This is a genomic window from Aeromonas dhakensis (genome assembly GCF_002285935.1).
In the GTDB taxonomy this organism is placed as follows: domain Bacteria; phylum Pseudomonadota; class Gammaproteobacteria; order Enterobacterales; family Aeromonadaceae; genus Aeromonas; species Aeromonas dhakensis.
In genome coordinates this window covers 1-107,410 of the sequence record NZ_CP023141.1, presented here as the reverse complement: position 1 = coordinate 107,410, position 107,410 = coordinate 1, and the positions used below count along the sequence as shown (strand labels likewise).

Sequence of the window (107,410 nt, the reverse complement as noted above, 5' to 3'; positions counted from 1 at the left end):
CTGGATCGCCATGCCGCCTGCTGCGACGGTCGTTGCTCCCATGGCCATATTGCTCCAGCCCTGGCGGCCCGCTTTGCTGACCTTGTCCATCTGGGCGTTGATGCCGGCAAGGGGCTTGGTGACCTGGTCAACCAGGGCCACCTGCATCATCAGTTTTTCCATCCAGGCCATCAGTCGTTACCCGTTGAATGCTTTGGCAATGCCCTCGGCCACGGCGGCGGCGTTGGACTCTCGGTGGTGCTTGTCTATCCACATAGCGCGGGCCAGGCTGTCGAGGTCGTCATCCTCATGGGGCAGGTAGTAACGGCGCAGCGCCAGTACCTGCTCCAGTTGGTTGCGCTCGATGGCCTCGGCACGCGCCGTCAGTTTTTTACGGTGATGTCCAGCTCGGGGGCGAACTCGGCGTTGACTGCGTTTGCCAACTGCAGGGCTGCGCCTGGCCGCTTGAGCAGGTCATCGAGCTCTGCCTTACTCTCCTGGCAAACGATCTTCTTGAGGTAGTTGTGGGCCGGTGCCACCTTGTCGGTCGGCATCATGTCGTTGAGAAAGCCGTTGTAGGCCACCATGGTCGGGGCAAACTTCAGCTCTTTGCCTGCGACTTCCAGGGTGATGATCGGTGTGCTCATGGGGTTGTTTCCTCTTGTTCAATCCAGTTGGTCAGGGTGGTGATCTGGGTTTGGCAGCGGCGCAGCGCTGTCTGCAAGGTGGGGATAAACTGCACGGCATCGCCGTAGGTGCTCCCCGTGAATTCAGGCTCCGGGCAGTTGGGCACCAGCCCCGGCGGTGGCAGCCGCTTTACCACCCGGGTCTGCACCACGCTCAACGGTTGGCTGGAGCAGGCGCAGAGCGCCAGCAGGCAAAGGCTCGCGAGCGCAATCCGGGCGGCCCGCTGGCGGCGTGGCCAGGGCTTGTTGCAGTTCATCGGCTGTTTTCCTGTTCTGGTTGTCGAGCTTGGCCAAGGCGGCGTTCTGGTTGTTGAGCAGCAGGCGCAGGCCCTTCGTTATCAACTGCTGCCGCTGGAGCTCGGTGGCCTGCTGGTCGTTGGTCGTCTGCAGATTGGTGATCGTGGTTTGCTGCTCGGTCAGGGTGCGCTGCATGTCCACCGTGCGGCGATGGGTGACATAAAGCGTCAGCACCAGGAGCAGGCCCACGATCCCCAGCACCTTGCTGAGCGTGCTCATGCTTCACCCATCGACAGCTGGGCCGGAGTACCAACAGGCAGATCACCCACCGGCAGCGGCTCATTGAGGGGCCAGCGGTACCCGGTGACACGGGTCAGCGGGAATTCGCGGATATTCACCTCATCTCCTTGGTTGCCACCCAGCACCAGCAGGTTGCCGGAGGTGGACTTGCCCACCACGAACCCCACATGACCGCCACCGTCGCGGGTGAACACCACCACACAGCCCAGCACGGGGCGATCCAGTTTCTCGCCCCAGCCCAGATAGCTTTTGGCACTCTCGAAGCGGGTGGACTGGATGCTAACCCGTTCCAGGCAAGCGCCGACAAAAGCGGCACACCACGGGGTTTCATCGTCTTTGATGCCGCCCCGTTTGATCGCCTTCCACATGTCGAGAATGGCCTGGGCATGTTTGGTCCCCTTAATCTCTTTCAGGCCCAAGTACTTACGAGCCTCGTCAAGCCAGCGCAGAGCCATATCAGCCCTCCTTCTTGTTGAAAATCAGGGCAGCCCGGTCCCGGATGATGTCGATCCCAAGCAGCCCCACCACGCCGCCCAGGAAGGGGGTGGCCTCCTGGGGGATCCCGAGCAGGTGGGTCCCGGTAGCTGCCGCCAAGGTGATGAGGCCGCACAGCAGGGATTCGATCAGCCGACGGCGACCCCGTCCGCCTGCATAGGTGATGCGCAGGAAGGCGATGGCGAGTGCCAGCAGGGCCCCATAGACGGCGGGCCAGTTGTCCATCAGCCAGGCCAGCAAGGCGGTGGCTAGGGTCGGGTCTTTATGAGGCATGTTGTTCATGTCCGTGGCTCTGATTAGCGGCCCAGCCTCTCAAGGCGGGTCTTGCAGGGGACGCACAGGCGCACCCCTGGTACATGGCGGCGGCGTTCTTCCGGGATGGGGTCGTCGCACTCTTCGCACAGGTGCCGGCTCTCCCCCTGATAACTGCCTTTGCCCACCTGGCTGGCCAGTTGGGCCGCCAGCATGCGGTCGGCGTGACGGGTGGCGCGGTCGATGTCGTCCAAGCTCCCTCCTTAACCCAACAGGTGGCGGGTGTCTTCCTGGGAGAGGTAAGGCACGCCGTTGATGTGAACGAAGTCGGGGGAGGTGACGAACCCCTTGATTTTGTGAACCCCCTTGCTGCCCCCCTTGGGATCGACGTCGAGCAGGTCAGAGATCTGCAGCTTCACGCCGAAGGCCTCCACCTTCATGGTTTCGTCGCCGGTGTCGGCGTAGAACAGCACGTCGTCCGGCGCCATGCCGCGCCAGCTCCCCGCCCGCTTGGCTGCATCGCTCAGGAGGGTGAAGTTCTTGGCATCGAGCTCGAACTCCACCTCGGCGGCGACATCGCCATCGACGAAGCCATCCGGGATACCCCGGGTCTGGGCCACGGCGCTGTTGTCGGTGATGGAGAGACTGGCTTTCTCGACATGGACCATGGTGCCCATCAGCGTGGTGTCGAAGCTCTGGCCTGAAATGCGTCTGGTCATGGGTTAGCCCTCCCCGTTGTTGAGGCTCAAATCGAGCATGATGTTGACGGTGATCCCCTTGGGGCAGTCCACGGTGCGCACCACCACGTAGACGGAGACCAGGTTCTTGGCAGTCCACTGGATGCTGATGTCGCCATCCTTGGGGGAGGCGATGTCGCCCGGGAACGGCTGGCCGTTGATGGTGGTGGCCTTGGCCATCTCGCGCAGGTCTTTGCCGAAATACATGATGGCGGCCGCGGTACTGCCCGGGGTGGAGTTGAACGAGCGGTCCCCGATGCGGGCGATGGCCCGCAGGCGCATCCGGCGAGCTACCTTGTAGGCCACCCGCAGGTTTTCGATCACCTGGTAGTCGCCGCCCTCGGCATCCAGGGTGCGGCCATCGGCCCAGTAGGTGCCGTCATAGTCCGGATACCACATCGGTACCGAGTAGCGGTTCTGCTCCAGGGTCTGCAGGGTGGCGAGCGGCAGCGTGATCCCGGCCTTGTCCACCGGCTTGTTGCCAAGTCCCACCAGGGCACCGGTCTTTACCCGGCAGGGGCTGTCGGCGATGCTCACCGCCCGGTTGCACAGGCGACCGGCATAGACGCCAGCTAGGTTGGGCCACAGTTGCGGCACCAGAGAAACCGAGCTCGCGGCGATACCGTCTTGCAGGGCGGCCAGCGTGGCTTCGTATTCGCTCCAGTCCTGGCCACCCTCACCAGCGGAGACGATGCCCGGTACCGCTAGCAGCATGAACTGCCAGCGCCCCCATTTGGCGATCAGTTCCTGGTTGAGCGCATGGGCGGCATTGATGCCTGCCTGGTCCCACTCCTGACCCAGCACCACGACACCTTCAAACGACTGGGTCTGCTGGGCGGTTCGCACAGCGGCCAGCCAGTCGCCATCTTCCGGCAGCACGTAGGCGGCCGCCGTCCAGTTCTGGCCTGCGTTGTCACGGCTGGCCAGCAGGTTGGTCTTGAGCTCGCTGTCACCCTCACCCAGCAGGGTGTCAAAGTCCGATTGGGTGTTGAGTGAGAGCAGCTTGCCGGTGTTGCTGGCGGCACTGCCGATGAACAACAGGTGGCGCTCGACCTCGGTCACTGGCCCCTGCATCTGGTTCAAGTTGTTGATCTGTACATAAGGCCACATGCCGTTATTTCCCCTTCATGTCTTGCTTGTTGACGTCCCAGCCGTAATCGATGCTCTGCAAGGCGCGGGCGAAGGCCTGCTGCCTTTGCCTGGCGTTGGCGCCCAGGAACGGGCGGGCTGGTAGCTGGATCTCCCAGCTCTCTTTCACCGGTTCGTCCTTGAGCTTCTTGATAAGCAACCCCGCCTGGGCGTAGTTGAGATTGGCGGTGATCCAACCCAGCGATGCCGAGCGGTATGCCCGCTTGCGCTTGCCAGGACGCTTGAACCCAAGCTCGCGCAGCTTGCGGGCCTGTGCCTTGCTGGCCTGCTTGTTCTTCCCCACATCACTGGGGGCAATGCGGCGCCGGCTGGCGGCCGTCACCTTGTAGGTGTGCCCCTTCTGGTGGGTGTTGGCGATGACCCCTGCGTGGGCGCTCATGGTGCCCTTGGTGAACCCCAGCTCTGCCACGTCCTGGCGAGGCTCGCGGATCTGCAACAGCTTGGGCAGGCCACGTAACATCTTGCGTTTGCCCCGCTTGCGCGGTGCCCAAGCATTGCCATTGGGGTCTTGCTGCTGGCGCACGTTGCGGGCTGCCAGCTTCTTCATCTCGTTGGCGGCTCGCCACACCAGACGCTTGCGCTTCTTGGGTGGCAGGGCCAGCAGGTTGAGCTGGTCTTTGCCGCGGTGCGCGTCGAGCGTGATGGTGATCATGCTGGGCCCCCGACCCGGTGCTGACCGGTATCACCCACGTTCAGGTCGATGTGCTCGGCCACCCAGATGTCATAGGGGGCCACGTTCCAGCGCTTGCCGAGCCAGTTGATGGGCCCTTGCGGGTGCTCGATAAGGCGCAGCGGCTCGGCGAAGGGGAGCTGGATCTCGAGGTCGGCCGTCTGCTCGTCGTTCGGGGTGACAGCGTACTCGGGATCAGGCAGGTCGAGCTGCTCGCGAAAGTCGTCGTGCTCCTGCACCCAGGCCGCGACAGCCGCCAGCAGAATGGCCGGATCCAGCTCTCGAAACGGCAGTTGCTCGATGGTGAACACCGCCTGGTAGGTGAGCCAGGCTACATCCACCCCGGTGGGCCCCATGTTCCTGGGTTCGAGCTTGATGGTGCCGTTCTCCATCCAGCTATCCAGGCGCTTGTGGCATTTGCCCGGCAGCACCCGTAGTAACTCGGCGTGGAGTGCCTGCAGGAAGTATCCCTGGGCCTGCTGCTCGTTCATGGCTGCGCTCATATCAGCGATACCCCCGCCCGGTGCTTTCCCTTGATGCTGCGCACCAGCTGCTGGCTCTCGGCCAGCAACTGGGCACGCTGGTCCGGGGATCGCTCCACCTGGTTGTTGGCGGTGGCCCGTTCGGTGACGCTGGCGAACTCCGGCAGCAAGGCGGCCTTGGCGCGGGCGAAGACGGCGGCCAGGTACTGCTCGGTCAGGGCGTTGTTGTCACCTTCCAGGCTGGGCCCAGGTACCTCGGCGGCAGTGGTGTAGCCCTTGCCCTGCAGCGCTGTCTGATGGCTGGCGAGCTGCAGGTTGATTTCAGAGATGGCGGCCAGCAAGGCGGCGCCGGTGGTCTGCTGGTCCAGATCGGCAGGCAGGGCGCGGCGGCGTTCGAAGTCGGCGACGGCCACATCCGGCCAGAACCCGTCATTGCGGATGGTGGCGGCGCTGTAGTTGATGTCCTTGCCTGCAAACATGTCTGGACCCCTGTTGATGCTTGCCAATGTGAACACCACTGCCCCGATTGCCCGGGTCGCCGATGGCGCGGCGAGAAAAGGTGCACCCCTGTAGCCACGGATCGCAGGATTCGGCGCGAGCCTTGCGGCTGGCCTATCCTCCCCGCCGGGGTGCGACGGCGCGGAGAGTCGGTTACTCCGGATTCAGCGCCCGCAGGCGCATGGCAATCTTCTGGCGCAAGGTGCCGACGCCCACCTTGCCGTGCAGCTTGTCGGCCTGGGCCAGCCAGTGGTCTGCCTGCTCCAGGGTGGCGCTATCCCCCACGGCGCTGGGGCGGGGCTGTCCGTCGTGGTCGCGCAGCAGCAGGCAACCCGCAGCCTTGAACCACTTGGCGGTCAGCCGTTCGTTGAGGCGCCACTCGTTGCGCACCTTGTCGAACACCCGGGAGAACCAGGGCTCGACGGCGTGCCCCTCGGCCGCCTGCTTCTCGGCCCACTCCAGCACGGTGTCGGCAACGAAGTGGGCCCAGTCGCGCTTGATGTTGGCCGGGGTGCGCTGGCCCTGGGCGATGGCGAGATCCGCCCAGGCGATGCCGGCGTCGAAGTCGCCCACATCGAAAGCCCAGATGATGAGGCGCTGAAACAGCTCGTTCTGATAGGGCTGGCCGGACTCAGCAACGGCGGCCAGATAGCGCTCCACATAGGGGCGGTACTTGGGCATCAGCTCATCGCGTTTCATGTTCACCCGGTCGCCGATGCGGGCCAGCTTGCGCAGCCTGACGATGTCCTGCTCCAGGGCAATCAGTTGCAGGTGCAGGCTGTCGGCCACCGCGCCGGTGGCCATGCCAGAGCAGGCGGCCTGCTCGGCCCCCTGCATGGCGAGTACACGCTGTTTGTGGCGTTGACCGGGTGAGCTCATGGGTTAGCCCTGGGCCGCTTGAGCGGCAGCTTCGGCGGCGAGAACTGCCGGATCAGCACCGATCTCGATGTCGGCCTCTTCAAAGCCGCCGTATGCCTTGTGCTCGCCCAGGGCATAGCCCTCCATGCGCCAGTACTGGTTGTCGAAGCTCTTGCTGTCCTGGTTGTCGTCCGCCTTGCGCTTGCGGGTACCGCGCTGGGTGTAGCAGTGCAGGTTGTCCAGGGTGGTGACCACCATCCGCTTGCCCGGGAAGAAGGGCGGGATATAGGCGCGGCGCCCGGCGATGGACTTGGCCAACTGCTGGGCGGCGATCTGCTCGCTCGGCTTGGTGGCTTCGCTGTAGAGCTTGGCCTGAGCGGCTGCGACCAGATCGGTACCGACCAGCACCACCAGACGGGGGTCTTGCTGGAACAGCGGGTCGATGGTGGTGTTGATCAGGTCGGAGGCCATCTCATCCAGGGTCTTGTACTCGCCCTTGCCGTCCGGGTCGAAGTAGATCTTCTCGCCAGGCGCTGCCTTGATGATCTGGCTACCACCTTTCCACTCGCGGGCGATCTGGTGCCAACCCTTGTTGACGTCTTGACCCAGCGGGTTCTGCGTCGGATCGGTGTCATCGGCTGCAGACACGCCATTCCAGCCGACCCGCAGCATGTCGAGAGCAAACGCCTTGTTGACGAACTCGCCGACCAGCTTGATGAACTCGCCCTCGCTACCGGCGTTGGCCCAGGTGCAGAGGGTGGCCCAATCCAGCGAGGCGCAGGAGTCGGTCTCGGTCAGTTCGTAGGTGTTGCCATCCACACCGACTTTGCCCTTGAAGCGACCACCTTTTTTACGACCTGTGTAGAGCTGACCCACGCCAACCTGCACGACCTGGCCCTTGATCTGATCCACATCCAGGCAGGTGATGAGGCCAAGGAACTCGACGGAGGCGAGCAGGGCAGATCGCAGGGTGGTTTCCACCGGGCCGGTGACACTGAACTGCTTGTCCAGCTTGCTGATGTCGATGCCGTAGGCTTTGGCCAGGGCATCGCAGTATTTGTTCAGGCGCTGTTCGGCCTGAACAGTCAGGGTTTGGCTCACTGGATGCTCCTTAACAAACTTGATAGGTGGTGTCGTCACCGCCGATGGCGCCCGGGCGCTGGCCCGGCACTTCGGTGGAGAACTTGTCGACCTGGCCTTTCAGCTCGCCGACGGTGCTGGCCAGACCGGCCAGGGTCTCTTCCAGCTTGCTGAACTGCTCGGCGCTGATGCCGGTCTTCTCTTCTTTCGCCGGGTCGGTCACCTGGGCGGTGGTGTCCGGTTTGGCTTCCAGCTTGGTGCTGAAACCATCGATCTTGGTGCCAAGGCCATTGATGGCCCCCAGCATCTGATCGAACTGTTCTTTGGTCATTTCCTCATCCTCGGGTTGGCTGGGGGGTGATTGGGGGGCTTGCTCGCCGTGGCTGGCCAGGAAGCTGAAAAACTTGGCGATCAGGCCATCGGCCTTTTCGTGCTTGGGCAGCTTGAACATGGAGAGATCCAGCGGTTCGCTGGTACCGATCAGGCGAGACTCGCCCTTCTTCTTGAACTTGAGGTGGGTGGTGCCGGTGCTGGCAGGCTCATCGGTGACGCCCAGGCCGCGCAGATAGGTGCGGCCCAGATCGGCAAACTGCTCTTGTGGCTCGATGGAACAGAACTGGTACTGGCCAACCTGGTTGTAATAAACCAGATCCCGGGTCGGGCTCAGGATGGCGAACAGCTTGAGCTTGCCATCTACGACGTCGGTCTTGAGCTCCTGCACATAGCCGAAGTTTGCCCAGCGGTCGTGCTCGGGCCATATCAGTGCTGTGTAGTATTCCGGGTCGTAGGTCTCGGCCATATCAGTCAGCCAAGCAGCGGTGATCTCCCTGCCATCGACGGTGGTCCCTTCGGTGGCGATACAGACCCAGCCAGTTCTCAAGGTTGATGTGTTCATGCCTACTCCCAAGTGATGCGGGCTCAGGCTATCGGGTCGGCAAGGGGGTTTCACGCTATGGTGTTCGGCGGGATTCGGATCCAGCAGGAAATCCGAATTGCTCAGAACATCAGTGGGATAAGTGGGGGGAGGGGGCTGGCTATGATGGCGCCATCATTCACCGGATGGAGGCGCCGTGGCGTACCCCGAAGAGATCCGCAATGCGGCGAAGGGACTCTACCTTAAACGATGGACACCCCAGGAGATCAAGGACGAACTGGGGCTCAACTCCTGTCGCATCATCTACTACTGGGCCGAAAAGCTCGGTTGGCGTGACCTTCTGACCGAGGAAGCGGTCGAGGATGCCATCAATCGCCGGGTACAGGTGTTGCTGCACCGGGAGAAGAAAACCCCGGGCGAGCAGGAGGAGCTGGACAGGCTCATCGGCCACCATGTCAACCTCAAAGAGAAGGCGCTTAAGTGGGCCGAGCGCGAGCAGGCCCTCAAGGTCCAGCGTGAGCAGGGGCATGAGCCCGGGCCAAGTCGCGGCAAGCGTGAGCAAAACCGCCAGGCAGGCGGCAGCCGCAAGGGCGGCAAGAAGGCCAAGAACGAGATCGGCCACCTGACGGCCGATGACTTTACCGAGTGGCTGGGCACCCTGTTTGGCTATCAGTTGCGGGTGCGGGAGGCCAAGAACGACCCGGCGCTGCCGCGTACCAGAAACATCTTGAAGTCCCGCCAGATCGGTATGACCTACTACTTCGCCGGCGAATCTCTGGAAGATGCGGTGCTGACCGGCGGCAACCAGATCTTCCTGTCCGCGACCCGAGCCCAGGCGGAGGTGTTCCGCTCCTACATCTGCAAGATTGCCCAGACCTTCCTGGGCGTCACCCTGACCGGCAACCCCATCGTCTTGTCGAACGGGGCCGAGCTGCACTTCTGCTCGACCAACTCCAACAGTGCCCAGTCCCGTTCCGGCAACGTCTACATCGACGAATACTTCTGGATACCCAATTTCGAGAAGTTGTCTGATGTGGCCAGTGCCATGGCGACCCAGAGCCACTGGCGCAAGACTTACTTCTCGACGCCATCGAGCAAGGTGCACGAGGCTTATCGCTTCTGGACCGGGGAGCGTTGGAAGGGGCAGCGCCCAAGCCGGGTGGCGATCGACTTCCCAGGCGAAGATGACCTGCGTGACGGCGGCCGCGTCTGTCCTGACAGGCAATGGCGCTACGTCATCACCATCGAGGACGCCATCCGCCTCGGTTGCCACCTCATCGACATCGAGGAGCTCAAGGACGAGTACCCGGAGGAGGTGTTCGACCGCCTCTACATGTGCCGCTTTATCGACGATGCCCTGTCGGTGTTCAAGTTTCAGGATATGGAGCGGGCAGGGGTGGACCCGACCCGGTGGGAGGACTACAAGCCCGGGCGGCCTGAACCGTTCGGGCGGCGCGAGGTGTGGATGGGCTATGACCCTAGCCGCACCCGCGACAATGCCACCCTGGTGGTGGTCGCCCCGCCCACCGTCGCCGGCGAGCGCTTCCGGGTGCTGGAAAAGCACTACTGGCGCGGGCTCAACTTCCAGTTCCAGGCGCAGGAGATCGAGCGCATCGCCAAGAAGTTCCGGGTCACCTATCTCGGGGTCGATGTCTCTGGCATCGGCTCCGGGGTGTTTGACCTCTTGAAGCCGGTCTTCAAAGGGGTGTGCCACCCCATCAACTACAGCATCGAGAGCAAGTCGCGGCTGGTCCTCAAGATGATCGATGTGGTGGAGGCAAACCGCATCGAGTGGGACAGCTCGGATCGGGACATCCCGCTTGCCTTCCTCGCCATCAAGCGCAGCACTACCGGCGGCGGCCAGATGACGTTCCGTGCCGCTCGGGACAACGTGACCGGACACGCCGACGTGTTTTTTGCCATCGCCCACGCCGTGGCCAATGAGCCACTCGATACCACCCGCAAACGAAAATCCACCTGGGCAACCAGCCAAGAGAAGAAGGCAGCATGACCAAGCTACAGACACAACAACCGGCCCAGGCGGCCGCCTCATCCCCTCGGCCCTCGGTGGTGTTCAGCATGCCGGAGGCCATCGACCCCACGGCCTGGATGACCGACTACACCGGGGTGTTTTACAACCCCTATGGGGAATACTACCAGCCCCCTATCGACCGCAAAGGGCTGGCCAAGGTGGCCCGGGCCAACGCCCACCACGGCGCTATTCTGATGGCGCGCCGTAACATGGTGGCTGGCCGCTTCAACAACCAGCGCGCCACCATCACGGCGTTCGTGCACAACTATCTGCAGTTCGGTGATGCTGGCCTGCTCAAGATCCGTAACGCCTTTGGGCAAGTTGTCGCCCTGCACCCGCTCTCGAGTGTCTACTTGCGCCGGCGCGAGGATGGCTGCTTTGTCTACTTGCAGCAGGGCAGGCAGAACCTGATTTACCACCCGGATGATGTGATTTGGCTGGCCCAGTATGACCCCGAGCAGCAGGTCTATGGCATGCCCGACTACCTGGGCGGCTTGCAGTCTGCCCTGCTCAACCAGGATGCCACCCTGTTTCGGCGCAAATACTTCCTCAACGGCGCCCACATGGGGTTCATCTTCTACGCGACCGACCCGAACATGGACGACGACACCGAGGAGGAGATGAAGGAGATGATCGCCAACTCCAAGGGGGTGGGGAACTTCCGCTCGATGTTCGTGAACATCCCGGACGGCAAGCCCGATGGCATCAAGCTGATCCCGGTGGGGGATATCGCGACCAAGGACGAGTTCGCGGCCATCAAGGGGATCACTTCCCAGGACGTGCTGACGGCGCACCGCTTTCCGGCGGCGCTGGCCGGCATCATCCCGATCAACGGCGGCGGACTCGGGGATCCCGAGAAGTACGATGCCACCTATTCCAGGAACGAGGTGCTGCCGCTGTGTGAGCTGGTGCAGGACGCCATCAACAGCGCTGGCCTGCCCCGGGCGTTGTGGGTCACGTTTCGAGAAACGATAGGGTCTGCTGTATAAAAACACAGTCTTATTGGTGTAAGATGCAACCTGGTGATTGATATTTCGATTTATCGGGAGGGGTGATGCGGGTTTTTTGCAAAGAGTGTGGCCAGCGAGGCCGTATTACCAAGACCAATCGGCTGAGCAATGAGGTCTCTGATCTCTATTGTCAGTGCACTGATGCGGAGTGTGGTCATAGCTGGGTAGCCACGCTGTCGTTCACCCATACGCTGAGCCCGTCGGCCAGGACGACAAACCAGTTGGTGCTGGGTCTTATTGGCTCACTGACGCCAGAGGGGCGGCAGTTGGTACTGAAAGGACTGGGGGCGCAGTAGCGCCCCTCGCTTTCGTGATTGAATGTGGCGAAGCGTTAAATATCTTCAATGCGCTGTTTGGCTTTATCCCACGGAAGACGGCTACCGTTGGCCCTCATGGTGTCATAAGCCCTTAAGGCATCCTCTTTGGTCAGAATGCTATGTACCACCATCTGCTCCACAACCCACAGTGTCCCCATCACCACCACAGCTTCTTTCTCCGCCGCATTTCTTAGGGCGCGGTCACCGGTCAGAAGTGGGCAACATTCTTGTTTTGCTAAGGCGAGGGCGAAACAGTCATGAATGCTTGGGCCGCCATATGTCCCATTGAGTTCAAACACAGTGCTTATGCTATCTGCACTAAGCTCGCCGAGCCGCAGACCTAGCGTCAGCAAATGAGGATGGCTATCTTTCAGCTCTTCCTCGAACAATACGTCTGGTGTCATGAACTGAAAAGGCAGTTGGAACATGCGGTCAAGCAACAGCCCGACCTCCATATCAATCAGGATATTGGCGTCACTGATCAGCAACTGCATTTACATGGCCTCACCTTGCATGATGCGCGATCTCCGCAGCTTAATCAGTGGCATCTGCAACAGCTCGGCGGCTTTTGATTCAGATATGATCTCTTCCGACACAGCCCGGTAAACCAACTGTTGGAACAACCAGGTGTGCTCTTGTGGGTAGGGCGCACCAGGTTCCCCCGCCCGCCATTTTTGGCCAACGAAATACTTGAGATAGAGGTCCTTACAGCGTGCTTCGGTGATTATCCCGAGGTCTTTGGCCCGATAAAGGCAACCCGCCATACTCAGACCATATTCATGCTTAAGCAGATAGAGCTCTTTTGGCTCCAAACTTTTGCGAGGGCTGCCAAGATGGGCAATAGCCTCGGATTCAGGGAACAGGAAGGCGCCAGCAAAGCGGTTGCAGGCCTGCTCTTCGTTCATGTCTGCCGGCAATTTATTGTGCATCAGCAAGTGGCCGAGCTCGTGGGCCAAGGTAAAGCGCTGGCGGCAACCTGGCCAATGTGCTGAGACTACGATAACCGGTTGGTCGCCAATGTGGGCTTGCAGACCGTCAAACTTATTACTTTGCTCCACCTTGGTAACAATGACCAAAATCCCCTTGGTTTCCAGCAGGTCAATCAGGTTGGGAATCGGGTTTACCCCAAGCTGCCAATGTTCACGCACGCTTTCGGCAAATGCCTCAATGTCGTCCCAACCATGGATGGTCGGAAGTGGGGCATTGTATGCAAAAGGTGGGATGGGGAAATTGGGCCACAGATCGGCAAGGGTCTTCCAACGTTCAGCCTGATCCAGCACATCCCCTTCGATCTGCTGGATGATTTTTGCAGGGGTGGTTGAGCGCTTACGATACTCGACGTTTGCCAAAGTCACGACAGAGGGGCGGAAGAAGAACTCGGTACGCACATTGAGGGCCGCAGCCAGCTTTAACAGCACGGCAGAAGAGGGCATGCTCTGGTCATGCTCATACTTTTTTACCATGTTGGCAGACACGCCAACTTTCTCTCCCAAGGCTTGCATCGACAAGCCGGCAGCGGCACGAGCACGTCTTACCCGTTCCCCAATCATACTGACTCCGGTTTATGAAATTTACCAAATATGGTAAATCATAAACCGTGATGTGTATGTTTGTCGACCATTGTGCCCGGTCACGCTTCAGTTAACCCGCCGTTGGTGCGCTCTTGTTCTTCCAGCCGCATGCCCAGTTCGCAGAGCGTGGTGATCGCCCGGCACATCCCCTCCCGGTCTGCCAGTTTCAGGTCCGGCGTCACCCTCGCGATATCCTGGATCGAGCTATAGATTTCGGTATTGATGCCTGTTTGCACATTGCCCCCTATTGCGTTCGCTGATGTCGTTACCTTGGTCATCATAACCCCTCGGATCTGGCCCAACAATTTTGTGCTCTACGTCACATCCTGCACCAGATTGGCACGTGAAACGAGGGCCGCGATTCACAGATAAACAGCGTCCTCTGCATACGGCAGATAGTGGAGTGGATATCGAGTGGCGGGATAGTATGGTGTATGCCATATAGAGATCAACCCGCCGAGAAAAATATTTTTACTATCGTTTGCTTATATCATCAAAATAAGCATTACGGTGTGTCTAGATGGAGATATCAGGGAGGTATCAAAGAGATATCAGGAAGATACCCAATGGGTATCAGTAAGATACCAATTTTGTATCACTCTGTTCATAAAGGATTTTTTCTTATTGGTTTCGATAGAGGCCCCCTGTGTGTCAATATTGCAGCTTTGATTCAATAAATAGTGTTTCCGTGAGTCAATAATGCAATTTTGATTCACTTAAAATGTTCAAAATATTGAATGTGAAATTTCAAAATATGATTGAGTGGGTCCATTTGAGACTGCTTTAGGCGTTATTATAAACTTGAGTTTATTCAAATATTGACCTCAGTTTATTAATGACCGCCCCCATTGCAGGGGCCGGTCTTTATAGTGCAATGGCTTGTTCACCCAGGGTAAGCCAACAGGCTCCCTCGCCCTTGAAGGTTCCGCTGCACCCTTCTGGCAATGCGCAGTCGCAGTTCGGGCAGATCTGCTGTTTCAGCTCGGCTTCCTGCACCAGCCAGCGTTCCCAGTCTCGCCGGATCAGGGTGCTGATGTACTCGTCGGCGGAGTAGGGCTCACCGCTGCCAGCCCGGGCGATGCGCAGCGTCTCCAACTGCTGGCGCTCCCGTTCTGAGAGCGCCACTTCCACCCGCTTGATACCGAGGGCGGCCCGCCTGGCCCGCTGTTCCTGCTTGCGTTTGGTGGCGGGGTTCATGCTGCGCCCTCTCTTACCACCATGGCATCCTCCTTGGCCCATGCCCGCCAGCTGGAGATAGTTGCCTCCTTCGCCTGCTCGAGATGCGTCTGACCAGGGTGTTCGTACAGCACATGGGTCACAGTGCCGCGGTCGTTCTGCTTGATGGCTGTCACTTCCCTGGTACTACCGAAGCGGGTGATCACATCACCCGGTACCGGATGTTTGCGGGGGTCTCTCATGATTGAGCTCCTGTCTCGATTTGACGGTGGTCAGCCACTACCTGGTGCAGGGCTGGCTGGTATGTTGGGTTGAGCTGTGCGGCGGCCCCCGGGTTGGCGCGGTCGGTGGCGCTGCCCGGTGCGATAAAGAGGGTGCGGCCGGTGACGGCGCAGCGGATGGTGCCGCTCTGGTCGATGGCCACGGGGGTGAGCCCGTCCACGATATGGCGGCGGCCAACAGAGCGACCATCTGTTGTCAGCACCGGCACGGTGGGGCGGTTGGTTCTGGTTTGATACGGTGCCGGCACCTCGGTGGCGATTGCTGGCAGGGCCAGCTGCGCTGGGCGAGGGTGGCGGCGGCGCAGGATGGCGCAGGCCACGAACTGCTGTTTTCCCTTGAGCATCCCCACCCACTGGCTGATCTCATTGGCTGGCCAGCGCTGCTGCAGGATGCAGGTCACCCGATTATCCAGGCGGCGGTACTCTTCGCGGCTGACGGTCTGTGTGTTGTTCATGCCCACTCCTCGCAGTAGTCGTTCTGTTCTTGCAGCCACTCCGGGGTGTCCAGCTTCTCCAGCTCGGCCCACATGTGTGATTGGTATGGCTCCGGTAGCATCTCGATCCAGCGGAATGCCCCGGCATGTCCTTGTGCCTGGTAGACCTTGCCGCATAGCTCAACCAGCATCGGCCAGTCCTCATCGCCTTCCGGCAGCGCGTACTCATCCGGCTGGCCCTGTTCGGCTGGCACCTGGCCTTCTGGCTGCCAATCCGGCTCGCTCGGGATTGCCCGGCTCGACTGCACCTGGCCGTTCTCCAGCCGGAGGGTGTAGCCGTCCGTGCTGACGCTGGCACCTGCCCGCAAACGCCCGATAGAGAAGGGAGATAAACCCCATTGCTCTGCCATCAACTGATCCGCGAACGCCTCAGGATCCGGCTGCGTACAGTTATTGTCAGAGCTCCAAGGTGCCGGGCTGTCGCCCGTCTTAACCCCAACCCCCCAAGACGAACCCCTGGCGGCCTTGGTGGCCTCGTAGGTGCCTGCTGGCACCACTTCCCACCCCATAAGGCGAGTGCGCACCCCCAGGCGAGCGGAGTGCAGCCCCATCAGTCGCTTGATGTCTTCGCCGTAAGCGTTGGCCTGCTCCTCGATGAGGTGGGCCAGCTTGATGGGGTGAGCTGCACGGGGGGCTGTCGCGCCGCCCATGGCTTCCAGGTAGCAGCGGAAGATGCCGTGATCGGCTGCGAAACGGGCCGCCTCAAAGCGCGGGTCTTGCAATACCGGCTTGGGTGGCCCCACCAGATCGCCGTTCTTCTTGGCGTTGCTGATGCGGCGCAGCTCGCGCCACACCCCGACCGGGGCGCCGCCGATCTGCTGGAAGGTGCGGATCCCCCACCAACTGGCCCAGGCGCAGGCATGCTGGGCCCCCTGGTCTGCCTGGGTGCCCGCTTCGTCATCACCATCCACATGCTCGCCATCGATGTTCTTGGCGATATAGGCGGCGATGTAGCCGGTGGCGTCCCCTTTGGACGGGTCGATCTCCTTCCAGTCGAAGCGCGGGGTAAAGTCGGTGAAGGGAATGCCCAGGTTGTTGCGTTCCAGCTCCTGCCGATCATCAGTCAGGGCATAACGCTGCAGGGTATCGATGACCCCATTTCGGTCGCATTTGCGCATAAACAGCAGCATGTGCCAGTGCGGCGTACCATCGTGGTGCGGCTCACAAACCCGGAAGCCATAGATAGGCATGCCCCAGCGCTTCAGGTATGAACGGGCCCGGCTCCATAGCTGGCCCAGATAGGCGCAGGTGTCGCGCGGGGTAGCGCCCTGGTACTTGTCATTTTCGATTGTCTTGCCGTTGCGGCCCGTCTTCCAGGCATGGAAGCGGCTCGGGGCTGTCCAGGTGAAGAACACCCCCACATGGCCCTGCTCCTCGGCGTAGTCTTCAAAGCCGCGCATGCGGGTCATCATCTCGGCGCGGCGGTTGACCGGGTTGGCATTGCTCGCTTCCCAGCAGTCCTTCATCGAGACAACCAGGTCGTGCGGCTCGTTCATCACCTCCGACTCGGCCAGCCAGCGCATCATGGCCCGCTTGCGCTCGCGCACCACCTTCATGGTGGCGTTCGAGACGTAGGCAGAGACGCCCTTGCGTACCTTGCCCAGCAGGATGGCGATGTGCTCTTGCAGCCGATCCCAGCAGCGGTTGATGCGCCTTTCCCACCACTTGGCGGATAGCAGGCGCACCATGACGCTCAGGATCCAGTTATCCCGCGCCGCCCTGGTTTTGAAGTCCGGCATCTTGCCGATAAAGCCCCACTGGTCGGCAGGCTGCTTGATGGCTTCCCATGTCTCCATCAGATCCAGTTCACCGGCGGCGGCGTTCTGCTCGATGTTCTTCCAGATAGCGGCGGTCTGGTTGGCGAACTGGTGGGCCACCCGCTTGCGGCCGTCGTCGTCGCGCAGGTGCTGGGCATCGACCGGCAGGGCCATCACTAGGGAGCGGACCCACTTCACCCGTTCCCGCAGCCAGATGTTGGCACTGCGGCAGTTGCGGGTGGTGCCATCTTTGCGGCGGCGCACGTACTGCTTGAACAGCACCTGGGTGAACTGCATGGAGAGGCCATCGAGCAGTTGCACCGCCCAGACCAGATCGAATTCACCAGGGGCGCCCACAAAGGCGGCTTCGAGCTTGGTGCCCGGCATGGTGTTGGCGAGGGCGTCGATGCGGGCCTTGAGGGTCTTTTTCGACAGCGGTAGCTGGTTCCGTTTTGGCGTCGGCAGGCGGCTGATGGCAAAACCAAGATGGCCAGCCTCGGCGGCTGGCCCTGTTTTCTGTTGGTTGGTCATTGGTGATGGGTCCCCGACAGCGCTTTGATGTTGTTTCGGCAGGAGGCCAGCGCACGGCGGGCATGGCGCACCATCTTTCTGGCAGCGACACACTGGCGCAGGGTCAGGGAGACCGTGCAGCGTGGGCGAGGGGATAGCTGGCGCATGGCCAGCAGGTCGCGCTGGTAGCTGCGCAGGCGGGCCTCGTCGCTCATCATTGTGACGAACCATCTATCCACACGGGTTTGCAGGTCTGCGATCAGGCGGTGGCTCATGCTGCCTCCTCTACAACCAGGTGGCTCAGACCATCCGGCAGGGCAACACGGTTCCCTCTGTCCCAGATAAACCAGCAGTATTCGCAGGAGTCGGAACCGCCGCCCACGAACCGGGGGCGTGGAACCAGGATCGGGGTCTTGTTCGGGAATCCGATTTCAGCCCAGAACGGCACCCGCCGCTTGCTGCCGAGGAAGTTCACCCGTTGCAGGTAGATGAGCGTCCCGTCCGGTGCTAGTTCGGACAGACTCTTTCTCATGAATTCCTCAGTGAGGGAAAACGGCGGGTTGGTGATGATGACGTCGAACTGGCGGCCAAAGTCCCAGTCCAGGTAGTCACGGCCATGGCGGATCTCGGCCCACTCCTTCTGACCATCTGGCAGTGGGACGGCATCATAGATGTTCCCCTCAGCGCGGCAGGGTTCCATAAAGGTGTCGCTCTGGCGGAACTGAATGTGGCGCATCAGTGCGGCAACTGCGCTGATAGGTGTTGGGTAGAGCTCGCGCTCGATGGTGTTGCCGGTCGTGCTGCTCATGCCTCATCCCCCATCACGGAGTCGTCATCGAGCAGATCCGCGGGGCGGCTGGTCACGACCAACTGCACCTGGATGTACTCATCCCCGGAGTAGAGCTCGCCCAGGGCGATGCGGTTTTCCTGCTCGCCAGTGGCCAGCAGTTCGGTCAGCAGCGGCAGCACGGCCCGCTCTGCCCGCTTGGCGATATGAATGGCGTCGATGCTCATGCCTGGGCCCTCCGGTTCATGGTGTGGAATAGCTGGTGCCAGCGCAGTTGCTGGCGGGCCTGCTCGCGCAGATTACGGCCCTCTGGTCCGCGTCTGGTGGTGTAGGTCTTCGCCCTGATGCGGTGCGGCAGATCGGCCAAGTCGGCCAGGGCTGCCTGCCAGGAGATGGGGTGGAACAGCTTTTTCATGCCACCCCCTCGATGATGCGAATCGAGCCAGAGGTCAGGCGCTCCATGCGGGCATACCCGTTCTGTCCGCGCAGCCAGGTGGTGCCGCAGTTGATGTAACCGCGGCTGACCAGATAGGCGCTGGCGGCCTTGATGGTCGGTTCGGTGTGACGAGTGATAACGGCGGCCATGATCAGATCCCTCCACGGCTGTTGACGCATGACCAGACCGCACGCCAGGCCATGGCGGCCGGGCGTTCTACTGCATGGATCAGGTCAGGGCTGGAGTTGTAGCGTTGACCCAGGCGGGCCAGCTTGCGGTTTTGCAGGCGCAGGTTGCGCACAGTGTCGAGAATGGCTAGAGTTGGCATGTCGATTTTCCTAGTCGATAAGTGACTGATGAAAGCCCCGCGGTGTTCCACCACCTTTGCGGGGTTTTTTATTGCCCGATTGCTCGCGGGCCGCTTTGTGTTATCTGGTTGGCGGCCATGACGGCGCGCTTCATGCGCAGCTTGGCGGCGCGTTCCTTCTTCTCTCTCTCGATATCCCCGATAGGTCTGGTCACTGGCGCCGGGTGCCACACCTTGGTGTCACAGCCGCCGCGAAACTCCCCCTGGTACTCCAGCGCGATCACCGCCATCCTGACCGCCTCACGCTGGGCATGGGGCAGGGCGGACAGGGTGGCCGTCATCAGCTCTCCCCGTGGCTGGCGGGCGATGGCGCAGATGGCTGCTTTCTTGGCCTGACTCAGGGCCAGCCAGTCGGTGTCCAGACTGGAGCGCGTTTTGCCGAACAACTCCCGCAGGATCTGGCAGCCGGCGGTGTTCATGGCCACCTGTTCCAGCGGAGTCAGGCCCGCGAGGTTGCGTTCTTCGTGGTTGATGGGTGTCTGTTGCATGGGTTACCCCTTACATGGTCATGGTTTGCATCAGGATGTCTGATGCGCAGGCGACAGCCGGCACCGCCTGAAAGCGAGACTCGACGTCGTGAATCAACAGGGCCAGCGACCCCATGGCAGAGGTCGCCACGCTGACGATGGTGTTGCGTTCTGTGCGGGTGACCCGCCCCCGTTCGGCCAGCTCCACGGCTCGCATGCCGATACTGGCAACGTCAGCGTTGAGGCGGATCGCCTGGTGGGGGATGGATGGCGCTCTGTCTGCGCTGGGGATAGCGATGGCGGTCAGCCCGCATTCCATCAGCATGCCGTCGAACAGGGTCTCGTCCCCTTCGGTGGCGTGGTAGAGCGCGATAAGATCGGCCACTGTCAGCTGGTGCGGCTGGTCAGGGCTGAGTTTGTTCCTCAGCACCTGGGCGTCGATACCAGCGGACGGGGCGATCTGGCTGATCACGTGGTTGGATTTAAATCTGCTGCATGCAGATTCGAAGTGCGGGTGTTTGCAGTCGCCACTGATAAACATGGTTCTCGCTCCAATGAGTGCCATAGTGATCAGGAGGTTGCAGAGAGGTAGGCTGCTGCGGCGGCTTTGTGGTACAGCGCGACCATGTTGATCAGGACGCGATGCTTGGGGCCTGGTTTTGGCATGATCTGCAGCTCACCACTGGAGATCATCTTCTTGACTGTGCCAACAGGTATGCCGGTATCGGCGCTATAGCGCTCGATGGTTTTGACTGGTGTGTCGATCTTGAGTGCAATCTCTGACATGATAGATCCCCTTAAACGTTGCTCGATACGGCTCGATATAGCTCTAAAGCTTCAATTCAATCTCACAAAGCGAATTGTTGATCTAAAAAGTTACTTGGTCAAGTCGAAGGAGCATTAATCGTCCAATAAAGTTCTATAAGGTGCTTTATGACTACGGAGAAAGCTTTAAAGGTTGATTTTGATCAGTCATCCTTCTCAGAACGACTTAATAAGGTGATAGGCAACGAACCACTTCGCGCTTTTGCTCGACGAGCAGACATGAGCGATAGCGGCCTAAAGCGCTATCTATATGAGGGAACCATTCCTCCTATTGATCGAGCTTTAAACTTGGCGCGAGCAGGAGGTGTCACCTTTGACTGGTTGGTGTTTGGTATCGGTGATGCAGGTAGCAGTGCTCGAACAAATCTGCCTACTTCGCCAGCCTCTGATCTGCAAGGCTTTCATGTAACCGACGAGTTCACCACGATCCCCGCCTATCAGGTTGAGGCCAGCGCCGGACATGGTTCACAGATCACGGATGAGGCGATGGCCGAGCAGATGGCGTTCCGTACCGACTGGCTGCGTCGTGAAGGGTTTGACCCGGCCAAGATGGCTGTCATTCGGGCCAAAGGCGACTCGATGGAGCCGACCATCAATGATGGAGATGTGATCCTGGTGCGGTTGAAGAACGGGGAAGCCCCGCGCGATGGCCTCTATGTGCTGCGCCTCGATGGCGGGCTGTTCGTCAAGCGCCTGCAGTTCGACCTGGGCGGGGTGCGCATCATCTCCGACAACCCCCTGTATAAATCCCGTGACCTGAGCAAAGCCGAACTGGCCGAGCTGGATCTGGTCGGTCGGGTGGTCTGGGCCGGTAAGAAATTCTGATGGGGACGATATTGGCGTTGGTAGCTGCCTTGTGTGCAGTTGGCAGCATCGGTGCGGCAATGAAGCCTGCCTTGATTGGACAAGAGTCCCGCTTCAAAGCATTTGTGCTCTGCTGGGGACTGACCGCTATCTCGACTGATAATGCCGATGTTGCGATATCATGCGAACTTAATTATAGAACGCCTATCATATAGGCAAGGAATTGAATGGTATTAAATGATGAATAAAAATGAAAGTAGGTTACAGATTCTTGATTTATCCCGCTTTATAGCTGCAATAATGGTGGTTTTTTACCATTATACATTCAATGGAATACTCAACGGTAAAATTTCATCAATTACTCAGTTGCCCACAATCTCTGGTGTGACTAAGTACGGGTTCCTTGGCGTTGAGCTGTTCTTCATGATTAGCGGGTATGTAATTTTAATATCTGCAAAGAAAGGTAGCCCTCTAGCTTTCGCAAAGTCCAGAGCAACTAGGCTTTACCCAGCATACTGGGCTGGATTAATCCTAACGTCATGTTTCGCTTCAGTTCTGGGGGGCGAGATGATGGGGGTAGATCTAAAAACGGTTATCATTAACCTTTCCATGCTTCAGTCATTTATTGGGGTTGAGCATGTTGATGGCGTTTACTGGACCTTGGTATATGAAATTAAATTCTATGCTATTGTTTTTGCAGCGTTGCTTTTCTCTAACATATTCACAATAGAAAGATTCATTTTGGCATGGGCCCTGCTCATTGATGTGTTTGCATATTTTGGATTGAACGCGCCATCATTCCTTGGTGGGTATTTTGCATATTTCATAGCTGGTGCATTGCTATCAATTTACAGTTCAACAAAATCAAAAGGCGTTTTGATATTAATAGCGCTTTCTATGTATCCATGTATGAAACATACATTGTTTATAACAACTGGTTTAGCAGCTAAGACTACAATAAATTATAACTCCATTGTTATCTGCTCAATCATAGCAATTTATTTTGTATTGTTTTTCTTACAAGGTATAACCTCACTGAGAAAATTAACAATCCCGAAATCATATCTGATGGGGGCGCTTACATATCCCATTTATCTGATACATGCACATATCGGCTATATGTTAATGTCACGTTACGCGAATGAAGATAACTATGCTTTAGTTTGCTCATTGGTGATGATGTTCGTCATTACTATGGCATATCTTATGAATCTGATTGTTGAAAGGAGGATGAGAAATATATGGATAAATGTTTTCTCCTATTTCCTAACTAAGCCTGTTAAGGCTATCGATTCCGCAACAAAAGCATTAACTAACAAGATTTTCCGAATGAGTAGAGCATGACCGTTCGTAAGCTCAACGACGGTAAGACCAAGCTGTGGCTTGCCGATATTCGTCCCGACGGGGTCAGTGGGCCCAGGTTACGCAAGCGCTTCGTAACAAAAGGGGAGGCGCTGGCGTGGGAACGGCACCAGCTGACCAACAAGCCCTGGCTGAAAGAGACTGAACCCGAGCAGGAGCCAGAGCATAGCGGCCAGCGGTTGCTGGATTTGGTTCATCTCTGGTTTGGGAGGCATGGGCAGACGTTGGCCGATGGTGAACGGCGGAGGGACAAATTGGTGTGGTTGTGTGAGGCGTTGGAAAACCCGGTTGCCAGCGAGTTCACCTCTGAACACTTCTCGGCATACCGCGAGCGGCGTCTGGCCGGGGATCTCTATGTTCCAGGGCAGCGCCGGCAGGTAACGCCGACCACCATCAACCGCGAGCAGCTCTATCTGCAGGCGGTGTTCAATGAGCTGGCCCGCCTTGGGGTGTGGAACGGCGGCAACCCGTTGGCCGATCTGCGGCAGTACAAGGTGCAGGAATCTGAGCTGGCCTATCTTTCACAGGATGAGATCGAGCAACTGCTGGACGTCTGCAAGGAGCCGCGGGATCTGTGGCTGATTGTGATGCTCTGCCTTTCGACTGGGGCACGCTGGTCTGAGATCGAAAAGGTCAGCCGTTCCCAGATCGGCATGGGCCGGATCACCTTCACCAAGACAAAGGGCAAGAGAAACCGGACGGTGCCAGTGGCGCCCTGGCTGTTGGCCATGTTGCCCAAGCGTACCGGCCGCCTGTTCAGCGATTGCTATGCCGAGTTCGAGAAAGCCATCAGGCGGGCACATATCAAATTGCCAGCAGGGCAGAGCACCCACGTTCTGCGCCACACCTTTGCCAGTCACTTCATGATGAACGGTGGCAACATCCTGGTACTGCAGCGCATCCTTGGCCACACCGATATCAAAATGACGATGCGCTATGCCCACTTTGCCCCCGATCACCTGGAAGATGCTGTGCGGTTAAACCCCATCACGGCCCTGAAAGATGTCCATAAACAGTCCATTGAGCCGCTCTATATTGAGTGACAAAGCGCGATATTGATTTTTTTCAGCCCTTGTAAATCAGTAACTTATTGATTTTTAAGGATGTCCATCGGTTTCAAAATCCGCCGGTGAATAACCGTGTCGGTTCGAGTCCGACCCCGGGCACCATCAAATTCATGACAAAAGGCCATCAGCAATGATGGCCTTTTGTTTTTCCGCCTTTCCCCTTCCTTGTCACGCTTCTGTTCTCCGGCTGATATCGGCAAGCCGGGTGCACCTCTGTGGTCATCCCATGTCCCGCCTTGCTCCATTTCGGTGCGGCTTGCTCTGCCTGCACAGCAGAAGTGCGCATTCGCTCATGTTAGCGCGTCCCATGCGCCAATCTGGTGCGCCCTCTCTCTGTCATAAGAATAACATTATGATTTTAAATAACTTATTAAGTTGGCCCACTTTGTGCTTTTAAGCAGTTATGTCGCCATGATGCCGCTCCATAGAGGGAATCTGACCGGGAGCGGCAACCAGTGTGTACCGAATGGAAATGTACGTGAATCATCGGTGTCGATGTTCATATCAGGAAATGGACCCGGTCTGGAGCCGGGACGACAGGGAAGGAGATGGCTGTATGCTCAAGAGACTCGTGATGACTGGCCTGTTGGCGCTGATTGCCCTGCTGGCCGCCCCCAGCTGGGCCGAAGAGGTGGTGACCGCATCTGCGGTGGTGACCATCAACAAGGGGGACAATACCTGGATGCTGCTGTCGGCAGCCCTGGTGATCCTGATGTCCATTCCGGGCCTGGCCCTGTTTTATGGCGGTCTGGTGCGCACCAAGAACATGCTGAGCGTGCTGATGCAGGTATTCACCCTGTTCTCGCTCATCTGCGTGCTGTGGGTGATCTACGGTTATTCGCTGGCCTTTACCGAAGGCAACAGCGTCTATGGCTCCTTCAGCAAGGCGCTGCTCAAGGGGGTGACCCCCGACTCCATCGCCGCCACCTTCAGCAAGGGAGTCGGGATCAGCGAGTTCATCTATGTGGTGTTCCAGGGGGCCTTTGCCGCCATCACCTGTGGCCTGATCGTGGGGGCCTTTGCCGAGCGCATCAAGTTTGCTGCCGTGCTGCTGTTCTCGGTGATCTGGTTCACCTTCGCCTATATTCCGCTGGCTCACATGGTGTGGTACTGGGCGGGTCCGGATGCCTATACCACGGCCGATGCCGCGGCAGCGGCCACGGCGACGGCAGGTTATCTGTTCCAGCACGGCGCGCTGGATTTTGCCGGCGGCACAGTGGTGCACATCAATGCGGCGGTGGCCGGTCTGGTCGGCGCCTATCTGGTGGGCAAGCGCCTGGGCTATGGTCGTGACCCCATGACCCCGCACAGCCTCACCATGACCATGATCGGGGCCTCTCTGCTCTGGTTCGGCTGGTTCGGTTTCAACGCCGGCTCCGCGCTGGAAGCCAACGGCACGGCGGCACTGGCCTTCATCAATACCTGGGTGGCGCCGGCGGCGGCGGCCCTCTCCTGGACCTTGGCCGAGTGGGTGATGAAAGGCCGTCCTTCGCTGCTGGGCGCGGCTTCCGGCGCCGTCTCCGGGCTGGTGGTGATCACCCCGGCGGCCGGTTTCGTCGGTGTCGGTGGTGGTCTGGTGATGGGCCTCATCAGCGGTGTCGCGGGGTTGTGGGGGGTTCACGGTCTCAAGCGGCTGCTGGGTGCCGATGACAGTCTGGACGTGTTCGGTGTGCACGGGGTGTGCGGCATCCTCGGCGCCCTGCTGACCGGGGTGTTCGCCAGCCCGGATCTGGGCGGCACCGGGGTGTGGGACTATGTCACCAACCAAGTGGCGGAGGGCTACTCCATCCTGGATCAGGTCAAGATCCAGGCCATCGGGGTGGGGGTGACCATCCTCTGGTCCGGCATCATCTCGGTGGTGGCCTACAAGCTGGTGGATATGCTGATCGGCTTGCGGGTGAAAGAAGACGCTGAGCGGGAAGGGCTGGACGTCACCACCCACGGCGAGAAGGCCTACAGCCTGTAATCCGCCATCTGTTGTTCAACAAGATTGCCGCCGGCCATGCCGGCGGTTTTTTTATGTCCGTTTGCCGGGGGCCAACTCTGATGCCCGAGCCTGTGGTGGGGCGGCTCGCCTCTGGCGCCATCACCCCCGATAGAGCGCATCCCCGAGATCGCCGCCGGCGATAGCATTTTTCGGCAGACAAGGCGGGCAGCGGCAATGTCCTCTGTCTTGTTGCTGTTTTATGCCTGCAATTTGGACGGATCTCCGCTAAACTCTGCCACCTTTTCTTGATGGGTCGGCCGGGCCGGCTCATCACCCTCTTATATATGTACTTTTGGAGCCGCTCATGCCGCTAGTGGGACATCAACACCAGATCGAGATCCTGGAACTGACCGACAAAGGAGATGGCAAAGGACGCCTGTTCGACCGCCCCCTGTTTGTCGAAGGTCTGCTGCCGGGTGAGCAGGCGTTGGTCGAGCTGACCGAGGTGAAGCCCAACTACCTGCACGGCAAGGTGGCCGAGCTGCTCCAGCCCTCCGCCGACCGGGTTGCCGACTTCTGCCCCAACACAGAGTGCGGCGGCTGCCAGGTGCGCCCGCTGGCCTATCCGGCCCAGCTCAAGCTCAAGCAGAGTCTGGTGCAGAGCGCCCTGGAGCAGGTCGGGCTGGGTGAGGCCGTGGTCAATCCCATCCTCGGCATGGAGACCCCGTTCGCCTATCGCAACAAGGCGCAGTACGCGGTGCGTGGCTGCGAGGCCGGCGCCGAGATCGGTTTTTACCGCAAGCACTCCCACGATCTCATCACCGCCGATGACTGCGCGGTGCAAGATTCTCTGCACGTGGAGCTTAACGCCCGGGTACGCAACTGGATGCGCGAGTACGACATCGCGGCTTATGACGAAGTGGCCCACACCGGCTGCGTGCGCAACCTGATGACCCGCAAGGGCTTCAAGAGCGGCGAGCTGATGGTGGTGCTGGTGACTCTGGGTGAGGAGCTGCCGTTCGAAGCCGAGCTGCTGGCCGCCCTGCAGGATCTGCCGGTCACGACTCTTGTGCAGAACATCAACGAGGCGCGTACCAATCGCATTCTGGGTGACAACAACCGGGTGCTGCTGGGCAGCGGGGTGATCCGCGACAAGATCCACGAGCTCGAATTCGAGATCTCGCCGCTCTCCTTCTTCCAGAACAACCCGAGCCAGACCGACGTGCTCTACTCCAAAGCGCTGGAGTATTGCGAGCTGACCGGCAACGAGACGGTGTTCGACATCTATTGCGGTATCGGCACCATCTCCCTGTTCCTGGCGGGCAAGGCCGCCAAGGTGGTGGGGATCGAGTCGGTGGAGAGCGCCATCAGCGACGCACGTCGCAATGCGGCTCTCAACGGCATCGAGCAGACCGAGTTCCACGTCGGCAAGGCGGAGCAGCTGATGCCAGCCCTGCACGCCGAAGGGGTGAGCGCCGATGTGGTGGTGATGGATCCGCCGCGCAAGGGCTGCGACAAGGCGGTATTGCAGACCCTGGTGGCCATGGCGCCGCGCCGGCTGGTCTATGTCTCCTGCAACCCGCAGACCCTGGCCCGGGATCTCGCCTGGCTGGTCAAGCAGGGATTCGTGCTGGACGAGGTGCAGCCGGTGGACATGTTCCCGCACTCGATGCACGTCGAGGCTGTCGCCCGCCTGAGCTTGCCTGCCAAGGCCTGATCGTCGCTGGTCCCCACTCGCGCCATGGACGTCGAAGCGGTTGCTCGTCTAGGCCTGCCCACCCAGGCGTGAATTGAATTAGCCAGATGGCTCTGATAAAAACGACTCCAAATGGAGTCGTTTTTTTATGGCCGTGGATCGGCGCAACCACCAGGCAGGGAGAGCGAGGGTGATGATTCGTTTGGCGAGTGTGGAGGATGCGGCGGCGCTGGATCACTTCTTTGGGCAACTGGACAGGGAGACCCGCTTCATGCTGTATGAGGCGGGGGAGCGCCCCTCGGACATCGAGGGGCAGCGCCAGCGGCTCGAGGCCATGGTGGCTGCCCCCAATCAGGCCATGTGGCTGCTGGTGCTGGCTGGGGAGGTGCAGGGCTTTGCCGTGCTCATCGGCGGTGGCCTGGCGCGCAACCGCCACTGCGCCCTGGTGGTGATGGGGCTGCGGTCGAGTGCACGCGGGTTGGGATGGGGTGAGCGGTTACTGCGTACTCTGATCGCTGGCGCCGGCGAGCTAGGGATCCAGCGGCTGGAGCTGGGGGTGATGGCCCACAACGAGGTGGCGCACGCCCTCTATCGCAAGTGCGGCTTCCGGGACGAGGGGTTGCGGCGACAGGCCTATCGGCTGGACGATGGCTACGTGGACGAGATCAGCATGGGGTTGCTGCTGTCACCCGGGGCGCCATGATGCGGCGGGCCCGGTTTGCTCCTGGCGGCGAGCGGGGATATGACGGAGCAACCGTCGACTTGATGAAGAGGGGAACGCGCGGATGAAAGGTATCTTGTTACGCTGGCTGGCTCGCTACGATGGCTGGTGCGAGGAGTGGGGGCTCACGCCGGAGAACCGGCGCTGCTGCGTGCCGGTGCGCCGGGAACAGGATGAGGCGCCGCAGGCAGAGCCGCAAGCCGAGTCGGAGCCGCTCACTGGAAATTGCGGGTCACGGCACCAGTGACGCTGTTGTAGTCGAAGGAGAGACCGTCGGGATAGGCGGGGAAGCGGCCGATGGAGTCGCGCAGGGTGTAGCGGCAGTTGCTGTGCGGTTCTCCCTCTTCATCTATCTGGTTGGCGGTCAGCTCGCTGGACAGGTAGTCGGCGTTGAGTTGCTGATCGGGATCCTGATCGACCGAGGCGACGGTGTAGCTGCTGTCCAGCAGCCCCTGAAACAGCAGACGGCAGTCTGACTGGTTGCTCACCGAGATGTAGTCGCCCTGACCTGCGACATAGGGTTCGTCGATCCCCTTGCGCCCCTGATCTTCGTCCGTGCCGGCGGGCCAGCCATAGCGGTTGATGTCGAGATTGCGTTGCCCCATGCTGCCGAGATTGTAGAGCGCCTGATCCTGCGCCTTGACCGCCCAGCCGGCATGAGCCAGCTGGACTGCGCTGGCAAAGCTGGCCGCCGTTGCCGCGACCGTGCTCTTTAATGCGTCATCCTTGAGATTGATGAAGCGGGGAAGGGCGGTCACGGCCAGGATCCCCAGCACTATGATGACCAGCACCAGTTCTATCAGGGTAAAGCCGTGGCTTGTGCGTTTCATCATGATATGGACCCATTAATTACGACAAACAGGTGAGTGACATGCAATTGATCGACACCCATTGCCATCTCGATTTTCCGGTCTTCGATTCCGATCGGGCGGCGCTGCTGGCCGAGTGCCGTCAGCTGGGGGTGGGCGAGTATATCATTCCCGCGGTGGGAGAGGAAAACTGGGGCCGGGTGATGGCGCTGGCGGCAGAACATGACGGCATCTCCTATGCCCTTGGCGTGCACCCCTGGTATGTGGGCGGTCAGACGCCGGCGGTGCTGACCCGGTTGCAGCAACGGCTGGCGGAGCGCCCCCGCGGGTTGGTGGCGGTGGGCGAATGCGGGCTGGATCTGCGCTCCCACGTGCCGCAGGAGGGACAGCTCGAGATGTTCGAGGCCCAGGTCGAACTGGCCAAGGAGCATGAGTTGCCCCTTATTGTCCATTCGGTGCGTGCCAACGACACGGTGGCCAAGATCCTCAGACGTCTGCGCCCTGCCTGCGGGGGCGTCATCCACGCCTTCAGCGGCTCCCTGCAGCAGGCAGAAGCGTTCTGGCAATTGGGATTTCGGCTCGGCATCGGCGGGGTCATCAGCTTTGAGCGGGCCAACAAGACCCGGGAGGCGGTGCGCGACATGCCGCTGGAGGCCCTGCTGCTGGAAACGGACGCCCCCGACATGCCGCTGCAGGGTCAGCAAGGGGCGCCCAACACCCCCGCCAATCTGCCAATCATTGCGCAACTGCTGGCCGATTTGCGGCAGCAACCGCTGGCACATGTTGCCTCGGTGTTACATGAATCCACTCTGCATACCTTCCAGTTGGGCAAGTCGAAAATTAACACCTGATTAACTGTTGCTAGCGACATGATAAAAAATGGGGGGAGTAAAAATCGTTTGCGGTCTAATTTGACGACCTCTAGCGCATTTCATGCTTATAAAATGTGACCAGCGTTCTACTTTGTCGCACCGTAATTAGTATAATGCGCACCCTTGATTGATGGCTTTGAGATACAAGTTGTTAACAAGCTGGAAGGTGCTACTAAAGAGGAAGTGTAAATAATGAATCTAATAATGGGTCTGGTAGGGATGGCAACGCTCGTCCTTATCGCGGTGCTGTTCTCCAGCAATCGCAAAGCAATAAGAGTGCGCACCGTTGCCGGTGCCTTTGCAATCCAAGCTGGCCTGGGTGCCTTCGTGCTGTACGTCCCGGTTGGTCGTGACATCCTGGTAGGTGTATCCGATGCTGTTTCCAGCGTCATCGGTTATGGCCAGAACGGCATCGAATTCCTGTTCGGTGGTCTGGTCAGCAACAAGATGTTCGAAGTGTTCGGTGGTGGCGGCTTCATCTTCGCCTTCCGCGTACTGCCGGTCATCATCTTCTTCTCCTCCCTGATCGCCGTTCTCTATTACCTGGGCATCATGCAGTGGGTCATCAAACTGCTGGGTGGTGGCCTGCAGAAAGTACTGGGCACGTCCCGTACCGAATCCCTCTCCGCCACTGCCAACATCTTCGTGGGCCAGACTGAAGCGCCGCTGGTTGTGCGTCCCTTCATCTCCAAGATGACCGACTCCGAGCTGTTCGCCGTCATGTGTGGTGGCTTGGCTTCCGTCGCCGGCTCCGTACTGGCCGGTTACGCCTCCATGGGCGTCAAGATGGAATACCTGATTGCCGCCTCCTTCATGGCAGCCCCGGGTGGTCTGCTGTTCGCCAAGCTGCTGGTGCCGGAAACCGAGACCCCGAGCTACGATGAGAGCAATGCCGATGGCGATCTGGAAGACAAGCCTGCCAACGTGATCGATGCCGCCGCCGCCGGTGCCTCTGCCGGTCTGCAACTGGCCCTGAACGTCGGCGCCATGCTGCTGGCCTTCATCGGTCTGATCGCCATGATCAACGGCATCTTCTCCGGTGTGGGTGGCTGGTTCGGTTATCCGCAGCTCTCCCTGGAACTGCTGCTGGGCTGGATCTTCTCCCCGCTGGCCTTCCTGATCGGTGTGCCCTGGAGTGAAGCCGTCGTTGCCGGTTCCTTCATCGGCCAGAAGCTGGTGGTCAACGAGTTCGTGGCCTACCTGAACTTCGCCCCGTACCTGAAGGATGAAGTGCTGATCAATGGCGTGGCCATGTCTGACCACACCAAGGCCATCATCTCCTTCGCCCTGTGCGGTTTCGCCAACCTGTCCTCCGTTGCCATCCTGCTGGGTGGTCTGGGCTCCATGGCACCGAACCGTCGCGGCACCATTGCGAAATTTGGTCTGAAAGCCGTACTGGCCGGCTCTCTGTCCAACCTGATGTCTGCGACCATCGCAGGCTTCTTCCTGGCGCTGTCCGGCATGTAATATCAGCCTGACTGACAGGGTATAACCACGAACGCCACGGCATCTGCCGTGGCGTTCGTGTATGGAGCGGTGACAACCGTTTTCCTTTCTAAACTAATAATAAAATGAGTCAAATCGGAGGTTATATGAATGAAGTGCTACTGGCGATGGCAGCCGGCTTTATCGTTGGCTTGTTGTTTTCTTTCCTCAAATTGCCGATCCCGGCCCCGCCCGTACTGTCCGGGGTGATGGGGATCGTTGGAGTCTACCTGGGGGGCCTGGCATACTCCTGGATACTTACCCGTTTCTTCTCTTAACGCACTTTCCAGTACCGGATTTGCCAGATGTGAGGTACCTCTGAAAATGGCAAATCCGGCTTGCAAACAAGGGGTATCTCGGCTGAAATAGGCATTGCCAGCAGGGTGCTGGCATTGACTAATGCCCGATGAAATCGGGTGTTGGCGGTCAAATGGAATTGATTGGGAAGTCGGGTCAGACCTTGTCTGCCTTTCTCAAGTCTTCATGGAACCAAGTCCGCACTTTTGTAAGAAAGTGACAGGGCTCTTGCCTTATTTGCAGCCTATTGCCCGTGCAGTTGCGCTGCAATTCCATTCCCGTTTTTCCGGGAGTCGCGTCTTGCCGGTTGCGTTGCGACAGGCAGCACCATGCCCTGGAATTCGGACTACATCGAGACTTTGGAGAACAGAATGACTGATCTGAAACTGGCCGCCCAGCGCGCCCTAAATCTGATGGACCTGACCACCCTGAACGATGACGACACCGATCAGAAGGTGATCGACCTGTGCCGCAAGGCCAAGTCTCCGGCCGGCCTGACCGCCGCCGTCTGCATCTACCCCCGTTTCATCCCCATCGCTCGCAAGACTCTGCGTGAGATCGGCGCTGCCGACGTGCGTATTGCGACCGTGACCAACTTCCCGCACGGCAACGACGACATCGAGATCGCCGTGGCCGAAACCCGCGCCGCCGTGGCCTACGGTGCCGACGAAGTGGACGTGGTGTTCCCGTACCGCGCCTTCATGGCCGGCAATGAACAGGTCGGCTTCGATCTGGTCAAAGCTTGTAAGGAAGCCTGTGGCGCCAACGTTCTGCTGAAAGTGATCATCGAGACCGGCGAGCTGAAAGAGGAAGCGCTGATCCGTCGCGCCTCTGAAATCTCCATCGACGCCGGTGCCGACTTCATCAAGACCTCCACCGGCAAGGTGCCGGTCAATGCGACCCCGATCGCTGCCCGCATCATGATGGAAGTGATCAAGGCCAAGAACCCGAAAGTGGGCTTCAAGCCGGCCGGTGGCGTGAAAGACGCCGCCGTGGCGGGCCAGTACCTGGCCATGGCCGAAGATATCCTGGGCAAGGACTGGGTATCCGCCCGCACCTTCCGCTTTGGTGCATCCAGCCTGCTGGCCAGCCTGCTGGCCACGCTGGGGCATGGCGACAAGCCGGCCAACACCAGCGGTTACTAATAGGTTGATGAGAGGGCGGACCGCTGTCCGCCCTGTTGCGCCCCACCCGTGTGGGGTGCGGGCAAGGATTCAGACTTGTGTAACGCCAGCAATGGCGGAGGGAATGAAAGATGTTTTTGCCTCAAGAAATCATTCGCAAGAAGCGCAACGGTGAAGCGCTCAGTACCCAAGAGATTCAATTTTTCGTTCAGGGCATTACCAACAACACCATCGGCGAGGGCCAGATTGCGGCACTGGCGATGGCGGTCTACTTCAAAGACATGACCATGGATGAGCGGGTTGCCCTGACCTGCGCCATGCGCGATTCCGGCATGGTGCTGACCTGGGACCACCTCAATCTGGGCGGCCCCATCGTCGACAAACACTCCACCGGCGGCGTGGGTGACGTCGTCTCCCTGATGCTTGGCCCCATGGTCGCCGCCTGTGGCGGTTTCGTGCCGATGATCTCCGGCCGTGGCCTGGGCCACACCGGCGGTACCCTGGACAAGCTGGATGCCATTCCCGGCTACCAGACCTCGGTCGACAACGACCGTTTCCTGAAAGTGGTGAAAGAGGCGGGGGTCGCCATCATCGGCCAGACCGGCGATCTTGCCCCGGCCGACAAGCGTATCTATGCGGTACGGGACATCACCGCTACCGTCGAATCCATCGCCATGATCACCGGCTCCATCCTCTCCAAGAAGCTCGCCTCCGGGCTGGAAGCGCTGGTGATGGACGTGAAAGTGGGCTCCGGTGCCTTCATGCCGACCTTTGAAGCATCCGAGGAGCTGGCCAAGAGCATAGTCGCGGTGGCCAACGGTGCGGGCTGCCGTACTTCAGCGCTCTTGACCGACATGAACCAGGTGCTGGCCTCCAGCGCCGGCAATGCGGTGGAAGTGCGCGAAGCGGTGCGCTACCTGACCGGCGAATACCGTAACCCGCGCATCCATGCCGTCACCATGGCGCTGTGCGCCGAGATGCTGATCTCCGCCGGCCTGGCCAGCGATGACGGCGAGGCCCGCCGCAAGCTGCAGGCGGTGCTGGACAACGGCAAGGCGGCCGAGATCTTCGGTCGCATGGTGACCGGCCTCGGCGGCCCGAGCGACTTCATGGAGCGCTACGATCATCACCTGCCCAAAGCCGCCATCGTGCGTCCCGTCTATGCCGCCAACAGCGGTTTCGTGACCGCCATGGATACCCGCGAACTGGGTCTGGCCGTGGTCGCCATGGGCGGTGGCCGTCGCGCTGCCGGTGACAAGCTTGATTATGCCGTCGGTCTGACCGACTTTATCCGCCTGGGTCAAAGTGTTGAGGCAGACAAGCCGCTCGCCCTGATCCACGCTCAAACTGAAGAGCAATTTGCTCAGGCCGCCAGCATGGTGCAGGCTGCCGTCAAGATCGGTGATACCCAACCGGAGGCGCTGCCCGAGGTTTACCGTCGCATCGGTCTGGCTGATTTGTAACAAGGGGAAGTCCCATGAAACGTACCTTTATTCTGATGATGGACTCTTTCGGCATTGGCGCTGCCGCCGACGCCGACAAGTTCGGCGATGTGGGCGCCAATACCCTTGGCCATATCGCCAAGGCCTGTGCCGCCGGCGAACTCGAGGGCCGTGGCGCCCTCAATCTGCCGAACCTCAGCAAGCTGGGTCTGGGCCACGCGGGTGAACTCGCCAGCGGCACCTTCCCGGCCGGCCTGAACAAGGACGTCGAGGTAGTCGGTGCCTACGGCTTTGCCCAGGAGCTCTCCTCCGGCAAGGACACTCCGTCCGGTCACTGGGAAATTGCCGGCGTGCCCGTGCTGTTCGAGTGGGGCTACTTCAAGGATCACCACAACAGCTTCCCGCAGGAGCTGCTGGATGCCATCGTCGAGAAGGCCGGTCTGCCGGGCTATCTGGGCAACTGCCACGCCTCCGGTACCCAGGTGCTGGACGATCTGGGCGAAGAGCACATGCGTACCGGCAAGCCGATCCTCTACACCTCCGCCGACTCCGTGTTCCAGATCGCCTGCCACGAAGAGACCTACGGCCTCGAGAAGCTCTATGAGCTGTGCCACATCGTGCGCGAGCTGCTGGAGCCCTACAACATCGGCCGCGTCATCGCGCGTCCGTTCGTGGGCAGTGGCAAGGGCAACTTCAAGCGTACCGGCAACCGTCACGACTACTCCGTACTGCCGCCGGCACCGACCGTGCTGGATTACATGAAGGAAGCGGGCGGCCAGGTGGTTTCCATCGGCAAGATCGCCGACATCTATGCCCAGCAGGGCATCACCAAGCAGGTGAAGGGCACAGGTCTGACCGAGCTGTGGGACAGAACCCTGGAAGAGGTGAAAGCGGCCGGTGACCAGACCATCGTTTTCACCAACTTCGTCGACTTCGACTCCTCCTACGGTCACCGTCGCGACGTGAAGGGCTACGCCGATGCGCTGGAGTACTTCGACTCCCGCCTGCCGGAGCTGTTCGAGCTGATGCAGGATGGCGACGTGGTGGTGCTGACCGCCGACCACGGCTGTGACCCGACCTGGAGCGGCACCGACCACACCCGCGAGTACATCCCTGTGCTGTTCTACGGCAAGCCGGTCAAGGCTGGTTCCGTCGGCCGTCGCGAGACCTTTGCCGACATCGGCCAGAGCATCGCGGCGTACCACGGTCTGCCCAAACTGGCGTACGGTACCAGCTTCCTGTAAGTTACCCGCCCGTCGCCTCGGCGGCGGGCAACCAATAAAGACAATAAAACTCAACCTAGTGTGAAGGAATCAAGAGAATGGCAACTCCTCATATCAATGCGAAAGATGGCGCCTTTGCTGACACCGTGCTGATGCCGGGCGACCCCCTGCGCGCCAAGTACATCGCCGAAACCTTCCTGGATAACGTCGAACAGGTGTGCGACGTGCGCAACATGTTCGGTTTCACCGGCACCTACAAGGGTCGTCGCATCTCCATCATGGGCCACGGCATGGGCATCCCGTCTTGCTCCATCTATGCAAAAGAGCTGATCACCGATTACGGCGTGAAGACTCTGATCCGCGTCGGCTCCTGCGGTGCCGTGCGTGAAGACGTGAAGCTGCGTGACGTGGTGATCGGCATGGGTGCCTGCACCGACTCCAAGGTGAACCGCCTGCGCTTCAAGGATCACGACTTCGCCGCCATCGCCGACTTCGATCTGGTTGCCAATGCTGTACAGGCCGCCAAGAACAAGGGCGTTGCCGTGCGCGTCGGTAACATCTTCTCCGCCGACCTGTTCTACACCCCGGACCCCTCCATGTTCGACGTCATGGAAAAATACGGCATCTTGGGTGTCGAGATGGAAGCCGCCGGCATCTACGGTGTGGCCGCAGAGTACGGTGCTCGCGCACTGACCATCTGCACCGTCTCCGACCATATCCGTACCGGTGAGCAGACCACCTCCGAAGAGCGTCAGCTGACCTTCAACGACATGATCGAAATCGCGCTGGATTCCGTCCTGCTGGGCGACAACTAATCCCCTTCGCGCATGAATAATGAAAACGGCGGCCCTCGGGCCGCCGTTTTGCATTTCAAGGAGGGAAGATCAGAGGTCGAGGGCGAAGCGCCCCTTGCCGGCCTGTTTGGCCCGGTACATGGCGCTGTCGGCCCGGTGCAGCAGATCGTCGATGTGACAATACTGGCCCGAATGGCAGATGGCTCCGCCGATGCTGCCGGCGAGGGGCAGCTGGTGGCCGGCCACGTCGGCCGGTACCGCCATGGCCGCCAGCAGCCGTTCGCACAGGGTGGGCAGCTCCTGCTCCGGTTGGCGCAGGGCCGGCAGTATGATGGTGAACTCGTCGCCGGCCAGGCGCGCCACCATGTCACCGGGGCGCACCTCGGCACTGAGCACGCTGGCGAAGCGCTGCAACAGGGCGTCGCCGACGTGGTGGCCGAGCTGATCGTTGATCCGCTTGAAGCCGTCGAGATCGAGAAACAGCAGCCCCAGGGTCTCGGCATTCTGACGCACTCGTTCCAGCTCCCGGGAGAGGCGCAGGGTGAAAGCGCGCCGGTTGGGCAGGCCGGTGAGGGGGTCGTGGGCCGCCTCGTGCTCCAGCTGGTTCTGCAGCGCCTTGAACTCGGTGATGTCGCTGCCGAGGATGTAGACCCCTGGCTCGTCGCCCCGGCTCGGGATCATGGTGATCCTGAGATCCCGTGGGCCTATGGGCAGCTCAAAGCGGTTTTCGAAGCTCACCTGCTCGCCGGCGAGGGCCTGCTCCAGATGGGCGATGGCCCGGCCGTAGGCCGCCTCGCCGATCACCTCCCGCACGCTCATCTCCCGTATCCGTTCGGGATCCAGCCCGAAGTAGCGACAGTAGGCCTGGTTGGCAAACAGGTAGCGCCCCTCGGGCGAGACCATGCTGATGGTGACCGGCAGGCCGTCGGTGATGGCCCGCAACCGGGCCCGCCCGCGCTCGATTTCCGCCAGCACCTGGCGGCGGGCGCTGATGTCGTGCAGGAACAGGGCGAGGCGCACCTTGCCGTCGAACTGGTAGCGCTCGGCGCTCACCTCGACCGGGACCTGGCGACCGCTGCGGGTGCCGATGTCGCACTCCAGGCGGCGCTGTGCGCGCTCGGGATGGGTCAGCAGCGCCAGCAGAGGGTGAGCGCTGCCGAGCAGGGTGGGCAGGGTGCGTCCCAGCATCTCCTCGGGGTGCCAGCCGAGCAGGGTGGTGGAGGCCGGGTTCCAGCCGGTAATAACCAGCGCCTCGTCGAGCTCGAGGAAGGCGTTGCTGGTGTGCTCCAGCATGTGTTGCAGCCGGCGTTGCTCCTGCCACAGGCGTTGCTGCACGGCGCCGCGCTCGCGCATCTCGCGATGCAGTTGCTCCACCGTGCTCGACAGCTCGCGGGTGCGCTCACGCACCTGCTGCTCGAGCCCTTGCTGCAGTTGCAGCAGTTCGGCCTCGACCTGCTTGCGCTCGGTGAGGTCGGCAAACACGGCGATCATGTGGGGGGCCATGGTGCGGCTCTGGCACAGGGTCACGCTGAGCTGGACCCAACACAGGCTGCCGTCGGCGCGGATCATCCGCTTCTCCAGCCGGTAGTCCTGCCGCTGCCCCGCGAGCAGGGCGGTGAACAGGGCCAGCTCGCGCGGCAGATCCTCGGGGTGGGTCATGGCGTGCCAGGTTCGCGTCAGCATCTCCTGTTCGCTGTAGCCGAGCAGTCGCTCCAGCCCCGGGTTGGCCCGCAGCCAGCGTCCTTCGACCGACGAGAGGGCCATGCCCACCGAGGACTGGTTGAAGGTGAGGGTGAACAGGTGTTCCTTGTCCTCCAGCACCTGGTTGAGGCTGCGCACCTGATGGCGCCTTTCCAGATCGTGCAGGGTGTTCTCCACCAGGCGGCCGAAGTCGTCGAGATCGCGACAGGCCTCCTCGTCGAGGTGGCGCGCTGCATGATCCACCAGACAGAGGGTGCCGAGCACCACGCCGTCCAGCGCCCGCAGTGGCCGGCCGGCATAGAAGACCACGTGGGGCTCGCCCGTCACCAGCGGGTTGTCGGCAAAGCGCGGGTCGAGTCTGGCATCCTGCACCTGCATGATGTCGGGGCGCAGGATGGCGTGGCCGCAAAAGGAGTGCTCCCGGCTGATCTCGCACAGGGTGACCCCGGTGCGGGCGAGAAACCACTGCCGGTTCACGTCGGTCAGCGAGACCATGGCGATGGGCAGCGAGAAATGGCGGGTGATGAGCCGGGTCAGGCGATCCAGCTGGTCGATGGGCTCGCGGTCAAGCAAGCCCAGGATGCGGAGTCGTTCCAGTCGGCTCTCTTCATCCAGAGGAAGAGGGGGGGCAATCATACAGCGCTCCTGCTGGTGGCATTGCCTGGGTTGTATACAAGGCGATGAGGTCGCACCGTCTTATTGCGGTTCGACCGGTTTGCTTTTCTTCTTGTGCTTGCGCACCCGCATGTAGTTGCGGCGCACCCCGTAGGAGATGAGCAGCCCGGCCAGCAGGGCGACTAGCAGCATCAGCCGCTGTTTCTCCTGCACCACCTTGAGCCGGGTGTCCTTGTCCGCCAGCATCTGCTGCTCCTCCAGGGTAATGCGCAGATAGCCCAGCGTCTGCTCCCCATCCAGGATCTCCTGCACGAACTGGATGCGCCCCTTGCCCTGCTCGGGGACCGACTTGTTGTTGTCGCCGATGGGCAGCAGGCTGTCCAGCGGCACTGCATTGTCCGACTGGGCGAGGGGAATGCCGCGGGCATCGTAGAGGGTGACATCGAGGATCTCTGGTTCGGCGGCCAGATCCCGGGCCAGCCGCTCCAGCTCGCTGTTTTTCTCCTCCTTGATCCAGCGTTTCATGTCCCGGGCGGCATAGGCCACCAGTGCCTGGGCCCGGTTGCGCGCCTCGCTGTGCAACGAGGCCTGGCTCTCGCCCTGCATATGAATGAGCACGGCGAGCACCCAGAGTCCGAGCAGGACACCGGCACCCAGACTGAGCACTCGTTTGATGGGGAGATGACGCAAGCGTTGAGCCTTTTGCTGACAAGGAGTGGCGGGATCTTGGCGCTTGCCTGTACAAAAAGCAATACGCTACTCTGGGCCAGTTTTGTTAACCCCATGATCACCAAGGAAGGCGTTATCCCTATGTTGTTGTCCCAATTGCCTGCAGATATTTCAGAGTGGCCCGAGTGCCTGTCCGGCGCCCCCTGGTGGGAGGCGACGCCACAGGCGCTGCTGCCCGCCGCCAGTGCGCTGGATGGCGCCTGGCTGGTGCTGTTCGGTCGGACCCTTGGCGGCCACCATCTCGGCAGGCTGGCCGGACTGCTGGCGCGGCACGGGCTGCAGGCACGGCTCTATCCGCCCGCCATGCAGGCCGGGGTACCCCTGTTGCTGCTGGGCACGGATCGCTTCTCACCCGCTCTGGTACAGACGCTCAAGGGGGAGGAGTGGGATATCGATCTGTGTCATCTGCCGGCCCTGCCCAGCCTGGCTGAGCCCGGTCTGCTGGTGATGGACATGGACTCCACCGCCATCCGCATCGAGTGCATCGACGAGATTGCCCGCTTGGCCGGGGTCGGCGAGCAGGTAGCGGCGGTCACTGCGGCCGCCATGCAGGGCAAGCTGGAGTTTTCCGACAGCCTGCGGGCCAGGGTCGCCCTGCTGGAGGGGGCACCGGTCACCATTCTCGACGAGGTGGCGGCCAACATGCCCTGGATGCCGGGCCTGCAACTGATGGTCGACACTCTCAAGCAGGCTGGCTGGAAGGTGGCGATCGCCTCCGGTGGTTTCACCCGTTTTGCCGGCCAGTTGCAGCGGGAGCTGGGGCTGGACGCCATCTTCGCCAACGAGCTGGCGGTGGCGGGGCCGCAGCTGACCGGCAAGGTGAGCGGGCGCATCGTCGATGCCGCCGTCAAGGCCGAGGTGCTGCAGCAGCTGGCCGCGGAGTACGGCATCGCCACTGGCCAGACCGTGGCCGTGGGCGATGGTGCCAACGATCTCAAGATGATGGGGGTGGCCGGGCTCGGCATCGCCATCCACGCCAAACCGCTGGTGCGGGCCCAGGCGGCGGCCACCCTCAACCACCACGATCTGGAAGGGGTGATCTGCCTGCTTGGCGCCCTGGCCTGCCGCCAGCAGCGCTGGGATAGGCGCTGAGCCCACTAGGGCTGGACTCAACCCCACGTCACGGAGGACGTAGTCTCAAAATGGAACTGCTACAACAATCCCTGTTTATTCCCTGCGGCGAACATAGGCTGCACGTTCGCCACATTCAGCCTCGGGTCGCGGTACATGGCGAGCCGATCCTGATGGTGCACGGCGCCATCGAGAACGGGCGCATCTTCTATACCGAGTCGGGCAAGGGGCTGGCCTGTTTTCTGGCCCGCCACGGCTATCAGGTCTATGTGGCCGATCTGCGCGGGCGGGGGCTCAGCACGCCGGCCATCGCCGAGCAGGCCGAACATGGCCAGCATGAGCTCATCACCGAGGATCTGCCGGCCCTGCACCGCTGGATTGCCGCCCGTCATGCTGGTTTCAAGCTGCACTGGATGGCCCACTCCTGGGGCGGCGTCATCATGGCGTCGACCCTGGTGCGCTTTCCCGAGCTGGCGGAGCAGGTGGCCAGCCTGGTGTTCTTTGGCACTAAGCGCGGCGTGTCGGTACAAAATCCGGAGCGCTGGCTGAAGGTGGATCTGATCTGGAACCGGCTGGCCCCCTGGCTGGCCAGCCGCAACGGCTTTCTGGCTGCGCGCAGATTGAAGATAGGGGCGGATGACGAGCCGTTGCGCTACCTGCAGGAGACCATCCCCTGGGTCAAGTGTGGCCCCTGGCAGGATCCCAGCGACGGGTTCGCCTATGACGAGGCGGCCGCCCGGGTCAACTGGCCGCCGCTCTGGATGATCTCGGCCAAGGCGGACAAGGTGCTGGGTCACCCGACCGACGTGCGCCGCTTCAGCGCCGAGATGGGCTCGGCTGCGCGCCATACCCGGCTCGGCCGGGACAACGGCAACCGGCTCGATTACGACCACATCAACATGCTGACTGCACCTCAGGCGCAGGAGGATCACTTCCCGCAGATCCTCGAATGGCTGCTCAACCCGCAGGCGGCCTGATGGGGGAACCCTCGGGGGGCTGGTAGCCACAAGAGTGCGAAAAACAATGGCGGACCCTGGGTCCGCCATTGCTTGCTGCTTGGTGTAGCGCCGCCTCGAGTCGGCGCCCTCTTCTTTACTTGATGGGCGCCGTGATGCCGAGCCGGAACAGAGTTGCCTGGCTGGTATCGGTCAGCTCGCCAACCCCCACCACGCTCCACAGCTCCTCTTCCAGCTTCTTGGCCTTGTGAATGGCGAACTTGGCGATGTAGTCCAGCTCGTTGGCGATGAAGTTGGTATCGGGGCGACCGGTACGGGAGATGCCGACCAGCACAGAGTAGAACTCCCCCTGGCGCAGTGCCTGCTCGATGAAGCTGCGCTTCTCCGCCACGTTCTGGAAGCTGCTGGCGAGCCGGCTGGTGAAGATGGGCAGACCGGTCGCCGTCTGCAGACTGGCGATATAGACCTCCTCCTCCTGGGGCTGATCCTCCCGCTCGATGGCCCGCAGCGGGTTCATGATGAGCTGCTTGAGCAACTCCCCCTGGAACAGCGGGTAGAGGTTGTCCTGATCGCCCTGCTCGGCACAGGCCTTGAGCAGCCGCGACAGGCTGCGCGGCTGCGGCGCATGGCCGACCGAGGCCGGCTTGGGCGCACCCTTGAGCTTGTTGATGTAGACCGGGGTGCAGAAGACGTGGTGGGTATAGATGTTGCGCAGTGCCCGCGCCATGCCGCGATAACGGCGCTGCTCCTGGGCCGCTTTGAGCTTGTTCTGGTTGCTCTCGATCAGAAGCTTGAAGAACTGGCGGCCGGTGTGGCGCTCGGGATCCCCCTCGATGCACAGGTGCAGCACGGTGCGGGTCAGGTTGATGCTGACCAGCCGGTAGGGGAGGCGTTGCAGATCCATGCTCTTGGAGAGTTCCTGCAGGCGCGGCAGGGCAATGGTGACTATGTCGTCCTTCGCCCCCTCGAACGGCTCTTCCAGCTCGATTTGCATGCCGTGGGCCGAGATGTCGCGGGTCCAGCCGAGCCAGGCCCGGCCATTGTGCTTGATGGCGACGGCGGTCTTGTGGATGTAGCGAGCCTCCTTACGCAGCTGGACATAGTGCAGCGTCTCGATCTCGAAGGGGGCGGCACTGCTGTCGTGACCGAAGCGTTGCAGCTCGTTGGCGTTGTGCTGGCTGCTGGCGTCGAACTGGAACTCTTCCCGCTGGCTGTCGAGGCCGACTTGCTGCAGCAGACCGACGTAGCTTATCTGCTTGAGCCGCTCCTGCAGCAGCATGTCCTGCAGCTGGGGGCTCTCCTTGCCCTGCTGACTGGCCAGATCGGCCTCGTGCAGATCGCAGCGCTCCAGACTGAACTTGTAGACTCGCCAGCTGGGGCGACGGGCCCCGACCTGGAAGAAGAGCGACATCAGGCCGCTTTGCAGCAGCTCCTCCCGGGTGGCGGAGAAGAAGTAGAGGTGGCTGCGCACCGAATGGGTAAAGCAGTAGATCAGGGTCTCTTTCAATTCTCCCTTCGCCGGCAACAGGGCCTGCATGCGGGTGGCCGAGAACAGGCTGGCGAGCATGTCGCGGTTCTTGGCGTCGCGCCAATACTCCAGGATGTGCTGGTTGTTCTCGGTGCGCAGGGCGATCTCGAGGCTGGGACTGTCGCCCGAGCCGAAGAACAGCGGCATGCCGGTCATGCGCGGCAGGTAGAACTGCTCATACCCCTTGATGATGGCCGCGGACAGCAGGTAGTCGACGCTGACCCGGTAGCGGCTCTTGTTGCTCTCGATGAAGTCATTCAGAAACTGGTCGAAGGCCGGGTGCTCGCCGGTCTTGATCAGCCTGAGCCAGTATTTCCCCTCCTTGCTCTCTTCCCCGAGGATCTGGTAGCTGACCGAATGGTGCAGGACGGGGTTGGGGTGATCCCGCTCCAGCCCGGTGAAGAACACCTCGACCTGAGCGCCGGTCTGGTAGTTGGGCAGATAGGGCACCGAAACCCGGATCCCGCCCAGAGAGAGATCGGAACTCTTGGCGAACAGCTTGTCGCCATCGGCGAACTTGATCACCACGGGGGAGCTGAAGTGCATCCGCTCCTGGCGCCGGCCATAGTAGCTGGCAAAGGAGATGGGATTGACGTCGTACTGGCGAAACGGGCTGACGGGGGGCTGGAGTTGGCCGTCGTTCTTGCCATGCTGGTATTTTTGCCAGTATTGCAGCGCTTCGTAGACCCCCAGGGTGTAGTCATCCTTGTAGAGGTAGCACTGGGACTGGAACAGGCCGATGGCCTCGGCCGGCATGAAATGGGTGATCCCTTCGAACTCGTGCACCAGGCACTCATCGCCCAGCTCGTCGCGCATGTCGATGACCCGGCGGCAGGGGGTGCATTTGCGTTTGAGCTCCATCTTGATCAGAAAACGGCTGTTGCTGTTCTCGTCCTGGGTCAGGCGATTGAAGATGTCATCGAAATCCTTTTCTCTGAGCAGAGGAATAAGTTGTTCAATCAGGTGCTGTTGTTGTTCTGATTCCATGTGTTCCTGCCACGGAAAGTCACTTTTCCGATTCTGGGTTTGATCTGTCGGTCGCAAACAAGTATATCAAGCAGGAATTCATCCTGTCCCCGAGTTATCCATGGCCAAAAACAAAACTGCCTATGTTTGTACCGAATGTGGCGCCGACTTCACACGCTGGCAGGGCCAGTGCAGTGAGTGCAAGGAGTGGAACACCATCAGCGAGGTGCGTCTCGGCTCGGTGACCCCGGGCAAGAGCGCCCGCTACAGCGGCTATGCCGGCGCCGTCGGCAGCCAGGTGCAGACGCTGGCGGAGATCGCCACCACCGAGATCCCCCGCTTCTCTTCCGGCTTCAAAGAGCTGGATCGGGTGCTTGGCGGCGGCGTGGTGCCGGGGTCGGCCATCCTGATCGGTGGCAACCCGGGGGCGGGCAAGTCGACCCTGTTGCTGCAGACCATGTGCGGCCTGGCCGAGCGAATGAAGACCCTGTACGTCACCGGTGAGGAGTCGTTGCAGCAGGTGGCGATGCGGGCATCGCGCCTCGGCCTGCCCACCGACAAGCTGCGCATGCTGTCGGAGACCTCGGTCGAGCAGATCTGCCTGATTGCCCAGCAGGAGCAGCCGCAGATCATGGTCATCGACTCCATTCAGGTGATGCATGTGGCGGATGTGCAGTCGGCGCCGGGGTCCGTCTCCCAGGTGCGGGAAGCGGCCGCCCTGCTGACCCGCTATGCCAAGCAGAATCACGTCGCCATTTTCATGGTGGGCCACGTGACCAAGGATGGCACCCTGGCCGGTCCCAAGGTGCTGGAACACTGCATCGACTGTTCCGTGCTGCTCGACGGCAGCCACGACTCCCGCTTTCGCACCCTGCGCTCCCACAAGAACCGCTTCGGGGCGGTCAACGAGCTGGGGGTTTTCGCCATGACCGGGCAGGGGATGCGGGAAGTGAGCAACCCTTCCGCCATCTTCCTCAGCCGCGGTGAGGAGCAGGCGCCCGGCTCCATCGTGATGGTGATCTGGGAGGGCACGCGTCCGCTGCTGGTGGAGTTGCAGGCGCTGGTGGACTACTCCCAGCTCTCCAATCCACGCCGGGTGGCGGTGGGGATGGATCACAACCGGCTCGCCATGCTGCTGGCAGTGCTGCATCGCCACGGCGGGCTGCAGATGGCGGATCAGGATGTCTTCATCAACGTGGTCGGCGGGGTCAAGGTAGAGGAGACCAGTGCGGATCTGGCTCTGCTGCTGGCCATGGTCTCCAGTTTTCGCGATCACTCCCTGCCCAAGGATCTGGTGGTGTTCGGCGAGGTGGGGTTGTCCGGCGAGATCCGGCCCGTGCCGTCCGGCCAGGAGCGGCTGCAGGAGGCGGCCAAGCATGGCTTCCGCCGGGCCATAGTGCCGCACGCCAATGCCCCCAAGCATCCCATCGAGGGCATGGAAGTGGTGCCGGTCAAGAAGCTGGCCGATGCCCTGGAGGCGCTGTAAGCAGAACAGGGTTCGCAGACGGGCAACAAAAAGGAGCGCAACGGGCGCTCCTTTTTATTGGGTGATGGGGCAGTGGCTCAGGGGTGGGGGTGTTCGAGATGCTCGCTCAGCAGCTGTTCCAGCTCCCTGTGCAGCAACTCTTCATCGCCGACGTTGAGCTCGATCATCCGTTTGAGATGGGTGGCGCTGTCGATATCGATATGGTGGCAGTAGAACCCCAGCTTCTTGCTGGCTTCATGGGTCAGCATGACCAGCATCTTGATCTCGATGTCACTGCCGCTCAGCACGAAGCTGAGTGAGTACTCTTTGTCGTCATTGCTTTCCCAGTCATCGGGCCGGATCAGCAGGGCGCCTTGCAGGGAAATATCGACCAGCTGGGTCCGCCATTTTTTATCGCCCTGGACGAGATCGGCCATGGTCAAGTAAAGGATCCGTGAAAAACGGCGACGCTCGGACATTCTCATCTCCTGTCAGCAATAGGTACGGGTGCTATAGGTCATGACATAGAGTGTAATGCACCTTGCACATCAGGATCTTGAACTGGCTCCGAAATTGGATATCAAACCTGCTGGGCGCTGAGTGACTCTACTACCTGCAGTGCCTTGATCAGCCGATCTTCCTGCTTGAAACGATCTTCCAGCACGGGGCCAAGCTGGTTCAAGTCTTCATCCAGCAGCAGCATCTGGGCCTCGTCCGCGTTGCTGTACTTGTCGTTGAACTCCAGCGCGAACTCGGTGCAGGCGCGGATATGGGGGTAGATGCGCTTGGCCAGCTCCAGCTTGTCGCCGCTGGCCTGTTCGAAAGCGGTCACCACATGGTGGTAGATCTCGAAGTGGCCGGCACTGACGTAGTCGACCAGCTGTTCGCAGAAACTTTGCAGTTCCACATGGCCCGGGAGCGAGCGCTGCTTGCTGTTGCGGGTGGGTTTCAAGCCGGCGAGGCGCATGTACTCGACCAGCAGTGCCTGTCTGGCGTCCAGCCAGTCATCGATAGCTCTGTGCTTTCCTGCCAATGCGCGTTTGGTTTGTTCCAGTTCAGTTAACATACTCCCTCCGTGGGGCATAGGCATGGAGTGCTATCGTGACAGGCCTCCGGCCTTTTTATGGACTGACGACACCTTCCTATAACTAGGGAAAATCCGGTTGACCGTCAATAGGGGCATGGGGATATTGTTACACCGGGTGGTGTTTTGGTTACAAGGCGCCATCATTTGCTCTCCTCTTCCCGTCAATTACGATCACGAAGGGGCGAGATATGTGACTATTTCCGCAGATCTTGATGAAAACCCCAGCATTCAAGCCAATCCGGCTGATAAAGCCTTTGCCTGAGTGTTTTTTTTTGAATAGAGTGGCCCGGTGCTAAATGCCCGATCATAAAGGAAATGTTATGAACAAAGCTCAACTTGTCGATGCAATTGCAGCCAAAGCAGATCTGAGCAAAGCTCAGGCCAAAGTTGCTCTGGAAGAGATCATCAATGGTATTACCCAGAGCCTGAAAGAAGGTGATGCTGTGCAGTTGGTGGGTTTTGGTACCTTCAAGGTGAACCATCGCGCTGGCCGTACCGGTCGCAATCCGCAAACTGGTAAAGAGATCCAGATTGCAGCCGCGAATGTGCCGTCCTTTGTGGCAGGCAAGGCGCTCAAAGACGCCGTCAAGTAATCCCCCAAAACCCGGCGCCAGCCGGGTTTTTTATTGCCATCGTCAGCGGAAATTGTTTCAGATACACTCAAGATATGGCGTGCGCTGTAGTGAGGTGGATGATGGAACAGAAAAATGCCATTCGGCAGGTTGCCGTACCTTGGGCTCCGTCCCGCCAACTCCCTCCGGGCCTGGTCGTGGCCGAACTTCATCAGGATATCTGGAGCGATTCCCTCACCATCATGCTGGGCAGGGCTCGCAGCATCGATCTGCCGCCGCAGATCCTGTGCCGGGTCTATTTCCGGCATATCTTCGCGGTGCGGGTCATGGAGGATTGCGATCTGGCCGAGGGCAAGGATAGTCATGCCATCGAGGAGCAGATCCAGCTCATCACCCCGTCCCGGTTTGCCAGCTGGTTCCATCAGGAGTCGGACGGCCTGCATCTGGATGAGGATCTGCAGCACTATCGCATCTCGACCTGGGATTACTGCGCCGATGTGCTGACTTCCAGGGCGCCCGAGCTCCAGTTCGTGGACAAAGGCGATTAGCGAGGCTGAAGAGACAATAAAAAAACCGGCAACACTGGGTGTTGCCGGTTTTTTTATTGGTCGATACGGGGTGAGTTCAGCCGAGCAGTTGATCCCGATGCAATCCCAGCACGATGAGCAAGCCGATGAAGTAGAAGGCGCTGAGCTTGACGCCCAGGATGGCGAGCAGACCGGCGCAGAGCCGGACGATGGCCTTGTGCAGCCAGGAACCAGTGAAGCGGTACATGGTTACTCCGCCGCTTCGGTGACGGCGAATTCCGGCACCTTGGCCATGGCATCCAGCACTACCTGGATATCTGCTCCCGGCTTGCAGGCATTTTCGCTCAGGTGACGGCGCCAGGCACGGGCACCCTGCATGTTCTGGAACAGCCCCAGCATGTGGCGGGTCATGTGGGAGAGATAGTTGCCCTTGGCCAGCTCCTGTTCGATATAGGGCAGCATCATCCGCACCACCTCGTGGCGACTCGGCACGGCGTTGTTCTGGCCGAATACTAGATTGTCCACCTGCGCCAGAATGTAGGGGTTCTGATAGGCCTCGCGCCCCATCATGACGCCATCCAGGCGCTGCAGGTGCTCGAGGGTCTGTTCAAGGGAAGTGACGCCGCCGTTGATGGAGATGGTGAGATCCGGGTAATCCTGTTTGACCCGGTAGACGCGGGGATAGTCTAGCGGCGGGATCTCGCGGTTCTCCTTGGGGCTCAGACCGCTCAGCCAGGCCTTGCGGGCATGGACGATGAAGGTATCGCAACCGGCGTCGCGCACCTGTTCGATGAAGGCCTGCAGAAATTCGTAGGAGTCCTGATCGTCGATGCCGATGCGGGTCTTCACCGTTACCGGAATGTCGACCAGATCGCGCATCGCCTTGACGCAGTCGGCCACCAGTGCGGGCTCGCCCATCAGGCAGGCGCCGAAGCGGCCGTTCTGTACCCGATCGGAGGGGCAGCCAACGTTGATGTTTACCTCGTCATAGCCACGCTCCTCGGCCAGCTTGGCGCAGCGTGCGAGATCGGCCGGATTGCTGCCACCCAGTTGCAGGGAGATGGGATGTTCCTGCTCGCTGTACCCCAGGTAATCCCCCTTGCCGTGAATGATGGCGCCGGTGGTCACCATCTCGGTATAGAGCAAGGTCTGGCGAGTCATCAGACGATGGAAATAACGGCAATGCCGATCGGTCCAGTCCAGCATGGGGGCGATGGAAAAACGCTGCGCCTGCATAAAAATCATCCGGGTTGGCTAAACAAAGGGGGCGGATTTTACCACAACGTGAGGCAGCCCCAGAAAATGAATTTTGTCACCGCGCCAAAGGGGGCCCTGTGATAGTATCCGGCTAATAAAAAGGGTAATTGCGTGATCATGAATCAAGACCAACTTTTACAACGAGCCGAACGACTCTGCGAACAACGTGGGATCCGCTTCACCCCTACCCGACGTCAGGTGTTCAGGCTGCTTGCTGCCCATGGCAATGCCATCAGCGCCTATGATTTGTTGGCCCAGTTGCAGCAGACAGAGGCACACGCCAAGCCGCCGACCGTTTATCGGGCGCTCGATTTTCTGCTCGAACAGGGTTTTGCCCACAAGGTGGAGTCGCTCAACGCCTTCATATTCTGCTGTCACTTCGACCATGCCCACCCGATGCAGTTGCTCATCTGTGACCAGTGCGGCGAGGTGGTCGAGCTGCATGATCCGGCGATCGATGGCGCGTTTTCCGAGCAAGCCAAGTTGCATGGCTTTACTATTACCAATAAGACGATTGAGGCACATGGCCAATGTGCTCGCTGTACGCCCACTGTAGGAAGTCAACATGAAGGCTGATTTTGTAAACCCGTTCCTGCTCTCCCTGCTCAATGTGCTCTCCACCATGGCACAGCTTGAGCTCAAGCCGGGCAAACCCAAGCGCAAGATGGACGAGCTGGCGCGCGGTGATGTCTCCGGCCTCATCGGCATGGTCGGCCCGCAGACCCGGGGATCCCTCTCCATCAGCTTCGAGAAGGGGCTGGCACTGGAGATCATGCGCCGCATGCTGGGCGAGGCGCCGGCCACCATCAATGAAGAGGTGACCGACATGGTGGGCGAGATCACCAACATGGTGACCGGCGGTGCCAAGCGCATGCTGGGGGAGAAGGGGTATGAATTCGACATGGCGACTCCCATCATCGTCTCCGGTATCAACCACACCATCACCCATCGTGCCGACGGCACCAAGATCATGATGCCGTTTGAATCAGATTACGGTCGGGCAACCATCGAAATCTGCTTCGAGTAACCCTATGTGGAAAGCGCTGAAATGGTTCTTCATCGGCTGGGCCCTGCTGCTTATCCTCTCTGACATCGAGATCACCACCTCGCTCTACAAGTACGAAGACAACCGGGTGCTCGTGAATTTTCCGCGTTGGCAGGCAGCACAGCCCTGGGGAACCTTTGAGTGGCATGCCGGGCGAGTGGAGACCCACTGGTACGGACTGGCCGGCAAACCCAAACCGGATCCGCTGCTGTAACGGCAGACCCCGCCCAACGAAAGAGGCCAGCTGATGCTGGCCTCTTTCGTTATTGGCTGACGGGTCAAGCGGCTTCTGCCGCCAGCGCCTCGCGGGGGCGTTGCAGCATGCCGAGGCCGCAGGTCAGCAAGGTCGGCAGCAACCAGGCCAGCCCCTTGTCGAACAGCGGCAGGAAGGCGAACGCATCCATCTGCATGCCGGCAGCGCCCAGCCCGTCCAGGCAGCCGAACAGAAAAGCCACCAGCAGCACGGCGCGAAACGCCAGCCGTGGTCGACCGAAACGGCCCTGTGCAAAGGTGACCAGCACCAGCGCGATGGCGACCGGATAGATGGCGACCAGGATCGGAATGGAGAGGCTGATGAGCTGGCTCAGCCCGACGTTGGCCACCAGGATGGAGACGCATCCCATCAGCAGTACCCACTTGCGGTATGTCCAGCCGGCCAGACCGTGGAAGTAGTCGGCGCTGGCGCAGAGCAGGCCGACCGCGCTGGTGAAGCAGGCCAGGGTAATGATGGCGGCCAGGATCAACTGACCGGAGTGGCCAAACAGGCTCAGCACATAGGCGTTGACGATGGCGCCGCCATTGTCGACGCTGGTCACCACGCCTGCTGCGCTGTTGCCGAGGTAGAACAGGGAGATGTAGACCGCCGAGAGACCAACCGCCGAGATGAGCCCTGCGATGGTCAGGTACTTGAACTGGCTCGGGTAGTCCTCGATCCCCCTGCGCTGCAGCAGGCCGATGATGAGGGCGCCAAACATCAGGGAGCCGAGGGTATCCATGGTGTTGTACCCCTCCAGCATGCCCTTGATGAGCGGCGTATCCGTATAGTCACCACTGGCCTCTGGCTGGGTGCCTTGCGGGTCAACCAGGACCCCGATCGCCAGGATCAGCAGCATCACCATCAAGACAGGGGTCATGTATTTGCCCACTGCATCCAGCAGCCTGCCTCGGTTCAGCGATACCAGGATCACCAGTGTGAAGAAGAGCAGGCTGTAGAGCAGCAGACCGTGCTGGCCGGCGTCACCCAGCCAGGGCTTGAGCCCCATTTCATAAGCCACCAGGCCGGTACGGGGGGTGGCGAAGGCCGGCCCCATGATGATGTAGATGGCAATGGCCAGCGCCGTGGCTGCCCAGGTCGGCAGATGGCGGGTCATCGCCGTCCAGCCACTGCTGCCCTGTCCGGCGCTGCCTCTGGCAACGGCGACCAGGGTCAGCAGGGGCAGGCCCACCGCCGTCAGCAGAAAACCGACCATGGCGGCCAGCAGATGCTCACCGGCCATGAAGCCGGCCAGCGGTGGAAAAATGATGTTGCCTGCCCCTAGATAGAACGCAAACGTCATAAAACCCAGTCCGAATATGTCGGACAACTTCAGTGATTTCGTCAAACCTGACCTCATCTGCCTTATCAGCTTGTTCTTGTTGATTGCACCCACTGCCTGGCAGATAACCGGATAACAATGCTTCCCTCTCCTGTGCCATCGGAAGATCGTCACAGGAGTACCATCTTGAGCATAAAGAAGAGATATTTGATCTCAATCACACATTAATATCTTGAAACAATTTAGTTGGCCAGAATAAATCACCGATAGAACTGCAGTTGGCGGAAGCGAGAGGGCAGAGCGGGAAAGAGCGTGTCTGCATGGCATAGCTGACGGGAAACCATGCCGGGCGAGATGGCACACAAACAAAAGAGCCTGCACAAGGCAGGCTCTTTGACATGGGGGGGAGCGAAATCAGGCGGCTTCGGCAGCCAGTTTCTCGCCGGAGCGTACCAGCATCCCGAGGCCACAGGCCAGCAGGGTCGGCAGCAACCAGGCCAGGCCCTTGTCGAACAGCGGCAGGAAGGCGAAGGCATCCATCTTCATGCCGGCGGCACCCAGGCCGTCTAGGCAGCCAAACAGGAAGGCAACCATCAACACGCCACGGAACACCAGGCGCGGGCGACCGAAGTAACCTTTCAGGAAGGTGACCAGCACCAGCGCAACGGCAACCGGGTAGATGGCAACCAGTACCGGGATGGAGAGGCTGATGAGCTGGCTCAGACCCACGTTGGCCACCACGGCGCAGATGACGCCCAGCAAGACCACCAGCTTCTTGTAGCTCATGCCGGTGAGGTTGTGGAAGAAATCGGAGCAGGCGGAGATCAGACCCACGGCGGTGGTGAAGCAGGCCAGGGTGATGATGGCGGCCAGAATGAACTGGCCCGGCTGGCCGAACAGGCTCAGTACGTAGGCATTGACGATGGCGCCGCCGTTGCTGACGTCGGTGGCGACGCCGGCAGCCGTATTGCCCAGCTGGAACAGGGAGACATAGACCACGGACAGACCGATGGCGGAGATGATGCCGGCGATGGCCAGGTACTTGAACTGGCTACGGTAGTCCTGGATGCCTTTCTGGCGCAGCAGGTCGACGATCAGGGCGCCAAACATCAGGGACGCCAGGGTGTCCATGGTGTTGTAGCCTTCCAGGATCCCTTTCACGAAGGGGCCATTCTGATAGTCGCCGGAAGAGACGGGCATGGAGCCTTGCGGCGCCACGAATACACCGATGGCCAGAGTCAGCAGCAACAGCATCAGCAGCGGAGTCAGGTATTTGCCGATGGCGTCCATCAGCTTGCCCTGATTCAGAGAGACCAGGATGGCCACCCCGAAGAACAGCACTGTGTAGGCAAACAGGCCGGCTTGGCCCATGTCGCCGATGAAGGGTTTGAGGCCCATCTCGTAGGCCACCAGACCGGTACGGGGGGCGGCGAAGGCCGGGCCGATGATGATGTAGATGGCGACGGCCAGTGCGGTGGCCACGCCGGCCGGCAGCAGCTTGGTCATGCCGGCCCAGCCGTTGCCGGCCTTGGCGACGGCAATGATGGTGATGAGGGGCAGACCCACGGCGGTCACCAGGAAGCCCAGCATGGCCAGAGAGAGGTGTTCACCTGCCATGTAGCCGGCCAGCGGCGGGAAGATGATGTTACCGGCGCCCAGATAGAACGCGAAGGTCATGAAGCCCAGTCCGAGCACGTCGGACAATGTGAGTGATTTCGTCAAGTTCAACCTCGTCTGTCTTGTAAACTATTGCTTGTTATAGTTTTTTATTGGTCGGTGACCGGCGTTGTTCAGGGGTAAAAAAAAGGAGCCCCGCTTGTTTTTTCATCGCAACCAGTGGTTTGAGCTGGTCTGGAGCGGGCGCTCGTTTAGGAGTCAGCATAATGGCGTGAAAAAATAGTTCAAGACGAAATTTACATCTTCAAATAGAAGGGGCTGGTCAGTTGGATATATCTGTCGGAATAGGTTCCCTCAGCAGAATGGATCACAATTTCACTCCTATCACACCTGTTTAATCCTCTGCCAAGTAGCAATAAAACACGATTTGCCTCTTTTCCCGCCCTGGTGATAACAGCTGTATAACAAACGGCATGCAGATCATAATCCGCCGAAATGCATAAAATTTCATCGGCCATGGCCGTCGGCACGACCAGTGCGACCTGGCCATCGGGGGCCAGCAAGCGGTCGCAGGCGGCCAGCAGAGCATGGCTGTCGAGGGCGCCGGTATGGCGGGCCATCGCTCTGGCCGGATCGCGAAATGACTGGCCCGCCACGAAGTAGGGGGGGTTGGCGACGATGAGATCGTAAGGGTCGGCCTGATACCCCTGAATGGCGCTCTCTATGATGGTGACCCGCAGCGGCCAGGGGGAGGCGGCCGCGTTCTCGCGGGCCTGCTGCGCCGCATGCTTATCCAGCTCCACCGCATCGATGCGGCAGTCGGCGTGGCTGCGTTGGGCCAGCATCAGGGCGATGAGGCCGCTGCCGGTGCCAATGTCGAGGATCCGGCGGGCCTTGCCGAGCGGTGCCCAGGCGCCCAGCAGAATGCCGTCGGTGCCCACCTTCATGGCGCAGCGATCGTGCTCGACGTGAAACTGTTTGAAGGTAAAACCGCTGTTTCGTGCCATTCGACTCCCGTCCTGTACCCGCCTCGCAGAAAATGGTCGGCGATTATAGCGGCTAAGGCACAGTCACCATAGGAGCCGACGACATAATCGCCTATAATCTGCCGTTTCCTTAATGACCGAGTATTGCCATGAGCCAGTCCTTTGATGATTTCGACCTGAATCCAGCCCTCAACCGGGCCTTGGCCGAGATGGGTTTCACCCGCCCCACCACCATCCAGCAGATGGTGCTGGAGCCAGCCCTGGACGGCCGCGATATTCTGGCATCCGCCCCGACCGGCACCGGCAAGACCGCCGCCTTCCTGTTGCCGGCGCTCCAGCATCTGCTGGACTTCCCGCGCCGCAAGCCGGGCCCCTGCCGCATGCTGGTGCTGACCCCGACCCGCGAGCTGGCGCTGCAGGTGACCGCTCACGCCAAGGCGCTGGCTGCCCACACCAATCTCAGCATCGAGACCATCATTGGCGGCGTCAGCCACGAAGAGCAGCTGCCGGCCCTGACCAAGACCACCGACATCGTGGTGGCCACCCCGGGTCGTCTGCTCGAGTACATCGAGAAAGAGGAGTTCGAGAGCCACGACATCGAGGTGCTGGTGCTGGATGAAGCGGATCGCATGCTGGACATGGGCTTCATCAAGGACGTGAACCGCATCGTCGAAGAGGCGCGCTATCGCAAGCACACCATGCTCTTCTCTGCCACCCTGGAAGGGGCAGGCCTCGAGAAGTTCGCCAGCGAGATCCTCAAGGAGCCGGTGGAGCTGCACGCCGAGCCGCCGCGCAGCGAGCGTCGCCCGATCACCCAGTGGGTTCACCTGGCCGACGACGCTGCCCACAAGCTGGCCCTGCTGGTGCACATCCTGAAGAACCCGGAAACCCAGAAAGCCATCATCTTCGTCAAGACCCGCGAGCGGCTGGCGGAGCTCTCCGGCCAGCTGCAGGCGGCGGGCGTGCCCTGCGCCTGGATCCGTGGCGAGATGGAGCAGGCCAAGCGCATCGAGTCGATCCGCAAGTTCCATGAAGGGGAGGTGCCCTTCCTTATCGCCACCGACGTGGCCGCCCGCGGCATCGACCTGCCGAATGTCAGCCACGTCATCAACTACGACATGCCTTACGGCGCCGATGTTTACGTTCACCGTATCGGCCGTACCGGCCGTGCCGGCAACCGCGGTTGTGCCATCAGCCTGGTGGAGGCCCACGACATGGCCATGGTGGCCAAGATCGAACGCTACACCGAAGAGCGCCTCAAGCGTCGGGTGATCGACGAGCTGCGTCCCAAGCACAAGGAGGCGCGGGTGCCGGTGAAGAAGAAAAAGCCGAAGGACGACAAGAAGAAGTCTGCAAAGAAGAAAAAGAAGTAAGCCTGCCCGCCACAACGGCCATCCCCGGATGGCCGTTGTGCTTTTTGGCGTTTGATGGGCCGGATGTCGGGCAGAAAAAAGCCGACGCATAAACGTCGGCCAATAAAAAGTGCTTACAACAGAGGATTCACCTATTCAGACTGGAGGATCCTGAAATTGGTTCCCTCGGGTCGTAATTAATTTTCAGCGCGTTTGAACATCAGGGTGTTGGCGTCGGACTCTTCCGGTACGAAGTAGTAGCCGTCGGCGTTGAACCCGGTCAGCTGTTCCACCTTGGTGAGTCGGTGCTTGATGATGTGACGGGCCATCATGCCGCGCGCCTTCTTGGCGTAGAAGCTGATGATCTTGAACTGGCCGTTCTTCTCGTCCTTGAACACTGGCGTGATGATACGCCCCTGTAGGGCCTTGGGGCGTACCGACTTGAAGTACTCGTCGGAGGCGAGATTGATCAGCACCTCGTCCCCCTGGGCGGCCAGCGCCTTGTTCAGGTGTTCGGTGATGATGTCGCCCCAGAACTGGTAGAGATCCTTGCCGCGCGCGTTGTCGAGCCGAATGCCCATCTCCAGTCGGTAGGGCATCATCAGATCGAGTGGACGCAGCACCCCGTACAGGCCGGAGAGCATGCGCAGGTGGGCCTGGGCGAAGTCGAGATCTGCCTCGCTGAAATCTTCCACCGCCAGCCCCGTGTAGACATCCCCCTTGAAAGCCAGCAGTGCCTGACGGGCGTTGGCCGGGGTGAAATCAGGCTGCCAGTCGGCAAAACGGGCGGCGTTGAGGCCGGCCAGCTTGTCGCTGATCTTCATCAGGCTGGCGATCTGGTCCGGGCTCAACTGGCGGGCGCGGCCGATCAGTTCGGCGGAGTGGTCCAGCAGCTCGGGTTGGGTGAAACGGGAAGTCACCAGCGGCGACTCGTAGTCCAGCGTCTTGGCCGGGGAAACCACAATCAGCATAACGATCCTTTATAGCGGTGACGCACGCCCCTCATTCATCCAGGGTGACGTTGTCGAGTGTGCCTGAACCCAGCTGCTCTCGGCCCGACAGCTTGATCAGCAGTCGCAGGTCGTTGGCCGAGTCGGCATGGGCAAGGGCCTCACTGTAGCCAATTTGGCCGGCACAGAACAGGGCGAACAGCGCCTGATCGAAGGTCTGCATGCCGAGTTCGGTGGACTTGGTCATCACCTCCTTGAGCCGGTGCATCTCCCCCTTGCGGATGATGTCGGTGATGAGCGGGGTGTTGAGCAACACCTCGAAGGCGGCAAAACGACGCCGTCCATCCGGGCTGGGCAGCAGTTGCTGGGCCACGATGGCGCGCAGATTGAAGGAGAGATCGAACAGGAACTGACGGTGTTTCTCCTGCGGCACCAGGTGCAGGATGCGGTCCAGCGCCTGGTTGGCATTGTTGGCGTGCAGGGTGGCGAGGCAGAGGTGACCGGTCTCGGCAAACTGCAGGGCAAACTCCATGGTCTCCTGGCTGCGAATTTCGCCGATCAGGATCACGTCAGGGGCCTGGCGCAGCGAGCTTTTCAGCGCCACGTCGAACGACGCTGTGTCTATGCCTACCTCGCGCTGGGTGATCAGGCTGCGGCCGTGCTGATGCACGAACTCCACCGGATCTTCCACCGTCAGGATGTGGCCGTCCACATGCTGGTTGCGATAGCCGATCATGGCCGCCTGGGTGGTGGATTTGCCGGCGCCGGTGGCACCGACGAACAGCACCAGCCCGCGCTTGGCCAGGGCTATCTCCTGCAATATGGGGGGCAGCGCCAGCTCGTCGAAGGTGGGGATGCGGGTCTCGATACGGCGCAGCACCATGCCCGGCAGCTCCTGCTGCCAGAAGGCGCTGACCCGAAAGCGGCCAAGCTCCTCGCGGTGAATGGCGTAGTTGGCCTCCTTGGTGCGCAGGTAGCGTTCGAAATGCTCCGGGCTCAGGGTCTCCTTGACCAGCGTCAGTGCCCTTGCCTTGTCGAGGGGCGCTTCTGCCAGTGACTGCAGGTGGCCGTTGACCTTGAGGGTCGGCGGCGTGCCGACCGTGATGAACAGATCCGAGCCTTTGCGGGCGACCAGCTCGGTCAGCAGGGCATCCAGATTCATAACGACTCCTTCCCTAGATTCGTCGTGGTTAGATGGTGTTGGGGTCGACCGCCTTGGCCTTGGCATCCAGCGCCGCCACCATGCCGCGGCTCACCAGCTGCTTGAGGCTCTGATCCATGGTCTGCATGCCGTGGGTCATCCCGGTCTGGATCACCGAGTAGAGCTGGGCGATTTTGTCCTCCCGGATGAGGTTACGCACAGCCGGGATCCCCATCATGATCTCGTGGGCCGCCACCCGGCCGCCACCGATGCGCTTGAGCAGGGTCTGGGAGATGACCGCCCGCAGCGATTCGGAGAGCATGGAGCGCACCATGTCTTTTTCCGCACCGGGAAAGACGTCGATGATCCGGTCGATGGTCTTGGCCGCCGACGAGGTGTGCAGGGTGCCGAACACCAGGTGGCCGGTCTCGGCCGCGGTCATGGCCAGGCGAATGGTCTCGAGGTCGCGCATCTCGCCTACTAGGATGATGTCTGGGTCTTCCCGCAGCGCCGAGCGCAGGGCGTTGCTGAAGCTCTTGGTGTCGCGGTGCACTTCCCGCTGGTTCACCAGGCAGCGCTTGTTTTCGTGCACGAATTCGATGGGGTCTTCGATGGTGAGGATGTGGTGATGAAAGTTCTCGTTGATGTAGTTGACCATGGCCGCCAGGGTGGTGGATTTGCCCGAACCGGTCGGTCCGGTCACCAGTACCAGGCCGCGCGGGTATTCGGCAATCTTGCGAAAGATCTCCGGGGCGTCCAGATCTTCCAGGCTCAGCACAGTGCTGGGGATGGTCCGAAATACCGCGCCGGAGCCGCGCGCCTGCTGGAAGGCGTTGACCCGGAAGCGAGCGAGGTTTGGCACCTCGAACGAGAAGTCCACCTCGAAGTTCTCTTCCAGTTCCTTGCGCTGGTGGTCGTTCATGATGTCATAGATGAGGGCGTGTACTTCCCGGTGCTCCAGGGCGGGCAAATTGATCTTGCGAACCTCGCCATCAACCCTGATCATCGGGGGAACCCCGGCCGAGAGGTGTAGATCCGAGGCTTTATGTTTTACACTGAAAGCCAATAACTCTGTGATATCCATAGATTTGTCATTCTCCCATCACAAGATCACGAACGAAACATGAGCCAGATTGCCGAGCACCTGCTTCAGGTAAAGGAACGTATTGTACAAGCCGCCAGCCGGGCTGGCCGACGCGGCGATCACATCCAGCTGCTGGCGGTCAGCAAGACCAAACCGCTGGAGGCCGTTTGCGAGGCCTATGCCGCCGGTCAACGCCGCTTCGGCGAATCCTACGCCCAGGAAGCGGCCACCAAGATAGATACCCTGCGCGAGCAAGGGGCCTGTACAGACATAGAGTGGCACTTTATCGGCCCGCTGCAATCGAACAAGTCCAAGCTGGTGGCCGAGCGGTTCGACTGGGTACAGAGCGTGGACAGAGAGAAGCTGATCGAACGCCTCAACAACCAGCGCCCGACCGGGCTCGCGCCGCTAAATGTCTGTCTGCAAATCAATATTAGCGGAGAGAGCAGCAAATCCGGAACGTCGGAACAAGAGATTTTCCGTCTGGCCGAACTGGTCTCCCGCTGCGAGCGGCTGCGGCTGCGCGGTCTGATGGCCATTCCGGAGCACACCAGTGACGAGGCGGTACTGGCTGTCCAGATGGCGCGTATGCAGACTCTGTTCACCGAGCTTGCGCGACAATACCCGGGCGTGGACACCCTCTCGATGGGGATGACCGAGGATCTCGAACTGGCGATCGGCCACGGCAGCACCATGGTGCGGGTCGGTACCGCCATCTTCGGTGCCCGCGACTATTCATGAGCAGGAGCCCGTGATGCGGTGCATGCGGGCTCTGCTTTCTTCAGATCACAGGAGTGTTTGATGCAGTACAGAACCCTCGCCTTTATCGGGGCAGGCAACATGAGCCGCAGCATCATTGCCGGCCTGGTTCAGGCGGGCTACCCGGCCGAGCGGATCATTGCCGCCAACCCAAGCCGGCCCAAGCTGGATGCGCTGGCCGGCGACTACGGCATTCGCGTCACCCAGGACAACGCCGAGGCGGCCCGGGCGGCCGAAGTGATCGTGCTGGCGGTCAAGCCGCAGCTGATGGCGGCCATGCTGAGCGCGCTGTTGGCACAGCTGGGCACGCTGGAGGGCAAGCTGCTCGTCTCCATCGCCGCCGGCATCAAGGTGGCACGGCTGGCGGAGATGGCGGGCGGCCACGGCCGGATCATCCGCACCATGCCGAACACCCCCTCTCTGCTGGGGCTGGGCATGACCGGGCTGTACGCCCCACCCGACATCGAGCAGGCCGATCGTGAGTTGGCCGAGCAGATGATGCAGGCGGTGGGCAAAACCCTCTGGGTGGAGCAGGAGTCCGGCATCAACGGCGTCATCGCCGCGGCCGGCAGCGCGCCTGCCTACTTCTTCCTGTTCATGCAGGCCATCGCCGAGGAGGCCGAGGCCATGGGCTTCTCCCCCGAGCAGGCCCGACTGCTGGTGCAGCAGACCGCCCTTGGCGCGGCTGCCATGGTCGAGCAGAATCCCGAGCTGTCGCTGCAGACCCTGCGCGAGCAGGTGACCAGCAAGGGCGGCACCACCGCCGAAGCGATCAAGACCTTCCAGCAGCAGGGGCTGATGCCGCTGACTGCACATGCCATGCAGGCGGCCGTTGCCCGGGCCGGCGAAATGGAAACCCTGTTCTGAACCCGATTTTCGTTACTCTCAGTTGCAACCTGGAGCCCAGATGAACACTGCTTACTTTCTGATTAACACGATTTTTGACCTCTATCTCATGGTGGTGCTGTTGCGCGTCTGGCTGCAGTGGGCCCGTGCCGACTTCTACAACCCCATGAGCCAGATGGTGGTCAAGCTGACCAATCCGCTGGTGGTGCCGCTGCGCCGGGTCATTCCCGGGCTGGGCGGGCTGGATCTGGCCTCGGTGCTGCTGGCGCTGCTGATCGCCTTCGCCAAGCTGGCGCTGCTCAAGAGCATGAACGTGCTGCTGGCTGACTGGCTCACCCTCAGCCTGTTTGCCGCCCTCACCGTGCTGAAGAAGGCCGGCTCCATGATCTTCTGGGTGCTGCTGATCCGCGCCATCCTGAGCTGGGTCAGCCAGGGTCGCAACCCCATCGAGTACGTGATGCACCAGCTGACCGAGCCCTTCCTGGCCCCCATCCGTCGCATTCTGCCGGCGCTGGGCGGGTTGGATCTCTCCGTGCTGGTCGCCTTTATCGGGCTGCAGGCCATAAACTATCTGTTGGGGGATCTGTTCGGCCAGCTGTGGTGGATGATTTGATGGCAGCCGTCCTGCGGGAAGGGGATGAGCTGGTATTGCATCTGATGATCCAGCCCAAGGCGAGTCGGGATCAGATCGTCGGATTGCACGGAGAAGAGTTGAAAGTGGCCATCACGGCGCCGCCGGTGGATGGTCAGGCCAACAGCCACTTGATCAAGTATCTGGCCAAGCAGTTCAAGGTGGCCAAGGGGCAGGTTCGCATCGTGCGGGGGGAGCTGGGACGGCACAAGACGGTCGCCATCGAGGCGCCCAGGCAGATCCCCGCCGAGGTCAGTGCCCTGCTGGACAATCAGGGTTAACACGAGAAGGATGACACCATGAAAACAGCCTGGATAAGCTGCCTGCTGGCACTGTTGCTGACCTTGCCCCTGCGGGCCGAACAGATGAAGGAGCTGGGCCCCTGGCAGGTGCACTACAGCGCCTTCAACTCCAGCTTCCTCACCCCCGAGGTGGCCAAGGCCTATGGCCTGGAGCGCAGTCGCTACAACGGCATCGTCAACATCGCGGTGCAGAACAAGCAGGGGGTGGCCCAGGCGGTGGGGATCACCGGCGAGGCCAAAAACCTCACCGGCACCATCCGCAACCTGACCTTCCAGGAGGTCAAGGAGGGCAACGCCATTTACTATCTGGCGGTGCTGCCCTATCGCAACGAGGATACCTACCAGTTCACCCTGAAGATCATGGGGGAGGGGCAGCAGCAGACGCTGACCTTCCAGCAGACCTTCTACGTCGATTGATGCCGGCAGCCGCCATTCCCTGAAAAAAGCCCCGAACGCAGGTTCGGGGCTTTTTTATGACTTTATGACGGCGAGTCGGTCGGCGGGGTGAAGTCGTGGATCTCCCCCAGTCGTGGGGTGAAGCGAGGATCCTGATCCCGGTTGTGTTCCACCCACTCCATGGCCTGGCAGAAGCTCTCCCGCTTCGAGAATTCGCTGCGCACCTGATCGATGGCCCGCTCCGCGCTGCGCCGTTCCATCTTGCTGGCCTTTCGGTCGCTGAACTGTTGCTGCTGGGCCAGCATCCATTCGGTGAAGGCCTGGCGGCACTGTGTTTCGCTGGCCGCCTGGGCGGGCAGGGTCAGCAGCAGAGAGATCATCAATACAAAACGCATAACAAACCGGTGATTGAGGGGGTGGTTGCCTGAAAGGGCGGCATTTTATGCCGAAAACTTGAGCATGAACAGAGGGCGATGGCAGAAGATCGGGGCCGGCATGGCCGGCCCCGGGCAGGATCAGTGCTTGACCAGGTAGAGCTGGCGGCTGTAGGCCACGTCTTCCGGATTGTTGATGGGGTAACCCTTGAGCCAGGGCTTTATCAGCCGGGCGTTGGTGTACTGATAGATGGGGGCGATCGGCGCCTCCTCCAGCAGTACGGCCTCGGCCTCATCGAACAGGCGGGCCCGTTCACGGGGATCCTGACTGTTGGCCGCCTTGGCCAGCAGGGCATCGTAGCCGGCGTTGGCGAAGCGGGCCATGTTGCCGCTGTGGTGGGAGCCCCACAGGCCGAGGAAGGCAGATGGATCGTTGTAATCGGCCACCCATGAGGAGCGGATCACTTCGAACTGGCCGCTCTGACGGCTGTCGAGATAGCTCTTCCACTCCTGGTTGGTGAGTTCGACCTGGGCTCCCAGCTTCTGCTTCCACAGGTTGGCGATGGCCAGCGCCATCTTCTTGTGCACCTCGGCCGTGTTGTAGAGCAGGGTCAGCTTGAGCGGGTTGGCCGGGCCGTAGCCCGCCTCCTTGAGCAGGGCTCTGGCCTTGTCGTCGAGGACCTGCTGGCTGCTGCTGGAGAGCAGGTTGGCCTTGGGCTCGAAGCCGGCGACCACGTCCGGGGTGAAGTGATAGGCCGGTTTCTCACCCGTACCCAGGATCTTGTTGGCGATGAGGCCCCGATCGATGGTGTAGGAGAGCGCCTTGCGCACCCGCACATCGTTGAGGGGGGCGCGCTGGGTGTTGAAGGCGTAGTAGTAGGTGCCGAGCTGATCCGGGGTATAGACCTCGCCCGGGATCTGCTGCATCAGCTTGTGATACTGCTCCTTGGGGAAGGACTCGGTGATGTGCAGGTCACCGGCCAGGTAGCGGTTGGTGGCCGCACTCTCCTGGTTGATGGGCACGAAGGTGACCCTGGTCAGCACGGTATGGGCGCGATCCCAGTAGTAGGGGTTGGGGGTCAGCTCCAGCTTCTCGTTCACCACCCGGTGACTGAGCACGAAGGCGCCGTTGCCGACCAGCTTGCCGGGCTGGGTCCACTGGTTGCCGTATTGCTCCATGCTGGCACGATGCAGCGGTGACAGGCTGGGGTGGGTCAGCAGGCTCAGGAAGTAGGGCACCGGCTGGGAGAGGGTCACCTGCAGGGTATGCTGGTCGAGGGCCTTCACACCGAGTTCCTCGGGGGGGAGCTTGCCGGCCACTATGTCGTCCACCTTGTCGAAGCGGGCCAGCTGGGCGAACCAGGCAAAGGTGGCGGCCTCTTTGGGATCGACCAGTTTGCGCCAGCCGTAGACGAAGTCGGCGGCCTGTACGGGATCGCCGTTCGACCAGCGGGCGTCTGGGCGCAGATGGAAGGTGAAGCGCTGATTGCCCTGGTTGTCCCAGCTGGCGGCCACCCCGGGCAGCACCTTGCCGTCCGGCCCCTGGGTCAGCAGCCCCTCGTAGAGATCCCGCAGCACCTGCAGCTCGGGCAGGCCGACCAGCTTGAGCGGACTCAGGCTCGCCGGCTCGTCTTTCAGATGACGCACGACGGCCTGCTCGACGGCGAGCTGGGTGCCGGGCGGAACATCGGCAGCCTGGACACAGGCACTGCCCAGCAGGGCCAGCAGGAGACTCCATCCTTTCATGGTTAATCCTTCAAATAGTGTGAAGCGGGGAGAAAACTCGGCGATAAGTGGTCGCCGACAGACGGGAAATCATGATATCCCGTTTGCTGGTCAGACCGCCAGTATGAGTCCCTTGGATGAGGAGACTCCCCGGCATCTTATTTGACCCGCCATTCGGGCAGAGGAGTGAGCAATGAGAGCATGGATCCTGTTGGCCCTGGCCATCAGTCAGGGGGCCTGGGCGCTGGCGCCGTGCGAGCGGCAGAGCCAGGTCGGCAGCTGGTGCGAGGCAAACATCGCCGCGCTGCACCCCACCCAGGGGGGCGTGGGCCAGATCCAGGTCGACAACACCCAGGCCGAGCTGACGGGCAAGAGCGCAAAACAGCTCGACAAGGTGATGAAAAAGAAAGAGATCCCCATCGTCATCGCGCCCGATGGCGGCTACTGGCTGGTGGACAGGCACCATCTGACCAAGGCGCTGTGGCAACTCGGGGTGAAGCAGGTTCGGGTCAAGGTGATCGCCAGGCTGCAGGACAAGGCCAGCTTCTGGAGTCAGATGCAGGGCAACCATTGGGCCTGGCTCAGGGATGAGCAGGGGCAGCCCCTCACGCCGGAACAGTTGCCGAGCCGCATCGACTTGCTACCCGACTATCCCTATCGCACCCTGGCCGGGTTGCTGCAGGATGCGGGCTATTTTGACAAGCGGGAGCAGGTCTATTTTGTCGAGTTCGCCTGGGCCAGCTGGCTTGGCCGGCAGATGGACTGGCTGCCGATCGACAGCGCCAACCTGGCGGCTCGCCTCTATCAGGCCAAGCGACTGGCGTGCAGCAACAAGGCGGCCGATCTGCCCGGCTACCCCGGCAAGCAGTGCCGGGTCAATCCGCCCGATAGCGACAACTGAGCGACAGGATGAAAGCGGGGGGGCCATGGCCCCCCGCTGCATCATGATCGGGTCTCGCCCCAGCGGGCGGCAGCCTGTTCCAGCAGTGCCACCTCGCCTTGTTGGATCAGTGGCAGCAGGGCCTGCACCTGTTCATCTGGCCACTCCCACCAGGCCAGCGCCTGCAAACGGGCAATCTCGTCCTCAGCAAAGCGCATCCTGATAACCTTGGCCGGCGTACCGGCCACCATGGCATAGGGCGGCACATCCTGATTGACCAGGGCACGTGCCGCTATGATGGCGCCGTCGCCGATGGTGACCCCCGGCATGATCATGGCGTCCATGCCGAGCCAGACATCGTTGCCGATGCGGGTGTCGCCGGCCGGGCGGTAGCTGCGCCGGAGCGCCTCCACATCTGAAAACGGATAGGTGCTGATGAAGGCCGTGTTGTGGGTCTGGTTGCCCCCCATGATGATCTTCACCCCGGCGGCTATTTGCACATAGTCGCCGATGTGGAGCTGATCGATGTGCCAGAGCGGCTCCCAGCCGGTCTCCGGGCTGCGGCTGAAACGGTCGCCGTGCAGATAGCGCACGGCATGCTCTTCAAAGGGGCCGTCCCAGGCGCCGGAGTAGTAGCTGTGCCGTCCCTTGAGATGGATGTTGGGGTTGCTCACCGTCAGATGCAGGTATTCGACCTGCGACCAGTGTTGGCAGGGTTTCATGGCTGTTTCCTCGTTCAAATGGATAGGGGTGGATGACGCGAGGAGTGCAGCTAATAGATCCAGACCAGCAGGCGGGGCACGCACAGGGTCGAGCAGCCCAGCGCCTGGGGTAAACGGGGTCGCAGCATGGGAAGAGGGATCCTGAAGGGGGAGCTCCCATGGTAAGCCATGCCGGGGCGGGAGCCAAGCAGTGCACCAGCCAGCTGGTCAAAACCTGCACAAAATATCGGGTTGATATTCATTCTCAACTGGGCATGATAAAAGTCCCACCCATCGACCTGGGAGATCGGCATGACCCATCAAATCTGGCAGCGTTACATGCTGGAGGCTGAAAATGCGCTGGGCGCCGGCGCGCTCGGCACCGCCATCTGCCTCTATCAACAGGCCCTCGCCGAGGTGTATGAACTGAGTGACGGCGATCTGGATGAACTGGCCAGCATGCGGGTGGCAACCTGCCACCGGCTGGCCGATTTCTGGCGCGCCATGGAGGAGCCGGCCTACGAGCTGCGCTACCTCAAGCTGGCCTCCGAGCTGGTCACTGCGCTGGTGCCCCAGTGTCCGAACCGGGAGTGTGAATCCCTCATCAGTGAACTGGGCTGCTGCCGGGCGGCGCTGCTCTCTTTCCTCAAGCGCCACCCCAATCCCGATATCGCCCGTCTGATCCAGTTGCAGGATCAGGTGCAGGGCTGCGAGCTGATCGGCCGTTTTCGCCTCAACTGAGGATCATTTACGGCCCTTGAGGCGCTGGGCGATCCGCGTCTGCGCCTCTTCCCCCTGCAGGGCGAGGGAGAAGGCGCGCGCCTCCAGATCGATGACGAAGTGCACCGCCTGCCTGAGCTCCTGTTTGAGCAGCGCCTTGCTCTTTTGCAGCGCTTTCGGCGCCTTGGCTGCCAGCTTCAGACCCTGCTCCCTGGCAAAGGGGAGCAGGGCTTCGGCCGTCAGCACCCGGTTGGCGAGTCCGAGCCGCAGCGCCTCGTCGGCATCGATGGCTTCGGCCAGCAGCAACAGCTCCGCTGCCTTCAGGTGACCCACGCTGCGCGGCAGCAGCAGGCTTGAGGCAAACTCCGGCACCAGCCCCAGCTCGACGAAGGGCAGTTGCAGACGGGCATTGTCGGCCAGATAGACCAGATCGCAGTGCAGCAGCAGGGTAGTGCCGATGCCGACCGCGGCGCCGCCGACCGCGGCGATCACCGGTTTGGGGAAGTCGGCCAGGGTATGCAGAAATTGCAGGATGGGGTCGTCGGGATCCAGTCCCGTCTTGCCCATGAAGTCTGCCAGATCATTGCCGGCGGTGAAGCAGTCTGGCTGTCCCTGAATGAGCAGGGCATGGATGGCGTCATCCGCCGTCGCTTGCCGCAATGCCTCGGTGAGCGCACGATACATGGCGGTATTGAGGGCGTTGCGCTTGTCGGGGCGATTGAGGGTCAAGGTGAGCAAGCCATCCTGCTGCTCGGCAATGATAATGGGGTCCATGTCTAAATCCTTGTTATTGCTGGCTGTCAAAGGCTTACCGCTGCGGTAAGCTTTGTTGCGTTTAACAACATCATAAAAGGATTTCAACCATGTTTAAACGTGCGTTCTATTCCCTGCTGGCCCTGGGACTGGCCGCTCCCGCCTTGGCCAAGGTCGAGGCCGTCGACGGTTATGTGCGCCTGCTGCCGCCGGGCTCGCCCAATACCGCCGCCTTCCTGGTGCTGAAGAACGATGCCGATCAGCCGGTCAAGCTGGTGGCCGCCGCCTCGCCCGAGGTGGGCCGTGCCGAGCTGCACACTCATCTGCACGAGAACGGCGTGATGAGGATGCGCCAGGTCGAGAGCATAGAGGTGCCGGCCAAGGGTGAAGTGGCGCTCAAGCCCGGCAGTTTCCACATCATGCTGTTCGAGGTGCGCGAGCTCTCCCAGGGCACCCCTTTCCCGCTGACGCTGACGATGGATGATGGCCAGCAGCTGGAGCTGAGCCTGCCGGTGAAGCCGGTTGAACCCATGGCGGGCATGCAGCACTGACATTAATGGACGCTTGTTCAGCTTTTTACACTGTGTATTCCCGTCGCTCTGGGTAAAATGATGGCCTTTCCAGTCCAACAAGAGAGTAACGTGATGAAGAAGACCTTGATTGCCGGTTGTGTGCTGGCCCTGTTCAGCCAGGCTGCCATGGCTGCCGATGACTGGCGTTTTGCCGCCGGTGCCGATGTATGGAATGCCCAGGGCAGCGGCCAGATCAACGGTGTCGGGGCCAACGGCAGCTACGACGAGAACTACAACTGGAGCGGCTACCTGCAACTGGAGCACGGTATCATCCTGCTGCCCAACGCCAAGTTCGAGATCTCCGATTTCGGCACCAGCGGCGGCGCCCTCAACAACGATCTGATGGCCTATGACCTGAGCCTCTACTATCGCCTGTTCAACAACGATCTGTTCCAGATCGATCTGGGTCTGACCGGTCGTCGCTACGATGGCGATTTCAACACCCAGCACTACTCCTATGACAAGGACGTGCTGATGGCCTACACCGGCGCCGAACTGCGCATCCCGGGTACCGGCTTTGCCGCCTTCGGCGATGCTCGCGTGCAGGATGCCGACAACTACGACTACCGTCTGGGTGGCTCCTACAAGTTCGCGACCGTACCGCTCAAGGTGCGCGCCGGCTGGCGTGATGCGAGCATGGACTTCGATCGCGTTGACCAGCGGGTAGACGGCTGGTTCATCGGCGGCGAATTCACCTTCTAAATTCCGGCAATCTCTGGTGACGATGCCCTCATCATCCCGATGACGGCATCCGGCGAGGAACGAACATGGGTCATATCATAGTGACGGGGGCGGGGTCCGGCTTGGGCCGCGCCTTGACCATAGGTCTGGTTGAACGGGGCCATCAGGTTTCCATGATGGGGCGTCGTTATCAGAAGCTGCAGGAGCAGGAGGCCTTGCTCGGCAAGGCGGTGATCGGCATTGCCGCCGATCTGGCGCACCACGAGGAAGTGGATGTCGCCTTTGCCGCCGCGGTGGAGTGGGGCGGCCTGCCCGAGCTGGTGCTGCATTGCGCCGGCGTGGGCGAATTCGGCCCGGTCGGCGTCTATACCGCCGAGCAGATCCGCCGGGTGGTGGAGAGCAACCTCATCTCCACCATTCTGGTGGCCCAGCAGACGGTGCGCCTCATCGGCGACAAGGGCGGGGTGCTGGCCAATGTGCTCTCTTCCGCCGCCCAGGTGGGCAAGGCCAACGAGAGTCTCTACTGCGCCTCCAAATGGGGGATGCGCGGCTTTCTCGAATCCTTGCGGGCCGAGCTGAAAGGCTCGCCGCTGCGGCTGGTGAACCTCTATCCGAGCGGGATCCGCAGTGAATTCTGGGACAACTCGGATCACGTGGACAGCAGCGGCTTCATGACCCCGGAAGATGCCGCTGCCTACATGCTGGATGCACTGGAAGCCAGAAGCAGTTGCCACGTGACCGATCTCTTTATCGGCCGCAATTTCTGACAAAAAGCCGCCATCATCCGGTTGCCATCGTCAGAAGACAGAAACAAAAAGCGCGCCATCGGCGCGCTTTTTTATACCTGCAAGGGGCGGGATTAACGGCCCAGCTTGGCCTTGAGCATGGCGACGATGTCGCTGATGGCCACTTCCTGCTTCTCGCCGGTGCGGCGGCACTTGTACTCCACCACGCCGTTGTCCATGCCGCGCTCACCGATGACGATGCCGTGCGGCACGCCCAGCAGCTCCATGTCGGCGAACATCACGCCCGGACGCTCTTTACGGTCGTCGAACAGCACGTCGACACCGGCGGCCTTCAGCTCGGCGTAGAACTGCTCGGCCAGCTCGGCGACGCGCACGGACTTGTGCATGTTCATCGGCACGATGGCCACTTCGAACGGGGCGATGGCGTCCGGCCAGATGATGCCGTACTGGTCGTTGTTCTGCTCGATGGCGGCCGCCACCAGGCGGGAGACCCCGATGCCGTAGCAACCCATCTCCATGGTGACGGACTTGCCGCCTTCGTTCAGCACGCTCGCCTTCATGGCTTCGGAGTACTTGGTACCCAGCTGGAAGATGTGGCCCACTTCGATGCCGCGTTTGAGCAGCAGCTTGCCCTGGCCGCACGGGCTCGGGTCGCCTTCCACCACGTTGCGCAGGTCGGCAACCTCAAAAGTGGCGATGTCGCGATCCCAGTTGGCACCGGTCAGGTGGAAGCCGGTCTCGTTGGCGCCACAGACGAAGTCAGCCAGGTGGGCGGCGCTGCGATCGGCGATGATGCGACCGGCAAAGCCGACCGGGCCGATGGAGCCAGCATCACAGCCGGCGGCGGCCTTGATCTGCTCGTCGTTGGCGAAGGTCAGCGGGTTGGCGACACCCGGCAGCTTCTCGGCCTTGATTTCGTTCAGCTCGTGGTCGCCACGCAGCACCAGTGCGATGACGGCCTGGTTGCCGTGCTCGTCCGCTTCGCCCAGCACCAGCAGGGTCTTGGCGATGGCGCTCGGGGCCACGCTCAGGAAGGCGGCCACTTCGTCGATGGTGTGGACGTTCGGTGTCGCGACCTTGGTCAGGGCTGCGGTGGCAGCGGCGCGCTCGCCAGCCGGCGCCAGCGCCTCGGCCATCTCGATGTTGGCGGCGTAATCGGAGCTGTCGGAGAAGGCGATCAGGTCTTCACCGCTCTCGGCCAGCACCTGGAATTCGTGGGAGCCGGTACCACCGATGGAGCCGGTATCGGCCTGCACCGGACGGAAGTTCAGACCCATGCGGGTGAACGCTTTGCAGTAGGCTGCGTGCATCTTCTCGTAGGTATCGACCAGGGAGGCCTTGTCGATGTGAAAGGAGTAGGCGTCCTTCATCAGGAACTCGCGGCCACGCATCACGCCGAAACGGGGACGAACTTCGTCGCGGAACTTGGTCTGGATCTGGTACAGATTCAGCGGCAGTTGCTTGTAGCTGTTCACTTCGTAACGGATCAGCGCGGTGATCACCTCTTCGTGGGTCGGGCCCAGCACGAAGGGACGGTTGTGACGGTCGGTCAGACGGCACAGCTCGGGACCGTAGTCATCCCAGCGGCCGGACTCCTGCCACAGCTCGGCGGGTTGCACCACCGGCATGGAGACTTCGATGGCACCAGCATTGTTCATCTCTTCGCGAACAATGTTCTCGATTTTTTTCAGAACCCGCAGACCGGACGGCAGCCAGGCATACATGCCGGAGGCCAGTTTGCGGATCATGCCGGCGCGCAGCATCAGCTGATGGCTGATGATCTCGGCGTCGGACGGGGTTTCCTTGAGAGTGGAAAGCAGATATTGGCTGGTACGCATCGCGGTAGACCTTAGCTAAGACGGGCGGCGGGGCCCTGGATAATTTCAAGAGCGGAATTTTAACAGGACGGGCCCTGCGGCCCAAGGGCTAAATTCGTACGATGGGAGAAAGCGGGGGCGTCGCCCCCGCTGCGGTTAGACCCGAAATTGCGACAGCAACCGCTGTTGCAGCAGGCTGGCCTGATGGAGAGAGGAGGCCAGTTGCAGACACTCCTGCGCCTCCTGCTCGCCAGTCTGGGCCTGCTGGCTGATGCCGGAGACCTTGTCCGAGGTGTGGCTCAGGGTATGGGAGAGCTGGCCGGTGGCGTCCGCCACCTGCTGTACCATGTCCGCCAGGTGGTCGATGGCGCCCTCCACCTTGAACAGGATCTGCTTGGTGTTGTCGGAATCCGCCATGCCCGACTCCACCGTCTTCAGGTTGCGCTGCATCATCAGGTAGGCGGTTTCGGTCTGCTGCTGGATGCTGTTGATCACCTCGTTGATCTCGGCGCTGGAGGAGGCGGTGCGATTGGCCAGGGTGCGCACTTCGTCGGCCACCACCGCAAAGCCGCGGCCCATCTCGCCGGCCCGGGCGGCCTCGATGGCGGCGTTGAGCGCCAGCAGATTGGTCTGCTCGGAAATGCCGCTGATGGTGGAGATGATCTGGCCTATCTGGCTGGCCTGCTCCTTGAGGGCGTTGATGGCGGTGGCGCATTCGCCCACCTCCATCACCACCCGCTGCATGCCAGCGCTGGCGGAGGAGACATACTGACTGCTCTCGGTGGTGAGCTGGCGCACCTCGTTGGCATTTTGCGCCGCCAGGCTGCAGTTGTCCGAGATGGTGGTGGCCACCTGCACCATCTGCTCGCTGTCATGGTGCAGCGCCTGGGCATGTTCGGCCGTCTGGCGGCTGCTCTGGCTGATGGCCTGAACCCGGTTGACCGAGGTGTGCACGTGCTCGCTGATGTGCTGATTGTTGTCCATGGTGGAGCTGATCATCTTCTGCAGCTTCTCGATGAAGCGATCCACGCTGCCGGCCAGCGAGCCGATTTCGTCGTCACGCCTGAGGTTGATGCGGGCGTTGAGATCCCCTTCACCGGCTGCGATGTCCTGCATGCGCCGATTGACTTGCAGCAGGGGCCGCACGATGGCGCGCACCAGCCAGAAGCCGCACAGGGTCACGATCAGCAGGCTGAACAGCAGGCCGCCCAGGATCAGACTCTTGGTATGGTTGATGATGGTGTTGAGCTGACCCACCTGATCCTCGACCGTGGCATCGCCCTTTGCCTCCACGTCGACCAGCAATTTCTTGAGCTGATCGGCGCTGCGCTCATAGCTGGTCAGCTGGCGTTGATATTCGCCAAGGGCTGCCATCCACTGCACCATCAATTGCTGAACCTCGGTTTCCAGCGCCCGATACTGGGTTGCCAGCGACTGGCCGGCAAACTCCCCCTCAGCGGGCACATCAAACAGTCCGCTGGCCAGCATGGCGTCGACCGCCTCCCGGTAGAAGCGGGTCGCCTCCTCCATCTCGCTCTGGATGGCGGGGGTGAGCCCTTCGCTCTGCATCTTCTCCAACGCATAGAGCTGACGCAGGAAGCCTATATTGGCCTCCATGCCGCCATCGGCCGCGTGCCAGCGGGTTGCCAGGCCGCCATTCCAGCTGATGGCCTGATCCGGTGACTGGGTGAGGCTCTCGACCGCGCCATCACCCACCACCTCGAGCTGGGTCGAGAGGCGGGACATGCGTTCAGAGCTGGCGCGCAGCGCCTGATCGAGGCGGGTAAACGTCTGGTAGAGCGCCAGCAGCTGTTCCTGCTGCTGCTGGTAGACCTGATGCTGCTGGTTCATGGTGTTGATGGCGGCGTCATCGATGAGCCGACCTTCGCCCACCCGGCGCATGGCGTCGGCGGTGGCGGTTCTGGCCTGCTGCAGCTCCTGCTCGTTGAGGGACATGCCTCTGAGCATCTTCTGGATGTAGAGCGACTGGTTGCCGAGCTCGATGGAGCCCTCCATGGCGCCGTCTGCAGTCTGCCAGGCGGCACCCAGCACATAGGAGAGCAGATCCGCCAGCCGCTGGCTGCCATACCAGCCGACGACGCCCATGCCCAGCGTGCAGCTGAGCAGAATGGCCAGCCCCAGGTTCGATGTGGTGACGATTTTCATGATTAAGGACCTTCCTTGGCTCCAAACAAACCCAATTTAGTGTTTTATCAGTGGCAACAAAATGCCATGCCAGATGGAAAATAAAGTTGTTGCCCGGCTCGGATCCAAGCATGGCTTGGAACGCACGAATGTGCCGAAAATCCGCTGTGGTCCCGCCGCCCTATGCTGGATACTTATCCAGTTATTCTTTATGCTATGAACCAATTTACAGATAGCTGGTTTGGCGAGGAGAGAGCCGTGATTGGTCGCTTGAGAGGCGTAGTCATTGAGAAACAACCCCCCGAGGTATTGCTGGAGGTCGGGGGCGTGGGCTATGAGGTGCACATGCCCATGAGCTGCTTCTATGATCTGCCCGAGATCGGCAAGGAAGCGGTCATTCACACCCATTTCGTGGTGCGGGAAGACGCCCAACTGCTGTACGGCTTCAATCACAAGCAGGAGCGGGCGCTGTTTCGCGAGTTGATCAAGACCAACGGGGTCGGCCCCAAGCTGGCGCTGGCCATCCTCTCCGGCATGACCGCCACCCAGTTCGTGCTGAGTGTCGAGCGCGAGGAGATAAGCTCCCTGGTCAAGTTGCCAGGGGTTGGCAAGAAGACTGCCGAGCGGCTGGTGGTGGAGATGAAGGACAGGCTCAAGGGGTGGGTCAGCCACGATCTCTTCTCGCCGGCCGAGATCACCCTGCCCGCGAAGGAGAGTGCCCTGTGGGCGCCGGATTCGAGCGAAGAGGCCGCCAGTGCGCTGGTAGCACTCGGTTACAAGCCGCAGCAGGCCAGCCAGATCGTCAGCAAGGTGGCGGTGGATGGCATGTCGGTGGAAGATATCATCCGTGAAGCGCTGCGCAGCCTGGTGTGAGGTAGAGAATGATTGAAGCGGATCGCCTCATTTCCGCCGCTGGCGGGCGTGAGGAAGAAGTCATCGATCGGGCCATCCGGCCCAAGCTGCTGGCCGATTACACCGGCCAGGATCCGGTCTGCGAACAGATGGAGATCTTCATCGCGGCGGCGCGCCAGCGCGGCGAGGCGCTCGATCACCTGTTGATCTTCGGCCCGCCCGGGCTTGGCAAGACCACGCTCGCCAACATAGTGGCCAACGAGATGGGGGTCAACATCAAGACCACCTCCGGCCCCGTGCTGGAGAAGGCCGGCGATCTGGCGGCGCTGCTCACCAACCTCGAGCCGAACGACGTGCTGTTCATCGACGAGATCCACCGCCTCAGCCCTGTGGTGGAGGAGGTGCTCTACCCGGCGATGGAGGATTACCAGCTCGACATCATGATCGGGGAGGGGCCGGCGGCGCGCTCCATCAAGCTCGACCTGCCCCCCTTCACCCTGATCGGCGCGACGACCCGGGCCGGCTCTCTCACCAGCCCGCTGCGGGATCGCTTCGGTATCGTGCAGCGCCTCGAGTTCTACAACGTCAGGGATCTGACCGACATCGTCGCCCGCAGCGCCCGCTGCCTCGGGCTCGACATGACGGAAGACGGCGCGCTGGAGGTGGCGCGTCGCTCGCGCGGGACGCCGCGAATTGCTAACCGTTTGTTGCGCCGGGTACGGGATTTTGCCCAGGTGAAATCCGACGGCCGGATTGACGGACCCATAGCGGCCCGAGCCATGGACATGCTGGACGTGGATAACGAAGGGTTCGACTTCATGGACCGCAAGCTATTGTTGGCTGTCATAGACAAGTTTCTGGGGGGGCCGGTGGGGCTCGACAACCTGGCTGCGGCCATCGGCGAGGAGAAGGACACCATCGAAGATGTGCTCGAACCCTATCTGATCCAGCAGGGCTTCCTGCAACGTACACCCAGAGGGCGGATCGCGACACCAAGAGCTTATGCGCATTTTGGCCTGCAACGGCCAGATGAAGGGTAAAAACAGCTGATTGAACAAAAAACCGCCTTCAAGGGCGGTTTTTTGTTATCCGGGCAAAAAAAGCCCACTGCGGATGCGGTGGGCAAAGACAATTCAGGATGGATGTTCACAGACAGTGAGTGCGTCTGGAGACAGACCGGTAAAAAACGGAATGAGCCGTCGCGAGGCCTCAGAGTCGGTTCATTTGATAGAGCTGAACGAACGAAAGCTTGTAGTAACGGATGGTTTTAGCAACAAACTTTTTCATCTTTAATTCCAATAGACAGGTTCGAAATGTTCATCGAATACGTACCGGGAACCCAGATTGACCGGCCTGTATCCAAGGGTATGCCCTCACTGCGAGGCGCATTGTAGGAGCTCTGTCGGACTCGGACAAACAAGAAAAATTACCCATCTCAGATTAGATTAACTAATCATTTGATGGTCTTGTCGAATTAGCATGGATATGCGTTTTTATTGGTTTTTAATTAGTTTTATTCTGGCTGGGGACAAGCGAGGGAAACATGATGAAAACACCCTTGAGAGTTGTTTTTTAACAGAAGCATTACTTATTTGCTTCAAGATTAAAGTTGATTTAAATCAATGATTTGCGATTTTTATTTTTTTGTGACCCAGCTCTCTAAAATAAATGGAAAGGGTCGTGAAAATGCCTTTGAAAGGCATGTATTGATGGTGGTTTTACATTGATTTCAATCAAATAAAGGTGATATAAAACTCAGGTCATTATGGGCGGGAATAAAGCAAGCTTGATTGTTTTGCAATTGTTAAACATTAGCTTTTTTTGTTCCCTATTATTGCCTTGTTGTTAATGTGGTGGCAGTCGAATCCGGTCGTCAGTGCAAAACTGGAACATGACCGATAATTCGGGGACTTCCAACGGAAGCTTTGTCTTAAAACTTAAAATAGCCGTGCCAATAATCGGTGAGGAAACATCATGATTGCTGAGCATGTGGTAGACCTATCGCGGTTCCAATTCGCTGCGACGGCCCTTTATCACTTCCTGTTTGTGCCCTTGACGCTCGGAATGGCCTTCATTCTGGCGATCATGGAGTCTGTCTATGTGATGACCAACAACCCTGTCTACCGGGACATGACCAAGTTCTGGGGCAAGTTGTTTGGTATCAACTTTGCCCTCGGGGTCACCACAGGGCTGACCATGGAGTTCCAGTTTGGTACCAACTGGGCCTACTACTCCCACTATGTCGGCGATATCTTTGGGGCCCCGCTGGCCATCGAAGGTCTGATGGCATTCTTCCTGGAATCCACCTTCGTCGGTATGTTCTTCTTCGGCTGGGATCGGCTCTCCAAGCGTCAGCACCTGGCTGCGACCTGGTTGATGGCGCTCGGGACCAACCTCTCCGCGCTCTGGATCCTGGTTGCCAACGGCTGGATGCAGAACCCGGTCGGTGCCGAGTTCAACTTCGAAACCATGCGCATGGAGATGGTGAGCTTCGCCGATCTGGTGTTCAACCCGGTTGCCCAGGTGAAGTTCGTCCACACAGTGGCGGCAGGCTATACCACAGGCGCCATGTTCGTACTGGGCATCTCTTCCTACTACCTGCTCAAGCATCGTGACGTGGCCTTCGCCCGTCGCTCTTTCGCCATCGCGGCCGCGTTCGGCATGGCGTCCATCCTCTCCGTGCTGATCCTCGGTGACGAGTCCGGCTACGAGACAGGTGAAGTGCAGAAGGTGAAACTGGCGGCCATCGAGGCTGAGTGGAACACCGAGCCTGCGCCTGCCTCCTTTACCCTGTTCGGCATCCCGAACCAGGAAGAGATGCGCACCGACTACGCCATCAAGATCCCTTATGCCCTTGGCATCATCGCCACCCGTTCGCTGGACGGCCAGGTGACCGGTCTCAAGGATCTGAAGAGCGAGCACGAGCTGCGTGTGCGCAACGGCATGAACGCCTACGAGCTGCTGACCAAGCTGCAGTCCGGCGACAAGTCTGACGATACCCGCGCCCGCTTCGACGAAGTGAAGCAGGACCTGGGTTACGGTCTGCTGCTCAAGCGTTATACCTCCAACGTGACCGATGCCACCGACGAGCAGATCAAGGCCGCCGTGGATGACTCCATCCCGCAAGTGCTGCCGCTGTTCTTCGCCTTCCGCATCATGGTTGCCTGCGGCATGCTGATGCTGGTGCTGATCGGCCTGGCCTTCTATGACAGTACCCGTCACAAGATCGGCGAGCGCAAGTGGTTGCTCAAGGCGCTGCTGTACGGCATCCCGCTGCCCTGGATCGCCATCGAGTGTGGCTGGTTCGTCGCGGAATACGGTCGTCAGCCCTGGACCATCGCCGAAGTGTTGCCGACTTCGGTCTCGGCCTCCAACGTGCCGGCCTCCGAGATCTGGTTCTCCCTTATCGGGATCTGCCTGTTCTACACCGTACTGCTGATCATCGAGATGTACCTGATGTTCAAGTACGCGCGTCTGGGCCCAAGCAGCCTGAAGACCGGCAAGTACCACTTCGAACAGAGCAAGGCATAAGGAGAGCAACCCATGTTTGATTACGAAATGTTGCGCCTGGTCTGGTGGGTGCTGGTCGGCGTCCTGCTGATTGGCTTCGCCATCACCGACGGCTTCGATATGGGGGTGGGCGCACTGCTCCCCTTCGTCGGCAAGAAAGATGTTGAGCGTCGGGTGATGCTCAACACCATGGGCCCGCACTGGGAAGGGAACCAGGTCTGGCTGGTGACCGCCGGTGGTGCCCTGTTTGCAGCCTGGCCCATGGTGTATGCGGCAGCCTTCTCCGGCTTCTACATCGCCATGATCCTGACCCTGATGGCCCTGTTCTTCCGCCCGGTCGGTTTCAAGTACCGTTCCCTGCGTGAAGATGCCAAGTGGCGCAGCAACTGGGACTGGGCGCTGTTCGTCGGTAGCGCGGTACCGCCCATCGTGTTTGGCGTGGCGTTCGGCAACCTGCTGCAGGGCGTGCCGTTCGACTTCAACCAGTTCATGATGCTGACCTATCACGGCAACTTCTTCGGTCTGCTCAATCCGTTCGGCCTGCTGGCCGGTCTGGTGAGCCTGTTCATGCTGGTCACCCAGGGCGCTACCTGGCTGATGATGAAGACCGACGGTGAAGTGCTGGCCCGCTCCCGCACCGCCGCCATGATCTGCTCGCTGGTGACCCTGGTGCTGTTCGCACTGGCCGGTTTCTGGGTCAGCGGCATGGAAGGCTATGTGGTGGTCAAGGCCGCCGCGACCGATGCCGTCTCCAATCCGATGAACAAGGAAGTGGTGCGTCAGGCCGGTGCCTGGATGAACAACTACAGCCTCTATCCCTGGATGGTTGCGGCACCCGTGCTGGGTCTGGCGATGAGCCTGCTGACGTCGCTGTTTGCCAAGCTGAACAAGGGCTGGCTGGCGTTCACCTGCTCCTCCCTGGCGATTGCCGGCGTGATCCTGACTGCCGGCTTCTCCATGTTCCCGTTCGTGATGCCCTCAAGCCTTGAGCCGTCACTGAGCCTGACCATGTGGGATGCCACCGCTTCTCTCAACACCCTGCGGGTGATGACGGTAGCGGCCGCCATCTTCGTACCGATTGTGCTGGGTTATACCCTGTGGACCTACATCAAGATGTTCGGCCGGGTGACCAGCAAGCACATCGAAGACAACCAACAATCGCTCTACTAAGAAGGTGCCCTGATATGTGGTATTTCACCTGGATCCTGGGTCTGCTGCTGGCTTGTGCATTCGGCATCATCAATGCGCTGTGGCTGGAACACACCGAGAACATGGATCGCCAGATCGATGAGAACAAGTGATCGACTCGCCCGGTTGGCCGCTCCCCTGGAGCGCCAACCCTGGCAGGGGTTGATGCTGGTAGCGGCGGCCCTGTTGGCCGTCGCTATTTTACAGGCCCCCAATCTGGTGGCCGCCAACACCAGCGAACACGGCCTCTGGCTGGCGCCCTGGCTGATGTGGGCGGTCTGTTGCGGGGTCATGCACGGGCTGGGATTCCATCCCCGCAGCCTCGTCGGTCGCGTGCTGTTTTTCCCCTGGCTCGCCTTGCCCAGTTTGTTGTACGGGCTCTGGCTGACCCAAGGCTATTTCCTTTCATAAAAAACGGGGGGAGGCAGGATTTCCCTGCTTCCCCCTGCTTCTTTCCTATTCAGCCCTGCGCTATGATAGCCCCCCATCTGACTGTCGTATGGATCACAGATTGTTATGGGGGAAGTCTCTGAGTTTCCGGTGCGTGTCTACTACGAAGACACCGATGCCGGGGGCATCGTCTACAACGCCAATTATCTCAAGTTTATGGAACGTGCTCGCACCGAGTTCCTGCGTGCTGGCGGCATCGAACAGGATGTCCTGCTGGGCGCCGGGTACGCGTTTGTGGTGAGTCGAACAGAGATCGATTTCCGCTCGGCGGCCCGTTTTAATGAGCTTTTGACTGTATTGACGCAAGTGACCGAAGTGAAACGCGCCTCCATGCGCTTCTCACAACGGATACTGGCGGCTGATGGACGACTGATCACCCAGGCCATGGTACAGATAGCCTGTGTCAGTCATCCGCATATGAAACCTGTTGCAATACCTGAAAATGTGAAGGGAGTGCTGTTAAGTGCACGCTGAAATTTCGTTTATTGGCCTGTTTTGGCAAGCCAGCCTGTTGGTAAAACTGGTCATGATGACCCTGATGGGCATGTCGGTCGTCTCCTGGGCGCTGATCATCCAGCGCTCCAAGGCCATCAAGGCAGCCAATATCGCATCGGAGCAGTTTGAAGACAGATTCTGGTCCGGAGTCGACCTCAACCGTCTCTACCAGGAGTCCTCTTCCCGCCGCGACGACATCGAAGGCATGGAAGACATCTTCTACTCCGGCTTCAAGGAGTATGCCCGTCTGCTCAAGGCCGGCGCCCGTGGTCAGGATGCGGTGATGGACGGTACCTACCGTGCCATGCGCGTCTCCCTCTCCCGCGCGGTGGACGATCTCGAGTCCAACCTGCCGATCCTGGCGACCATCGGCTCCATCAGCCCCTATATCGGTCTGTTTGGTACCGTCTGGGGGATCATGAACGCCTTTATCGCCCTGGGTCAGGTGCAGCAGGCAACCCTGCAGATGGTGGCCCCTGGTATCGCGGAGGCGCTGATCGCCACCGCCATGGGTCTGTTTGCCGCCATCCCGGCCGTTATCTTCTACAACCGCTTCTCCAACAAGGTCGAGCGGCTGGAGAACGCCTACGCCAACTTCATGGACGAGTTCACCACCATTCTGAACCGTCAAATTGCTCAGCAGCAGGGTGATCAGTAATGCAAACCTATCAGCGGATCCGGCGCAAGAAGGTGGCCGAGATCAACGTGGTTCCCTATATCGACGTCATGCTGGTGCTGCTTATCATCTTCATGGCGGTGACGCCCGTGATCACGCAAGGGGTCAAGGTTGACCTGCCGCAGGCGGAATCCGAGCAGTTGCCGGAAGATGCCAAGCCGCCCTTCATCGTCAGCGTCAATACCGAAGGCGAGTACGTCATCAAGGCCGGTGAGGCCGAAGACGAACCTGTGCCGAGCGGGACGCCCGAGGCGATGCAGCAGTACATCACCGAGAAGGCCATGGGTTACCTGGCCATCAACCAGAACGCCCCCGTGGTAGTGGCCGGTGACAAGTCGGTGCGCTACGAAGAGGTGATCCTGCTGATGGTGGCCCTCAAGAAAGCCGGTGTGCCTCAGGTCGGCCTGATGACAGATCCGGTGAACTGACGGAGATGGATGTGAAGCGTGGTATTTCCGGTTATCTCATCGCGTCGCTTCTGCTGCACCTGATCATCGGCATCATCCTGTTTGTCGGGCTCGACTTCAGCAAGCCGAAGCGACCCGAGTCGAAGGGGCAGATCGTCAATGCCGTCATGCTCGACGAGAACTTCCTCAACGAGCAGGCCAAGCAGATCCAGCAGCAGAAGGCTCAGCCCAAGCCGCAGAAGGTAGAGAAAGAGAAGGATAAGGAAGACACGGACATTGCCAAGCGCGAGCTGGCCCAGCAGCAGGAACGGTTGCGGATTGCAGAGGCCAAGCGCAAGGAGGCCGAGGAGGCCACCCGCAAGGCCGAAGTAGAGAAGCAGAAGAAGCAGGCCGAGCAGAAGCAGGCGGAAGAGAAGGCCCAGAAAGCCGAGGAAGCCCGCAAGCTCGAAGAGCAGAAGGCCAAGAAGGCGGAGGCCGAGCGCAAGGCCGCGGAAGAAGAGAGCAAGGCGCTGGCGCTGAAGAAGAAAAAGGAACAAGAGAAGAAAGAGGCCGAAGAGAAGGCCAAGGCTGAGGAGGCCAAGGCCAAGAAAGCGGAAGCCGAGAAGAAAGCCAAAGCCGAAGCCGAGAAAAAAGCGAAGGCAGAAGCGGACAAGAAAGCCAAGGCGGAGGCCGAGCAGAAGGCCAAGGCTGAAGCCGAGAAGAAAGCCAAGGAAGAGGCGGCCAAGAAGGCAAAAGCTGACGCAGAGAAGAAAGCCAAGGCAGAGGCCGACAAGCAGGCCAAGATCGCGGCTGAACGCAAGCGCAAAGCGGCCGAGGAGGCCAAGCTGCAAAAAGAGATGGAAGACATGATGCAGCAGCAGCTGGCGGCTGAGGCCAATGCCCGCAGTCAGGCGGCATCGGCGGCGGCCAAGGGTGAAGTCGACAAATATGCGGCGCTTATCAAGGCGACTGTTGAGCGATATATGATTTTGGATCCCACCATGCGGGGCAAAACATGTACTATCGGCGTACGTCTTGCGAGCACTGGCTTTGTCATCTCGGTAGATAACGGCCAGGGTGACCCGGCGGTATGTCGTTCCGGCAAAGCAGCCGTACTGAAGGCCAATCAGTTGCCGGTACCCAAGGATCCTGCGGCGTTCGAGATGTTGAAGGAGTTCAACCTCAAGCTGGAACCTAACATCTAGCACTGATGGCGAGGGGATCGAGTAAGGTGGTTGGCAGCGTCTTGCCGAGAAAGGAAGTTAATCTCTCATTATTTTGGAACCGAGTGTTTAAGCCATGATAAGAAAAGTGTTTTTTGCTTTGGTTGGCTGTTTGTTGCTGGGTCAGAGCGCCCAGGCGGCCTTGGACATCGTCATCACCGGCGGTATCGACAGTGCACGACCGATCGCCGTCGCCCCCTTCAAGTGGGAAGGCAATGGCCAGCTGCCGCAGGACATCGCGGAAGTGGTCTCCAACGACCTGATGCGCAGCGGCAAGTTCAGACCGCTGGCCCGTGGCCAGATGCCGCAGACCCCGAGCTCCAGCGGTGAAATCAACTTCGCACCTTGGGCCTCCCAAGGCGTCGAAGCCGTGGTGGTCGGTTCCATCGCCGCCGTCGGCGACGGTACCTACAAGGTCAACTTCGAGCTGGTCGACGTGCTCAAGGGCCAGCTGGCCAAGACCCAGGGCGGCGAGAGCAACGGCTACATCTTGGACAGCCGGATGGCGACCATTCCGGGTGCCCAGATGCGCCAGTTTGCCCACCGCATCTCCGACATCGTCTACGAGCGACTGACCGGCGAGCGTGGGGCCTTCCTGACCCGTCTGGCCTATGTCTCCGTGCAGCAGGGTACCCAGTTCCCGTATCAGCTGCGGATCTCCGACTACGACGGTTACAACGAGAAGACCCTGCTGCGTTCCCGCGAGCCGCTGATGTCCCCGGCCTGGTCGCCGGACGGCAGCAAGCTGGCCTACGTGAGCTTCGAGAACCAGAAATCCGAAATCTACGTGCAGGACATCTACACCCAGCAGCGCAGCCTGATCACCAGCTTCCGCGGCATCAACGGGGCGCCGGAGTGGTCTCCGGATGGTCGTCGTCTGGCTATCGTTCTCTCCAAGGACGGGTCACCGAACCTCTATGTCGTTGATGTTGCTAGCAAGCAGCTGACCCGCGTCACAACCAGCCGGGTAATCGACACCGAACCCTCCTGGATGCCGGACGGTCAAAATTTGCTGTTCACCTCTGAACGTGGTGGCAAACCCCAGATTTATAGCGTAAATTTGGCGACTGGCATGACTCGCCGGATGACCTGGGAAGGTGAATCCAACCAGGGTGCGTCCATTACTCCTGATGGCAAAATCATGGTGATGGTGACCCGGGTTCAGGGGCAATACCGTATCGCCCGTCAGGATATGGAAAACAATGCCCTGCTGGTCCTTACCCAGAGCGCGCTGGATGAGTCGCCAAGTGTGGCTCCCAATGGCAGCATGATCATTTATGCCACCATCTATCAGGGTCGTAAGAGTCTCGCATTGGTGTCGACTGATGGTCGCTTCAAGGCTGTGCTTCCGACCAGTAGCGGTGAAATTCGTGCACCAGCTTGGTCGCCCTTCTTGAATTGATAAAAATCCAATTGTTTTTTGTTTTGTTATAAAGGTTTAAGGAAATAGCATGCAACTCAATAAACTGCTCAAGGGTTTGGCCATCGCACTGCCACTGTTCACCCTGGCCGCTTGTAGCTCCTCTTCTGATTCCGATGCCGCTGGCGCCGAATCAGGCATGACCGACGGCATGGGCGGTGTACAAACCGGTGGCGCGAATGGCATGTTGTCCCCGGAAGAGCAGATGCGTCAGAAGTTCGAAGCGCTGCAGCGTGACAACGTGATCTACTTCCCGTTCGACGGTTACGACATCCAGGGTCAATACGCCGACCTGCTGGATGCCCACGCCAGCTACCTGCGTGAGCGCCCGAGCGTCAAAGTACTGATCGAAGGCCACGCCGACGAGCGCGGTACTCCGGAGTACAACATCGCGCTGGGCGAGCGTCGTGCCAAGGCTGTTGCCAAGTATCTGCAAACCCTGGGTGTGCAGGCTGAGCAGCTCTCCATCGTCAGCTATGGCGAAGAGAAGCCGCTGGATATGTCTCACACCGAGGATGCCTTTGCCAAGAACCGCCGTGCGGTCCTGGTTTACTAAGGTTTGAATCGAACGAAGTTCGTTTATATGCAAGCGGCCATTTCGATGGCCGTTTTATTTGCACTAAACGCCAAGGTTTGATCCGAATGAAATCTGTATAAGCGAGCGACGATGGCGCTGGCCGTTTTATTTGCACTAAACGCTAAGGTTTGATCCGAATGAAATCTGTGTACAAGCAAGCTGCTGTTGCGCTGGCCGTATTGGTTGCTCTGAATGCGCAAGCGGCGGCACCGGTGAGCGATCTGAGCGGTGACTCGGGTGGCGGGGTTGTCCTAAGCGGCAACAACGGCGCCATCGTGCCCACCGGCAGCCTGGAAGACAGGGTTGCCCTGCTGGAGCGCACGCTCAACGCCCGTCTGCGCCTGCAGGCCGATTTGCAGCAACAGGTGGATGCCCTGCAAGGGGAGGTCTCCGAGCTGCGTGGCCAGCTGGAGCAGCAGACCTACCAGATGGAACAGTCGCAGGAGCGTCAGCGCCAGCTCTATCAGGAGCTCGACAAGGTGGCCAACAGCCAGCCTGCTGCTACGCCAGCAGCCCCGGCAGCCGCCGCTGCGAGCGCGACGCCGGCCGCCGCGGCCAACTACTCCACCAACCAGAACGAGAATCAGGCCTATGATGCGGCCGTGAACATGGTGCTCAAGGAGAAGAACTACGACAAGGCAATTCCGGCCTTCGAAGGGTTCATCAAGCAGTTCCCGAGCTCCAGCTATGTTCCCAACGCCCATTACTGGCTGGGTCAGCTGCTGTTCAACAAGGGGGATCGGACCGGCGCTGCCGCCCAGTTCACCACGGTGGCCACCAAGTTCAGCAAGTCTCCCAAACGAGCCGACGCCCTGTTGAAGCTGGGCATGCTGGCACAACTGGATGGCAAGAAGGCGGAAGCCAAGAACTTCTATGAGCAGGTGATCAAGGGGTATCCCAACACCTCGCCGGCCCAGCTGGCCAAGCAGAGTTTGAGCAAGCTGTAACTTTGCCGCATGTCACTGTTTTCGTAACAGTCTTGTAAATACAGCCTCGCTTTGTATGCGCAGTGAACAAACAGATGGAATTTAAGATTTTTCTGTTGCGCCAGGATGATAAATCCGTAATATAGGCCGCCGTCAGAGCCGGTGCAGCATTGCAGTTGGTCCTGGTCGTGGTGAGGGTCGTTAGCTCAGTCGGTAGAGCAGTTGACTTTTAATCAATTGGTCGCTGGTTCGAATCCAGCACGACCCACCATTTCTCCACCAGGTGGAGACAGAATTCCCAGGTCGTTTAGCTCAGCTGGGAGAGCACCTCCCTTACAAGGAGGGGGTCACTGGTTCGATCCCAGTAACGACCACCAGTTTTAAGCTGTTTGCCAAGGCAGGCAGTGAAAGAGGCAAGTCAGGTGTGGGTCGTTAGCTCAGTCGGTAGAGCAGTTGACTCTTAATCAATTGGTCGTAGGTTCGATCCCTACACGACCCACCAATTTGCCCAGATGAATTCCCAGGTCGTTTAGCTCAGCTGGGAGAGCACCTCCCTTACAAGGAGGGGGTCACTGGTTCGATCCCAGTAACGACCACCAGTTTGTAAAAAATGATTTAGATGGGTCGTTAGCTCAGTCGGTAGAGCAGTTGACTTTTAATCAATTGGTCGCTGGTTCGAATCCAGCACGACCCACCATCATTTCAGAATCCCAGGTCGTTTAGCTCAGCTGGGAGAGCACCTCCCTTACAAGGAGGGGGTCACTGGTTCGATCCCAGTAACGACCACCAGTTTGTAAAAAATGATTTAGATGGGTCGTTAGCTCAGTCGGTAGAGCAGTTGACTTTTAATCAATTGGTCGCTGGTTCGAATCCAGCACGACCCACCATCATTTCGGAATCCCAGGTCGTTTAGCTCAGCTGGGAGAGCACCTCCCTTACAAGGAGGGGGTCACTGGTTCGATCCCAGTAACGACCACCAAGTTTGTAAAAAATGATTTAGATGGGTCGTTAGCTCAGTCGGTAGAGCAGTTGACTTTTAATCAATTGGTCGCTGGTTCGAATCCAGCACGACCCACCATCATTTCAGAATTCCAGGTCGTTTAGCTCAGCTGGGAGAGCACCTCCCTTACAAGGAGGGGGTCACTGGTTCGATCCCAGTAACGACCACCAAGTTTGTAAAAAATGATTTAGATGGGTCGTTAGCTCAGTCGGTAGAGCAGTTGACTTTTAATCAATTGGTCGCTGGTTCGAATCCAGCACGACCCACCATCATTTCAGAATCCCAGGTCGTTTAGCTCAGCTGGGAGAGCACCTCCCTTACAAGGAGGGGGTCACTGGTTCGATCCCAGTAACGACCACCAAGTTTGTAAAAAATGATTTAGATGGGTCGTTAGCTCAGTCGGTAGAGCAGTTGACTTTTAATCAATTGGTCGCTGGTTCGAATCCAGCACGACCCACCATCATTTCAGAATCCCAGGTCGTTTAGCTCAGCTGGGAGAGCACCTCCCTTACAAGGAGGGGGTCACTGGTTCGATCCCAGTAACGACCACCAGATTGAAAAAGCCCGCAGCAATGCGGGCTTTTTTTATGGCTGTTCGGCGTCAGGTTCTCAGCCGCTCGAGCTGGTTGGCCAGCGCCGTCGCGGCCTGTTCCAGCTGCTCGCTCAGGCGGTGGCTGGCATTGGCCTCCTGCCCCAGAGTGGTGGCAGCATCGCCGATCCGCATCAGGTTCTGGTTGATGGTGTCGCTGACGGCGCTCTGCTGCTCGGCCGCCGTGGCCACCTGGCTGATGTGGTCGTGGATCTGCTGGATCTGGGTGACCACCTGGTTGAGGGCTTCAAACGCCTGCTCCGTCCCTTCTACCGTGCTGGCCGAACGGGCGATGCCGGTACTCATCAACTGCTGGCTGCTGCTGACTTCGGTCTGCAGGCTGCCGATGAGCTGACCTATCTCGTCGGTGGACTCCCGGGTCTTGTTGGCCAGGGCCCGCACTTCATCTGCCACCACGGCAAAACCGCGCCCCATGTCGCCGGCCCTGGCCGCCTCGATGGCTGCATTGAGCGCCAGCAGGTTGGTCTGTTCGGCGATGGCCCTGATCACGTCGAGAATGCGGCTGATGTTGGTGCTGCGCTGGGCGACCTGAGCGACCGCCTTGTCGGCTTGATGCATGTCCTCGACCAGGGTGTGGATCTCGTTGCGGGCCCGGCTCAGGGTCTGCTGGGCCGTGCTTATGTGGTGGGTCGCCGTCTCAGACTCCTGAGCCGCCTGCTCCGCATAACCCGCCACGCTGACCGCCGTGGTGCTCATCTGATGCATGGCGCTGACCACGCTCTCCAGCTCCAGGCTCTGTTCATCCAGGCTGCTGCGCATGGTATCGGCCGTCTGCTTCATGCCGCTGGCCTGCTGGTGTACTTGCTGGCCGATCTGCTTGCTGCCCTGCACCATGCCGCGCAGCTTGCCGAGGAAGGCGTTGAGGTGGCCGCCCAGTTCGATCAGCTCCTGGTGGGTGTCTATCTTCATCTGCTGAGTCAGGTCTCCCTCGTGACTGGCGAGGTGAGACACATGGCGACTGATGAGGGAGAGGGGGGCCGTGATGCTCTGGATGAACCAGATGAGCAACGCCAGCGCCAGCAGGGTGACGACGACGATGGCGATCAACTGCTGCTGCTGGGTGGCCTGCAGCAGGTCGCCCAGCTGGTTGCTGATTGTGTTGGCCTGGCTGAGGGCCAGCGCCTTGGGCACCTTGATCATCAGCCACCACTGGCTGTCGGCGGCATCGATCCTGACCGGTTGCTGCAGGATGAAGTCGCTCTCCGTGCTCTGTGCCTGGCCGGTAGGGGCCGTGAGGCCGGCTTCCGTCAACGGCCGTCCCAGCTTGTCGGCGTGGCGGTTGCTGCCGACGATGAGCCCCATCTTGCTGACCAGGGTGACCTCGGCCTGGTTGTCGTAGAGGCTCTTGCCGAGGCTCTCGGCCAGTTGCTGGAAGATGGGGAGGTTCATGTCGACGCCGGTGATGCCGACAAATTTGCCCGCCTTCAGGATGGGCACCGTCAGGCTGGTCATCAGCATCTGGTTGCCTGGGCTGATTTCGTAGAGATAGGGCTCCATCAGGCAGGGGCGCAGGGTGTCGCGGCCGCACAGGTACCATTCGCTGTTGCGAATGCCGAACTCGTTGACCGAGGTGTCGTATTTGGCGGCACTGCTGGCGGCATCCACCGGCTGCTGGGTGATCTGGCCCCCCTGATCCCGGGTAAAGTAAATCTCCAGGCTGCCCTTGCTGGCGACGGAGTGGGAGGCGCCAGCCATCCAGCTGGCATCCTGACCGTCATACCCGTCGGGCTCAAACTGGGCGTAGATGGAGCTGATACCGCCGGCCTGCTGCAGACGGCTGCGAAGCAGCATTTCGACCTGGGGGCGGCTCAGCAGCCCGTCAGGTTGTGCCATGCCGCCCTCCAGCTGGGCTGCCATGCCCAGCGGCACCTGATAGGACTGTTGCAGCAGGGCGGCTATCTGCACCGCATAGCGCTCGGCTTGAAATTGCAGGGTTCGGGATACCTCCTGCTCCAGCGCCTGGCGGGTCTGGCTCACTATGTCGTTGCGCAGGGAGTTCAGCGAGGAGGATTGCATCAGGGTCATGGCGAGGCCGCTGGCGATAAACAGACCCATGGTGAGCAGCAGCAGCTTGGTTTTGAGTGAACGTTGTTTCATCCGACAACTCCTTTGGCAAGAATGACAACGAATGACATGAGTATATTCGGACGCTTGCACGGCACCTGATTTGTTGATGGGTTTGTGCACGGCTTCTGGTTATAATTTTTGCCTTTCCAAGCGTTGATGGAACAGTCGCAATGAGCAATGCACTGAACAATGTCCCGCCGGTAGTCGAGATGGACTATCCGTTTCCGGCCAAGCCCCTTCCCCTGAGCGCCGAGCAGAAGACGACCCTGATCGCAGACATCAAGGCACTGCTCAAGGAGCGCAAGGCGGTGCTGGTCGCCCACTACTACACGGATCCCGAGATCCAGGCGTTGGCGGAGGAGACCGGCGGTTTCGTCGGTGACTCCCTCGAGATGGCCCGCTTTGGCCGCGATCATGAGGCGCAGACCCTGATCGTCGCCGGGGTGCGCTTCATGGGGGAGACCTCCAAGATCCTGAGCCCCCACAAGCGGGTGCTGATGCCGACCCTGGAGGCCGAGTGTTCCCTCGATCTGGGCTGCCCCATCGAGCAGTTCTCTGCCTTCTGTGACGCCCATCCCGATCACATCGTGGTGGTCTATGCCAATACCTCGGCGGCGGTCAAGGCGCGGGCTGACTGGGTGGTCACCTCCAGCATCGCGCTGGAGATCGTCGAGCACCTGGACAGCCAGGGTCACAAGATCATCTGGGGCCCGGACCGTCACCTGGGGGCCTATATCGAGAAGAAGACGGGCGCCGAGATGCTGCGCTGGCAGGGGCACTGCATCGTCCACGACGAGTTCAAGGCCCGCGCCCTGCGCGAGTTGAAGGAGCAGAATCCGGATGCCGCCGTGCTGGTGCACCCGGAGTCCCCTGCCTCGGTGATCGAACTGGCCGATGCGGTGGGATCCACCAGCCAGCTGATCAAGGCGGCCAGGGAGCTGCCCCAGCAGAAGCTCATCGTGGCGACCGATCGCGGCATCTTCTACAAGATGCAGCAGGCCTGCCCGGAGAAGGAGATGGTGGAAGCGCCGACCGGTGGCGACGGTGCCACCTGTCGCAGCTGTGCCCACTGCCCCTGGATGGCGATGAACGGTCTGGTGGCCATCAAGTCAGCCCTGACCGATGGCGCCGAGCGCCACGAGATCCATGTGGACGAGGATCTGCGGGTGAAGGCGCTGATCCCGCTCGACCGCATGCTTAACTTCGCCGCCGAGCTCAAGCTCAAGACCCAGGGCAATGCCTGAGTGGGATAGGTGATGAGAGGTAGAGAGGGCTCCCGCGGGAGCCCTCTCTATTTATCCGTCAGCCGAATAGTCAGATGATGACGGTAGAGAAGCTGTGCTCTTCATCCGGTGCAACGGTCACGCCTGCCTCGCTGGCGATGGCCGCTTCGACGCACAGCATGGTGCGATAGCCGTCATCACTCATGTCGGCCATGGCGCTCGCCCCTTCCAGCCAGGGAGTCCAGACCACCACGCTGTCGTGGTTGCCGCTGACCACCCGGGTCTGACGCTCGCCATCCTGGATGCTGACCTGGGCGTCTGGCTGCCAGTAGACCCGATCCAGTGGTCCGTTCAGGGTCAAGGCGCCCTGCTGTTGGCCATTCTGGCCGGTCAGCTTGTCGGCATAGGGCTCGCCAAGGCCGCTGACGCTCACTGCCTCCGGCTCGCTTATCTGCAGGTAGGTGTGCAGGGCACCGCCGTAGACGAGGGGCTCTTTACCGGTATTGCGGGTAGTCAGTACCAGGGCCAGCTCCTTGCCCACCAGTACGTCCAGCTCCAGCTCGAAGGCGTGGGGCCAGAGCTGACGGGTTGCCTCGTTGTCACGCAGAGACAGATGGACGAGCGTACCGTCGCCGTGATCAGAGACGCCGTCCAGCGTCCACAGGCTGGTGCGGGCAAAACCGTGGGAGGGCTTACCGCTGCCGACGCGGGCCGGTGCCGGGCCAAACCAGGGCCAGCAGAGAGGAATACCGCCGCGAATGGGTTTGCTGCCATCCAGTACAGCCTTGTCGCTGAGCCAGATGGAGGCGGGTTCATCATGGCGCTGATAGCTCAGCACGTGGGCGCCAAACAGGCTGATTTCTGCCCTGGCGTAGCCGTTGTCGATGGTCAGCAGCGGCTGGCCTGCCGGGTGGTGGCTGAGGGTACAGTGGGCAGTCAGAGTGCGTGTCGGTTGCATGAGGACTCCTGTGCTCGCGCACATTCAGAAGAGAAGGGTGGAATAATCCCGGTCCAGAATACAAAAAGGCGGCCCATGGCCGCCTTTTTCAAGCTACTTGATTGCTTATCCCAAATTACTTGGAGATGTGAGCGATCAGGTCCAGAACCTTGCTGGAGTAGCCCATTTCGTTGTCGTACCAGGATACAACTTTAACGAACTTGTCGGTCAGCTGGATACCAGCCTTGGCGTCGAATACGGAGGTCTGACGCTCGCCCAGGAAGTCGGTGGAAACCACTTCGTCTTCGGTGTAGCCCAGCACGCCCTTCATGGCGCCTTCGGAAGCAGCTTTCATCGCTTCGCAGATCTCTGCGTAGGTGGCAGCTTTCTTCAGGTTGACGGTCAGGTCAACTACGGATACGTCCGGAGTCGGAACACGGAAAGCCATACCGGTCAGCAGGCCTTTCAGTTCCGGGATAACCACGCCAACAGCCTTGGCAGCACCGGTAGAGGACGGGATGATGTTCTGAGCCGCGCCGCGGCCACCGCGCCAGTCTTTGGCAGACGGACCATCAACGGTCTTCTGGGTAGCAGTGGTAGCGTGAACTGTGGTCATCAGACCGGATTCGATACCGAAGGTGTCGTTCAGTACTTTGGCGATCGGAGCCAGGCAGTTGGTGGTGCAGGAAGCGTTGGATACGATGTCCTGGCCAGCGTAGGTAGCGTGGTTAACGCCCATTACGAACATCGGGGTAGCGTCTTTGGACGGACCGGTCAGTACGACTTTCTTGGCGCCGGCAGCGATGTGCTTGCGAGCGGTCTCGTCGGTCAGGAACAGACCGGTAGCTTCGGCAACAACGTCAACACCGATGGCATCCCATTTCAGGTTGGCCGGGTCACGTTCAGCGGTAACACGTACGGTTTTGCCGTTGACAACCAGGTTGCCGTCTTTGACTTCAACGGTGCCCTTGAAGCGGCCGTGAGTGGAGTCGTACTTCAGCATGTAAGCCATGTAGTCAACGTCGATCAGATCGTTGATACCAACAACTTCGATGTCGTTGCGCTCGCAAGCCAGACGGAAGACGAAGCGACCGATGCGGCCAAAACCGTTAATACCTACTTTGATAGTCATAATTGGTTACCTAACTGTTCAGTAGTCAAAGAAAATTCCGCTTGTAAATTTACTAGAACTCCCCCGCGAGTCAACCAACAATCTGTCTGAAATTGCGCTATATCATGAAAAACTGTGAAATTTATTTTCTGTTTATGTAACTGACTACCAGCTTTTGGCGAAATAACTATCGATGGGACCGGCGTGGTAGTTATCAACAATAGTGCCTACTCGGTCACACAACCAGCCAGACAGATGTGTAAAAATGTGCGCGGTTTAGCATGGCCCATAGAGCCACTGTTCAAGTACCACCCATAAAAATTAATCAAAATAGTATAGATAGAATCCACAGCGGGAATTCTCAAACTATGACCACCCTGATTGAACAGCTGGCTGCCGCTAAAGGTATCGCCAGCGAGTATGTTGATGCCTGGGGCCACCCGGCTCAGGTATCCGAAGAGAGCAAGGCCGCCATGCTGGGCGCCATGGGTTACCGCGTCGACGACGAGGCCGCCCTGACCGAACAGCTTGAGCAGGAGCACCGCCAGCACTGGCTGCGTGCGCTGGATCCCGTGATGGTGGTCCGCAGCGGCGAGCCCATTACCCTTGAAGTCCGTCTGCCCATCGAATTCGTCAACGACGCCCTCACCTGGCAGCTCAAACTGGAGCAGGGCAGCCTGTTGTCCGGTCAATTCACCCCCATCGACGGTGAGCTGGTCGGCGTGGCCGAATTCGAAGAGATGGAGTGCCAGGCCTATTGCGTAACCCTGGCCGCCCAGCCCGAGCTGGGTTATCACGATCTGATCCTGCTGGAGGAGGGCAACGACGAGCCGCTCGCCAGCATGCGCCTCATCGTCGCGCCCAAGGCGTGCTACAAGCAGCCTCCCATCGCCAATGGCCGCAAGGTGTGGGGCCCGAGCGTGCAGCTCTACTGCCTGCGCAGCCGCCACAACTGGGGCATCGGTGATTTCAGCGATCTGGGTCAGCTGGTCGAGAAGATGGCCGCCTGGGGCGCCCACTTCGTCGGCCTCAACCCGATCCATGCCCTCTATCCGGCCAACCCGGAGAGCGCCAGCCCTTACAGCCCCTCGTCCCGACGCTGGCTCAACGTGGCCTACATCGATGTGGAAGCGGTGCCCGAATTCCAAGGGAACGCTGGTCTCAAGGCGGAAGTGGCAAGCCCCGCTTTCCAGCAGCATCTGAGCGAGCTGCGTGCCAAGGGCAACGTGGATTACACCGGCGTCATCGAGACCAAGCTCGGCATGCTGCGTCAGGTGTTCGATCAGGCGAGCCTCGGCGCCGAGCGTCAGGCCGCCTTCGATGCGTTCGTCACCGCCGGCGGCGACAGCTTGCAACAACAGGCCGCCTTCGATGCCCTGCAAGCCCACTTCTATGCCAAGGGCGAAAATGCCTGGGGCTGGCCGGTGTGGCCGGAGCCGTTTCGCGACTATCACAATCCTGAAGTGGCGACCTGGATGGCCGAGCACCGCCAGGACGTGAATTTCTACCTCTATCTGCAGTTCCTGGCCGACGAACAGCTGGCCCGGGCCGACGCCCGTGCCAAGGCGGCGGGCATGGTGATGGGGATCTACCGCGATCTGGCGGTGGGTGTCTCCGAAGGTTCCACCGAGATCTGGGCCAACCGGGATCTCTACTGCCCGAAAGCCTCGGTCGGTGCGCCGCCCGATATTCTGGGTCCGCTCGGCCAGAACTGGGGTCTGCCCCCCATGAACCCGAACCAGCTGTTCGAAGCGGCCTACCAGCCCATGGTGGATCTGTTCCGCGCCAACATGCGCTCCTGCGGCGCCCTGCGCATCGACCACGTGATGGCCTTGCTGCGCCTGTGGTGGGTGCCGCCCGGAGAGTCGGCCGCCAAAGGCGCCTACATCTATTATCCGGTCAACGACCTGCTCGGCATCCTGGCCCTCGAGTCCCACCGCAACCAGTGTCTGCTGATCGGCGAGGATCTCGGTACCGTGCCGGAGGGGATCGACGTGACCCTCAAAGAGAACGGCGTCCACTCCTACAAGGTGTTCTTCTTCGAACGCTCCAAGGACGATGGCGGCTTCATCTCCCCGGCCCACTATGCCGAGCAGGCGATGTCGGCGCTGACCACCCACGACATGCCGACCCTCAAGGGCTTCTGGCATTGCGACGATCTGGCGCTGGGGCGCGAGCTGGGTTTGTATCCGGATGAAGACGTACTCAAGACCCTGTATGCTGATCGCCACCAGGCCAAGCAGCGCATTCTCGACAGCCTGCACGGCCACGGGGTGATCTCCGGCAACATCAGCCACGACGTGAACTGGGTTGGCATGAACACCGAGCTCAACCACGGTCTGCAACTGCACATGTCCCGCGGCAGCTGCGCCCTGTTCAGCACCCAGCTGGAGGATTGGCTGGAGATGGACAAGCCGGTCAACGTGCCGGGCACCAGTTACGAGTACCCGAACTGGCGCCGCAAGCTCTCCACCGATCTGGAGGATATTTTTGCCAATGAGGCGCTCAAGGCGCTGGCAGGCAAGATGAGCCAGGCCCGTGACGAGGCCAGTCGTTGAGCCACTGCCGACAAAACGTGACTCACTTACATCCGCTTCGGCCCAGGCCGGAGCGGATGCTCAGCTATGAAAGGAAATCTCGATGCTCGTTGAACGTTTGGTTGCAGCCCGCTGTTCCGATCCCTTCTCCTACTTAGGCCTGCAGGCCAATCCGGATGGGCCCGGCCTCAAGCTGACCGTCTGGTTACCCGATGCCCAGGCCGTAAGGGTCAGGGATCTCAAGTCGGGCAAGATTGTTGCCACCCTGGCGCCCACCGATGATTCGGGCCTCTTTGAAACTGTTTTCACCCGCCGTAAAAATCCCTTCCCCTACCAGTTGCTTGCCGACTACCCAGATACCACCGTCGAGGTCATCGACCCCTATCAGTTCCAGGATGCGGGCTGGGCCGGGTTGGCGGAGCTCACCTACCAGCCGGAAAACCTCTACCACACGCTCGGTGCCCAGCTGCGCACCGTGGAGCATCTGGACCAGCGAGTGGAAGGGGTGCGCTTTGCGGTCTATGCGCCGAGCGCCACCGCGGTGAGCCTGATCGGCGATTTCAACTTCTGGGATGGTCGGCGTCACCCGATGCAGCGCAGCCAGTGCGGTCACTGGGTGCTGTTCGTGCCGGGCCTCAAGGCGGGGGATCGCTACAAGTTCGAACTGAAAGACCCCATGGGTAACCGGCTGCCGCACAAGAGCGACCCGGTGGGTTTCTACTGCGAGCAGTACCCCTCGTTCGCCTCCGTGGTCTATGACCACGACCAGTACCAGTGGCAGGATGCCGCCTGGCGCGAGAGCCAGCTCAACGACAAGCGCGAGCAGCCGCTCTCCATCTACGAGTTGCACGTCGGCTCCTGGAAGCGCCACCCCAACGGTGACAGCCTGAGCTGGCGCGAGCTGGCGGTGGAGCTGGTCGATTACGTCAAAGAGATGGAGTACACCCACATCGAGCTGCTGCCGGTCTCCGAGCATCCGTTCAGTGGCTCCTGGGGCTACCAGCCGGTGGGCATGTTCTCTCCCACCAGCCGCTACGGCACGGCTGATGATTTCAAATACTTCGTGGATCAGTGCCACCAGGCCGGGATCGGCGTGATTCTGGATTGGGTGCCCGCCCACTTCCCGTCCGATGCCCACGGGCTGGCTCGCTTCGACGGCACCCCGCTGTACGAGTACGAGGATCCGCGCCGCGGCTGGCATCCGGACTGGAACTCCTACATCTATGACTTCGGTCGCAATACGGTGCGCCAGTTCCTGGTGGCCAGCGCCCTGTTCTGGCTCGACAAATTCCACGTCGACGGCCTGCGGGTGGATGCGGTGGCCTCCATGCTCTATCTGGACTATTCGCGCAACGAGGGGGAGTGGGTGCCCAACGTCGATGGTGGCAACCACAACTATGAGGCGATCAGCCTGCTCAAGTGGACCAACGAGGAGGTGTACGGCAAGTACCCCCACGCCATGACCATCGCCGAGGAGTCCACCGCCTTTGCCGGGGTCTCCCGTCCCACCTTCCTGGGCGGTCTGGGTTTTGGCTTCAAGTGGAATATGGGCTGGATGCACGATACCCTCACCTACATGCAGAAGGAGCCCATTCACCGTCGCTACCATCACAACGACATGACCTTCTCCATGGTGTACCACTATGACGAGAACTTCATTCTGTCGCTCTCTCACGACGAGGTGGTGCACGGCAAGCACTCCATGCTCTACAAGATGCCGGGGGACGAGTGGCAGCAGGCGGCCAACCTGCGCGCCTACATGGGCTTCATGTATGCTCATCCCGGCAAGAAGCTCAACTTCATGGGCACCGAGATCGCCCAGAGCAACGAGTGGAATCACGATGCCCAGCTGCCCTGGCACCTGCTGCAGTATCCCAAGCATGGCGGCCAGCAGCGACTGATCCACGACCTCAACCACCTCTACCGTCATGAAGCTGCCTTGTATCAGGCGGACTATGAGCAGAACGGCTTCCGCTGGCTGGATCACAACGACGCCGACAACAGCATCTTCGCCTGGCTGCGGGCCGACAAGCAGGGAGCCAACCCGCTGGTGGTGGCCTGCAACTTCACCCCGGTGCCGCGTATCGGTTATCGTCTCGGGGTGCCTGCGGCCGGTCACTACCGGGTGGTGCTCAACACCGACAGCGAGCATTACTGGGGCAGCAACTATGATGTGGGTCTGGTGTTCGTCGCCGAGCCGACCCCCTGGCAGGGGATGGCGCACAGCATAGTGCTGGACTTGCCGCCGCTCGCGACCTTGTTCATCAAACAGGAGCCTTGATGTTTGCAATGGAAAAGGGGCAGGACTACCCGCTGGGAGTGCTGCTCGACAAGACGGGTTGTCACTTCTGCGTCTGGGCACCGCAATCGGACAAGGTGGAACTCTGCCTGTTCGATGAGCAGGAGCGGGAGCTGGCCCGTCTCGAGCTGCCCGGCCGACGCGGCCAGTATCGCTTCGGCTATGTGCGCGGGGTTCGGGCCGGCCAGCGTTACGGCTACCGGGTGCACGGCATCTCCCAGGAGGGGATGCTGTTCGACCCGGACAAGCTGCTGATCGACCCCTATGCCAAGGCACTCAGCCGCCCCACCTATTGGGACGATGCCCTCTATCAGGGGGACAGCGCGGCCATGGTGGCCAAGTCGGTGGTGGTGGATGATGCCTTCGACTGGCAGGGGGTGGGCAAGCCCGCCATCGAGCCAGCCCGCACCGTCATCTACGAGGCCCACGTCAAGGGCCTCACCCGCCAGCATCAGGGGGTGCCGAGCGAGCTGCGCGGCACCTATCTGGGGATCTGCCACCCGCTCATCATCGAACATCTCAAGTCCCTCGGCGTTAGCGCGGTGCAGCTGATGCCGGTGGCGGCCTTCATGTCCGAGCCCAGGCTCGAGCAGTTGGGGCTCACCAACTACTGGGGTTACAACCCCATCGCCTTCTTCGCCCCCGAGCCGCGCTATGCGGCTCAGGAGGCGGTGACCGAGTTCAAGACCATGGTGCGCGAGCTGCACAGGGCCGGGCTCGAGGTGATCCTGGACGTGGTCTACAACCACACCGCAGAGGCGGGCTTCGACGGCCCAGTGCTCTCCTTCAAGGGTTTTGACAACGCTGGTTACTACGCCTTCGAGGCGGGGGCCCACGGCCCCGATTACACTCGCCACGCCAACGTCACCGGTTGCGGCAACAGCGTCAATCTGGATCACCCCAACAGCCTGCGGCTGGTGCTCGACGCCCTGCGCTACTGGGTCACCGAGATGCAGGTGGACGGCTTTCGCTTCGATCTGGCGGTCACCCTGGCGCGCGAGGCGGGGGAGTTCGACCCCATGGGGGCCTTCTTCAAGGCCATGATGGCGGATCCCGTGCTGGCGCGGGTCAAGCTCATCGCCGAGCCTTGGGACATAGGCCCCTTCGGCTATCGGCTCGGCCAGTTCCCGAGCCAGTGGCTGGAAATCAACGACCGCTACCGCGACACGGTGCGCGCCTTCTGGCGCGGCGATGCGGGCAAGATGGGGGACTTTGCCACCCGGCTGGTGGGTTCAAGGGATCTGTTCCCGAAGAACTGGCGTTCCCCCCATACCAGCGTCAACTACCTCTGCTATCACGATGGCTTCACCCTGGAGGATCTGGTCTCTTACAACCAGCGCCACAACCAGGCCAACGGCGAGGACAACCGGGACGGCCACGGCAACAACCTCTCCTGCAACCACGGCGTCGAGGGGCCGACGCTCGACCCTAGGGTGAACAACCTGCGCCAGCAGCAGAAGCGTAATCTGATCGCCACCCTGCTGCTGTCGCAAGGGACACCGCACTTCCTCGCCGGCGACGAGATGGGCCGCAGCCAGCTTGGCAACAACAACGCCTACTGCCAGGACAACCAGATCAGCTGGGTCAACTGGCAGTGGCGACCGGAGGACGAGCGGCTGCTCGCCTTCACCCAGCAGATGATGGCGCTTCGGGCGGAGTCCACCGTCTTCTCCAATCTGCAGCTGAGCGACGACAGCTGGAACGGTGCCTCCAGCAGCTGCCACCAGGTCAACTGGTATCACCCGGACGGCCATCAGCTCACCGATCAGGACTGGCACGCCCCCATGGGACAGGCGTTCGCCATGGACATCGGCATGATCGGCTGCGGCGGGGAGCGCTGGTTCGTGCTGTTCAACGCCAGCGACTACGACATCCAGTTCCGCCTGCCGCCGCCGGGGGATGGCATGGAGTGGATCCAGACCATCGACACCGCCACCAATGACGGCTTGCCGTTCCTGCCCGACGACATCAAGCGCCAGGTGGCGGTGGGCCGGGCCCACTCCCTCAAGCTGCTGGAGCGGGTAGCCCTGAGTGCGGTGGCGCTGGCGGAGGAAGAGGCGCTGGCCACTGCGGATGTTGCCGCCGTGTTGCCAACGGGATCACAGTTCCCGCTGGCGGGGTAGAGTGCGGCGCCCTGACTGGGTATGCTGGGCACCGTTATCAGTGGTGAGGAGTCGGAATGAGCAGTAACAACCCCGAACAATGGCGCGACAAGCTGAGCGCCGAGCAGTTTCACGTCTGCTGGGAGAAGGGCACGGAGCGTCCCTACAGCGGCGCCCTGCTCCACAACCGCAAGAGCGGCGACTACCTGTGTGTCTGCTGCAAGAGCGTGCTGTTTCACTCGGACGCCAAGTTTGATTCGGGCTGCGGCTGGCCCTCGTTCGATCGGGCCATCGACGGGACCGTGACCTACACAGAGGACAACAGCCACGGCATGAAACGGGTGGAGATCACCTGCAGTCAGTGCGGCTCCCACCTCGGCCATGTCTTCCCGGACGGGCCGACCGAGACTGGCCAGCGCTACTGCGTCAACAGCCTGAGCCTGGATTTCGATCCAGAACCCTGAGCCTGGCGATAGATATGCATGCAAAAACGGCCCCCTGCCTTGGCAGGGGGCCGTTTCTTTGTGGTCGCCGCCTGGGTCGCTCAGGCCAGCAGCAGGGTGGCGCCCATCAACAGGGTCGCCAGCGCCAGGATGGGCAGCCTGAGTGCCCGCAGCAGGTAGAAGCCGACGGCGGCCAGCGCCAGATCGGTGGGCGCCAGCACGGCTCTCTGCCAGACCGGCTGATAGAGCGCCGCCAGCAGCAGACCCACCACGGCGGCGTTGATGCCGGCCACGGCGCCGGCGAGGCGAGGGCGGGCCAGCCAGCTCTGCCAGCAGGGGCCCATGGCCCACAGCAGCAGAAAACCGGGCAGGAACAGCGCCAGGGTCGCCAGCAGAGCGCCGTCCAACGGGGTGGCCGGCAGCAACTGGGCGCCGAGGTAGGTCGCCAGGGTGAACATGGGGCCGGGCACCAGCTGGGCCAGGCTGTAGCCAGTCAGGAGCTGCTGCTGGCTGAGACTGTGCCCTGCGCTCTCCGCCAGCAGGGGCAGCACCACGTGGCCGCCGCCAAACACCAGGCTGCCGGCCCGGTAGAAGTCGGCGACCAGCTGGCCGACGGGGCCCCCCAGCAGCGGCAAGCCGATAAACAGCAAGGCGAACAGCAGCAGGGTGGGCCAGTGGGGTCGGCTCACAGTGCCGGCAGACGGCAAGGGAGTGCCGCTGTGGTCTGCCTGGTGGGCACAGAGCAGGGCGGCGCCCGCCAGCATGACGAGCTGGGTGAGCAGGCCGGGCTGCCACCAGAGGGCGGCCGCAGTGGCGACCATGATCCCCTGATTTAGCGTCGTCTTGCAGAACTGACGGCTCATGGTGAGCACCGCATCGGCGACCACCACCAGCGCCAGCAGCTTGAGGCTGTGCAGGGCGGCATCGAGCCAGACGTTGTTGCCGAGCTGGCCCAGACCGATGGCGGCGGCCAGCAACAACAGGAAGGAGGGGAGGGTGAAGCCGGCGAAGGCGGCCAGCGCTCCGCTAAGCCCGGCCCGCTGGCGACCGATGGCAAAGCCGAGCTGGCTGGAGGCGGGGCCCGGCAGCAGTTGGCAGAGGGCCAGCAACTGGGCGAATTCGGCCTGGGTCAGCCAGCCCAGCCGCTCGACAAAGGTGCGCTGAAAGTAGCCGATATGGGCGGCCGGCCCGCCAAAGCTGATGCAGCCCAACCACAGAAATTGCATGAATACCTGTCCCACCTCGTCGCTCCCCTCGCGCATTTCATCAGACGGTGGAGATGATATGACAAAGCGGTGACTTTTTGATGACAATCGGAGTGGATTGCGGGCTCACGGGGATGCCTCACTGGCTGGTGAGGCGGCGGGCTCATCGTGGTGGGGCGGGCTCCTGTATGGACTATTCAGCGTGGGAGGGGGCGGTCGGCAGATAGCAACGGCCAGCAAGCCAGCAGGCGATAGACTGGCGGCTGGCATCGAAGTGAGGCTCGGGCAGATTGTGCGGGTCGCACCAGATCCAGCCTTCGCACTTCTCCGGCTCCAGCAGCTGGGGCTCTCCCTCTACCTCGGCCAGCAGGGTGACCGAGACATAGTGCAGGCCGCTTTCACGCCAGGTCTCCAGGTTGTTGGTGACGGCGATGACGCTGGGGTTGCTGATCCGAAACCCCGTCTCCTCGGCCACTTCCCGGATCGCTGCCGATTCGAACGTCTCTCCCAGCTCCAGATGGCCGCCGGCGATGGACCAGTAGGGGGCGTGGCTCCCCTTGCGCTTGCCAAGCAGCACCTGGCCCTGGCGGTTGGTCAGTATCACGCCGACACCGACGCGGGGATAGGGAGTTGACATAAGAAGGGCTCCTTGCTGAGGGTGGACTGGCCGCTGAAACGGCGAATTGCACCATAAAAAACGGGCCCACCTTAGGTTGGATGGGCCCGTCATGCAAGCAGTCTGCGGCGTCAGGCACCAGTTCTGCGGATCACCCCAGCTTGACCAGCATCTTGCCGGTGTTGCGCCCCTCGAACAGCCCGATGAAGGCCTGCGGCATGCTGGCGAGCCCCTGATAGACGGTCTCTTCGGCCTGCAGGGTGCCGGCGTCGAAGGCCGGGGTCACCTCGGCCAGAAACTCGCCGTAGTGCTGCCAGTGATCGAACACGATCAGCCCCTGCATGGTGAGGCGCTTGCGGATCACCTGGGAGAGGTTGCGCGGCCCGCTCGCCTCGCTCTGGCCGTTGTACTGCTCGATGAGTCCGCACATCACGATGCGGCCGTGCACCACCATGTGGTTGAGGGCTGCGTCCAGCATGGCGCCCCCCACGTTCTCGAAGTAGACGTGGATCCCCTCCGGCGCCAGCCGGGCCAGCTCGGCATCGAGATCCGGGGTCTCACGGTAGTTGATCACCTCGTCGGCCCCCAGGCTCTTGAGGTAGGCCACCTTGTCGGCTGACCCGGTGGAGCCGATGACGCGGGCCCCCGCCCGTTTGGCGAGCTGCACCACCATGGAGCCGACGGCGCCGGAGGCGGCCGACACCAGCACGGTTTCACCGGCCTGCAGCTTGGCGATGCGGTTGAGCCCGGTCCAGGCGGTCATGCCCGGCATGCCGAGGGCGCCGAGAAAGCGCTGGGGCGGCAGGCGAGTGTCGGGCAGTCTGGTCAGCTGGGCGCCGTTGGCGACGAAGCGATCACGCCAGCCCAGCATGCTGCTCACCCGGTCGCCCACCGCAAAGTCCGGGTGACGCGAGGCTTCCACCACGCCGATGGCGCCGCCATCGAGGGGGCCGTTGAGGGGGAAGGGGGGCACATAGCTCTTGGCCTCGCTCATGCGACCACGCATGTAGGGATCCACCGACAGCCACTGGTTGGCGACCTGTACCTCGCCCTCCTGCAAGGGGGGCAGCGGAACCTCGACCAGGGCGAAGTCGGTGGCGGCGGGCAGGCCGACCGGGCGGCGCAGCAGTTGGATTTGATGGCTGGTGGCATTCATGGCAGTTCTCCCGTTGGATCTGGTGCAAGCCTCGCCGGCGACGGGCCCTGTCTGTCGGCGGCACTGGATGATTTTGTTTGCGTGCAAACTAAAATCAGGTTAATCCTGAAACGGAGGGCTGACAACTGTTTTGTGTGCAAATTATTCAGCCCCTCATGCTCCTGGGGTATACTGGCCCCAGTCGTCAGCGAGGTGCCCCATGAGTGAATTGAAAAAGCAGGTCTGTTTTGCCCTCTACAGCGCCTCCAATGCCGTGATGCGGGCCTACCGGCCGCTGCTGGACAAGCTGGATCTCACCTACACCCAGTATCTGGTGATGCTGTCGCTGTGGGCGCGGGACGAGGTGAGCCTCAAGGAGATCGGCCAGGAAACCGGGCTGGATGCGGGTACCCTGACCCCCATCGTCAAGCGGCTGGAGAGCAAGGGCTGGCTGACCCGCACCGTCTCCCGCGAGGATGAGCGGCAAAAATGCATTCGCCTGACCGAGGCGGGGCGCCAGTTGCAGCAGGAGGTGCAGGGCTGCTGTCTGGCAGACAGCTTGCGCAATCAGGTGGATCTGGCCGATGCTGAACTGGCCCAGCTCAAGCAGCTCTGCGATCGCATCTCGGCCCAGCTGGGGCGTTGAGTTCGACCGACCATCCGTCTGAGGAGCCCTCCATGAGAATCTTGTTGCCCCTGTTTGCCCTGCTGCTGGGTGCCTGCAGCACCAGTTCCCACTCCCCGTCGATGGCCATCGACGATGCCGATGCCTGGCAGGCGATCTGCAAGGACGGCACCCGGGTGCGGGCCGTGGTGGAGGAGGGGATCTGCGCGGATCATCGCGGTGTTGCCATGTGGACGAATAAGCCAAGGGCCGCACGGATGGCAGAGGAAGCCGCCAAATAGTGTGATCCAGACGCCATAAAATGACACGACCGGCCGATTGGCCGGTTTTTTTCGCGATCCCACCGGCACTTTGCCACCTTGTTCATGGTGCGCTCAGTTTTCTCTTCCCATACTGGCCCTACAGTTCCAAAAGAGGAGAGACGAGATGCAATCATCGTTGGTTGGGCTCTCCATTCTGTGGGGGCTGGCCAGTTTTGGTGTTCAGGGGGATTTCATCGAGAGCCGTGATTCCGTTGCGCCATCCTGGCAAGCCGAGTCCAGAGTGGAGATGGAAGGTTATCTGATCGAGTCGCTGGGGGAGGATCGCTGGCTGTTCGACAACGGCAGCGAGAGTCTGCTGGTCTCCCTGCCCCAGGGGCAGTGGGTGCCGACCGGCGAGCGGCTGCGGGTCAGCGGTGAGCCGCAGCAGGAGCAGGCCGGCTGGCTCCTGCAGGTGCAGGACGTGAGCCAGGTGGCGGTCTGAGTACCCAGCGTGATCCAGCAGTTTGAACATGTAAAAAGAGGAGGCCCTTGGGCCTCCTCTTTTTGATCTCGTTGATCTCGCGCTGATCTGAGCGGCCGGCAATCAACCCAGGTGGTTGAGCGGCAGCGCCGTCTTGTGCTTGATCCGGCGCAGCACGAAGCTGGATCGCACTCCGGTCACCCCCGGAATGTGGGTCAGCTTGTCCAGCAGGAAGTGCTGATAGTGCTCCATGTCCCGCACCACCACCTTGAGCTGGTAGTCGGCGTCGTTGCCGGTGATGAGGTCGCACTCCAGCACCTCCGGCAGTTCGCTGATGGCCCGATCGAAATTCTCGAACCGCTCCGGGGTGTGCCGATCCATGGAGATATGAATGTAGGCGGTGAGGGTCAGCCCCAGCTGGCGGGCGTTGAGCAGGGTGACGTGGGTGTCGATGAGACCGGCATCTTCCAACGCCTTGACCCGGCGGGAGCAGGGGGAGGGGGAGAGTCCGACCAGCTCGGCCAGCTCCAGGTTGCTGATGCGGCCATTCTCCTGCATCAACTCCAGAATATGCCTGTCAATGCGATCAAGTTTCAGCATTCTCCGTTCCTCGTTGCAATTACTAATTCACTTTTCCTAGATTAAGGGTGAACTATTGCAAAAACAACTGAAAATACATGCTACTTCGCAACCACTCACCGGGCCGGCAGGGGTACCATGGTTACATCTTCCGGTGGCAAGACAGAAACCCAACCCGGTCTCTGTGGCAAATGACTTTACCGGGTCAAGAGCCCCATCAGCCGTCCCACCTTATCGGGCTACGACGGGCTGGAACGAGGACATCCCCTCCCCGAAGGCAACAAAGCAGGCATCCCGGCGCCTGCTTTGTTGTTTTTGTGCGCGGCGTTCAGCCCTGCTGCGGCTTGATGCGGTAGAGGCAGCGGTGATCCCCCTCCAGCAGATACTGTTCCCGTTCCACCCCGGCCGGCGCCAGCAAGCGGCGAAACAGCGCCAGCTCGCTGCGACAAAAGCCCCGGCAGGCGCTCGCCGCCGCGCAGATGGGGCAGTGACTCTCCCACAGCAGCCAGCTGCCATCCTCCTCCTGACGCAAGTCAGCCATATAGCCTTCCCGGCAGCGCAGCTCCTTGAGCCTGGCCAGCCGGTCGGCCAGCGCCGGCTGGTTCAGCTCGGCCTGATAGCGGGCCAGCTGCTGCTGCTCCCGCTGGTCGATCAGCCGCTCCATGCCTACCGCGCCAAACAGCTGCTGGATGTTGTCGATAAGCTGCAGGGTCAGCTCGCTGTGGCTGTCGGGGAAGCGCTGCCAGGCCTGCTCGGTGAGGTGCCACAGCCGCACCGGTCGACCGCGCCCGCGGGCCTCGTCGTTGAAACTCACCCAGCCGTCGGCCTCCATCGTCATCAGGTGCTGGCGGGCGCCCATGGAGGTCATCTGCAACTGCTCTCCCAGCTCGGCGGCACTCTGGGGGCCTTGGGTCTTCAACAGGTGCAGTATCTTGTCGGTGCTGGCATTCATGGGGCGGCTCTCGTGATCGGCAGGCACGCCAGAGGGGTGGCGCTCAGGTACCCATTATGGGGAGAGGGATTTTTTAAATCAACAATTCGCTTTACTTAATCCCGTTCACTGGCCAACATAAATAAACCAATGACTTTATTTAATGGGGCAAAGATGGAGAGGATCAAGGGACAGGCCAGCTTGTGGGTATTGGTGATGACGGTGACGCTGGCGGTGGCGGGCTTCAGCCTGCCATCCCCGGTACTGGCGCCGCTGTTGCTGGATCCGGCCCAGGGCATGCTGACGCCGGAAGCGTCGGACTGGAGTCGCAAGGTGTGGTTGGGGGTCATCATGGGGCTCTATCCGTTGTTCCAGCTGGTGGGTTCCCCCTGGCTGGGCCGTCTCTCCGATCGCCATGGCCGCAAGCCGGTGCTGACCCTCTGTCTGGTGGGCGTGCTGGTGGGCTATGCCCTGATGGCGCTGGGGATCGCCTGGCGTTCCTTGCCACTGCTGTTGCTGAGCCGGGTGGTGGAGGGCTTCTTTAACGGTGACATCGCCATCGTGCAGGCCATGGCGGCCGACATGAGCACCGCCAAAACCAAGGCGCGCAGCTTCGCCTGGATCAACATCGGCATGAACCTGGGCTGGGTAGTGGGCCCCATGATCGGTGGCTATGCCGCCGTGGTGTCCGGCGATTACAGCCTGGCGGCCTGGCTGGCGGTGGCCATGACCCTGGTCAACCTGCTGCTGGTGCTCTGGCTGTTGCCCAATCGACCGGCAGCGGCCCGCAGTGAGCTGCCGGCACCGGCCCTCTCTTCCCGTCAACTGTTGCTGCAGCCGGTGCTGCTGCCCTACTTCGTGCTGACCCTGCTCAGCTACGGCGCGGTGCAGCTCTATTTCACCTACTTCAACGTCTGGCTGGTGGAGCGGCTGGCCTGGGATCCGGTGCAGCTGGCGCAGGCCGCCGTGTTGGTGAGCGTGCCCATGATCGCGGGATCCTGGCTGGGCTCCCGTCTGGCTCGTCATTGGCGCGGCAGCTCCCTCGGGATCGTCGGTCATCTGGTGATGGCGGCGGGCATGTTGCTCTTCATCCTGCCCAGCCACTGGTGGGGGCTGGCGCTCACCTTTATCCCGGTCGGCATCGGCATGAGCCTGGGGGAGCTGGCTACTTCGGTGGCCGTCTCCAACCGCAGCCACGCCGAGCAGCAGGGGCAGGCGATGGGGCTCTATCGCGGGCTGGCGGTGGGCAGCGAGATCCTGGCGGTAGTGGTCGGCAGCCTGGTGCTGCTGGCGGGCACCGAGTGGCCCTTCTATCTGGCGGCGCTGTGCGGTCTGCTCTGCGCAGCCGGCTTCTATGGTCTGCGCCGGGCGGCGGATCGGCGGCAGCGGTTCGACGCCCAGGTGGAAGCCGGCTGACGGGATCACAGAACGAGACGGAGGGGGCTGCCAGCGCTTGCATCGTGGCGCCGACTCTGGGACGGTATGGCTCTTTGCTTCGCTTGCCCGATCGCCCGGTGCTCCCTTGCTTCATCTGTACCTTGCGATGCTCAGCCCTTGGCGGTGGCATGAATCGTTATCAGGCCTTGGCGTTGGAAGCGGGTAGATATGGCGCCGCATTCGTTTCGACACGCCTGGCGGTGGCATGAATCGTTATCAGGCCCTGGCGTTGGAAGCGGGTAGGTATGGCGCCGCATTCGTTTCGACACGCTTGGCGGTGATATGAGTTGTTATCAGGCCCTGGCGTTGGAGGCGGGTAGGTATGGCGCCGCATTCGTTTCGACACGCTTGGCGGTGATATGAGTTGTTATCAGGCCCTGGCGTTGGAAGCGGGTAGGTATGGCACCGCATTCGTTTCGACATTTTGGAGGTGATATGAGTCGTTTTCAGGCCATTGCACTGGATATGGATGGCACTCTGCTGACCCGGGATCACAAGATCTCGTCCGCCACCCGGGCCGCACTGGCCCAGGCCCGCGCCCACGGCATCAAGGTGCTGCTGGTGACGGGGCGCCACTTCATGACAGCCCGTCCCTTCCATCACGAGCTGGCCCTCGACACCCCCATCATCTGCAGCAACGGCGCCTACCTCTATGATCCGGTGCAGGAGAAGATCCTGAGCGGGGATCCGCTGGCGGTATCCCCTCTCGGCCGGCTGCTGGCCGAGGTGCAGGCACATCAGATGGGGGCCCTGTTCCACCTCGATGAGGGGATCGGCTACCTCGGCTGTGAGGAGCATGTGACCCGGATGCGCCACTGGTCGGCGGCCCAGCCGGATCATCTCAAGATCTCCCTGCTGCCGGCGGAGGATCTGGCGAGCTGGCTCAGCCGGCCGGTCTGGAAGCTGGAGCTGTTCAACCAGGATCCCGCCCTGCTTCATCACTTCATGGCAGAGGTGGTCGCGCAGCTGCCCTTCACCTGCGACTGGGCGGCGCCCTATGCGGTGGAGCTGGTGCAGCCCGGCTGCAGCAAGGGCAACCGGCTGGCTCAGTGGGCGGCGAGTGAAGGGATCGCGATGGAGAACGTGGTGGCGTTTGGTGACAACAACAACGACATCAGCATGTTCGAGCAGGTGGGGCTGGCGGTGGCCATGGGCAACGCGGCGTCACAGATCCAGGCGCTGGCGGATCGGGTTACCGCCGATCACAACGAAGACGGCATCGCGCTGGCGCTGCAGCGCTGGGTTCTGCCCGCCTGAGGGGCAGAAACAGAGAGGGACAGAAACAGAAAGGGGCCCTGTCGGCCCCTTTTGGTTTGTCAGTTCCCGAAGGTGAACTGGATCACCCGATCCGGGAAGCGGATCCGGTTGTAGTCGCGGCGCAGCCCCTCGTAGTGACGGATGGCGCGCTCGCGCTGGGCGCGGTAGTAGTCGCGCTGCTTGCTGTCGTTCTCGTTGCGGATCTGGCGCTCCAGCGTCTCGATGTCGCGCTCGGTCCGCTCCATCTCGCTCTTGAGATCGCTCAGCTGCTTCTCCACCAGGTACTCCTTGCGGCCGCGATCGTACTGGGTCAGGAAGCTGGCGTCGTTGGGGCAGACCCCCAGGTACTCGGCGCCGGACTTGCCCTTGCTGTAGGCGAGCTCGGGAATGCAGTAGAGCTCCAGCCCCTTGGCATAGCCCCGTTTCCACTCCGCCTCGTCCACCTTGAGGCCGTATTCGCCGCAGGTCGAGACGTAGTCGCGGGTGGCGCTCGGGGTCTTGCCCTGCTCGCCATCCTGATAACCCAGGTTGTACCAGCTCATGGTGCGGCACTCTTCTTCCGACAGCGAGCTGCAACCGGCGAGCAGGAAGGGCAGGGTCAGCAACAGGATCTTGGGGGACATGGACGACGGGCTCCGAGAGAGATGATGGGGGGCATTCTAGAGAGGATGCCGGGGCAGGACAAGGG

The 107,410-nt window shown here is 60.9% G+C and carries 121 protein-coding genes and 14 tRNA genes (1 of these 135 cut by a window edge); 74 read left to right on the top strand and 61 right to left on the bottom strand.

The window, feature by feature from the left end; genetic code table 11:
• From CK627_RS00660 to CK627_RS00595, 16 genes are all read right to left on the bottom strand, one after another.
• Nucleotides 1-162: the 5' end (the start) of a phage tail tape measure protein gene (locus CK627_RS00660; RefSeq protein WP_254425338.1), read on the bottom strand. It extends 1,599 nt beyond the left edge of the window; only the first 162 of its 1,761 coding nucleotides appear in the window; it begins with the start codon at nt 160-162; its stop codon lies off the left edge, out of view.
• Between the two features lie 15 nt (nt 163-177).
• The gene (locus CK627_RS23225; RefSeq protein ID WP_411431567.1) at nt 178-312 is read right to left on the bottom strand and encodes a DUF6890 family protein; all 135 of its coding nucleotides are present in this window, start codon (nt 310-312) and stop codon (nt 178-180) included.
• Between the two features lie 50 nt (nt 313-362).
• On the bottom strand, nt 363-626 hold the full coding sequence (locus tag CK627_RS00655) for a putative phage tail assembly chaperone (RefSeq protein WP_095591466.1): 264 nt from the start codon (nt 624-626) through the stop codon (nt 363-365).
• Nucleotides 623-823, bottom strand: a complete 201-nt coding sequence (gene lysC, locus CK627_RS22950) for an Rz1-like lysis system protein LysC (RefSeq protein WP_254425337.1) — start codon at nt 821-823, stop codon at nt 623-625. The genes CK627_RS00655 and lysC overlap by 4 nt, the downstream gene beginning before the upstream one ends.
• Nucleotides 750-1,181 (bottom strand): hypothetical protein, encoded by a 432-nt coding sequence (locus tag CK627_RS22990; protein ID WP_095591465.1) that lies wholly within the window; start codon nt 1,179-1,181, stop codon nt 750-752. The genes lysC and CK627_RS22990 overlap by 74 nt, the downstream gene beginning before the upstream one ends.
• Entirely contained in the window at nt 1,178-1,657 is a 480-nt protein-coding gene (locus CK627_RS00645) for a TIGR02594 family protein (protein ID WP_095591464.1), read from the bottom strand. Before CK627_RS00645 ends, CK627_RS22990 begins: the two co-directional genes overlap by 4 nt.
• Nucleotide 1,658: 1 nt before the next feature.
• On the bottom strand, nt 1,659-1,970 hold the full coding sequence (locus CK627_RS00640; protein WP_095593433.1) for a phage holin, lambda family: 312 nt from the start codon (nt 1,968-1,970) through the stop codon (nt 1,659-1,661).
• Nucleotides 1,971-1,993: 23 nt separating this feature from the next.
• Complete coding sequence (locus CK627_RS00635; RefSeq protein ID WP_039040910.1) at nt 1,994-2,203, bottom strand: TraR/DksA family transcriptional regulator; 210 nt, start codon at nt 2,201-2,203, stop codon at nt 1,994-1,996.
• Between the two features lie 9 nt (nt 2,204-2,212).
• Entirely contained in the window at nt 2,213-2,668 is a 456-nt protein-coding gene (locus tag CK627_RS00630; RefSeq protein WP_039040909.1) for a phage protein, read from the bottom strand.
• 3 nt (nt 2,669-2,671) lie between these two features.
• The gene (locus tag CK627_RS00625) at nt 2,672-3,796 is read right to left on the bottom strand and encodes a DUF2586 domain-containing protein (protein ID WP_039040908.1); all 1,125 of its coding nucleotides are present in this window, start codon (nt 3,794-3,796) and stop codon (nt 2,672-2,674) included.
• A gap of 4 nt (nt 3,797-3,800) precedes the next feature.
• Nucleotides 3,801-4,487, bottom strand: a complete 687-nt coding sequence (locus CK627_RS00620; protein WP_095591463.1) for a phage virion morphogenesis family protein — start codon at nt 4,485-4,487, stop codon at nt 3,801-3,803.
• Nucleotides 4,484-5,008, bottom strand: a complete 525-nt coding sequence (locus tag CK627_RS00615) for a phage tail protein (protein ID WP_174704167.1) — start codon at nt 5,006-5,008, stop codon at nt 4,484-4,486. The genes CK627_RS00620 and CK627_RS00615 overlap by 4 nt, the downstream gene beginning before the upstream one ends.
• A complete protein-coding gene (locus CK627_RS00610) occupies nt 5,005-5,466 on the bottom strand; it encodes a head completion/stabilization protein (protein WP_095591461.1) in 462 nt (153 codons plus the stop codon). The genes CK627_RS00615 and CK627_RS00610 overlap by 4 nt, the downstream gene beginning before the upstream one ends.
• A gap of 172 nt (nt 5,467-5,638) precedes the next feature.
• Nucleotides 5,639-6,364, bottom strand: coding sequence for a phage terminase small subunit (locus tag CK627_RS00605; protein WP_095591460.1), 726 nt, complete (start codon nt 6,362-6,364; stop codon nt 5,639-5,641).
• Between the two features lie 3 nt (nt 6,365-6,367).
• Nucleotides 6,368-7,444 carry a phage major capsid protein, P2 family gene (locus CK627_RS00600; RefSeq protein ID WP_095591459.1) on the bottom strand — a complete coding sequence of 359 codons (1,077 nt, stop codon included), beginning with the start codon at nt 7,442-7,444 and terminating at the stop codon, nt 6,368-6,370.
• A 10-nt stretch (nt 7,445-7,454) separates the two neighbouring features.
• The gene (locus CK627_RS00595; RefSeq protein WP_095591458.1) at nt 7,455-8,318 is read right to left on the bottom strand and encodes a GPO family capsid scaffolding protein; all 864 of its coding nucleotides are present in this window, start codon (nt 8,316-8,318) and stop codon (nt 7,455-7,457) included.
• 175 nt (nt 8,319-8,493) lie between these two features.
• Here CK627_RS00595 and CK627_RS00590 point away from each other — a divergent pair, with 175 nt between their 5' ends.
• The 3 genes from CK627_RS00590 (at nt 8,494) to CK627_RS00580 (ending at nt 11,635) form a co-directional block, all read left to right on the top strand.
• Complete coding sequence (locus tag CK627_RS00590; protein ID WP_095591457.1) at nt 8,494-10,308, top strand: terminase ATPase subunit family protein; 1,815 nt, start codon at nt 8,494-8,496, stop codon at nt 10,306-10,308.
• On the top strand, nt 10,305-11,318 hold the full coding sequence (locus CK627_RS00585; RefSeq protein ID WP_095591456.1) for a phage portal protein: 1,014 nt from the start codon (nt 10,305-10,307) through the stop codon (nt 11,316-11,318). Before CK627_RS00590 ends, CK627_RS00585 begins: the two co-directional genes overlap by 4 nt.
• Before the next feature lie 65 nt (nt 11,319-11,383).
• On the top strand, nt 11,384-11,635 hold the full coding sequence (locus tag CK627_RS00580) for an Ogr/Delta-like zinc finger protein (protein ID WP_095591455.1): 252 nt from the start codon (nt 11,384-11,386) through the stop codon (nt 11,633-11,635).
• Between the two features lie 35 nt (nt 11,636-11,670).
• On the opposite strand, the gene CK627_RS00575 is transcribed toward CK627_RS00580, so the two are convergent.
• The 16 genes from CK627_RS00575 to CK627_RS00500 form a co-directional block, all read right to left on the bottom strand.
• Nucleotides 11,671-12,150: a PIN domain-containing protein gene (locus tag CK627_RS00575; RefSeq protein WP_095591454.1), complete on the bottom strand. Its 480-nt coding sequence runs from the start codon at nt 12,148-12,150 to the stop codon at nt 11,671-11,673.
• Nucleotides 12,151-13,206, bottom strand: a complete 1,056-nt coding sequence (locus tag CK627_RS00570; RefSeq protein ID WP_095591453.1) for an ImmA/IrrE family metallo-endopeptidase — start codon at nt 13,204-13,206, stop codon at nt 12,151-12,153.
• Nucleotides 13,207-13,286: 80 nt separating this feature from the next.
• Nucleotides 13,287-13,508, bottom strand: a complete 222-nt coding sequence (locus CK627_RS00565; protein ID WP_157737147.1) for a hypothetical protein — start codon at nt 13,506-13,508, stop codon at nt 13,287-13,289.
• 583 nt (nt 13,509-14,091) lie between these two features.
• The gene (locus tag CK627_RS00560) at nt 14,092-14,424 is read right to left on the bottom strand and encodes a hypothetical protein (RefSeq protein ID WP_095591451.1); all 333 of its coding nucleotides are present in this window, start codon (nt 14,422-14,424) and stop codon (nt 14,092-14,094) included.
• Nucleotides 14,421-14,645 carry a hypothetical protein gene (locus CK627_RS00555; RefSeq protein ID WP_095591450.1) on the bottom strand — a complete coding sequence of 75 codons (225 nt, stop codon included), beginning with the start codon at nt 14,643-14,645 and terminating at the stop codon, nt 14,421-14,423. Before CK627_RS00555 ends, CK627_RS00560 begins: the two co-directional genes overlap by 4 nt.
• Nucleotides 14,642-15,139, bottom strand: coding sequence for a hypothetical protein (locus CK627_RS00550; RefSeq protein WP_095591449.1), 498 nt, complete (start codon nt 15,137-15,139; stop codon nt 14,642-14,644). The genes CK627_RS00555 and CK627_RS00550 overlap by 4 nt, the downstream gene beginning before the upstream one ends.
• Nucleotides 15,136-17,466, bottom strand: coding sequence for a replication endonuclease (locus CK627_RS22445; RefSeq protein WP_174704166.1), 2,331 nt, complete (start codon nt 17,464-17,466; stop codon nt 15,136-15,138). Before CK627_RS22445 ends, CK627_RS00550 begins: the two co-directional genes overlap by 4 nt.
• Entirely contained in the window at nt 17,463-17,720 is a 258-nt protein-coding gene (locus tag CK627_RS00535) for a hypothetical protein (RefSeq protein WP_095591447.1), read from the bottom strand. The genes CK627_RS22445 and CK627_RS00535 overlap by 4 nt, the downstream gene beginning before the upstream one ends.
• A complete protein-coding gene (locus CK627_RS00530) occupies nt 17,717-18,253 on the bottom strand; it encodes a class I SAM-dependent methyltransferase (RefSeq protein ID WP_095591446.1) in 537 nt (178 codons plus the stop codon). Before CK627_RS00530 ends, CK627_RS00535 begins: the two co-directional genes overlap by 4 nt.
• Nucleotides 18,250-18,459 carry a hypothetical protein gene (locus tag CK627_RS00525; protein WP_039040893.1) on the bottom strand — a complete coding sequence of 70 codons (210 nt, stop codon included), beginning with the start codon at nt 18,457-18,459 and terminating at the stop codon, nt 18,250-18,252. The genes CK627_RS00530 and CK627_RS00525 overlap by 4 nt, the downstream gene beginning before the upstream one ends.
• Entirely contained in the window at nt 18,456-18,647 is a 192-nt protein-coding gene (locus tag CK627_RS00520; protein WP_095591445.1) for a hypothetical protein, read from the bottom strand. The genes CK627_RS00525 and CK627_RS00520 overlap by 4 nt, the downstream gene beginning before the upstream one ends.
• On the bottom strand, nt 18,644-18,817 hold the full coding sequence (locus CK627_RS00515) for a hypothetical protein (RefSeq protein WP_217349754.1): 174 nt from the start codon (nt 18,815-18,817) through the stop codon (nt 18,644-18,646). The genes CK627_RS00520 and CK627_RS00515 overlap by 4 nt, the downstream gene beginning before the upstream one ends.
• Nucleotides 18,818-18,819: 2 nt before the next feature.
• Complete coding sequence (locus CK627_RS22440; RefSeq protein WP_157737146.1) at nt 18,820-18,996, bottom strand: hypothetical protein; 177 nt, start codon at nt 18,994-18,996, stop codon at nt 18,820-18,822.
• Nucleotides 18,997-19,064: 68 nt separating this feature from the next.
• The gene (locus CK627_RS00510; protein ID WP_095591443.1) at nt 19,065-19,523 is read right to left on the bottom strand and encodes a hypothetical protein; all 459 of its coding nucleotides are present in this window, start codon (nt 19,521-19,523) and stop codon (nt 19,065-19,067) included.
• Nucleotides 19,524-19,533: 10 nt separating this feature from the next.
• Nucleotides 19,534-20,043, bottom strand: a complete 510-nt coding sequence (locus CK627_RS00505; RefSeq protein WP_095593432.1) for a phage regulatory CII family protein — start codon at nt 20,041-20,043, stop codon at nt 19,534-19,536.
• Between the two features lie 29 nt (nt 20,044-20,072).
• Nucleotides 20,073-20,288, bottom strand: coding sequence for a hypothetical protein (locus CK627_RS00500; protein WP_015985385.1), 216 nt, complete (start codon nt 20,286-20,288; stop codon nt 20,073-20,075).
• A 147-nt stretch (nt 20,289-20,435) separates the two neighbouring features.
• Between CK627_RS00500 and CK627_RS00495 the strand changes: the two genes are divergently transcribed.
• The 7 genes from CK627_RS00495 to CK627_RS00465 all read left to right on the top strand — a co-directional run bounded on the left by CK627_RS00495 (nt 20,436) and on the right by CK627_RS00465 (nt 28,151).
• Nucleotides 20,436-21,152, top strand: coding sequence for a LexA family transcriptional regulator (locus CK627_RS00495; protein WP_039040888.1), 717 nt, complete (start codon nt 20,436-20,438; stop codon nt 21,150-21,152).
• Nucleotides 21,153-21,371: 219 nt separating this feature from the next.
• The gene (locus tag CK627_RS00490; RefSeq protein ID WP_157737145.1) at nt 21,372-22,475 is read left to right on the top strand and encodes an acyltransferase family protein; all 1,104 of its coding nucleotides are present in this window, start codon (nt 21,372-21,374) and stop codon (nt 22,473-22,475) included.
• Nucleotides 22,472-23,536, top strand: coding sequence for a site-specific integrase (locus CK627_RS00485; protein WP_095591441.1), 1,065 nt, complete (start codon nt 22,472-22,474; stop codon nt 23,534-23,536). The genes CK627_RS00490 and CK627_RS00485 overlap by 4 nt, the downstream gene beginning before the upstream one ends.
• Nucleotides 23,537-24,116: 580 nt before the next feature.
• Nucleotides 24,117-25,526 carry an ammonium transporter gene (gene amt / locus CK627_RS00480; protein WP_010636134.1) on the top strand — a complete coding sequence of 470 codons (1,410 nt, stop codon included), beginning with the start codon at nt 24,117-24,119 and terminating at the stop codon, nt 25,524-25,526.
• Nucleotides 25,527-25,851: 325 nt separating this feature from the next.
• On the top strand, nt 25,852-27,204 hold the full coding sequence (gene rlmD / locus CK627_RS00475) for a 23S rRNA (uracil(1939)-C(5))-methyltransferase RlmD (RefSeq protein ID WP_095591440.1): 1,353 nt from the start codon (nt 25,852-25,854) through the stop codon (nt 27,202-27,204).
• 172 nt (nt 27,205-27,376) lie between these two features.
• The gene (locus CK627_RS00470; protein WP_174704189.1) at nt 27,377-27,886 is read left to right on the top strand and encodes a GNAT family N-acetyltransferase; all 510 of its coding nucleotides are present in this window, start codon (nt 27,377-27,379) and stop codon (nt 27,884-27,886) included.
• An 82-nt stretch (nt 27,887-27,968) separates the two neighbouring features.
• Nucleotides 27,969-28,151 (top strand): DUF5363 family protein, encoded by a 183-nt coding sequence (locus CK627_RS00465; protein WP_005305116.1) that lies wholly within the window; start codon nt 27,969-27,971, stop codon nt 28,149-28,151.
• Here the strand turns inward: CK627_RS00465 and tppF are convergent.
• Nucleotides 28,120-28,737 carry a type IVa pilus pseudopilin TppF gene (tppF, locus tag CK627_RS00460; protein ID WP_005305113.1) on the bottom strand — a complete coding sequence of 206 codons (618 nt, stop codon included), beginning with the start codon at nt 28,735-28,737 and terminating at the stop codon, nt 28,120-28,122. The two genes, CK627_RS00465 and tppF, sit on opposite strands and share 32 nt — an antisense overlap.
• Before the next feature lie 38 nt (nt 28,738-28,775).
• On the opposite strand from tppF, the gene CK627_RS00455 reads away from it, so the two are divergent.
• From CK627_RS00455 to deoD, 7 genes are all read left to right on the top strand, one after another.
• On the top strand, nt 28,776-29,564 hold the full coding sequence (locus CK627_RS00455) for a TatD family hydrolase (RefSeq protein ID WP_017781074.1): 789 nt from the start codon (nt 28,776-28,778) through the stop codon (nt 29,562-29,564).
• Nucleotides 29,565-29,777: 213 nt separating this feature from the next.
• Nucleotides 29,778-31,052, top strand: a complete 1,275-nt coding sequence (locus CK627_RS00450) for a NupC/NupG family nucleoside CNT transporter (protein ID WP_005305106.1) — start codon at nt 29,778-29,780, stop codon at nt 31,050-31,052.
• 125 nt (nt 31,053-31,177) lie between these two features.
• Complete coding sequence (locus CK627_RS00445; RefSeq protein ID WP_005305103.1) at nt 31,178-31,348, top strand: XapX domain-containing protein; 171 nt, start codon at nt 31,178-31,180, stop codon at nt 31,346-31,348.
• Nucleotides 31,349-31,738: 390 nt separating this feature from the next.
• Nucleotides 31,739-32,512, top strand: coding sequence for a deoxyribose-phosphate aldolase (gene deoC / locus CK627_RS00440; RefSeq protein WP_042007893.1), 774 nt, complete (start codon nt 31,739-31,741; stop codon nt 32,510-32,512).
• A 110-nt stretch (nt 32,513-32,622) separates the two neighbouring features.
• Nucleotides 32,623-33,954, top strand: coding sequence for a thymidine phosphorylase (gene deoA / locus CK627_RS00435; RefSeq protein WP_095591439.1), 1,332 nt, complete (start codon nt 32,623-32,625; stop codon nt 33,952-33,954).
• Nucleotides 33,955-33,968: 14 nt separating this feature from the next.
• Nucleotides 33,969-35,177 (top strand): phosphopentomutase, encoded by a 1,209-nt coding sequence (locus tag CK627_RS00430; RefSeq protein ID WP_010636141.1) that lies wholly within the window; start codon nt 33,969-33,971, stop codon nt 35,175-35,177.
• 77 nt (nt 35,178-35,254) lie between these two features.
• Nucleotides 35,255-35,971 carry a purine-nucleoside phosphorylase gene (gene deoD / locus CK627_RS00425; RefSeq protein WP_095591438.1) on the top strand — a complete coding sequence of 239 codons (717 nt, stop codon included), beginning with the start codon at nt 35,255-35,257 and terminating at the stop codon, nt 35,969-35,971.
• Between the two features lie 69 nt (nt 35,972-36,040).
• On the opposite strand, the gene CK627_RS00420 is transcribed toward deoD, so the two are convergent.
• Nucleotides 36,041-38,287: a sensor domain-containing diguanylate cyclase gene (locus CK627_RS00420; RefSeq protein ID WP_095591437.1), complete on the bottom strand. Its 2,247-nt coding sequence runs from the start codon at nt 38,285-38,287 to the stop codon at nt 36,041-36,043.
• Between the two features lie 60 nt (nt 38,288-38,347).
• On the bottom strand, nt 38,348-38,956 hold the full coding sequence (locus CK627_RS00415; protein WP_005305087.1) for an AhpA/YtjB family protein: 609 nt from the start codon (nt 38,954-38,956) through the stop codon (nt 38,348-38,350).
• 120 nt (nt 38,957-39,076) lie between these two features.
• On the opposite strand from CK627_RS00415, the gene serB reads away from it, so the two are divergent.
• Both serB and CK627_RS00405 read left to right on the top strand, forming a co-directional pair.
• Nucleotides 39,077-40,087 (top strand): phosphoserine phosphatase SerB, encoded by a 1,011-nt coding sequence (serB, locus tag CK627_RS00410; protein WP_095591436.1) that lies wholly within the window; start codon nt 39,077-39,079, stop codon nt 40,085-40,087.
• Nucleotides 40,088-40,137: 50 nt separating this feature from the next.
• Nucleotides 40,138-41,043, top strand: a complete 906-nt coding sequence (locus CK627_RS00405) for an alpha/beta hydrolase family protein (protein ID WP_005305083.1) — start codon at nt 40,138-40,140, stop codon at nt 41,041-41,043.
• A 115-nt stretch (nt 41,044-41,158) separates the two neighbouring features.
• Here the strand turns inward: CK627_RS00405 and CK627_RS00400 are convergent, their stop codons facing one another.
• On the bottom strand, nt 41,159-43,537 hold the full coding sequence (locus tag CK627_RS00400) for a PilZ domain-containing protein (RefSeq protein ID WP_010636145.1): 2,379 nt from the start codon (nt 43,535-43,537) through the stop codon (nt 41,159-41,161).
• A 100-nt stretch (nt 43,538-43,637) separates the two neighbouring features.
• On the opposite strand from CK627_RS00400, the gene radA reads away from it, so the two are divergent.
• A complete protein-coding gene (gene radA, locus CK627_RS00395) occupies nt 43,638-45,002 on the top strand; it encodes a DNA repair protein RadA (protein ID WP_005305075.1) in 1,365 nt (454 codons plus the stop codon).
• Nucleotides 45,003-45,079: 77 nt separating this feature from the next.
• On the opposite strand, the gene CK627_RS00390 is transcribed toward radA, so the two are convergent.
• The gene (locus CK627_RS00390; RefSeq protein WP_095591435.1) at nt 45,080-45,460 is read right to left on the bottom strand and encodes a PilZ domain-containing protein; all 381 of its coding nucleotides are present in this window, start codon (nt 45,458-45,460) and stop codon (nt 45,080-45,082) included.
• 101 nt (nt 45,461-45,561) lie between these two features.
• Nucleotides 45,562-46,047: an Rsd/AlgQ family anti-sigma factor gene (locus CK627_RS00385; RefSeq protein WP_005305066.1), complete on the bottom strand. Its 486-nt coding sequence runs from the start codon at nt 46,045-46,047 to the stop codon at nt 45,562-45,564.
• Between the two features lie 97 nt (nt 46,048-46,144).
• Between CK627_RS00385 and CK627_RS22435 the strand changes: the two genes are divergently transcribed.
• The 3 genes from CK627_RS22435 to CK627_RS00375 all read left to right on the top strand — a co-directional run bounded on the left by CK627_RS22435 (nt 46,145) and on the right by CK627_RS00375 (nt 47,188).
• Entirely contained in the window at nt 46,145-46,330 is a 186-nt protein-coding gene (locus CK627_RS22435) for a hypothetical protein (RefSeq protein WP_128830359.1), read from the top strand.
• A 58-nt stretch (nt 46,331-46,388) separates the two neighbouring features.
• Nucleotides 46,389-46,661, top strand: a complete 273-nt coding sequence (hupA, locus tag CK627_RS00380; RefSeq protein ID WP_005305063.1) for a nucleoid-associated protein HU-alpha — start codon at nt 46,389-46,391, stop codon at nt 46,659-46,661.
• Nucleotides 46,662-46,762: 101 nt separating this feature from the next.
• Entirely contained in the window at nt 46,763-47,188 is a 426-nt protein-coding gene (locus CK627_RS00375; RefSeq protein ID WP_010636148.1) for a hypothetical protein, read from the top strand.
• A gap of 76 nt (nt 47,189-47,264) precedes the next feature.
• On the opposite strand, the gene CK627_RS00370 is transcribed toward CK627_RS00375, so the two are convergent.
• A complete protein-coding gene (locus tag CK627_RS00370) occupies nt 47,265-47,414 on the bottom strand; it encodes a hypothetical protein (RefSeq protein WP_005305049.1) in 150 nt (49 codons plus the stop codon).
• A gap of 2 nt (nt 47,415-47,416) precedes the next feature.
• Nucleotides 47,417-48,403, bottom strand: a complete 987-nt coding sequence (gene dusA, locus CK627_RS00365) for a tRNA dihydrouridine(20/20a) synthase DusA (protein ID WP_095591434.1) — start codon at nt 48,401-48,403, stop codon at nt 47,417-47,419.
• A gap of 138 nt (nt 48,404-48,541) precedes the next feature.
• Here dusA and zur point away from each other — a divergent pair, with 138 nt between their 5' ends.
• The 3 genes from zur to CK627_RS00350 are packed head-to-tail and all read left to right on the top strand — an operon-like array spanning nt 48,542 to nt 49,683.
• Nucleotides 48,542-49,000, top strand: a complete 459-nt coding sequence (zur, locus tag CK627_RS00360) for a zinc uptake transcriptional repressor Zur (RefSeq protein ID WP_005305041.1) — start codon at nt 48,542-48,544, stop codon at nt 48,998-49,000.
• Nucleotides 48,990-49,451, top strand: coding sequence for a chemotaxis protein CheX (locus tag CK627_RS00355; RefSeq protein ID WP_019838909.1), 462 nt, complete (start codon nt 48,990-48,992; stop codon nt 49,449-49,451). Before zur ends, CK627_RS00355 begins: the two co-directional genes overlap by 11 nt.
• A gap of 4 nt (nt 49,452-49,455) precedes the next feature.
• On the top strand, nt 49,456-49,683 hold the full coding sequence (locus tag CK627_RS00350) for a hypothetical protein (RefSeq protein ID WP_005305036.1): 228 nt from the start codon (nt 49,456-49,458) through the stop codon (nt 49,681-49,683).
• A 64-nt stretch (nt 49,684-49,747) separates the two neighbouring features.
• Here CK627_RS00350 and brnQ (CK627_RS00345) read toward each other — a convergent pair whose 3' ends face one another.
• The 3 genes from brnQ (CK627_RS00345) to CK627_RS00335 all read right to left on the bottom strand — a co-directional run bounded on the left by brnQ (CK627_RS00345) (nt 49,748) and on the right by CK627_RS00335 (nt 53,628).
• Complete coding sequence (brnQ, locus tag CK627_RS00345; protein ID WP_026139214.1) at nt 49,748-51,025, bottom strand: branched-chain amino acid transport system II carrier protein; 1,278 nt, start codon at nt 51,023-51,025, stop codon at nt 49,748-49,750.
• Between the two features lie 393 nt (nt 51,026-51,418).
• The gene (brnQ, locus tag CK627_RS00340; protein WP_005305030.1) at nt 51,419-52,726 is read right to left on the bottom strand and encodes a branched-chain amino acid transport system II carrier protein; all 1,308 of its coding nucleotides are present in this window, start codon (nt 52,724-52,726) and stop codon (nt 51,419-51,421) included.
• A 191-nt stretch (nt 52,727-52,917) separates the two neighbouring features.
• On the bottom strand, nt 52,918-53,628 hold the full coding sequence (locus tag CK627_RS00335; RefSeq protein ID WP_095591433.1) for a tRNA1(Val) (adenine(37)-N6)-methyltransferase: 711 nt from the start codon (nt 53,626-53,628) through the stop codon (nt 52,918-52,920).
• 128 nt (nt 53,629-53,756) lie between these two features.
• Here CK627_RS00335 and srmB point away from each other — a divergent pair, with 128 nt between their 5' ends.
• Nucleotides 53,757-54,980, top strand: a complete 1,224-nt coding sequence (gene srmB / locus CK627_RS00330; RefSeq protein WP_010636177.1) for an ATP-dependent RNA helicase SrmB — start codon at nt 53,757-53,759, stop codon at nt 54,978-54,980.
• 176 nt (nt 54,981-55,156) lie between these two features.
• Here the strand turns inward: srmB and yaaA are convergent, their stop codons facing one another.
• The 3 genes from yaaA to tapT are packed head-to-tail and all read right to left on the bottom strand — an operon-like array spanning nt 55,157 to nt 58,134.
• Entirely contained in the window at nt 55,157-55,930 is a 774-nt protein-coding gene (gene yaaA / locus CK627_RS00325; protein ID WP_017783834.1) for a peroxide stress protein YaaA, read from the bottom strand.
• Between the two features lie 31 nt (nt 55,931-55,961).
• Nucleotides 55,962-57,071 carry a type IVa pilus ATPase TapU gene (gene tapU / locus CK627_RS00320; RefSeq protein WP_095591432.1) on the bottom strand — a complete coding sequence of 370 codons (1,110 nt, stop codon included), beginning with the start codon at nt 57,069-57,071 and terminating at the stop codon, nt 55,962-55,964.
• Between the two features lie 28 nt (nt 57,072-57,099).
• Nucleotides 57,100-58,134: a type IVa pilus ATPase TapT gene (gene tapT / locus CK627_RS00315; RefSeq protein WP_005305010.1), complete on the bottom strand. Its 1,035-nt coding sequence runs from the start codon at nt 58,132-58,134 to the stop codon at nt 57,100-57,102.
• 39 nt (nt 58,135-58,173) lie between these two features.
• Between tapT and CK627_RS00310 the strand changes: the two genes are divergently transcribed.
• From CK627_RS00310 to CK627_RS00290, 5 genes are read left to right on the top strand one after another with little or no spacing between them, the layout of a single operon-like run.
• Entirely contained in the window at nt 58,174-58,875 is a 702-nt protein-coding gene (locus CK627_RS00310) for a YggS family pyridoxal phosphate-dependent enzyme (protein ID WP_095591431.1), read from the top strand.
• Between the two features lie 60 nt (nt 58,876-58,935).
• A complete protein-coding gene (proC, locus tag CK627_RS00305) occupies nt 58,936-59,760 on the top strand; it encodes a pyrroline-5-carboxylate reductase (protein ID WP_095591430.1) in 825 nt (274 codons plus the stop codon).
• A gap of 40 nt (nt 59,761-59,800) precedes the next feature.
• Nucleotides 59,801-60,352, top strand: coding sequence for a YggT family protein (locus CK627_RS00300; protein WP_005305000.1), 552 nt, complete (start codon nt 59,801-59,803; stop codon nt 60,350-60,352).
• Nucleotides 60,352-60,651, top strand: coding sequence for a DUF167 family protein YggU (gene yggU, locus CK627_RS00295; protein ID WP_005304998.1), 300 nt, complete (start codon nt 60,352-60,354; stop codon nt 60,649-60,651). The genes CK627_RS00300 and yggU overlap by 1 nt, the downstream gene beginning before the upstream one ends.
• An 18-nt stretch (nt 60,652-60,669) precedes the next feature.
• Nucleotides 60,670-61,089 (top strand): DUF4426 domain-containing protein, encoded by a 420-nt coding sequence (locus CK627_RS00290; protein WP_005304995.1) that lies wholly within the window; start codon nt 60,670-60,672, stop codon nt 61,087-61,089.
• A gap of 62 nt (nt 61,090-61,151) precedes the next feature.
• Here CK627_RS00290 and CK627_RS00285 read toward each other — a convergent pair whose 3' ends face one another.
• Nucleotides 61,152-61,463 (bottom strand): hypothetical protein, encoded by a 312-nt coding sequence (locus CK627_RS00285; RefSeq protein WP_005304992.1) that lies wholly within the window; start codon nt 61,461-61,463, stop codon nt 61,152-61,154.
• Nucleotides 61,464-61,583: 120 nt separating this feature from the next.
• Nucleotides 61,584-63,188 (bottom strand): peptide ABC transporter substrate-binding protein, encoded by a 1,605-nt coding sequence (locus tag CK627_RS00280; RefSeq protein ID WP_095591429.1) that lies wholly within the window; start codon nt 63,186-63,188, stop codon nt 61,584-61,586.
• 172 nt (nt 63,189-63,360) lie between these two features.
• On the opposite strand from CK627_RS00280, the gene CK627_RS00275 reads away from it, so the two are divergent.
• On the top strand, nt 63,361-64,068 hold the full coding sequence (locus CK627_RS00275) for a ParB-like protein (RefSeq protein WP_095591428.1): 708 nt from the start codon (nt 63,361-63,363) through the stop codon (nt 64,066-64,068).
• Between the two features lie 41 nt (nt 64,069-64,109).
• On the opposite strand, the gene CK627_RS00270 is transcribed toward CK627_RS00275, so the two are convergent.
• Nucleotides 64,110-64,769 carry a CatB-related O-acetyltransferase gene (locus CK627_RS00270; protein WP_095591427.1) on the bottom strand — a complete coding sequence of 220 codons (660 nt, stop codon included), beginning with the start codon at nt 64,767-64,769 and terminating at the stop codon, nt 64,110-64,112.
• A gap of 291 nt (nt 64,770-65,060) precedes the next feature.
• Here CK627_RS00270 and CK627_RS00265 point away from each other — a divergent pair, with 291 nt between their 5' ends.
• Complete coding sequence (locus tag CK627_RS00265; RefSeq protein ID WP_005304979.1) at nt 65,061-65,489, top strand: DUF2753 family protein; 429 nt, start codon at nt 65,061-65,063, stop codon at nt 65,487-65,489.
• Between the two features lie 3 nt (nt 65,490-65,492).
• Here CK627_RS00265 and CK627_RS00260 read toward each other — a convergent pair whose 3' ends face one another.
• A complete protein-coding gene (locus tag CK627_RS00260) occupies nt 65,493-66,242 on the bottom strand; it encodes an enoyl-CoA hydratase-related protein (protein ID WP_026139216.1) in 750 nt (249 codons plus the stop codon).
• An 89-nt stretch (nt 66,243-66,331) separates the two neighbouring features.
• Here CK627_RS00260 and CK627_RS00255 point away from each other — a divergent pair, with 89 nt between their 5' ends.
• The 3 genes from CK627_RS00255 (at nt 66,332) to CK627_RS00245 (ending at nt 68,241) form a co-directional block, all read left to right on the top strand.
• On the top strand, nt 66,332-66,772 hold the full coding sequence (locus tag CK627_RS00255; protein ID WP_010636187.1) for a copper chaperone PCu(A)C: 441 nt from the start codon (nt 66,332-66,334) through the stop codon (nt 66,770-66,772).
• A gap of 93 nt (nt 66,773-66,865) precedes the next feature.
• The gene (locus tag CK627_RS00250; protein ID WP_010636188.1) at nt 66,866-67,495 is read left to right on the top strand and encodes a TIGR04219 family outer membrane beta-barrel protein; all 630 of its coding nucleotides are present in this window, start codon (nt 66,866-66,868) and stop codon (nt 67,493-67,495) included.
• A 65-nt stretch (nt 67,496-67,560) separates the two neighbouring features.
• Nucleotides 67,561-68,241 (top strand): SDR family oxidoreductase, encoded by a 681-nt coding sequence (locus tag CK627_RS00245; RefSeq protein ID WP_095591426.1) that lies wholly within the window; start codon nt 67,561-67,563, stop codon nt 68,239-68,241.
• 92 nt (nt 68,242-68,333) lie between these two features.
• Here the strand turns inward: CK627_RS00245 and CK627_RS00240 are convergent, their stop codons facing one another.
• Both CK627_RS00240 and CK627_RS00235 read right to left on the bottom strand, forming a co-directional pair.
• Nucleotides 68,334-70,058 (bottom strand): proline--tRNA ligase, encoded by a 1,725-nt coding sequence (locus CK627_RS00240; RefSeq protein ID WP_043171423.1) that lies wholly within the window; start codon nt 70,056-70,058, stop codon nt 68,334-68,336.
• A gap of 135 nt (nt 70,059-70,193) precedes the next feature.
• Complete coding sequence (locus tag CK627_RS00235) at nt 70,194-72,203, bottom strand: methyl-accepting chemotaxis protein (protein WP_095591425.1); 2,010 nt, start codon at nt 72,201-72,203, stop codon at nt 70,194-70,196.
• Nucleotides 72,204-72,440: 237 nt separating this feature from the next.
• On the opposite strand from CK627_RS00235, the gene ruvA reads away from it, so the two are divergent.
• The 27 genes from ruvA (at nt 72,441) to CK627_RS00100 (ending at nt 85,437) form a co-directional block, all read left to right on the top strand.
• Nucleotides 72,441-73,055: a Holliday junction branch migration protein RuvA gene (gene ruvA, locus CK627_RS00230; protein WP_043171421.1), complete on the top strand. Its 615-nt coding sequence runs from the start codon at nt 72,441-72,443 to the stop codon at nt 73,053-73,055.
• Between the two features lie 8 nt (nt 73,056-73,063).
• Nucleotides 73,064-74,074 (top strand): Holliday junction branch migration DNA helicase RuvB, encoded by a 1,011-nt coding sequence (ruvB, locus tag CK627_RS00225; RefSeq protein ID WP_005304949.1) that lies wholly within the window; start codon nt 73,064-73,066, stop codon nt 74,072-74,074.
• 934 nt (nt 74,075-75,008) lie between these two features.
• Entirely contained in the window at nt 75,009-76,565 is a 1,557-nt protein-coding gene (gene cydA / locus CK627_RS00220; protein ID WP_043171420.1) for a cytochrome ubiquinol oxidase subunit I, read from the top strand.
• Between the two features lie 12 nt (nt 76,566-76,577).
• Nucleotides 76,578-77,714 carry a cytochrome d ubiquinol oxidase subunit II gene (gene cydB, locus CK627_RS00215; RefSeq protein ID WP_005304945.1) on the top strand — a complete coding sequence of 379 codons (1,137 nt, stop codon included), beginning with the start codon at nt 76,578-76,580 and terminating at the stop codon, nt 77,712-77,714.
• A 14-nt stretch (nt 77,715-77,728) separates the two neighbouring features.
• Complete coding sequence (gene cydX, locus CK627_RS00210; RefSeq protein WP_005304933.1) at nt 77,729-77,845, top strand: cytochrome bd-I oxidase subunit CydX; 117 nt, start codon at nt 77,729-77,731, stop codon at nt 77,843-77,845.
• Nucleotides 77,832-78,143: a cyd operon YbgE family protein gene (locus tag CK627_RS00205; protein ID WP_041203624.1), complete on the top strand. Its 312-nt coding sequence runs from the start codon at nt 77,832-77,834 to the stop codon at nt 78,141-78,143. The genes cydX and CK627_RS00205 overlap by 14 nt, the downstream gene beginning before the upstream one ends.
• A gap of 105 nt (nt 78,144-78,248) precedes the next feature.
• Nucleotides 78,249-78,656 (top strand): tol-pal system-associated acyl-CoA thioesterase, encoded by a 408-nt coding sequence (gene ybgC, locus CK627_RS00200; protein WP_005304924.1) that lies wholly within the window; start codon nt 78,249-78,251, stop codon nt 78,654-78,656.
• A complete protein-coding gene (gene tolQ, locus CK627_RS00195; protein ID WP_005304921.1) occupies nt 78,646-79,335 on the top strand; it encodes a protein TolQ in 690 nt (229 codons plus the stop codon). The genes ybgC and tolQ overlap by 11 nt, the downstream gene beginning before the upstream one ends.
• The gene (gene tolR / locus CK627_RS00190; RefSeq protein ID WP_005304918.1) at nt 79,335-79,781 is read left to right on the top strand and encodes a protein TolR; all 447 of its coding nucleotides are present in this window, start codon (nt 79,335-79,337) and stop codon (nt 79,779-79,781) included. The genes tolQ and tolR overlap by 1 nt, the downstream gene beginning before the upstream one ends.
• Before the next feature lie 5 nt (nt 79,782-79,786).
• Nucleotides 79,787-80,944 (top strand): cell envelope integrity protein TolA, encoded by a 1,158-nt coding sequence (gene tolA / locus CK627_RS00185; protein WP_017765796.1) that lies wholly within the window; start codon nt 79,787-79,789, stop codon nt 80,942-80,944.
• A 94-nt stretch (nt 80,945-81,038) separates the two neighbouring features.
• Nucleotides 81,039-82,364: a Tol-Pal system beta propeller repeat protein TolB gene (gene tolB / locus CK627_RS00180; protein WP_010636193.1), complete on the top strand. Its 1,326-nt coding sequence runs from the start codon at nt 81,039-81,041 to the stop codon at nt 82,362-82,364.
• A 49-nt stretch (nt 82,365-82,413) separates the two neighbouring features.
• On the top strand, nt 82,414-82,938 hold the full coding sequence (pal, locus tag CK627_RS00175) for a peptidoglycan-associated lipoprotein Pal (RefSeq protein WP_005304908.1): 525 nt from the start codon (nt 82,414-82,416) through the stop codon (nt 82,936-82,938).
• Between the two features lie 158 nt (nt 82,939-83,096).
• Nucleotides 83,097-83,906: a tol-pal system protein YbgF gene (gene ybgF / locus CK627_RS00170; protein WP_026139218.1), complete on the top strand. Its 810-nt coding sequence runs from the start codon at nt 83,097-83,099 to the stop codon at nt 83,904-83,906.
• Between the two features lie 174 nt (nt 83,907-84,080).
• Nucleotides 84,081-84,156: transfer RNA gene (locus CK627_RS00165), tRNA-Lys, on the top strand.
• A 30-nt stretch (nt 84,157-84,186) separates the two neighbouring features.
• Nucleotides 84,187-84,262 (top strand) — tRNA-Val (locus CK627_RS00160).
• A 49-nt stretch (nt 84,263-84,311) separates the two neighbouring features.
• A tRNA-Lys gene (locus tag CK627_RS00155) sits at nt 84,312-84,387 on the top strand.
• 21 nt (nt 84,388-84,408) lie between these two features.
• A tRNA-Val gene (locus CK627_RS00150) sits at nt 84,409-84,484 on the top strand.
• A 22-nt stretch (nt 84,485-84,506) separates the two neighbouring features.
• Nucleotides 84,507-84,582, top strand: a tRNA-Lys gene (locus CK627_RS00145).
• 16 nt (nt 84,583-84,598) lie between these two features.
• Nucleotides 84,599-84,674 (top strand) — tRNA-Val (locus tag CK627_RS00140).
• Between the two features lie 22 nt (nt 84,675-84,696).
• Nucleotides 84,697-84,772: transfer RNA gene (locus CK627_RS00135), tRNA-Lys, on the top strand.
• A 16-nt stretch (nt 84,773-84,788) separates the two neighbouring features.
• Nucleotides 84,789-84,864 (top strand) — tRNA-Val (locus CK627_RS00130).
• Nucleotides 84,865-84,887: 23 nt separating this feature from the next.
• Nucleotides 84,888-84,963 (top strand) — tRNA-Lys (locus CK627_RS00125).
• Nucleotides 84,964-84,979: 16 nt separating this feature from the next.
• A tRNA-Val gene (locus CK627_RS00120) sits at nt 84,980-85,055 on the top strand.
• A 23-nt stretch (nt 85,056-85,078) separates the two neighbouring features.
• A tRNA-Lys gene (locus CK627_RS00115) sits at nt 85,079-85,154 on the top strand.
• A 16-nt stretch (nt 85,155-85,170) separates the two neighbouring features.
• Nucleotides 85,171-85,246: transfer RNA gene (locus CK627_RS00110), tRNA-Val, on the top strand.
• 23 nt (nt 85,247-85,269) lie between these two features.
• Nucleotides 85,270-85,345, top strand: a tRNA-Lys gene (locus CK627_RS00105).
• 16 nt (nt 85,346-85,361) lie between these two features.
• Nucleotides 85,362-85,437: transfer RNA gene (locus tag CK627_RS00100), tRNA-Val, on the top strand.
• A gap of 49 nt (nt 85,438-85,486) precedes the next feature.
• Here the strand turns inward: CK627_RS00100 and CK627_RS00095 are convergent.
• Nucleotides 85,487-87,592, bottom strand: a complete 2,106-nt coding sequence (locus CK627_RS00095) for a methyl-accepting chemotaxis protein (RefSeq protein ID WP_095591424.1) — start codon at nt 87,590-87,592, stop codon at nt 85,487-85,489.
• 140 nt (nt 87,593-87,732) lie between these two features.
• Here CK627_RS00095 and nadA point away from each other — a divergent pair, with 140 nt between their 5' ends.
• Nucleotides 87,733-88,806, top strand: coding sequence for a quinolinate synthase NadA (gene nadA, locus CK627_RS00090; RefSeq protein WP_017766251.1), 1,074 nt, complete (start codon nt 87,733-87,735; stop codon nt 88,804-88,806).
• Nucleotides 88,807-88,876: 70 nt separating this feature from the next.
• Here nadA and CK627_RS00085 read toward each other — a convergent pair whose 3' ends face one another.
• The gene (locus CK627_RS00085) at nt 88,877-89,743 is read right to left on the bottom strand and encodes a D-hexose-6-phosphate mutarotase (RefSeq protein ID WP_095591423.1); all 867 of its coding nucleotides are present in this window, start codon (nt 89,741-89,743) and stop codon (nt 88,877-88,879) included.
• Nucleotides 89,744-89,858: 115 nt separating this feature from the next.
• The gene (gap, locus tag CK627_RS00080) at nt 89,859-90,854 is read right to left on the bottom strand and encodes a type I glyceraldehyde-3-phosphate dehydrogenase (RefSeq protein WP_005304894.1); all 996 of its coding nucleotides are present in this window, start codon (nt 90,852-90,854) and stop codon (nt 89,859-89,861) included.
• A 347-nt stretch (nt 90,855-91,201) separates the two neighbouring features.
• On the opposite strand from gap, the gene malQ reads away from it, so the two are divergent.
• The 4 genes from malQ to msrB all read left to right on the top strand — a co-directional run bounded on the left by malQ (nt 91,202) and on the right by msrB (nt 98,235).
• Nucleotides 91,202-93,391, top strand: a complete 2,190-nt coding sequence (gene malQ / locus CK627_RS00075) for a 4-alpha-glucanotransferase (protein WP_167385231.1) — start codon at nt 91,202-91,204, stop codon at nt 93,389-93,391.
• 82 nt (nt 93,392-93,473) lie between these two features.
• On the top strand, nt 93,474-95,651 hold the full coding sequence (gene glgB / locus CK627_RS00070) for a 1,4-alpha-glucan branching protein GlgB (RefSeq protein WP_095591421.1): 2,178 nt from the start codon (nt 93,474-93,476) through the stop codon (nt 95,649-95,651).
• Nucleotides 95,651-97,792, top strand: coding sequence for a glycogen debranching protein GlgX (gene glgX / locus CK627_RS00065; RefSeq protein ID WP_005304888.1), 2,142 nt, complete (start codon nt 95,651-95,653; stop codon nt 97,790-97,792). Before glgB ends, glgX begins: the two co-directional genes overlap by 1 nt.
• Before the next feature lie 56 nt (nt 97,793-97,848).
• Nucleotides 97,849-98,235 (top strand): peptide-methionine (R)-S-oxide reductase MsrB, encoded by a 387-nt coding sequence (gene msrB, locus CK627_RS00060; protein WP_005304887.1) that lies wholly within the window; start codon nt 97,849-97,851, stop codon nt 98,233-98,235.
• Nucleotides 98,236-98,315: 80 nt separating this feature from the next.
• On the opposite strand, the gene chrA is transcribed toward msrB, so the two are convergent.
• From chrA to CK627_RS00045, 3 genes are all read right to left on the bottom strand, one after another.
• On the bottom strand, nt 98,316-99,476 hold the full coding sequence (gene chrA, locus CK627_RS00055) for a chromate efflux transporter (protein WP_174704165.1): 1,161 nt from the start codon (nt 99,474-99,476) through the stop codon (nt 98,316-98,318).
• 136 nt (nt 99,477-99,612) lie between these two features.
• Nucleotides 99,613-100,056, bottom strand: coding sequence for a nucleotide triphosphate diphosphatase NUDT15 (locus CK627_RS00050; protein ID WP_095591420.1), 444 nt, complete (start codon nt 100,054-100,056; stop codon nt 99,613-99,615).
• 130 nt (nt 100,057-100,186) lie between these two features.
• Entirely contained in the window at nt 100,187-101,191 is a 1,005-nt protein-coding gene (locus CK627_RS00045; protein ID WP_095591419.1) for an NADP-dependent oxidoreductase, read from the bottom strand.
• 199 nt (nt 101,192-101,390) lie between these two features.
• Here CK627_RS00045 and CK627_RS00040 point away from each other — a divergent pair, with 199 nt between their 5' ends.
• From CK627_RS00040 to CK627_RS00030, 3 genes are all read left to right on the top strand, one after another.
• A complete protein-coding gene (locus tag CK627_RS00040) occupies nt 101,391-101,816 on the top strand; it encodes a MarR family winged helix-turn-helix transcriptional regulator (RefSeq protein ID WP_005304877.1) in 426 nt (141 codons plus the stop codon).
• A 32-nt stretch (nt 101,817-101,848) separates the two neighbouring features.
• Entirely contained in the window at nt 101,849-102,076 is a 228-nt protein-coding gene (locus tag CK627_RS00035) for a hypothetical protein (RefSeq protein ID WP_005304875.1), read from the top strand.
• A gap of 145 nt (nt 102,077-102,221) precedes the next feature.
• Nucleotides 102,222-102,539: a hypothetical protein gene (locus tag CK627_RS00030; RefSeq protein ID WP_005304873.1), complete on the top strand. Its 318-nt coding sequence runs from the start codon at nt 102,222-102,224 to the stop codon at nt 102,537-102,539.
• 102 nt (nt 102,540-102,641) lie between these two features.
• Here the strand turns inward: CK627_RS00030 and CK627_RS00025 are convergent, their stop codons facing one another.
• Nucleotides 102,642-103,118 carry an Lrp/AsnC family transcriptional regulator gene (locus CK627_RS00025; protein WP_005304871.1) on the bottom strand — a complete coding sequence of 159 codons (477 nt, stop codon included), beginning with the start codon at nt 103,116-103,118 and terminating at the stop codon, nt 102,642-102,644.
• Nucleotides 103,119-103,425: 307 nt separating this feature from the next.
• The gene (locus tag CK627_RS00020) at nt 103,426-104,049 is read right to left on the bottom strand and encodes a helix-turn-helix transcriptional regulator (RefSeq protein ID WP_095591418.1); all 624 of its coding nucleotides are present in this window, start codon (nt 104,047-104,049) and stop codon (nt 103,426-103,428) included.
• Nucleotides 104,050-104,202: 153 nt separating this feature from the next.
• Between CK627_RS00020 and CK627_RS00015 the strand changes: the two genes are divergently transcribed.
• Together CK627_RS00015 and CK627_RS00010 are read left to right on the top strand one after the other, a co-directional pair.
• Entirely contained in the window at nt 104,203-105,444 is a 1,242-nt protein-coding gene (locus CK627_RS00015) for an MFS transporter (RefSeq protein WP_095591417.1), read from the top strand.
• A gap of 456 nt (nt 105,445-105,900) precedes the next feature.
• Nucleotides 105,901-106,722, top strand: coding sequence for a Cof-type HAD-IIB family hydrolase (locus CK627_RS00010; protein WP_010636207.1), 822 nt, complete (start codon nt 105,901-105,903; stop codon nt 106,720-106,722).
• 59 nt (nt 106,723-106,781) lie between these two features.
• Here the strand turns inward: CK627_RS00010 and CK627_RS00005 are convergent, their stop codons facing one another.
• Nucleotides 106,782-107,345, bottom strand: coding sequence for a DUF2799 domain-containing protein (locus CK627_RS00005; protein ID WP_010636208.1), 564 nt, complete (start codon nt 107,343-107,345; stop codon nt 106,782-106,784).
• Between the last annotated feature and the right edge of the window lie 65 nt (nt 107,346-107,410).

Excerpts from the sequence above, each read along its gene's own strand:
- CK627_RS00575 (WP_095591454.1), bottom strand. The coding sequence starts at position 12,150 with ATGCAGTTGCTGATCAGTGACGCCAATATCCTGATTGATATGGAGGTC.
- CK627_RS00045 (WP_095591419.1), bottom strand. The coding sequence starts at position 101,191 with ATGAATGCCACCAGCCATCAAATCCAACTGCTGCGCCGCCCGGTCGGC.
- msrB (WP_005304887.1), top strand. The coding sequence starts at position 97,849 with ATGAGCAGTAACAACCCCGAACAATGGCGCGACAAGCTGAGCGCCGAG.
- cydB (WP_005304945.1), top strand. The coding sequence starts at position 76,578 with ATGTTTGATTACGAAATGTTGCGCCTGGTCTGGTGGGTGCTGGTCGGC.
- CK627_RS00280 (WP_095591429.1), bottom strand. The coding sequence starts at position 63,188 with ATGAAAGGATGGAGTCTCCTGCTGGCCCTGCTGGGCAGTGCCTGTGTC.
- CK627_RS00085 (WP_095591423.1), bottom strand. The coding sequence starts at position 89,743 with ATGCAACCGACACGCACTCTGACTGCCCACTGTACCCTCAGCCACCAC.
- CK627_RS00350 (WP_005305036.1), top strand. The coding sequence starts at position 49,456 with ATGTGGAAAGCGCTGAAATGGTTCTTCATCGGCTGGGCCCTGCTGCTT.
- proC (WP_095591430.1), top strand. The coding sequence starts at position 58,936 with ATGCAGTACAGAACCCTCGCCTTTATCGGGGCAGGCAACATGAGCCGC.
- CK627_RS00335 (WP_095591433.1), bottom strand. The coding sequence starts at position 53,628 with ATGGCACGAAACAGCGGTTTTACCTTCAAACAGTTTCACGTCGAGCAC.
- CK627_RS00270 (WP_095591427.1), bottom strand. The coding sequence starts at position 64,769 with ATGAAACCCTGCCAACACTGGTCGCAGGTCGAATACCTGCATCTGACG.
- CK627_RS00500 (WP_015985385.1), bottom strand. The coding sequence starts at position 20,288 with ATGTCAGAGATTGCACTCAAGATCGACACACCAGTCAAAACCATCGAG.
- ruvB (WP_005304949.1), top strand. The coding sequence starts at position 73,064 with ATGATTGAAGCGGATCGCCTCATTTCCGCCGCTGGCGGGCGTGAGGAA.
- CK627_RS00490 (WP_157737145.1), top strand. The coding sequence starts at position 21,372 with ATGAATAAAAATGAAAGTAGGTTACAGATTCTTGATTTATCCCGCTTT.
- CK627_RS00520 (WP_095591445.1), bottom strand. The coding sequence starts at position 18,647 with ATGAAAAAGCTGTTCCACCCCATCTCCTGGCAGGCAGCCCTGGCCGAC.
- CK627_RS00465 (WP_005305116.1), top strand. The coding sequence starts at position 27,969 with ATGAAAGGTATCTTGTTACGCTGGCTGGCTCGCTACGATGGCTGGTGC.
- yaaA (WP_017783834.1), bottom strand. The coding sequence starts at position 55,930 with ATGCTGATTGTGGTTTCCCCGGCCAAGACGCTGGACTACGAGTCGCCG.
- CK627_RS00095 (WP_095591424.1), bottom strand. The coding sequence starts at position 87,592 with ATGAAACAACGTTCACTCAAAACCAAGCTGCTGCTGCTCACCATGGGT.
- CK627_RS00310 (WP_095591431.1), top strand. The coding sequence starts at position 58,174 with ATGAGCCAGATTGCCGAGCACCTGCTTCAGGTAAAGGAACGTATTGTA.
- CK627_RS00390 (WP_095591435.1), bottom strand. The coding sequence starts at position 45,460 with ATGTCCGAGCGTCGCCGTTTTTCACGGATCCTTTACTTGACCATGGCC.
- CK627_RS22440 (WP_157737146.1), bottom strand. The coding sequence starts at position 18,996 with ATGCCAACTCTAGCCATTCTCGACACTGTGCGCAACCTGCGCCTGCAA.
- CK627_RS00430 (WP_010636141.1), top strand. The coding sequence starts at position 33,969 with ATGAAACGTACCTTTATTCTGATGATGGACTCTTTCGGCATTGGCGCT.
- amt (WP_010636134.1), top strand. The coding sequence starts at position 24,117 with ATGCTCAAGAGACTCGTGATGACTGGCCTGTTGGCGCTGATTGCCCTG.
- CK627_RS00025 (WP_005304871.1), bottom strand. The coding sequence starts at position 103,118 with ATGCTGAAACTTGATCGCATTGACAGGCATATTCTGGAGTTGATGCAG.
- CK627_RS00515 (WP_217349754.1), bottom strand. The coding sequence starts at position 18,817 with ATGGCCGCCGTTATCACTCGTCACACCGAACCGACCATCAAGGCCGCC.
- CK627_RS00525 (WP_039040893.1), bottom strand. The coding sequence starts at position 18,459 with ATGAGCATCGACGCCATTCATATCGCCAAGCGGGCAGAGCGGGCCGTG.
- CK627_RS00035 (WP_005304875.1), top strand. The coding sequence starts at position 101,849 with ATGAGAATCTTGTTGCCCCTGTTTGCCCTGCTGCTGGGTGCCTGCAGC.
- CK627_RS00010 (WP_010636207.1), top strand. The coding sequence starts at position 105,901 with ATGAGTCGTTTTCAGGCCATTGCACTGGATATGGATGGCACTCTGCTG.
- CK627_RS00495 (WP_039040888.1), top strand. The coding sequence starts at position 20,436 with ATGACTACGGAGAAAGCTTTAAAGGTTGATTTTGATCAGTCATCCTTC.
- rlmD (WP_095591440.1), top strand. The coding sequence starts at position 25,852 with ATGCCGCTAGTGGGACATCAACACCAGATCGAGATCCTGGAACTGACC.
- CK627_RS00645 (WP_095591464.1), bottom strand. The coding sequence starts at position 1,657 with ATGGCTCTGCGCTGGCTTGACGAGGCTCGTAAGTACTTGGGCCTGAAA.
- CK627_RS00015 (WP_095591417.1), top strand. The coding sequence starts at position 104,203 with ATGGAGAGGATCAAGGGACAGGCCAGCTTGTGGGTATTGGTGATGACG.
- CK627_RS00535 (WP_095591447.1), bottom strand. The coding sequence starts at position 17,720 with ATGAGCCACCGCCTGATCGCAGACCTGCAAACCCGTGTGGATAGATGG.
- CK627_RS00620 (WP_095591463.1), bottom strand. The coding sequence starts at position 4,487 with ATGATCACCATCACGCTCGACGCGCACCGCGGCAAAGACCAGCTCAAC.
- CK627_RS00040 (WP_005304877.1), top strand. The coding sequence starts at position 101,391 with ATGAGTGAATTGAAAAAGCAGGTCTGTTTTGCCCTCTACAGCGCCTCC.
- CK627_RS00625 (WP_039040908.1), bottom strand. The coding sequence starts at position 3,796 with ATGTGGCCTTATGTACAGATCAACAACTTGAACCAGATGCAGGGGCCA.
- CK627_RS00555 (WP_095591450.1), bottom strand. The coding sequence starts at position 14,645 with ATGAGAGACCCCCGCAAACATCCGGTACCGGGTGATGTGATCACCCGC.
- CK627_RS00530 (WP_095591446.1), bottom strand. The coding sequence starts at position 18,253 with ATGAGCAGCACGACCGGCAACACCATCGAGCGCGAGCTCTACCCAACA.
- tolA (WP_017765796.1), top strand. The coding sequence starts at position 79,787 with ATGGATGTGAAGCGTGGTATTTCCGGTTATCTCATCGCGTCGCTTCTG.
- brnQ (WP_026139214.1), bottom strand. The coding sequence starts at position 51,025 with ATGACGTTTGCGTTCTATCTAGGGGCAGGCAACATCATTTTTCCACCG.
- CK627_RS00300 (WP_005305000.1), top strand. The coding sequence starts at position 59,801 with ATGAACACTGCTTACTTTCTGATTAACACGATTTTTGACCTCTATCTC.
- chrA (WP_174704165.1), bottom strand. The coding sequence starts at position 99,476 with ATGCGCGAGGGGAGCGACGAGGTGGGACAGGTATTCATGCAATTTCTG.
- CK627_RS00595 (WP_095591458.1), bottom strand. The coding sequence starts at position 8,318 with ATGAACACATCAACCTTGAGAACTGGCTGGGTCTGTATCGCCACCGAA.
- cydX (WP_005304933.1), top strand. The coding sequence starts at position 77,729 with ATGTGGTATTTCACCTGGATCCTGGGTCTGCTGCTGGCTTGTGCATTC.
- CK627_RS00240 (WP_043171423.1), bottom strand. The coding sequence starts at position 70,058 with ATGCGTACCAGCCAATATCTGCTTTCCACTCTCAAGGAAACCCCGTCC.
- CK627_RS00255 (WP_010636187.1), top strand. The coding sequence starts at position 66,332 with ATGTTTAAACGTGCGTTCTATTCCCTGCTGGCCCTGGGACTGGCCGCT.
- CK627_RS00375 (WP_010636148.1), top strand. The coding sequence starts at position 46,763 with ATGGAACAGAAAAATGCCATTCGGCAGGTTGCCGTACCTTGGGCTCCG.
- zur (WP_005305041.1), top strand. The coding sequence starts at position 48,542 with ATGAATCAAGACCAACTTTTACAACGAGCCGAACGACTCTGCGAACAA.
- CK627_RS00560 (WP_095591451.1), bottom strand. The coding sequence starts at position 14,424 with ATGAACCCCGCCACCAAACGCAAGCAGGAACAGCGGGCCAGGCGGGCC.
- CK627_RS22445 (WP_174704166.1), bottom strand. The coding sequence starts at position 17,466 with ATGACCAACCAACAGAAAACAGGGCCAGCCGCCGAGGCTGGCCATCTT.
- cydA (WP_043171420.1), top strand. The coding sequence starts at position 75,009 with ATGATTGCTGAGCATGTGGTAGACCTATCGCGGTTCCAATTCGCTGCG.
- yggU (WP_005304998.1), top strand. The coding sequence starts at position 60,352 with ATGGCAGCCGTCCTGCGGGAAGGGGATGAGCTGGTATTGCATCTGATG.
- CK627_RS00285 (WP_005304992.1), bottom strand. The coding sequence starts at position 61,463 with ATGCGTTTTGTATTGATGATCTCTCTGCTGCTGACCCTGCCCGCCCAG.
- CK627_RS00205 (WP_041203624.1), top strand. The coding sequence starts at position 77,832 with ATGAGAACAAGTGATCGACTCGCCCGGTTGGCCGCTCCCCTGGAGCGC.
- CK627_RS00510 (WP_095591443.1), bottom strand. The coding sequence starts at position 19,523 with ATGCAACAGACACCCATCAACCACGAAGAACGCAACCTCGCGGGCCTG.
- CK627_RS00290 (WP_005304995.1), top strand. The coding sequence starts at position 60,670 with ATGAAAACAGCCTGGATAAGCTGCCTGCTGGCACTGTTGCTGACCTTG.
- serB (WP_095591436.1), top strand. The coding sequence starts at position 39,077 with ATGTTGTTGTCCCAATTGCCTGCAGATATTTCAGAGTGGCCCGAGTGC.
- CK627_RS00630 (WP_039040909.1), bottom strand. The coding sequence starts at position 2,668 with ATGACCAGACGCATTTCAGGCCAGAGCTTCGACACCACGCTGATGGGC.
- glgB (WP_095591421.1), top strand. The coding sequence starts at position 93,474 with ATGCTCGTTGAACGTTTGGTTGCAGCCCGCTGTTCCGATCCCTTCTCC.
- gap (WP_005304894.1), bottom strand. The coding sequence starts at position 90,854 with ATGACTATCAAAGTAGGTATTAACGGTTTTGGCCGCATCGGTCGCTTC.
- CK627_RS00405 (WP_005305083.1), top strand. The coding sequence starts at position 40,138 with ATGGAACTGCTACAACAATCCCTGTTTATTCCCTGCGGCGAACATAGG.
- CK627_RS00420 (WP_095591437.1), bottom strand. The coding sequence starts at position 38,287 with ATGATTGCCCCCCCTCTTCCTCTGGATGAAGAGAGCCGACTGGAACGA.
- CK627_RS00610 (WP_095591461.1), bottom strand. The coding sequence starts at position 5,466 with ATGTTTGCAGGCAAGGACATCAACTACAGCGCCGCCACCATCCGCAAT.
- CK627_RS00400 (WP_010636145.1), bottom strand. The coding sequence starts at position 43,537 with ATGGAATCAGAACAACAACAGCACCTGATTGAACAACTTATTCCTCTG.
- hupA (WP_005305063.1), top strand. The coding sequence starts at position 46,389 with ATGAACAAAGCTCAACTTGTCGATGCAATTGCAGCCAAAGCAGATCTG.
- CK627_RS00640 (WP_095593433.1), bottom strand. The coding sequence starts at position 1,970 with ATGCCTCATAAAGACCCGACCCTAGCCACCGCCTTGCTGGCCTGGCTG.
- CK627_RS00250 (WP_010636188.1), top strand. The coding sequence starts at position 66,866 with ATGAAGAAGACCTTGATTGCCGGTTGTGTGCTGGCCCTGTTCAGCCAG.
- CK627_RS00615 (WP_174704167.1), bottom strand. The coding sequence starts at position 5,008 with ATGAGCGCAGCCATGAACGAGCAGCAGGCCCAGGGATACTTCCTGCAG.
- CK627_RS00260 (WP_026139216.1), bottom strand. The coding sequence starts at position 66,242 with ATGGACCCCATTATCATTGCCGAGCAGCAGGATGGCTTGCTCACCTTG.
- CK627_RS00265 (WP_005304979.1), top strand. The coding sequence starts at position 65,061 with ATGACCCATCAAATCTGGCAGCGTTACATGCTGGAGGCTGAAAATGCG.
- CK627_RS22990 (WP_095591465.1), bottom strand. The coding sequence starts at position 1,181 with ATGAGCACGCTCAGCAAGGTGCTGGGGATCGTGGGCCTGCTCCTGGTG.
- glgX (WP_005304888.1), top strand. The coding sequence starts at position 95,651 with ATGTTTGCAATGGAAAAGGGGCAGGACTACCCGCTGGGAGTGCTGCTC.
- CK627_RS00505 (WP_095593432.1), bottom strand. The coding sequence starts at position 20,043 with ATGTTTATCAGTGGCGACTGCAAACACCCGCACTTCGAATCTGCATGC.
- CK627_RS00605 (WP_095591460.1), bottom strand. The coding sequence starts at position 6,364 with ATGAGCTCACCCGGTCAACGCCACAAACAGCGTGTACTCGCCATGCAG.
- tolB (WP_010636193.1), top strand. The coding sequence starts at position 81,039 with ATGATAAGAAAAGTGTTTTTTGCTTTGGTTGGCTGTTTGTTGCTGGGT.
- tolR (WP_005304918.1), top strand. The coding sequence starts at position 79,335 with ATGCAAACCTATCAGCGGATCCGGCGCAAGAAGGTGGCCGAGATCAAC.
- CK627_RS00385 (WP_005305066.1), bottom strand. The coding sequence starts at position 46,047 with ATGTTAACTGAACTGGAACAAACCAAACGCGCATTGGCAGGAAAGCAC.
- CK627_RS00585 (WP_095591456.1), top strand. The coding sequence starts at position 10,305 with ATGACCAAGCTACAGACACAACAACCGGCCCAGGCGGCCGCCTCATCC.
- CK627_RS00450 (WP_005305106.1), top strand. The coding sequence starts at position 29,778 with ATGAATCTAATAATGGGTCTGGTAGGGATGGCAACGCTCGTCCTTATC.
- CK627_RS00485 (WP_095591441.1), top strand. The coding sequence starts at position 22,472 with ATGACCGTTCGTAAGCTCAACGACGGTAAGACCAAGCTGTGGCTTGCC.
- ybgC (WP_005304924.1), top strand. The coding sequence starts at position 78,249 with ATGGGGGAAGTCTCTGAGTTTCCGGTGCGTGTCTACTACGAAGACACC.
- CK627_RS00355 (WP_019838909.1), top strand. The coding sequence starts at position 48,990 with ATGAAGGCTGATTTTGTAAACCCGTTCCTGCTCTCCCTGCTCAATGTG.
- pal (WP_005304908.1), top strand. The coding sequence starts at position 82,414 with ATGCAACTCAATAAACTGCTCAAGGGTTTGGCCATCGCACTGCCACTG.
- CK627_RS00370 (WP_005305049.1), bottom strand. The coding sequence starts at position 47,414 with ATGTACCGCTTCACTGGTTCCTGGCTGCACAAGGCCATCGTCCGGCTC.
- srmB (WP_010636177.1), top strand. The coding sequence starts at position 53,757 with ATGAGCCAGTCCTTTGATGATTTCGACCTGAATCCAGCCCTCAACCGG.
- CK627_RS00050 (WP_095591420.1), bottom strand. The coding sequence starts at position 100,056 with ATGTCAACTCCCTATCCCCGCGTCGGTGTCGGCGTGATACTGACCAAC.
- tapU (WP_095591432.1), bottom strand. The coding sequence starts at position 57,071 with ATGAATCTGGATGCCCTGCTGACCGAGCTGGTCGCCCGCAAAGGCTCG.
- CK627_RS00235 (WP_095591425.1), bottom strand. The coding sequence starts at position 72,203 with ATGAAAATCGTCACCACATCGAACCTGGGGCTGGCCATTCTGCTCAGC.
- tppF (WP_005305113.1), bottom strand. The coding sequence starts at position 28,737 with ATGATGAAACGCACAAGCCACGGCTTTACCCTGATAGAACTGGTGCTG.
- radA (WP_005305075.1), top strand. The coding sequence starts at position 43,638 with ATGGCCAAAAACAAAACTGCCTATGTTTGTACCGAATGTGGCGCCGAC.
- malQ (WP_167385231.1), top strand. The coding sequence starts at position 91,202 with ATGACCACCCTGATTGAACAGCTGGCTGCCGCTAAAGGTATCGCCAGC.
- CK627_RS00005 (WP_010636208.1), bottom strand. The coding sequence starts at position 107,345 with ATGTCCCCCAAGATCCTGTTGCTGACCCTGCCCTTCCTGCTCGCCGGT.
- ybgF (WP_026139218.1), top strand. The coding sequence starts at position 83,097 with ATGAAATCTGTGTACAAGCAAGCTGCTGTTGCGCTGGCCGTATTGGTT.
- CK627_RS00020 (WP_095591418.1), bottom strand. The coding sequence starts at position 104,049 with ATGAATGCCAGCACCGACAAGATACTGCACCTGTTGAAGACCCAAGGC.
- CK627_RS00580 (WP_095591455.1), top strand. The coding sequence starts at position 11,384 with ATGCGGGTTTTTTGCAAAGAGTGTGGCCAGCGAGGCCGTATTACCAAG.
- CK627_RS00455 (WP_017781074.1), top strand. The coding sequence starts at position 28,776 with ATGCAATTGATCGACACCCATTGCCATCTCGATTTTCCGGTCTTCGAT.
- CK627_RS00550 (WP_095591449.1), bottom strand. The coding sequence starts at position 15,139 with ATGAACAACACACAGACCGTCAGCCGCGAAGAGTACCGCCGCCTGGAT.
- nadA (WP_017766251.1), top strand. The coding sequence starts at position 87,733 with ATGAGCAATGCACTGAACAATGTCCCGCCGGTAGTCGAGATGGACTAT.
- deoA (WP_095591439.1), top strand. The coding sequence starts at position 32,623 with ATGTTTTTGCCTCAAGAAATCATTCGCAAGAAGCGCAACGGTGAAGCG.
- CK627_RS00570 (WP_095591453.1), bottom strand. The coding sequence starts at position 13,206 with ATGATTGGGGAACGGGTAAGACGTGCTCGTGCCGCTGCCGGCTTGTCG.
- CK627_RS00275 (WP_095591428.1), top strand. The coding sequence starts at position 63,361 with ATGAGAGCATGGATCCTGTTGGCCCTGGCCATCAGTCAGGGGGCCTGG.
- dusA (WP_095591434.1), bottom strand. The coding sequence starts at position 48,403 with ATGCAGGCGCAGCGTTTTTCCATCGCCCCCATGCTGGACTGGACCGAT.
- tapT (WP_005305010.1), bottom strand. The coding sequence starts at position 58,134 with ATGGATATCACAGAGTTATTGGCTTTCAGTGTAAAACATAAAGCCTCG.
- CK627_RS00655 (WP_095591466.1), bottom strand. The coding sequence starts at position 626 with ATGAGCACACCGATCATCACCCTGGAAGTCGCAGGCAAAGAGCTGAAG.
- CK627_RS00445 (WP_005305103.1), top strand. The coding sequence starts at position 31,178 with ATGAATGAAGTGCTACTGGCGATGGCAGCCGGCTTTATCGTTGGCTTG.
- CK627_RS00245 (WP_095591426.1), top strand. The coding sequence starts at position 67,561 with ATGGGTCATATCATAGTGACGGGGGCGGGGTCCGGCTTGGGCCGCGCC.
- CK627_RS00030 (WP_005304873.1), top strand. The coding sequence starts at position 102,222 with ATGCAATCATCGTTGGTTGGGCTCTCCATTCTGTGGGGGCTGGCCAGT.
- CK627_RS00565 (WP_157737147.1), bottom strand. The coding sequence starts at position 13,508 with ATGATGACCAAGGTAACGACATCAGCGAACGCAATAGGGGGCAATGTG.
- CK627_RS00470 (WP_174704189.1), top strand. The coding sequence starts at position 27,377 with ATGATTCGTTTGGCGAGTGTGGAGGATGCGGCGGCGCTGGATCACTTC.
- deoD (WP_095591438.1), top strand. The coding sequence starts at position 35,255 with ATGGCAACTCCTCATATCAATGCGAAAGATGGCGCCTTTGCTGACACC.
- deoC (WP_042007893.1), top strand. The coding sequence starts at position 31,739 with ATGACTGATCTGAAACTGGCCGCCCAGCGCGCCCTAAATCTGATGGAC.